This window comes from Janthinobacterium paucivorans, from assembly GCF_051380805.1.
GTDB lineage: Bacteria > Pseudomonadota > Gammaproteobacteria > Burkholderiales > Burkholderiaceae_D > Janthinobacterium > Janthinobacterium lividum_D.
On the sequence record NZ_JBNYXR010000014.1, the window covers coordinates 1 to 115,343 of the forward strand.

Consider the following 115,343-nt stretch of genomic DNA (forward strand, 5'->3'; position numbering starts at 1 on the left):
CCTGGAGAAGACCTTGCTCAACTATTTAAAGCTTTACAACCACCACATTCCACAACGGGCCATCGGTGCCAAAACACCCATCCAGGCGCTCAAAGAATGGCAGCAAAAGAAGCCGGAGCTATTCGTCAAGCGCATTTATGATCAAACGGGACTGGACAGCTAACTTCACCTATCCTGCCCCACTTCGCCCAGCGACTGAACCACTAAAATTATCGGACGCAACGTCGACCGAACCCTTTTTTTGCAGGTACGAAAGCAGATTCAGCAGGAATGTATGCCGAAACTAGCACGGTAGATCAGCAGTAATAGGCAGCCTCAAAATGGGAACATTTGACATGCATATGTGCCGACCTTGATCAATGTCAGCAACAAATTTTCATAGTTTGCTGTGCGAGCACTACGCCGCAATACCGCGCTTCTCCTCCGATGGCCGTAGGGGTCAGGTCCGCCACTCGGACACAGACTGATGCATTGGACGCCGTAAAAACATGCTCAGTCAATACCTAATTAGAACCGCGACACGCGCCGCAGGCGCGCGGGGCTGCCGCACAGCCGCAGCAGTTGGACGATTCGGAGAGGGCCGGCAGGCCCTCCCCATTAGGTCTTACGAGGCGGGGCGCTTCTAATCCAGCCACTATTAACTCCCACTCAAGCGACTCCACGCCTAGCGTCAATACAGCGCTGCTGCCATTGAGCGATCTCCTCTGCGTCCCAAGCGATGGACTTGGGGCCGATGGGAATTGGTGCTGGCAACACGCCTGCCTTCACCTTGCGCCAGATTGTGGCGCGGGACCAGCCGGTGGCCTCGATGACCGCAGGCAAGCGGAGGAATTTTTTAGTCGTGGTCATACGATTCTCCTTCGATTGATGAACAGCAAACAATGGAGAGTCATGCCGACTCTCCGCGATCATTCCGGCAGCGCCAGGGCTGCACTCCTTTGCATCTCTTCTGTTCCATGCGCTACGGTCCTGATACAAGTGGGCGGTCATCTGCCTAGATAGATGGAGGTGACCTGTTCACGGCCATGTCCCATTTCCGCCGAAATCTTCAGCCGGGCAGCTTGATCTGCGAGTTTTTGTGAAGCATCCAGCTGTCTGGAGGTCGCCCCGCCACTGGCTGGACAAGGTCGGCCAGTCAACTCCGCATAGCGCCGCTGCGCGTACTCATGCCGCAGCCCATGCACGCCATGGATGTCAGCCTTGTCGCACTGCGCCCGAAAACGGTTCAACTGGTCCCGATACCGCAACTGCGCCGGAATCAAGCTGCCTTTTCCGGCCAGCGCCTTGGCCGCTTCCAGCACAGCGCGCTGCTGCATGGTGGCAATCGGCACCTCCCGGTACTTGCCACCCTTGGTCCAGCTATCCTTCAGCCGCAGGATGTTCCCGCCATCGGCCCATCCCGGCTTGATCTTGATGCTTTCCTCGCGCCGCAATCCAAACGCCGCCTGAAGCTGCAAGGACATGCGCGTATACGGGTCGTTCACGCGGGCCAGCGTGTCGGCGTCCAGCACCTTCGCCTTCGAAACATTGGTGACAAACACCCGCTCCGCGATGCCGTATTCACCGTTGGTGCGCGCAATGACGTTCTCCTTGCCAATCTTCTCGGCCCACCAGCGCAGGGCGCTCATGCGATTCTTGATCGTTCCGGTACTGACGCCATCCTGCTTCCACTTGTCGAGCAGCGCCGCCACATGTTTCGGTTTCAGACTGTCCACGCTCATATGCTGGAAGCCCCGATCCGCCAGGTCGTTGGCGCACAAGTTCAATAAGCGCTCGCGGTCGGCCTGCGTCGCAAAGCTGCCATCCCGGTTGCGGTGACACAGTTGCTTGAGCTGGTAGTTCAAGTCGCGCATGGCAAAGTCATCCTTTCGATCTTTGGTTTTCACATCGATGCCGCGTGGTGTAATCCTGTCTGGTAAGTGTTTCTGGCCACCCTCACTGCCTCGGCAGAAAAGGTTGAATCAAGGGCCTCGGGACACCACTCCCGTGTATGCGGTTGCTGTTAATGCCTGCCCGCGCCGCATGCGCGTGTGGCACCGCTGCGCGCTCCCGGAGGGAGCTGCCGCAGCGGGGACCAATCACCCAGGGTCCATGGAGTGCACATCGTGCACGGATCAACTTCAACTAATCAGCCCGTAGCGGGCGAAGGGCATCGCGGGGCTAGCCTGCGATGGAGAGGCATCTGGCCTCGTCACTGAGCACCGTCACGCGGACGCTCTGTGCTTGCCGCCTGGGCCTATGCCGTCGGCGGCGCGTCGTCACTGGCAGCACGCCGCCAGTAACGACGCGCGCACGTAGCCATGGCATGTGACGGCATACAAGCCAGCATCGCACTCGCGGTGATGATACTGGCGACTCTGAAGCACATGCGCTGGCGGCAGCCGCGATGGCATCGCATCGCTGGCATTTCTGCTGACGGTGCGGCTTGCGGCAAAGCCATGCTGTGCTTCATAGGGTGCGCTACCCCGCGGGGCATGCGAACCAATCAGGGCAGGAGTCTTGCTCCTGTTTGAAGAAGCGCCCACCGGGCGCAATCATCCAGGCAATCCGTCTTGCGGACTGTGGGATATGTAGGCGCTGAAGGCAGCGCTTTATCGTGCCGAGATGTGCATGCTTCTGCATGGCCCGGCGATATATCTAGCAGAAACTGCTATGTATCATGGTGACGGGTAACGACCGCAACGCCTATGCCGCTAAGCATAGGGACATGCTCGAAGCATGCCCTCGTGGGAGCGATTCCCACATAAGAGAGCTTCATTCTATGCCTGATATCGACGTTTGCAAGTGGTTCGTTTCGTCAAGTGCGCTTTTCGTAGTACGCAGATTTGCGACCGGCGCGGACTGGACTGGTGCCACCGGCATTGACCGGCAGCGTTGCAGCCCGGACAAAGGCTCCGATAGCTAGTTTATGTAATTTCTCCTTGGAAGCGGTCTGCTTGATAAGCGCATCCGTGAGGCGCAATACATACTTAGAAATGGTGCCCTCCTGTTCCGCCATCCCGGCTGAACTCACCGCTGACCAGCGTTAATCTGGGCGTCTGCGGCGGCTCTCCCTTGCCGCTGACGGCATCGATGTAGTCGGCCCAATCCTGCATCATCCGGCGCCGTTCCGCCAGGAACTGCGCCCGGTCATAGGCACTGGCCACCTTGTCCTTCGGCGCATGTGCCAGCTGCCGGTCCACGACTTCATGCCGGTAGCCCAGGCGCTCCTTGATAGTGCTCATGGCCAGCGCCCGGAAGCCATGGCCGGTCATCTTGCCCTTGTATCCCATGCGTCCAAGCGCCACCAGTATCGTGTTATTGCTGATTGGCTTTTCGTGGTCGCGCTGATTCGGGAACAGGTACTTGCTGCGGCCCGTGATCGCGTGCAGTTCGCGCAGCAGCTCCAGCGCCTGGCGCGACAGGCATACGTGATGGTTGGTCATATCCGGATTGACGGTCAGCTTGCCGCGCTTCATGCGCTGCCATGGAATGATCCACTCGCCGCGCTCCAGGTCAATTTCACTCCAGGGCGTCTCGATCAACTCGCTGGTACGCACAAAGCACAGCAGCATCAGCCGCAGCGCAATGCGGGTCGGCGCGAACATGCGTGCTTCGTTGCGGTCCAGAATGGCCAGGAACTGCGGTAGCTCGTCGGCGTTGATGGCGGCGAAGTGTCCGGCGCGGACGGTCTTCAGCACATCCTTCATATCGGTGACCAGATTACTCTCTGTGAATCCGCATTGAATCGCGTAGCTGAAAATTGACGCACATACGGATTTCTGGCGATGAGCGATTTCGCTTGCGCCGCGCTCCTCGATCTTGCGCAGTGCAGCGATTACCTCGAGGTGCTTGAGTTCATCGATGGGCCTGCGGCCAATGGCCGGGAAGATATCTGCCTCCAGCCGTTGCAGGACGTTCTTGGCGGTGCGCTCGCTCCAGGTCGGCACCTTGTTGGCGTGCCACTCACGGGCAATCTTTTCAAATGTGTTGGCGGCGCGCTCCTTCAATCGCCGCTTGGCGTCATCGCGGTGCTTGCCGGGATCGATCCCTTGCAGCATCAGGCGGCGGGTCTCCAGGCGCTTTTCGCGAGCATGCTGCAGCGTGATTTCCGGATATGGGCCGAAGGTCAGCAGGTTGTCCTTGCCGTTGGCCTGTCGGAACTTGAAGCGCCAGATGCGCGAACCGCTTGGCGTCACCTCGATATACAAGCCGTCGCCATCAAACAGTTTGTACAACTTCTCGCGTGGCTTGGCGTTCCTGATACGAGCGTCAGTCAGCGGAGCAATGATCTTGGGCATGATGCACCTCCACGTCAACGTGTTGAAAGAACACTATAGACAAGATGGTGCAAATTAAAAGAGTAGACGATCAAGGGTATGCCGCCGATCCCACATCACCTACCCTAAAAAAAGCGCGATGCATTGAAATGGGCTGACACGACCTGAGACGCCGAAAAACGAAAAAACCGCTTAGAATCAAGGCTCTAAGCGGTTTTTGAGGGACTTCCTGAGACGTCCTGATCTTACTTAATTACTATCCGTGGCGGAGAGAGGGGGATTCGAACCCCCGATAGAGTATTACCCTATACACGCTTTCCAGGCGTGCGCCTTCAGCCGCTCAGCCATCTCTCCTGAAGGCAATGCGTGCGTCTTGCTTGCTCACATTGTGTACTGCATATCGCTTGTCGCGAAGCCGTAGATTATAGCAAAGATTCTATAGACTGCCAAAGTTATTTGCCCGGGGGTAAAAGTAGGCCCATGCAGTACCCCGGTAAGGGCTGGGGTCGGACCCTTAGGGTCCGACCCCGGATGTTGGTTTGGGTTTCGACTACCCAAGCAACATTAGGACGTTTCTTTCAACTGATCCAGAATCGCCGGGTTTTCCAGGGTCGAGACGTCTTGCGTAATCGTCTCGCCCTTGGCCAGCACGCGCAGCAGGCGGCGCATGATTTTGCCGGAGCGGGTTTTTGGCAGGTTGTCGCCGAAACGGATTTCCTTCGGCTTGGCAATCGGGCCGATTTCCTTGCCGACCCAGTTGCGCAGCTCCAGCGCCAGCTTCTTCGCTTCTTCGCCGGTCGGGCGCGCTTGTTTCAGCACTACGAAGGCGCAGATCGATTCGCCGGTCGTGTCGTCCGGACGGCCGACTACCGCCGCTTCGGCCACCAGCGGGTTGGCCACCAGCGCCGATTCGATTTCCATCGTGCCCATGCGGTGGCCCGAGACGTTCAGCACGTCGTCGATGCGGCCCGTGATGGTGAAGTAGCCGGTGTCCTTATTGCGGATGGCGCCGTCGCCTGCCAGGTACATCTTGCCGCCCAGTTCTTCCGGGAAATAGCTGGACTTGAAACGCTCGGGGTTGTTCCAGATCGTGCGTATCATCGAAGGCCATGGGCGCTTCACCACCAAAATGCCGCCCTGGCCGTTTGGCACGTCCTGGCCCGCTTCGTCGACGATGGCGGCCATGATGCCCGGCAATGGCAGGGTGCAGGAACCGGGTACCATTGGCGTCGCGCCTGGCAACGGGGTGATCATGTGGCCACCCGTTTCGGTTTGCCAGAAGGTATCGACGATCGGGCATTTCTCGCCGCCGATGTGCTTGTAGTACCACATCCACGCTTCCGGGTTGATCGGCTCGCCGACCGTGCCCAGCAGGCGCAGGCTGCTCAGGTCGTAGTTGACTGGATGGACTTTCGGGTCCACGTCGGAGGCCTTGATCAGCGAACGGATGGCCGTCGGCGCCGTGTAGAAGATGCTGACGTTGTGCTTCTTGATGGTTTCCCAGAAGCGGCCCGCGTTAGGGTAGGTCGGGATGCCTTCGAACACCACTTGCGTGGCGCCCACGGCCATCGGGCCATACGCGATGTAGCTGTGGCCCGTCACCCAGCCGATGTCGGCCGTGCACCAGAACACATCGTCGGGCTTGATGTCGAAACTCCATTTCATCGTCAGCGCGGCCCACAGCAGATAGCCACCGCTCGAATGCTGCACGCCCTTGGGCGTACCGGTGGAACCGGAGGTGTAGAGAATAAACAGTGGATGCTCGGCATCGACCCATTCCGGCTCGCATTGCGCGCTCTGGCCTTCGACCAGGTCGTGCAGCCAGGTGTCGCGGCCAGCGTGCATCGGCAGGTCGCTGCCCGTGCGTTTGTAGACGATGACGTTTTTCACGCAATCGCAGCCGCCCAGCGCCAGCGCTTCGTCGACGATGGATTTCAATGGCAGCTTTTTGCCGCCGCGCAATTGCTCGTCGCCCGTGATGACGGCGACGGCACCGGCGTCGATGATGCGTTCCTGCAAGGATTTCGCCGAGAAGCCGCCAAATACCACGGAGTGGGTGGCGCCGATGCGCGCGCAGGCTTGCATTGCTGCAACGCCTTCGACGGACATCGACATATAGATGATCACGCGATCACCCTTGCTGATGCCCTTGGCTTTCAAGCCGTTGGCGAATTTGCAGACTTTTTCGTGCAACTCTTTATATGTTGCCTTGGTGACGCTGCCGTCATCCGCTTCGAAGATGATGGCGGTCTTGTCGCCCAGGCCATTTTCGATGTTGCGGTCGAGGCAGTTGTACGACACGTTCAGCTGGCCGTCTTCGAACCATTTGTAGAACGGGGCATTGTCTTCGTTCAGGGTGCGGGTGAACGGCTTTTTCCAGCTCAGGTTTTCACGCGCCAGCTTGGCCCAGAAGCCTTCGTAGTCGCGTTCGGCGTCCGCCACCATGGCGCGGTAGGCGTCCATGCCGGAAATGGTTGCCTGTGCGGCAAATGCTGCCGACGGTTCGAACACGCGCGACTCTTCCGGTCCCTGCTGCTCAGTGCCCTGCCCTTGGTTTTCTATAGCGGCCATATTCGTCTCCAGTGTAGTAATTGTTTGTTAACACCATATTCCTGCTGTCTTACGGACGCCTTACATGCAGCGTTTTCTTCGATCCATTCTATCCACACACACCATAATCGCCAGTGCTGAAGGGCGTCAAGCGCGCGCTGCGCGACCGACAAGATGAAAAAACGACAACAACGCAAGAACTTGCAGCCACTTTGTGTTTCAGCAAGGCCAAGAATCCAAACCGAGGGCATGCGCAGGGATCAGCTGCAAGTGTAAAATGTCGGGCATACCAAAAATTGGTATTTACCACCAGGAAACCCCAGATGATCGACCACTCACAAAAACCCAAACATAGCAAACTGCACCCCCTGGCCGCCTTCATCTTCATGTCGCGCTGGCTGCAACTGCCGCTGTACATGGGCCTGATCCTCGCTCAATGCGTGTACGTATTTCACTTCTGGGTGGAGCTGTCGGACTTGATCGGCGCCGTGTTCGGCAATGATGCGGCCCTGCAGCACGTCTTGACGGCCGTGGCCGTGCCGGGCGGCGCCCTGCCGACCAAGCTCAATGAAGCGACCATCATGCTGGTAGTACTGGGCCTGATCGACGTCGTCATGATCTCGAACCTGTTGATCATGGTCATCATTGGCGGCTACGAAACGTTTGTCTCGCGCATGCACTTAGACGACCATCCAGACCAGCCGGAATGGCTGTCGCATGTGAATGCGTCGGTGCTGAAAACGAAATTGGCGATGGCCATCATCGGCATCTCGTCGATCCACCTGCTGAAGACCTTCATCAACGCCAACTCGTACAAGATCGAAGTGATCATCGCGCAAACGTCCATCCACATCGTTTTCATCCTGTCAGCGATGGCGATTGCATACACGGACCGCATCATGACGGTAACCCAGAATCAAGCACGCCCTCATTGAAACAATCGCCCATGGCTGCCAGCGGCGGCCATGGGCTTTCAGCAAAGAGTCCTACCCTTCTTATCCACCGCGAGAACACCATGACTGTCATAAAGCAAGAAGACCTGATCGAATCCGTCGCCGCAGCGTTGCAGTACATTAGTTACTACCACCCTGCTGATTACATCGAGCACCTGGCGCGCGCCTACACGGCCGAGCAAAGCCCGGCGGCAAAAGATGCAATCGCGCAAATCCTGACCAACTCGCGCATGTGCGCCGAAGGCAAGCGTCCGATCTGCCAGGACACGGGTATCGTCAACGTCTTCCTGAAAATCGGCATGGGCGTGCGCTTCGAAGGTTTCAGCGGCACGGTCACCGACGCCGTCAACGAAGGCGTGCGTCGCGCGTACAACTTCGACGACAACAAGCTGCGCGCCTCCATCGTGGCCGACCCGCATTTCGACCGCAAGAACACCAAGGACAACACACCAGCCGTGGTGCACATGGAGCTGGTTGAAGGCAATACCGTCGACGTGAAAGTCGCTGCCAAGGGCGGCGGTTCGGAAAATAAATCGAAGATGATCATGATGAACCCGTCCGACTCGCTGGTGGACTGGGTCATGAAAACGGTGCCGACCATGGGCGCCGGCTGGTGCCCGCCTGGCATGCTGGGTATCGGCATCGGCGGCACGGCTGAAAAAGCCATGCTGATGGCAAAAGAGGTGTTGATGGAAGACATCGACATGTTTGAGCTGAAACAACGTGGTCCACAGAACAAACTGGAGGAATTGCGTATCGAGCTGTGCGACAAGATCAACTCGCTGGGCATCGGCGCGCAAGGCCTGGGCGGCCTGACGACCGTGCTCGACGTGAAAATCATGATGCACCCGACGCATGCGGCATCGAAGCCCGTCGCCATGATCCCGAACTGCGCCGCCACGCGCCACGGTCACTTCGTGCTCGACGGCTCGGGCCCGGCCTACATGACGCCGCCATCGCTGTCGTCGTGGCCGGAAGTGCACTGGACGCCAGACACGGAAAAATCCAAGCGCGTCGACCTGAACACGCTGACGAAAGAAGAAGTCGCTTCCTGGACGCCGGGCCAGACCTTGCTGCTGAACGGCAAGATGCTGACGGGCCGCGACGCCGCGCACAAGCGCATCCAGGACATGCTGGCCAAGGGCGAAGAGCTGCCGGTCGACTTCAAGAACCGCGTGATCTATTACGTCGGTCCGGTCGACCCGGTGCGCGACGAAGCCGTCGGCCCGGCTGGCCCGACGACGGCCACGCGCATGGACAAGTTCACCGACATGATGCTGGAAAAAACCGGCCTGATCGCCATGATCGGCAAGGCCGAACGTGGCCCGATCGCCATCGAATCGATCCAGAAGCACCAGTCGGCCTACCTGATGGCCGTGGGCGGCGCCGCCTACCTGGTGTCGAAAGCCATCAAGCACGCCAAGGTGCTGGGCTTTGCCGACATGGGCATGGAAGCGATCTACGAATTCGACGTCGTCGACATGCCAGTGACGGTGGCGGTGGATGCCAAAGGCACATCGGTGCACAACACCGGCCCGAAAGAATGGCAGGCGAAGATCGAGCAACTCACTAGCGTCAGCAAGATTGCCGTGACGGTCGCTTAAACAAGCACTAGCATCAACGCCGCGCGGCACATCAGCGCGGCGTTTTTTTATCTTCTTCGGTTTTATATGACTTTTACCTTACGTAATAGCGCAAATCTGGGGTCGGTCACGCTACCCATCGGCATCTTTGACTCCGGCGTGGGCGGCCTGTCGGTGCTGCGCCATGTCCGCGCGCAACTGCCGCAGGAAGACCTGATCTACTTTGCCGATTCCGCCCATGCGCCATACGGCGACAAGACAGAACAGCAAGTGGTCGAGCGCTCGCTGGCGATCACCGCCTTCTTATTACAGCAAGGCGCGAAAGCATTGGTAGTGGCGTGCAACACGGCCACCATCGCCGCCATCAAGGCACTACGCGCGCGCTACCCGGACCTGCCCATCGTCGGCGTCGAACCGGGCCTCAAACCGGCGGCCGCCATCAGCCGCAATGGCAAGATCGCCGTGCTGGCCACGGAGCGCGCCTTGCGCGGCGACAAGCTGCTGGCCCTGCGCGAGCAGGTGAGCACCGCCACGGGCGCGACATTCATCTTGCAGCCCTGCATCGGCCTGGCCGACCGCATCGAACAGTGCGAACTGGGCAACGACCCGCAGGACGCCACCAGCGCCATGCTGGAGCGCTACATCGCGCCCATGCTGGAGCAAGGCGTCGATACCCTGGTGCTGGGCTGCACCCACTACCCTTTCGTGCAAGACGCCATCGTCCGCACAGTGCGCGCGCATACGCAGGAACAGATCACCCTGGTCGACACGGGCGACGCCGTAGCGCGCCAGCTGGCCCGCTTGCTCGACGCGGCAAGTCTGCGCCGCAGCGACAACGGCGCCCCGCGACTGCAGGGCTACACGACGGCCAGCGTCGCAGCATTGGCGAAAGCCTTCGCCGGTTTGCTAGACTTGCAGCCGCCCGTCACCCACCTGTCCGTGTGAGCGCAAACGCGCATTTTCATGCGCGTTTTCAATTCTTTCAAAAAGACTGCATTTAGATTTGCCACTTTGCCGAGTTCTTTGTATAATTCGGCACCTGTTCAGCAAAACAGCTAAATAGGTAAGTAAGACAGTGGTGGCTGTAGCTCAGTTGGTAGAGTCCAGGATTGTGATTCCTGTTGTCGTGGGTTCGAGCCCCATCAGCCACCCCACAGAATGCGTAGGAAAATCAAAGGGTTACACGCTACGGCTTGTAACCCTTTTTTTTATTCCACGATTAGCTCCACGCAAGCGCTCCATGTAAGCGCGGCATGAGTCGATGCGGCGCGGATCATGCGGGCGCGGGTGCTGGCCCCTAAGATACTGCTCCCGAAATACCTTGCTTCCATACCATCAGTCAGTGTGCGGCATGATCCAAGCCATTCTGAACTCGGAAAATCATGCTCGAAGGGCCTGCCACAGCGCTAATGCCGTTCAGTTAGTGTGTTAGTGACGCTATTTTTAGCCCAAGAACTAGGACAGGGGTCGGACCCGGCGGGTCCGACCCCAGCTCTTTGCCTCTGGGGTTAGCGAATTTACTGGCGCTCATCAATCACGCCAAAACCCTTAACTGAACGGCATTACTGTCACAGCACCCACTTTTAGCCTGCCCAGACTTTACAATACTTTACACAAAGGAACCGTCTATGAAATTTACTACTGCCTTAGCTGCTGCGCTGCTGATGTCCGGGTGTGCCACCTCGGCCAAGTTCACCACGAAGATGGACGCCTTTGTTGGACAGTCGGAACGGGCATTGATAATGGCCTATGGCGTCCCGCAAGGCTCCTATCAACTACAGGATGGCTCCAAGGCTTTGCAGTACACGCAGTCGAGTAACATCGTGATACCGGGTGCGACGACGATGCAGCCTGTGACGACGCATACAACAGGGAACGTCACCCTGAATCAGGGCACGCTCCCATCTGCAGGCAACTACACCCAGCAATCGACTACTTACGTCCCGACACAAGGGCCAGCGACGAACATCGCTCTCGCATGCTCGATAACGTTCACTGTCGATTCTGGTGGCATCGTGCGGCAGTGGAGCGCTAACGGAAACCACTGCGTTTCCCGATGATGCTGAACACTTGACCGCCCCTACGCCGGGGCGGCAGTTGTGAAAGGATTAGCCCGCCAGCACCGACTGCACCGTCGTTGCCAGGTCTTCCAGGCGCACGGGTTTGACGAGGAAGTGACGAAAGCCTACGGCCAGCGCGTCGTCCATATACATGGGCAGGCTGTGGCCCGTGACGGCGATCAGCACGGCGCTGGCCGTCTCGGCATTGTGCTGCAGGCGGCGGCCGATTTCGATGCCGCTGACGCCGGGCATTTCGATGTCGAGGTAGACGGCGTCGGGCAGGCACAGCTTGACTTGCTCGACGGCCATCTGCCAATTGCGCACCACCACCACGTTGTGACCCAGCGCTTCGAGCAACATGGCCAGCGATTCGCCCACTTCCTGGTTATCGTCGACTACCAACAGATTCAATTTGCGCGCGGTACTTGTCGGCTGGTCGCCCTCGATGGGTTCCACGCAGGAGTTGCCTGATGTCGTTTCAGTTGTCGGGTTCATTGTGGGCTCACGTCTGACGGCTGCAAAAGCGGCAGTATACAAGCTGCACGTGAAATGCCGCCGCACCCGAGCACTGCTGCCAAGCGGCAATCCTGACCGCCCGCTGTAGCGCGCCAGTAACACGTCCCCGCCTTCGCGCGGGGCACGCCAACCCTACGCAGTTTGCGCAATTGACGGATTCAATGAGAATCATTATCATTATCATCCCCTTGCGCCGGATGTCCACGCCACACAGTTGTTGCGCTGCCAGATTGCCCGCGCAAACATTGTCACTACGGAGATTCATGCATGGCCGCCACACTAACCCCACTGTCCTTGTCGCTGCGCCCGTGCGCGCTGGCCATCGCCCTCGCCTGCCTGGGTGCCCCGCTTGCCGTGCAGGCGCAAGACGCCAACACGGCTACGGCCAGCACAGCCGATAGCGCCGAGCCCATCCTGGAATCCATCCGGATCAGCGGTAACCTGCTGGGCACCAGCATGGCCGCCAGCACGAAGCATTTTGCGGGCGCGCGCACGGTGGTGCAGAAGGACGACATCGAGAACTCGGGCGCATCGAGTATCAGCGACGTGATGCGCCGCATTCCCGGCGTGCAAATCAGCGACAACGCGGGCAGCGCCGGCAGCGCCATCTCGCTCAACATCGGCGTGCGGGGACTGACCGGGCGCTATTCGCCGCGCAGCACGGTGTTGCTCGACGGCATCCCGATGTCGGTCGCACCGTATGGCCAGCCGCAACTGTCGTTCGCGCCTGTCAGCCTGGCCAATGTCGAGACGGTCGACGTGGTGCGCGGCGGCGGCGCGGTGCGCTTCGGGCCGCAGAACGTGGGCGGCATCATCAACTTCAAGACGCGCCGCGTGCCCACCACGCCAGGCGTCACCGGTGACGCCAGCGTGCGCCATAATGCGTACAGCGAAGTGGGCCACAATACGCAGACCAGCGTCTTTGCCGGTACACAACTCGACAGCGGCCTGGGCCTGGCAGTGCTGTATTCCGGCATCCGTGGCAGCGACTGGCGCGTGGGCAGCGATGAAAAAGTCAACGATTTCGCCCTGAAATGGCGCTACGACGTAAGCCCGACGGCCGAGGTGTACGGCAAGCTGTCTTACTATGATGTAAGCTCGCGCACGCCAGGCGGCCTGACGGTGGCGCAATACAAGGCCGACCCGTTCCAGAACACGCGCCCGACCGACTTTTGGAGCGGCGAACGCAAGGCCTTCGACGTCGGCTACCTGAATGCGCTGTCCGGCACGCAGGAAGTGGAAGTGCGCGCCTATTACAACAAGAGCTCGCGCGAAAGCACCCTGATCAGCGCCAACCTGAAAGGCCTGGGCCACCAGCCGCGCAACTATGCAACGACGGCCATCGAACCGCGCTACACACAGCGTTTCAGCACGGGCAAGGTCTCGCAAGACGTCACCGTGGGCTACCGCTACCTGGCCGAGCGGGCCGATGAAACCATCTACAACGTGGTAGTCGCCAGCGGCGTGCAACAAGCACCGACGCGCTTTGCCAACAATGCCACCGATGCCCAAGCCGTGTATATCGACGACAAGATCGCCATCGGCGCCTGGCGCGTCACGCCGGGCGTACGCTACGAACACATCAAGACGGTGCGCTACAACCACTTGCCGACCGAGCAGAAGATCGAGTTGCTCAACAACAAGGCCCTGCCCTCGCTGAACGTGGCCTATTTGCTCGACAACAACGTGACCCTGTTTGGCAACTACAACAGCTCGTTTGGCGCCGTGCAAAATACGCAGCTCAACGCGCAGTCAAGCAAGAATCCGCTGCAACCGGAACTGGCGAAAACAGCCGAGCTGGGCGCGCGCTGGAAAAGCAGCCAGCTGTCAGCCGAGGCGACCTTGTTCAATATCAAGTTCGACAACCAGATCCAATCCGTGGGCAGCGGCGAGAACGCCATTTTCTACAACGTCGGCGCCACGCATCACCGCGGCCTGGAAACGGCCCTCGGCTACCATTTCGACCGCTCCGGCCCGCTGGCTGGCTTGAACGCCTATGCCACCTACAGCTATACCAAGGCGACCTTGCAAGATGGCGTGCACGCGGGCAATGACGTGCCCTTCTATTCGCGCAACACGGACACCTTGGGCGCCCACTACCAGCTGGGCACCTGGGGCTTCGACCTGTCGAGCAGCCACCAGAGCCGCCAGTTTGCCGACGAGGCCAACACCCTGGCAGAAAATGCCGCCGGCAACCTGGGCGTCATTCCCGGCTTTCGCACCTGGAACACGCAAGTGAAATGGAAAGTGCCGGGCCAGGCCGGCCTGGAGCTGGTCGCCGGCATCAACAACCTCGCCGACAAGCGCTACTTCACGCGCACTTCGGACGGCAACCTGGGCAAGATAGTGGGGGCGCCGCGCATGCTCTACCTGCAAGGACGGCTGGCGTTCTAAGGTCCGGCCACCCGCGCGCGGCGGTGTCTATCGAATCGATATGCCACCACGCGTGCTCATCGCCCACAAAAAACCTGCATCGTTGTGGTCACGATGCAGGTTTTTTTATGCCCTGATGTCACAAAAATACTGTGATGCAAGAAGGTTCAAAGCCATGCTCGCCCCGGACGAGGGCAGCAATTGCGTCAACATGAAAATTAGTTGCAATAGATACACGTGTTATTTCACAATTGCAAATATTTTGAGTGAGTAATTCTTCTCGGGATGCGTTTCCATGGTACTATTTAAATGTCATACAAGAAATTAAAATGTCCTTTAATCAATAAACTGAGAACACGATGAAAATGCCAACCACCCTCCTGAAGATTGCCGCCTTGGCCACCCTGGTCACCACCGGCGCCGCCAACGCCGCGACCGAACTGGTCGTGAATGGCAGCTTCGAAAGCAATGCCATCAACACCCCGTTCGCGCAATTGAGCGCCGTGACCGGCTGGACCTCGTCCGCCAAAGGCAATTCCGCCTTTGAAATCCAGAAGGGCGCCAAGCAAGGCGGCGTGAGCGGCTTCAACCCCTTCGCCGCTGACGGCAAGCAATACCTGGAACTCAATACCGATCGCCAGACGTCCGTGTCGCAATCGCTCGCCACCAAGGCCGGCGGCACCTATGCGCTGTCGTTTGCCTATTCGGGCCGCCCGGATACGGCACGCGGCGCTAACAGCCTGATGAATGTCTACTGGGGTTCGACCCTGCTCACGCCAAGTCCGCTGGTCGGCAACACCAGCGGCGTCTGGCAAGTCTTCAGCCAAAACGTGTCCGCGCTCGGTTCGTCCACCCTGCTGCGCTTCGAATCGGTCGGCCCGGCTTCCGCACCGACCTATGGTTCTTACCTGGACAAGGTCTCGGTGATGACTGCGGTGCCGGAACCGGAAAGCTACGCCATGATGCTGCTGGGCCTGGGCTTGCTGGGTTTCATGGCACGCCGCAAGACTGCGGCCTGAGCCCGGACAGTCGTCGCGTCACAGCCACCCCCGCCTAGCCGGGCGGTGGATGCGATGCCCACCCTGCACCCTATCAGTGAGCACACTGGTAGGGTGTTTGCATTTCTGAAGGAAGCTCGCCTGAAAAGCGCTGCACTCATTGGCATAGATCGCTTCGATCACGGCCAGCGTGCTGGCCAGCGCATGAATGACGACAAACACTGGCGCTGCGGGCCTGACTTCGGCGCCGCCGTTGGGTAGCTGCCACGCCAAGCCAGCGTTGAGCAAGCCTGCTCACGGCAGACAAAATCAGCTTGCAAAAAAGAAGGGGAAGCCTAAATTTTTCGTGGGTAAACACGCGCATCATTTTTCTGTAGATGTTGCCAAATAGAACTAAATTAGCGCTACAATAGCGACATATCAAGCAATGCCAAGCATCGCTCCGCCAGGGCCACTACCCCGCCCTGATCATCAGCACGCATTTTTTGAACAGGATGACTGGCACTTCCGGGCCTGTTAGCACTCCCGGCACGACCGCCACACACGCACCATGTCTGCAGAAAAAACCCTCAGCGAAACCAGTTCCTACGGTAAGGATACGCCCGTGGGACGTCCCGACATCGATGGCCGCGCCGGCATTTTCGTGCCCACGGCAGAATTTGACATCGACAATACCACCACCATCCGCAAGGGCGCGGGCATCGTCGGCTTCGGCAACCTCGATGGCACCCTGACCGTGTATTTCGAAGCGAACCGTTTCGACGAAAGCAATCTGCACAAGTGGGAACACAAGGCGCGCAAGGCGTATGACCGCATGGTCATGGGCGCGCCCACGGTATCGAAGGCAAAGCTCGCTGCACGCATGCTGGAACAGGTTGGCATCATCGATGGCATGGGCATCAATCTCAAGCATCCGGAACGCCTGACGCACTGGCTGGAAATCTCGAACGTGCCCGATACGGCGCCGGAAGAGTCGGTGGTGCGCTGGAAAAACCGCTAAGCACGAAGAGAGCAAGTCGGGGAGCCGGACACGAGGTGTTGTCCTACATCGCGGCGGACTTTCATCCGATGCCCGAGAGCATCAACGCTAGCTATGATGAAAGCCTGACCACACCTTCCCCACCACCCAGGAGTACGACATGTCCCGCCTCATCCCGATCAGCTTTGGTGCCTTGCAAATAGGTCTGGCAGTGGCGGCGATGGTCATATTATGCTCGGCGGACGTACTGCACCAGGGTTCGGTTTACTTTCACTGACTTCCACTGATTTCATCTTCTGTCACAGCGTCTCGCCAGATAACAATGCGCGCCGTGCTCCGTATTTCACGAGGCACAGCGCATTGTCACGCCAGACGGCCGATGTTCGGCGCCTAGCGGCGGCCGTGGTAGCGGCCATGACCGCCCCAGCCGCCACGGTGCCCACCATAGCGTCCACTACCAAACATGAAGTCCAGCCCGATCGATATGGGTGGATTGTAGTAGTACGGTTGCGGCGCGTACACGGGTGCCGGCACATACACAGGCTGCTGTACGTACACCGTCGGCTGGCGCACATACACAGGCTCATTCGTGTATTCCACGCGCGGCTCGCGCATCACGCGCCCCGACTGTACCGGTTCGGACGACACCGTATGCCATTCATAGGGATTGTAGGCCGCCTGAGGTGCGCGCGTAGCGTAATACGCGGGGCCGGGCGGCGCCACGACGCAGCCGCCGAGGGCGGCCAGCGAGATTGCTGCCAACAGGGTTTTCATTGCCACTCTCCTCTAGTACGCATCTTGATATACCACTTTTCACTACTTAATCAAGTACTATAAGAAATTACGCCATGCTTTGCTGTGCTTTTACCGATTGTTACACCCCGACGCGCGTTGCAACATGAAATGTCGCAACGCTGCCACAATCAGGCCGGGCGACAGCTTGCCTCAAATAAACGGAATCGCGCAGGTATCGATGGCCTTGCCAGCGGCATCGTAGCGCTGCACGCATACTTGGTAACGCACGCCGTAATCGAGTTCGACCTGCTCGACCTTGCCATACTTCAATTTCCAGCTAGGCTGCAACTGTTGCCGGCCCGCCAGCGCCGCCACATCCTGCGGAATCGCCATGGCCGTATGCATCTCGCCCTGGCGCGCATCCTGGCGCCGCGCCACGTCGATGGACACGCTCACGGCAAAGTCCACGCCGCCGTCGGCGTAAGCGAGCGTGGGCGCACTGCGCTGTGCCCGCATCACGCCCCAGGCGCAAGGCTTGCCGTCCGCAACGCATTGCTTCAATTGCGCCAGCGGAAAATATTCAGGGGCAAGCCTGCCATCCTTGATAGGCCAACTGGTGCGCACACCATCGCGCTTGCCCGTCAGGGGATTGTCCCAGCTCAGGCTATTGACGATGGCCACGGCCTGCCCCGCCTGCAGGCCGGCAGGCACGCCCGGCGATGCGCAGGCGGCAAGCAGCAAGCCGGTGGCGGCCAGGGAAGACAGTGTCAGGATGCGCTGCATGGTAAGCCTCTTGTGATCAGATATGCCGAAGGTGTGTTTCGAGGGTAACAGAATCGGCAGCAACAGCGCCGTTGGCTGGCGCACATAACAGAACGGGCGGCACCCTTGCAGGTACCGCCCGTAGCGAATACGGCCATGCCGGGAGACGCGCTCCCGGCGCCAGCTGGATCAGTCCAGCTTCCAGGCGTAATCGACCTTGGTCCAGGTTTGCGCCGGGGCGCCATCCTTGGTGCCCGGCTTGAACTTGCATGCGGACAGGGCCTTGATGGCAGCCTTGTCCAGGTTCTTGAAGCCACTGCTCTTCTCGATTTTCGAATCGGCAACGCTGCCATCGGCATTCACCAGGAAGGACATCGACACCGTGCCCTGCTCTTCGTTCATCAGCGAGGCTTTTGGATAGTCGGCCTTGCAGTTCTTGGCATCGAACGACGCCGGCACCTCGGCCGCGAAGGCGGCGGAAGAAACGCAAAACAGCAAGGCTGCTGCAACACTCATCAAACGCTTATTCTCAAACATGTGCTTCCCCATGATTATCAGATACGGTAATTACAACTTCTTGCCCGCCAAGAAGGCGGGTGCCGCCGGGATGTCTGCCCCCGCTACCAGCACCACGCCCGCCTCATGCTGCCTGGCGCTTAAAACTCTTCCCAATCATCATTGCTGCCAGCGCTTGCCGCCTTGCGTGGCGCAGCAGCGGGCGCTTCGGCCTTGCGGGCCAGCGACTTCACCGGGCGCGAGACCGGCGCCGGCTTGCGCACGGCAACTGCTGCGGCCGCTACCTTAGGCGGCGCATACGCTGCCGGCTTCTCTTCGCCTTCGACCAGTTTGAAGATACTCACGACATGGGTCAGTTCGGCCGCCTGGTCTTGCAAGCTTTGCGCCGCAGCGGCGGCCTGCTCCACCAACGCCGCATTTTGCTGCGTCATGCCATCCATCTCGATGATCGACAGGTTGACCTGTTCGATGCCGGCGCTTTGCTCCTGGCTGGCACTGGCGATCTCGCTCATGATATCGGTAACGCGGCGCACGCTGTCGACCACTTCGCCCATCGTCACGCCAGCCTGGCCGACCAGGCGCGTACCGCGTTCGGTCTTCTCGGCCGAATCGTCGATGAGGATCTTGATTTCCTTGGCGGCGCCAGCGGAACGCTGCGCCAGGTTGCGCACTTCCGAGGCCACCACGGCAAAGCCGCGGCCTTGCTCGCCGGCACGCGCCGCTTCCACGGCCGCATTCAGCGCCAGGATATTGGTCTGGAAGGCGATGCTGTCGATGACGCCAATGATGTCGACAATTTTCTTCGCCGATTCATTGATCGAGTTCATGGTGTCCACCACTTGCGACACCACGGAACCGCCTTTCACTGCCACGTCCGATGCGGTAGCGGCCAACTTATTGGCTTCACGTGCATTGTCCGCATTCTGCTTCACGGTCGAGGTCAGCTCTTCCATGGCCGAAGCCGTTTTTTCCAGCGCGCTGGCCTGCATTTCCGTGCGCGACGACAAGTCGAGATTGCCGTCGGCGATTTCGCGCGACGCCGTGCCGATGGTTTCCGTGCCCACGCGTACCTGGCCAACGATGCCCACCAGGCTGTTGCGCATTTCCTTCATTTCCGCCAGCAGGCTGGACGTATCGGAAGGCTGGGTGTAGATGCCGATCGACAGGTCGCCATTGGCGATGCTGCCGGCAATCGAGGCCGTGTAGTCAGGCTCGCCGCCCAGCTGTTTCAGCAGGCCACGGGTAATCACCAGTGCCGCCGCCACACCCATCGCTACAGCCAGCACGCCGAGGATGATCATGAACAGACGCGCACTGTCGAATGCCTTGCGGGCATCCGCTTGCATCTGCTCGTTCAACTTGTCTTCCAGGGTGGCCAGTTGCTCCAGCGCATCCATCCATTTTTTCTGTACCGGGCGGATTTCCTTGATCATCACGCGCGTGGCCGCTTCCGCCTCATTGGCCATCCACAGCGCCGATGCCTTGGCGATGGCCGGCATGGCTGCCGCTTCATATTCCTTGATCGAAGCGAGCAAGGTCTTTTCTTCGGCAGTCGACTCGACGGCGAATTTCTCTTCAAGCTTTTTCTGCGTTTCCTGATAGGTGCTGGTCTGCGTCTTGATACGCGCCATTTCCGGCTCCATATCGCTCGCGTCGGTCATCAGGGTAAGTATGCGCAGCGAGGTGATGCGATCGCTGACGTTGCCACGCATCTCAATCACCAGGCGGGTGACGACATTGTTGACATCAATCACGTGATCGAGACGTGCCTGAATTTGCGCCATGCGCGCGATGCCGAGGACCGTCACGGCCACCAGCAGAACCAGTACCAGGGCGAATCCGAGGCCCAGGCGAGTACCAACCTTCATTTTTGCTAAATTCATTTCGGCTCTTGGTAAATGAAACTATGGATAAGAATTTTTGCCCGGTGCAACAAGACGAAGGCTGCGGGACGCCGGTATCGGCCCCTACCCAAGGGTATGAAGACGGTCTCCGGACGCACGCAGCCTCGGGTACTTTCTGTTCTAGAACAGCAATGAAAACGCCAGTCACTGCGCATGCAACTAGTGACACACACGCAATTTATGACGCAGTCGATGTGAGATCGCGATCAGATATTTATATGAAAAATATTTGTCTATAGTCAATTATAGGTGTAACTTTTGCCTCAAAGCAAGCAATAAGTACCTGAATAAATGCCTGATTAACTTTCTATGGAGAAATGGCAACAACGCCGTTTCTTACCTCCCTGGAAATGCCCCATCACAGTGCGGGCGTGCGCCGAAACAGCGCATTTACAACACATGGCATAGCCGGTGACATCGCTCTTGAAGTAGCAACTGATAGCCATGCGATGCGCTGCCCGGCAGTTCGGCCAGTTCGTGCTCGTCACTATCGTACAGGCGCGCACGTCTGTGGCAATCGCCGCTTATTCGGCAGGCAGGGACAGGCGCGCTGCCGCTTCCAGCAGCAGGCGCGGGTCGCCCAAGGCCAGCTTCTTCGAGTCCGACAGGGTCTGGCGGAAACCACGCGCGCCGGGCAGGTTTTGCATCAAGCCCAGCATGTGGCGCGTGACGCTATTGAGCTTCAGGCGCCCGGCTTCCTTTTCCAGCTGCGCACGTATGTAGGGGATCATCACTTCGAGCACTTGCTCGCGCGTTTTCACGGGCGTGTCGTCGCCGTAATAGCGCTGGTCGAACTGGGCCATCAGGTAAGGGTTGTGATAAGCCTCGCGGCCCAGCATCACGCCATCGAGGTGCTGCAGGTGCAGGTCGATCTCATCGAGCGTCTTGATGCCGCCATTGATAATGAACTCGAACTGGGGGAAGTCGCGCTTCAAGCGGTAGGCATAGTCATACTTGAGAGGCGGCACTTCGCGGTTTTCCTTCGGGCTCAGCCCCTTCAGGATGGCATTGCGCGCATGCACGATAAATGTCTTGCAGCCGGCGTCGGCCACGGTGCCGACAAAGTCGCGCACGAAGTCATACGACTCGCTATCGTCGATGCCGATCCGGTGTTTCACGGTGACGTCGATATCGACCACGTCGCGCATCGCTTTCACGCAGTCGGCCACCAGTTGCGGCTCGGCCATCAGGCAGGCGCCAAAAGCGCCTTTCTGCACGCGCTCCGAGGGGCAGCCGCAGTTCAGGTTGACCTCGTCATAGCCCCATTGCTGGCCCAGCTTCGCGCTCGTGGCCAGGTCCGTCGGATCGCTGCCACCGAGCTGCAGCGCCACCGGATGCTCTTCCTCGTTGAAGCGCAAGTGGCGTTCCACGTCACCGTAGACCAGCGCACCGGTCGTCACCATCTCGGTGTAGAGCCAGGTATGGCGCGTGATTTCGCGGTGGAACTTGCGGCAATGGCGGTCGGTCCAATCCATCATGGGGGCGACGGAGAGGCGGCGGGAAGGCAGGGAGGACGTAGTCATAGGATCAATAAGAACAGGTCAATACACAACAGCTTCTACAAACGACAAACCCGCTGCGCGCCTCGCCAATGATGGCAAGGCGGCGCAGCGGGCCGGGAGCGGCATGGCCCGCAGGCCATGCTCTACAACAGATTACGAATCGCGCGACGCTTTTTTACGCTCATGCTCTTTCAAGAAGCGCTTGCGCAGACGGATCGATTTAGGTGTGATTTCCACCAGTTCGTCGTCCTCGATGAATTCGACTGCGTATTCCAGCGACATCTGAATTGGCGGCACCAGGCGCACTGCTTCGTCGGTACCCGACGAACGCACGTTGGTCAGCTGCTTGCCCTTGATCGGGTTGACGACCAGATCGTTGTCGCGCGAGTGAATACCGATGACCATGCCTTCATAGACTGGGTCATTGTGCGATACGAACATGCGGCCGCGATCTTGCAGTTTCCAGATGGCGTAGGCAACAGCAGCGCCGTCGTCTTGCGAAATGAGCACGCCGTTACGACGGCCAGCCATTTCACCACGGGTATTGTCGACAGGCGCGTATTCATGGAACACGTGGCTCATCAAGCCGGTACCGCGGGTCAGGGTCATGAATTCGCCCTGGAAGCCGATCAGGCCACGCGCAGGGATCAGATACTCGAGACGCACGCGGCCCTTGCCATCCGATTCCATGTTTTGCAGGTCGCCACGACGACGGCCCAGTTCTTCCATGACGCCGCCCTGGTTGACTTCTTCAACGTCGACCGACAGGTTTTCAAACGGCTCGTGGCGCACGCCATCGACCATCTTGAACACGACGCGTGGACGCGATACGGCCAGCTCGAAGCCTTCGCGACGCATGTTTTCGATCAGAATCGTCAGGTGCAGCTCGCCGCGACCCGATACTTCAAAGATCGTGTCGTCGTCGGTCGGCGATACGCGCAGAGCAACGTTGGCTTTCAGTTCGCGGTCCAGACGGTCGCGCAGCTGACGGCTGGTGACGAATTTACCTTCGCGGCCAGCCAGTGGCGAGTTGTTGACCATGAAGTTCATGGTCAGGGTCGGCTCGTCGACGGTCAGCATAGGCAGCGCGTCCGGGGTATCGGGTGCGCACAGGGTCGAACCGATGCCGATTTCGTCGATACCGTTGATCAGGCAGATGTCGCCGGCAACAGCTTCGTCTACCAGCACGCGCTCCAGACCTTTGAAGTTCAGCACCTGGTTGATGCGGCCTTTGATAGGCGTAGCACCTGGGCCATTGATGACCAGCACGTCCTGGCCAACCTTGACGGTACCGCGGTTGACGCGGCCAATGCCGATCTTGCCGACGTACGACGAGTAGTCGAGCGAGGTGATCTGCATTTGCAGCGGGCCTTCAGGATTGTCGTCACGCACTGGAACGTGTTCCAGGATGGCGTCAAACATCGGCTTCATGTCGCCGCTGCGCACGTCTTCGGTCAGGCCGGCATAGCCGTTCAAGCCCGAAGCGTAAATGATAGGGAAATCGAGTTGTTCGTCGGTAGCGCCCAGCTTGTCGAACAGTTCGAACGTCTGGTTAATGGCCCAGTCCGGGCGCGCGCCTGGACGGTCTACCTTGTTGACGATAACGATAGGCTTCAGACCCAGTGCCAGCGCTTTGCGCGTGACGAAACGGGTTTGCGGCATCGGACCTTCTTGGGCATCGATCAGCAGCAAGACCGAGTCAACCATCGACAGAACACGCTCCACTTCGCCGCCGAAGTCGGCGTGGCCTGGGGTGTCGACGATGTTGATGTGGGTGCCTTCGTACTCAACAGCGCAGTTCTTCGACAGAATCGTAATGCCGCGCTCCTTTTCCAGGTCGTTCGAGTCCATGACTCGGGTGTCGACCGCTTGGTTTTCACGGAAGGTGCCGGATTGGCGCAGCAGCTGATCCACCAGTGTGGTTTTGCCGTGGTCAACGTGGGCGATGATGGCGATATTACGAATTGCGCGTTTTGTATTTGACATGGTCATAGTAGTTACTGAAAAACTGCGGAGTGCGTACGGTACCGTACGTAGCTTTTTGTTGCTGACTGAAACTGGAACCGCGTAGTATAGCATGTTGCGCTGCAGCGCTATCTAAAAATGCTGGCGGCTCGCACAGTCGTGGACGATTTGTTTAAAAAAGCGACACTGCTTAACGAGTGTATGCTGGGGTCAGACCCTCAATAGCGCTATTTTTAGCCCAAGAACAAGGACTGGGGTCGGTCACTTCGTGATCGGAATGTGCTCCATTGAAGCACATTCCCCCGGCGGGTCCGACCCCGGCTCTTTGCCTCTGGGGTTAGCGAATTTACTGGCGCTCATAAATCACGCCAAAACCCTTAATTGAACGGAATTAGGGGCTCCCCCCAGCTTTTATTGATGCGCTGTGGCGATCAGTCGCTCCGGCGCCAGGATACTATATTGCTGCAACTGGCCCGTGCCCAGCAGCTTGCTGTCGTGATAGACACGCACCCTGCCCGGCGCGTTCGGTACGGCGACGTCTTCCTTGCCCAGCGCGATGCGCTGGCCGTGCAAGAAACGCTTGGCCAATTCTTCTGTCAACTGGACGGCGGGAAAACTCGACAATAGTGCATCGACGGGTGCCAACAGGCTGAACGGCGCGGCATGTGCCGTCAGCGCGTCGAGCGTGATGACGCCATCGAGGGTCAGGCTGCCAACTTGCGTGCGGCGCAAGGCGTTCAAATGACCGCCGCAACCGAGCGCGCGGCCGATGTCTTCGCCCAGCACGCGGATATACGTGCCCTTGCTGCACATCACCGACAATTTCAGGAACGGCGCTTCGTAGCCGAGAAACTCGAGTTTGTGAATCGTTACCGGGCGCGCTTCGCGCTCCAAGGTGATGCCTGCTCTTGCGTACTCATACAGGGGCTTGCCGTCGCGTTTCAAGGCCGAATACATGGGTGGCGTCTGCAAAATCGGCCCGCGAAACTGCGCCAGCACGGCTTCGATCTGCTCCGGCGTCACGTTCACGTCGCGCGTTTCCAGCACTTCGCCCTCGGTGTCGCCCGTATCCGTGGTCTGCCCCAGGTGCACCAAGGTTTCGTAGGTTTTGTCGGCCTCCAGCAAGTCTTGCGAGAACTTCGTCGCCTCGCCAAAGCACAGCGGCAGCAAACCGGTGGCGAACGGATCGAGCGTGCCCGTGTGGCCCGCTTTTTTCGCATTGAGCACGCGCTTGGCCTTGATCAGGGCGTCGTTGCTGGACCAGCCGACGGGCTTATCGAGCAGCAAGACGCCATCGATCAGGTCGCGCACCCGTTTGATGCCGGGCGGTTTCTTCGGACCCGCCACGCTTATTGCTCGTCCGCTTTGTCTGCAGGCTTCTCGTCCGGCTCGGCATCGGCCGCGCGCGTGGCGTTGGCCTTGTCGATCAGCAAGGACATTTCCATGCCGCGCGAGGTCGAGCTGTCGTGCACGAAATGCAGCATCGGCAGGGTGTGGATGTGCAAGCGCTTGCCCAGCAAGCCACGGATGAAGCCAGAAGCGGCCATCAAGCCTTCGGTGGTGTTCTTGATGGCTTCCTTGCTGTCTTTCAACATCGTGAAAAACACCTTGGCATGCGCGTAATCGGGCGTGATCTGCACTTCGGTGATGGTGATCATCGTGCCCACGCGCGGGTCTTTCAATTCGTAGGAAACGATTTCAGCCAGGTCGCGCTGGATCTGGTCGGCCACGCGCAAGCCGCGCGCTGGCATGGTTTTACTATGTTTAGCCATGATATATGCTGTCCTAAGTGCCGCAGGGCGCATGAGTCAAACGGTTGCCCGCTGACCAATGCGCCCCACGTGTTTGCGCGGACAATATGCTGTCCGCGCGATTGTTCTTGCTGAGATTACAGGGTACGAGCGATTTCCTGGACTTCGAACACTTCCAGCGTGTCGCCAACCTGAATGTCGTTGTAGTTGCGCAGCGACAGGCCGCACTCGAGACCGGCGCGAACTTCTTTCGCATCGTCCTTGAAGCGTTTCAGGGAGTCGATCTCGCCACTCCACACCACGATGTTGTTGCGCAACAGGCGGACCGAAGAAGCACGCTTGACCACACCATCGGTGACCAGGCAACCGGCAATCGCGCCCACTTTCGAGACCAGGATAACCTGGCGGATCTCGACTTGGCCGATGACCGTTTCGCGTTTCTCTGGTGCCAACATGCCCGACAACGCCGATCTGATTTCGTCGATCGCATCGTAAATGATGTTGTAGTAGCGAATGTCCACGCCATTCGACTCGGCCAGCTTGCGCGCCTGGGCATCAGCACGGGCGTTAAAGCCGATGATGACCGCTTTCGAGGCGACTGCCAAGTTGACGTCCGATTCCGTGATACCACCGACTGCCGCGTGCACCACTTGTACGCGCACTTCGGAGGTCGACAGTTTCTGCAGCGAACCAACCAGCGCTTCTTGCGAACCTTGCACGTCGGTTTTGATGATCAGCGGCAAGTTTTTCACTTCGCCTTCGGCCATCTGGTCGAACATGTTTTCCAGTTTCGCAGCTTGCTGCTTGGCCAGTTTCACGTCGCGGAACTTACCTTGACGGAACAGACCGATTTCACGCGCCTTGCGCTCGTCGGCCATGACGACGACTTCTTCACCGGCGACCGGCACTTCCGTCAAGCCCTGGATTTCGACCGGGATCGAAGGACCGGCTTCAGTGATGGCCTTGCCGTTCTCATCGAGCATGGCGCGAACACGGCCATACGAAGAGCCAGCCAAAATCACGTCGCCGCGCTTCAAGGTACCGGACTGCACCAGGATCGTCGCGACAGGACCACGGCCCTTGTCCAGACGTGCCTCGACAACCAGGCCGCGCGCAGGCGCATCGACCGGTGCCATCAGTTCCAGCACTTCGGCTTGCAACAGCACTTGTTCCAGCAACTCGTCGATACCTTGACCCGTTTTGGCCGACACCGGCACGAATGGCGATTCGCCACCGTATTCTTCCGGCACGACTTGTTCGGCGACCAGTTCCTGCGTCACGCGGTCGACGTTACCACCGGGTTTGTCGACCTTGTTGATCGCCACCACCAGCGGCACGCCGGCTGCTTTCGCATGGGCAATCGCTTCTTTCGTTTGCGGCATCACGCCATCGTCGGCGGCAACCACCAGAATAACGATGTCGGTTGCCTTGGCGCCACGGGCACGCATCGCGGTAAACGCTTCGTGACCCGGGGTGTCGAGGAAGGTGATCATGCCGCGTGGCGTATCGACGTGGTAAGCGCCGATATGCTGCGTAATCCCGCCCGCTTCGCCGGACGCCACTTTGGCGCGACGAATATAGTCGAGCAACGAGGTCTTACCATGGTCGACGTGACCCATGACGGTGACCACCGGTGCGCGTGGCTTCGATTCGAAGTGCGCGTGTTCGCCCACATCGGCCAGCAGCGCTTCCGGATCGTCCAGTTCAGCGGCGAACGCCTTGTGGCCCATTTCTTCGACCAGAATCATGGCCGTTTCCTGGTCCAGCACCTGGTTGATCGTGCACATCTGGCCCAATTTCATCAAATGCTTGATGACTTCGGATGCCTTGACGGACATTTTGTGTGCCAATTCGGCCACGGTGATCGTTTCTGGTACGTGCACGTCTTTGACGACGGCTTCCGTCGGCGCCTGGAAGTTCGATTCACGGTCATCATGGTGCGTCGGGCGACGGCCCTTCGCGCCACCGCGCCAGCTGTCACGGCCGCCTGGGCCGCTATTGCCGCGTGGCTTGGGACCACCGGTGGTGCCGCGTTTTTTCGCGTCATCGGACCAGGTGGACGACACATTGGCCGACTTGATGGATTTCTTGTCTGCAACAGCAGGCTTCTTGTCGGCCGGCTTGTCGCCAGGCTTCTTGTCAGCAGGCTTGTGCAAAGTGCCTTCCGGCGCCTTCGGCTTGACCGGAACCGGTACGGGTTCCGGCGCTTTGATGGCGCGCCGTGGCGCGTTCATCATGGCCTTGATCTGGGCGACTTCGTCGGCAACAGCCTTGCGTGCACGGTCGGTGGCTTCCGCTTTGTCAGCGGCTTCCTTGGCGGCAACAGCAGCAGCAGCGGCTTTCTTCTTCGCTTCTTCAGCGGCAGCCGCTTTTTTCGCTTCGGCGGCGGCGTCGTCAACGACAGGCGCAGCGGCGGTGGCGACAGGCGCAGCAGCAGCCTTGGCAGCCGCTTTCTTCGCTTCCGCTTCGGCTTCTTTCTTCGCAGCCAATTCAGCCTGTTGCGTGGCTTTCGCCTGGGCTTCTTTTTCTGCGTCGAGCTTGGCCAGACGTTCTTGCTTTTCGCGCAGATCGGCTTCCTGGCGGGCGATCAGTTCAGCCTGTTTACGGGCATCTTCTTCACGGCGCGCCACATCGGCGGGATCGATCACCGGCGCGGCAGGCGCGGCCGGTTCTGCGGCGACCGGCGCAGCTTCATCACGCTGGACGAAAGTGCGTTTCTTGCGCACTTCCACCTGGATGGTGCGCGACTTGCCGGTTGCGTCAGCTTGCTTGATTTCAGTCGTTTCCTTGCGGGTCACGGTGATTTTTTTCTTTTCTGTGTCAGCCGCTGCGCCGTGTGTGCGGCGCAGATGATCCAAAAGCTTGTCCTTATCATCTTTCGACAATGGATCTGACGTCGAACTTTTCTCGACGCCGGCAGAACGCAGCTGCGTCAGCAGCAAATCTGCAGGCATCTTCAGTTCGGTGGCAAATTGGGCTACGTTGTTACTCGCCATTCAGTCCTCTTTTCTATGTGTCGCGGAGATGATAAAGATACTCAAATTAAGCCTTTGCGGATTCGGCCAGACTCCATGCCTTGGCTTGCAACGCCTTGGCACGATCGTCATATTTCGAGTCAACCAACTTCATCTCATCGTCGGTCACATCTTTAAATTCACTTGTAATCAGTTCACGCGCACGGTCCGCAGACAAGGCCAGGATTGCGCCAAATTCGTCGTATGCCAGTGCTGCAAATGCTTCAACGGTCTTGATACCAGCCAGACCCAGCTTGCCGGCGCTAATGCGGTCCATGCCTTCCAGACCGACCAACGCCTCGTCCATGCCTTCCAAACCCTCTTCCGAAGCAATCGCTTCGGTCACAAGCGCATCACGCGCACGGGTACGGAGTTCATTGACAGTATCTTCGTCAAACGATTCGATTTCCAGCATTTCGGAAATTGGCACGTAAGCGATTTCTTCCAGACTGGCGAAACCTTCTTCTACCAGAATATCGGCCACTTCCTGGTCGACATCGAGCTTTTCCATGAACAGGATGCGCACGGCAGCCGTTTCCTGGGCAGCTTTGTCAGCCGATTCTTCGGCCGTCATGATGTTGATCTTCCAGCCGGTCAGGTCCGAGGCCAGGCGCACGTTCTGGCCGGAACGGCCGATTGCGATTGCCAGGTTTTCTTCGTCCACGACGACATCCATCGCGTGTTTTTCTTCATCGACCATGATCGACGACACGTTCGCCGGCGCCAGGGCGCCGATGACGAACTGCGCCGGATCTTCGGACCACAGCACGATGTCGACACGTTCGCCACCGAGTTCGCCGGTAACAGCTTGCACGCGCGAACCGCGCATGCCGACGCAAGTACCGATCGGGTCGATGCGCTTGTCGGCCGTGTAGACGGCGATCTTGGCGCGCACGCCGGCGTCGCGGGCTGCGGATTTAATTTCCAGCATGCCTTGCTCGATTTCCGGCACTTCCAGCTCGAACAGCTTCATGATGAATTCTGGCGCGGTGCGCGACAGTATCACTTGCGGGCCGCGCATATTGCGGTCGATGCGCAAGATGTAGGCGCGCACACGGTCGCCGATACGCAGATTCTCTTTCGGGATCATCTGGTCGCGCGGCAGGCGTGCTTCGATCTTGCCCGATTCGACGATGGCGTCGCCACGTTCCATGCGCTTGATGGTGCCGGTGACGAGCGAATCGCCGCGCTCCAGGAAGTCGACCAGGATCTGTTCACGCTCGGCATCACGCACGCGCTGCAGGACGACCTGTTTGGTATCCTGCGCGAAACGACGGCCAAATTCAACGGACTCGATCGGCTCTTCGATGTGGTCATCGACTTCGATATCGGAAATCTGTTCTTTTGCCTCGAAATGCAGGATCTCTTGATCCGGCAATTGCAGGCCCGCTTCATCGGGCACCACGTGCCAGCGGCGGAACGATTCGAATTCGCCCGTTTCGCGGTCGATCGAAACGCGGATGTCTACCTCACCCTCATACCGTTTCTTCGTGGCTTGCGCCAACGCGAACTCGAGAGCGCCGAAGACGACATCTTTATCGACGTTTTTTTCGCGCGCCAGCGCGTCAACCAATAATAAAACTTCGCGGCTCATGCTTTGCGTCCCTTAAAAACCACCTGCGGCACCAAGCGTGCCTTATCCACATCGGCGAGTGTAAACTCCAACATCGCCGGACCATCCTTACCTTCAAATTCTAACGACAATTTATCGCCCACAGGTTCTTGCAAGATCCCCTGGAACGATTTCCGGTTGTTCGTACCCGGCATCGCCACCGTCAGCTTGACGATGATTTCCTGGCCTGCGAAACGGACAAAGTCTTCCAGCTTGCGCACCGGACGATCCAGACCCGGGGAAGAAATCTCAAGACGCTCGTAAGGAACGTTCTCTACCGTCAACACATGCGACAACTGGTGACTCACCGTGGCACAGTCTTCGACCGTGATCGGACCTTTTTCAGCGGCATCGGCGGCGCTGAAATCAATAAAGACGCGCAGCAGCCCGCGCTCGGCACGTTCGACATCAACGAGCTCGTAGCCCAGACCGATCACTGTCTTTTCAATTAATCCCAACTGCTGCAAGAAATTCTCCAGAAATAAGGCCCGCTTTCGGCATGGCGGCACCGCATTGAGCGCCAACAACATGCAAAAAACACGCATTCAAGTCATATATGGCCCCTTACGGAGCCATGACAAACGGTTCAACAAAAAAAAAATGGGCATCTGCCCATCTTCTTGTATTTCCCCAACCAGATGCAAGCACTCCCCACCAAACAACCCTGCGGAGAACTTTTATTAGGCTGCAGATTATAACCTCTTATTAACTTCGCCGCAATGCCGCACACAAGGAGAGGCCCAGCTTACAACAGTTACAAGAGCGCGCGCCCGCAGCAAATGACCGGGCGCGCGAGAAGAAATCCTCTGAATTAACCTTTGCTGCGACGGCGCGGCATGCCATCCATGCCACCACGGTCCATACCACCACGATCCATGCCGCCACGCGGCTGGCCACCGGAGCGCGCTTGCCCACCAGCACCGCCCGCATTGCGGCGCGGACCCGTGTTGGCGAAGCCGAAAGTGGTTTGCAGCGGATCCGGCTGGCGCGCAGCGCGCTGCGGTGCGCGACCTTCAGCACCGGCAGGACGACCCTGACCTGGCGCACGCGGCGCACGACCCTGACCTTGCGGCGCACCTTCGAACGAAGCCGACGAACGTGGCTGACCACCCTGGAACGGACCTTGCGGCTGGCCACGGCCGGGACCACGCGCCTCGCCTGGACGGCCGGCGCCGCCTGGGCGACCCTGACCTTGCGGACGGGCAAACTGGCCGGCAGGCTGGCCACGGCGCGGCGCGACCGGGAAAGGATCGGCGTTGCGGTTGCTCACATCGATGCGGTTGCCATTCGGCTCGTCATCGCGGTCCTTGCGCTCGACCTTGCGCGCTTCGCGGCCCTTGGCGGCGCCTGCGGCACGCGGATCACCGGATGCCGGCATTTTCTTTTCGATGCCGTAGGCGGTCAACAGGTCGCGCACGGTATTTTCATCCATCTCTTCCCAACGGCCGCGCTTCAGGCCGCTCGGCAGGGTCATGGCGCCGTAACGGGTACGGATCAGGCGCGAGACGGTCAGGCCGATGGCTTCGAACATGCGGCGCACTTCGCGGTTACGGCCTTCGCCGATGACCACGCGGTACCACTTGTTGATGCCCTCGCCACCGCCATCGGCGATCTTCGAGAATTGTGCCAGGCCGTCTTCGAGCTCCACACCGGCCAGCAACTTCTGGCGCATGCCCTCTTCCAGCTCGCCCAGGGTACGCACGGCGTACTCGCGGTCGATGCCGTAGCGCGGGTGCATCAGGCGGTTGGCCAGGTCACCGGAAGTAGTAAACAGCAGCAAGCCTTCGGTGTTGAAGTCGAGTCGGCCAACGGCCAGCCACTTGCCCGCCTTCATGGTCGGCAGGCGGTCAAACACGGAGGGACGGCCATCCGGGTCGTTATGGCTGACGATTTCGCCGGCCGGCTTGTGATACACCAGCACGCGTGGCGGCTTCTTGCTGACGCGGCGCTGGATCAACTTGCCATTGATGCGCACATGGTCGGTCGGCAAGATGCGCTGGCCGATGTGGGCCGGCTCGCCATTCACGGACACGCGGCCCGAAATGATCAGGTCTTCCATGTCGCGGCGCGAACCGAGACCGGCTTCGGCCAGTACCTTGTGCAGCTTCGGCGCGTCGTCGTCGGACGTCAGGTCGCGGCGCACAGCCACTTTTTGCACGCGGCCCGTGCCACCCTCTTCGCTGTCGAATGCATCGGAGGTGACAAACGAGAATACGGCATCGGCGTCGCTGAGCTTGCCGGGCGCAGCCTGGCGGCCCTTGCCTTTTTTACGGCTCTTGCCGGCATTCTTGCCAGCGCCCGGCACGTCGTTGCGCGGACCGCGCGGCAGGCGTGGGCCGGAAACGAGATTGCCGTCGGCATCGAACACATCGGCGACGGGCGCGTCAGCTTGCTCGGCAGCAGCAGCGACCTCGACTGCCTGCGGCGCTTCGGCGCGCGGCGGCTGGCGCAGTGCGCGCTCTGCCTGCACGCCACGCATCTGGCGCGGACCGCGCGTAGCACGCGCTTCGGCCGGCTTGTCAGCGACCACTTCCGGCGCCGCTTCAGCGACGGCAGCAGCAGCTTTGGCGGCGGCGCGGGCGCGCGGCGGACGCGGCGCCGGGGCACTGGCAACGTCAGCCACCGCATCGGCAGCGGCTTCGGCAGCGTCAGCCACGGCCTTCAAGGCTGGCTTGGCGCGGCTTTTCTTGGCGGCAGGTGCCGCTTCGGCAGTGGCAACGACAGCGACATCAACGGCGGCGGCGGCGACTGGCGCATCGGCGGCCACGTCGGCTTTCGTGCGGCGCTTCGGCTTGGCAGCGACGCTGTCGCCGCTAGCGGCAGTTACGGCAGCAGCAGCCGCATCGGCTTCGATCTGCACCTTGGTGCGGCGCTTGGGCTTGGCAACGATGGCTTCGTCGGCGGCGGTTACTGTCTCGGGTGTATTCGGATTATTCATTCTTCGTTTCTTGGCTGTGCTGACCTGGCGCAGCGTCAACCGTTAGTTCTGGCGCAGGGTCGTGAGTGTAGGCTTCGTCCATGGGCGAAGCATCGGGGCCGGCATCAAGGCTTGCTGTCACATCTGTCACAGCCGTATTGCTACCTGCACCAAGCTGGGGGGCAAGCTCATTGCTTGCCTTGTCAAAATTTTCCTGCAGGGCAGCTTCCAGGGCTTCGAGCCCATTGCCCTGCATTTCACTGATTTGCTGCAAAGGCGGCAGCTGGGACAGCGAATGCAAACCCAGGTCATCCAAAAACTGCTTGGTGGTGGCCAGCAAGGCGGGCCGCCCCACCACATCGCGGTAGCCGATCGCATCGATCCAGCCACGGTCTTCCAGCATCTTGATCGTCTGCGAGTTGACGGCAACGCCGCGAATTTCCTCGATATCGCCGCGCGTCACCGGCTGGCGATAGGCGATGATGGCCAAAGTTTCCAGCGTCGCCCGCGAATACTTGGGCGGCCGCTCAGGCGTCATGCGATCAAGATACATCTTCATTTCCGGGCGGCTTTGAAAGCGCCAACCCGAGGCCAGACTGACGATTTCGATACCGCGCCCTTCCCACTCTTGCCGCAATTCTTCCAGCAATTGCTTGATCGTATCGGCACCGACGCCGACACCACGCACGCGGCCACTCTCGTCCGCATCGACGAACAGCTTTTTCAGGCTGTGGATCGTCAGCGATTCACGAGCGCACAGCAGCGCGGTTTCGAGGACTTTTTTAGCCTCAATTGTATTCATAGCAATTCTGTGCGGATGTGTATTGCAATTCGTGTGCAGAGAAAGAAATCAAAAACGTTCATTTCAACGTAACAGATGGCAGACATCGATGGTGACGCCATGCTGGGTTACTAGTTGAGGCTGTTTTTCCGACGCCTTGGCCGATGCGCGCAAAGCGGGACTAAAGCGGATGCAGTGAAAGTCCTGCCATCCATGGTGCTGACTTTGAATAACCAGCAACGAAACGCACTCCTGAGTAGCGACTTTCCCCGTAGCGAGTATGCAGCCAGACGCGAGAGAAGCAGTCGTCGTTTCATCCAACGCTGTCAATTGTACCTGATAAAAAGCGGAAAAGCGCAAAACCGGGTAAAACACGCGTTTTACCCGGCCCTGGCGCGACACATCGCCCACTGCCCGTATTACAGGGCGGCGAGTTTCTCCGAGAGAATGGCCGATGCACCCAGGAAAGCTGGGTATTGCGCCGTGATGACAAACGTCGGCACTTGCGACACATAATTGGCGAAGCGGCCCTTGCGCTCGAAGCGGGCGCGGAAACCGGAGCGCTCAAAGCGCGCCCCCAGGCGTGGCACGATGCCGCCGCCTATATAAATACCGCCGAGCGCACCCAGGGTGACGGCAACATTGCCCGCCACCGTACCGAGCATGCAACAAAACGCTTCGATGACGTCGTCGCATAGCTGGGATTCACCAGCCAGCGCGCGGCGCGTGATTTCGGCCGCCGGCAAGTCTTCGGCCACTACGCCCGCGCGGTCGGCCAGGGCGCGGTAGATCAGTTCCAAGCCATCGCCGGAAAGCAGGCGCTCGGCCGAGACGTGCTCGTATGCGCGCCAGGCGAATTGCAAAATACTCACTTCCACTTCATTGAACGGCGCAAAGCTGACGTGGCCGCCTTCGCTTTGCAGCGCGATCCAGCCGCCGTGCGAAGGGATCAGGCCCGACACGCCCAGACCCGTGCCGGCGCCGATCAGGCCGATGGCCGTGTTCGGACGGGCCGTGCCTGCGCCAATCTGATGCTTTTGCTCAGCCGACAGCTGCGGCAGGGAGCGCGCCAGGGCCGTGAAATCGTTGACCACGTCCAGGGTCGTGAAACCGCACTCTGCACGCATGGCACTGATCGAGAACGACCAGTGATGGTTCGTCATGCTGAGGAAATCGCCGTCGACCGGGTTAGCGATGGCGATCATGGCATGGCGCACGGCTTGCCCGCCGGCGGCAGCGATATGCGGCAGGGCCAGATAGGCTTGCAGGGCGGCCGACAGGCTCGGGTAATCGGCACAGGGCAGCACTTCGACCAGGGTGATGTGGCCGGCGGCCACTTCCAGGGCGAAGCGGGCATTGGTGCCGCCCACGTCAGCCAACAGGCGCGGTCCATCGGCAAAGGCAGAAGTCGGCAGTACGGGGAAAGACGAAGCGCTCATGATTTTAAATGATGAAGTGGGACGCATGGGACGCCCAGCTTAAAGGATGAATGCGCCCGGAGGCAAGCAAAGTTTGTAGTTTAAGTACATCAAAACAAGCCTTGATTGGTAGTTCCGCTCCAAATGTAGCATGCAGGACAAAAGTTGCTCAAGGATAATGCATTATAGTAAGTACTCGCACTCGCTGAGCGCATTAAAATCATGCTGCACAGCAGCAGGAATCGCCGCCAAAGCAGCGTATGCAGGCGTTTGTGCAAAGCCGCCTTGCGCGCGGCGGCGCAGGGCCAGCACTGCTATCCCCATGCCTCAGCGACAATGTTTTCGTATTATTACTACCGATTTCTATTGCTGATTTTTACTGCTGATGTTGACTGCCAAGCTGGCGTGCCAGAGGCAGCGCCTATCCGGATGAGCAGCTTTAGCCGGGCACGCTGGCGGACGCCGGCTGATCCGAGCGGTAGGCGACGTTCCATGCATCGAGGCCGCCATGCAAGGGCTTGGCACGGTGAAAGCCGTGCTGCTGCAGCAGCTTGGCCACTTGCGCGGCCGTCACATCGTTGGGACAGCTGCAGTAAACGATGACATGGCGGTCCTTGTCCATGGCGATCATGGCGGGTACGGCTTCCTTGCCGTTGAAGAACAAGGCGCCCGGCACGGCCGGGTCCAAAGAGCGCGCCGTGGCGCTGCGCGCGTCGACCATCAGCGGCTGTTCGCCTTGTTCTATGAGTGCAAGCAAGGCATCGATGCCGATGCGCTCGATCTGCAGGGCCTGGCGGAAACGCCGGCGCTCAAGGAATTTATACAGCAGGAATAGGCCCAGCAAGGTAAGCAGCACCAGCAAGGCCGTGCTGCCCATGGTGCTCAGCACGTCGAGCACCTGTTGCACGCTGGCATGGAAAATCACGCCAACGAGGATGCCCGTGCCGCTCCATAGCAAGGCGCCCAGGCCCGCGTACAGGAAGAACAGTCGCGCCGGCGTGCCTAGCGCGCCCGCCATGGGCGCAGCGACGGTATTGAAGCCCGGCACGAACTTGGAAACGATCAGGGCTTTCGGACCCCAGCGCTTGAATTTGTCTTCCGTCTGGCTGACGCAGTAATCGGGTGACAGCGAAATGCGGCACAACAGCCGCAGGATGCGCTTGCCGAAATGGCGGCCCGCGCGAAACCACGTGAAGTCGCTGATCAGGCAAGCGCCCAGCGCAGCGGCCAATACCGGCCCCCCTTGCATGTCGCCGTCGACGGCCAGCGCGCCCGCCACCACCAGGATGGGGAAGGCAGGAATCGGCAGCCCAAGCTGCTCAACGAGCACGATGCCGAAGACAATCAGGACACCGTAATGTTCGAGCAGGTAAATGAGGTTGGGCATGGCCGCTATCTTACCGTAAAAAGCCCCTTACAACTGCAAGCCCTTGGGTATGGCACTGAGCAGGGAGCGCGTGTACGGATGCAAGGGATTGCGGTACAACTGGTCCGAATCGGCCAGTTCCACCACTTGCCCCTTGTGCATCACCATGACCTGGTCGGCAATGTATTTGACGACCGACAAATCATGCGAAATAAAAATGTACGACAAACCGAATTCATCCTGCAAGTCCTGCAACAGGTTCAGTACCTGCGCCTGCACCGATACGTCCAGCGCCGAGACGGATTCGTCGCAGACCAGAATTTCCGGCTGCATGGTCAGGCAGCGGGCAATGGCGATGCGCTGGCGTTGGCCGCCGGAAAACTCGTGCGGATAGCGGTGGAAAGCCTGCTCCGGCAAGCCCACCTTCTCTAGCAGCCAGTAAGCCTTGGCAATGCGTTCCTGGTCATTCGCGCCGATCTGGTGGATGCGCATCGGCTCGAGCAAAATTTGCCCCACCGTAAAGCGCGGGTTCAAGGACGCGTACGGGTTCTGGAAGATGATCTGGATGCGGCGTTTATATGGCAAGTACTCCTTGTTCGGCATGGCGATTAAATCCTTGCCATGGAACATGGCGGTGCCGCCCGTGGCCTGGTGCAGGCGCAGCAGGGTCAAGCCCACCGTCGTCTTGCCGGAACCGGACTCGCCCACCACGCCTAACGTTTTTCCGCGCGGCAAAGTGAACGACACATCCTTGACGGCCTGGAATTCGCGCTTGCCGAACAGGCCTACACGCGTATAAAAGCTTTTGCTCAGATTCTTCACCACCAGCACGGGTTCGTCACCCGGCGTATAGCCGCGCGTGCGCTGTTTCACTGCCACGCCGGGGCCGGCCTTGCCCTGCATATAATCGGCAATCACGGGCAAGCGCCACGGCCGCTCGTCGAGCGAGGGACGGCAATGCAGCAATGCTTTGGTGTACGGGTCTTTGGGCGTGTCAAACACTTGCCGCACTGCCCCCGTTTCACGCACTTCGCCGTGGCGCATGACGATGACCTGGTCGGCAATTTCTCCCACCAGGCCCAGGTCATGGGTAATGAACAGCACGGACATCTGATGCTTCTTTTGCAGCGCCGCGATCAAGTCCATGATCTGCTTCTGGATCGTCACATCGAGCGCCGTCGTCGGTTCGTCGGCAATCAAGAGTTTCGGCTCGCAGGCGATCGCCATGGCGATCATCACGCGCTGCTGCTGGCCGCCCGACATTTGGCTCGGGTAGGCGTCGATCTTGCTGGCCGCATCGGGGATGCCCACTTCGTCCAGCAAGGCCAGCGTACGCGCGCGCGCCTGCTTGCGGTTCATGCCCATGTGCTGGCGCAACACTTCGGCGATCTGGAAGCCGACGGTAAACACCGGGTTCAGCGACGACATCGGCTCCTGGAAGATCATCGAGATATCCTTGCCGCACATGGTGCGCCGCTCGGCGATCGACAATTGCAGCAGGTCGCGCCCGCCGAAGTGGATGCTGGACGCGGGGGCTATGATGGTGTTATCGGGCGGCAACAGGCCCATCACGGCCAGCGAGCTGACGGACTTGCCGCTGCCCGATTCGCCCACCAGCGCGACGGTGCTGTTGCGCGGCACGTTGAACGAGATGCCCTTGACGGCTTCGAACGTGGTCTTCTTGTCCAGGCGGAAAGTAACGCGCAGGTCGCGCACTTCCAACAGGTTATTCTGGTCCATGAGCAACTCCTATTTCACTTTCGGGTCGAGCGCATCGCGCAAGGCATCGGTCAACAGCGAGAACGCCGTCACCAGCACGGCCATCGCCGTGGCGGCGGCGCTCAGCTGCCACCATTTGCCCAGGATCAGTTCATTTTGTGCCTCGTTGAGCATGCTGCCCCACGACACGGTGCCCACCGGCACGCCAAAGCCGAGGAAACTCAAAATCACTTCGGCCTTGATAAAGCCCACCACCAGGATCGACATTTGCACCAAAGCCACATGGCTCACGTTCGGGAAGATATGCGAAAACATCTTGCGCCAGTGCGAGGCGCCGATGGCGTCGGCCGCCATCACATATTCGCGCGCTTTGTGCTTGATGTATTCGGCGCGGATCAAGCGGTACGGCCCGGTCCAGCCAGTCAGCCCCAGGATCAGCACGATGGTCAGCACGCCCTTTTGCTGCAGCACGGCCGCCACCGTCAAGATCATCAGGATCGATGGAATCGAGGTGAAAATGCTGTAAAACCAGTTGAAGAAGTCATCGACCATGCCGCCAAAATAGCCGGACACGGCGCCAAACAATGTGCCCAGCACGACGGCCAGCAAGGCTGCCACCAGGCCCACGACGATCGACGTTTCGCCGCCCTTGATGGTTTTCTGCACGATGTCGTGGCCCCACTTGTCGGCGCCGAACGGCAAGGTGGACGCCTTGTGTGCGATCAGCTTCTTCGTCTTGCCCATGCCGGCGCGCAAGGCCGTCAAGTCGTCGGCCAGCGGGTCGGCAACGCCATACATATCCACGCCGGCAGCAGGGTTACTTCCCATCTGCGCGCGCAGTTCCGCGATATCCTCGGCCAGCGGGTCGAGCACATTGACCGGGGTGGGCGCGCTGCGCTCGTCGGACAAGGGGATGGCGCCGTCAGCGGCTGCGGACGCATCCTGGTCGGCACCGATGAAGGTCGGCGGCGCATAGCTGAGGGCCACTTCATCTTCCCAGTTTGCCCCTACCAGGCCACTGGCGGACGCCAGCACCAGCAGGAAAAACGCCGCGACCACGGTCAGCGATACCATTGCAATCTTGTCGCCGCGCAAGCGGCGCCACGCCAGGGCCCACAGGCCGGGCGAAGTATGGGGTTTCGACATCATCTCTTTCTACTTCAGTTGTACGCGAGGATCGACCGCCTGGTACAGCAGGTCAGTGAGCAGGTTGAAGAGCATGGTGGCGGCGGCGACATACACGGTGATCGCCTTGATCACCGGAAAGTCGCTGCGCTCGACCGCCAAAATCACTTCACGCCCGATGCCGGGGATGCCGAAAAAGCGCTCCAGCAGGAAGGCACCGATCAGCAGGGCCGGCAAGTTCGACATCACATAGGTGATGATGGGAATGCCGGCATTGCGCAACACGTGCACCCACATGATGCGCCCTTCCGTCAAGCCCTTGGCACGCGCCGTGCGCACGTAATCCTGGTTCACCTCGTCGAGCACGAAGGTGCGGAACAGGCGCAGCGTCGGTGCGATGGACACCGCCAGGCCGATCAGGATCGGCAAGGTGGCATAGCGCAGCAGGTTTTCCCAGAAGCTGTCGCCCCAGCCCTGCACGGGGAACAGGCCCAGTTTATAAGCGAAGCCGTACTGGAAGACGATGATGTAGACGAGGATGGAAACCGACATGCCCACCGTGCAGGCGATCATGACGGCGCGGTCCGTCAGCGAACCGCGGACAAAGGCGATGGCCAGCGCCAGCGCCACGCCAAAAAAGGTTTCCAGCACGGTCAGCGGGATCAGCACCATCATCGACGGCCCCAGACGCGAAGTGATGATGTGAGACACGGATTCTCCCGTGGCCCAGCTCTGGCCGAAGTCAAAGGTGACGATCTGCTGGATGAAGATCCACAGCTGTACGTAGTACGGCTGGTCGACACCGAGCTGGCGGCGGATGTTGGCGATGCTTTCCGCACTCGACATCTTGCCGGCCAAAATATAGGCAGGATCGCCACCCACCCAGTTGAACAGCATGAACACCAGCAGGACCACGCCCAGCATGGTCGGCAGCATCTGCCACAAACGGCGCAGGATATAAGCGAACATAATGATTCCTTGTTGTATGTCTTGTATATATTGTGTATGTCGTATCTAGGCCGCTGCGCTTATTGAGCAGCAGGGGCCGGAGTAGCCACCGGTGTGCCCGTGCTGTCGACATCCATATACGCCCATTCCTGGAACAGGATCGGGTGCTTCTTGTAGCCTTGCACCGTCTTTTGCGCCAGCATGTTGCGGTAGCGCGCGTAGCCGATCAGGGCGCCGGCGTTCACTTCCAGGCGGCGCGCCATCTTGTGGAACAGCGCATCGCGCTCGGGGCTGGCAGGCATGGCCTGGCTGGCCGCGTACCACTTGTCGTACTCGGGATCCTGATAGCAGCCGTTGTTGTTCTGGTGCGTATTCGGCCCATAGAACAGCTGCATGAAATTGTCACCGTCCGGATAGTCGGCCAGCCACGGCGCCGTGCGCGTCTGCATCTTGCACTGCTTTTCCGTCTTTAAAATATCGGAAAAGATCATGCGGTCGTTTTCCATGCGGATGCCCAGCGAGTTATACGTCTTGCGCCACATTTCGGCCTGCAGCACGCCGTTGGCTTCGTTGCGCGAAGCGTAGCGGATCAAGAGCGGCTTGCCGTCCGGCAAAGTACGCCAGCCGTCGGCACCCTTCTTATAGCCGAATTTATCGAGCAATTTGTTCGCCAGCACGGGATCGTATTGCAACAAGCTCTTGTAGTGGGGATCGTAGCCGACCACGCCGGGCGGGATCGGATAGTCGAGGCGCTTGGCCTGGCCATTCCAGATGATGCGGATTTCCTCGTCAATATTGTGCGCCATGGCAATGGCGCGGCGCAGAGCGATCTTTTCCTTGCTGAAGCCACCGAGGGTCGGGTCTTGCATATTCCAGTAGTAATAGCTGATTTCCGGGTCCAGCAGGCGCGACAGTTGCACGCCCTTCTCCGCCAACTCGGGACGCAGCTTGCCGTTCAGCAATGCCTTCGGCGCCAGCGGGCCATCGAGCCAGAACACGTCCGTGCCGCCACTTTGGAAAGACAGCCAGCGCGACTGGTCTTCAATCATCACGGAAATTTCGATGCGGTCGATGGCGGGGATGCGCTTGCCCTGCATCTGGCGCACGATGCGCTGGTCGTCCGGGTCATCACCGGCCATGAAATTCCACGTTTCCGGCAAATGCCGTGGATTGCGGTTCAGGACGATGCGGTTGCCGCGCGTCCATTCACCGAGCGTGTAATAGCCGGTGCCGACGGGATTCGAGCCCACCTCACCCTTCACGTCGCCATATTTGTCCACCACTTCGCGCGCCACGGCGGCCGTCGGCACATAGGCGAGGATCATGGGGAAATTGAAATCGGTCTTGGTCAGCGTAATGCGCAAGGTGTACGGGTCGAGGATGTCCAGACCGGCCACTTTCTTGCTGTAATCGAGCTTGTTCGACTTGGCCGCCTCCTTCGCCAGCTCGTCCAGCCCCACCACCTTGCCTTCGAACAGCCAGCTATGCGGCGAGGCCAGGCGCGGGTCGAACAAGCGCTTCCACGCATACACGTAGTCGGCCATCGTCAGTTCGCGGCGCTTGCCGCCAAACGCAGCGTCGGGCGTAAACAAGATGCCTTTCTTCAAGCGGATGGTGTAGGTCTTGCCATCGGCAGACACTTCCGGCATGGCGGCCGCCGCGCCAGGCACCACCTTCACGGGGCGCGCCAGATAATCATAGGTGTACAGGGTGTCGAAGACGGCCTGCGTGATGTGGTTCGAATACAGGTCGCGCGCGGTGGCCGGATCAAAGCCGGTCTCGGCGGCCGGCAAGATATAGCGCAAGGTTTTCACCGGCGCGGCAGCAGCAGCAGCAGCAGCAGCAGCAGCAGCATCTGCGGCAATGGCCGCCAGCGGCAAAGTGGCCAGGCAGGCCAGCAGCGCCACGCGCCGCATCCATGGTGACTTCATGTCATACCCTTCATCTCGATTATCTGTCGCACCGTATTGGTGCGCTTGTACTGGCGTCGCCCTGCGATACAGGATTCCACCGCCAAAAACAGTCCGTCACCGCAAGATCTGTGCCTTGCTCGCAGCCAGCCGCGCCGGTGGTTTGACGCGCTGGAAAACGCGTAACCATAACGCATATTTTGCATGCCAGGCGAAAAGCTGCAGTACTTCCGTTGTGCGCGGCAACAAGCACCGACGCCATCGGAGAAATATTGCGCACTGCAACATTGCTTAGGCGATGCCACGCAAAAGCGCCTACGTAGAAACCCTGACGTTGGTGAATGACTGCACCTTTTATCAACGGATAGAAAACGCATCGTGCAATGCACCATTTAAATAGTTGCCAATAATATATTTTATCAACATTATGAAAAACACTGTTGTTTCCATCCCGAAATGCCACATTTACACATTGACAAGGTTTCTCGGCAAGTGGTCTGATCAATCACGGCAACACACGGTATGCCGTTTGAATCACAGTGATTGCCTACGCAGCAGTCTTTTTTATCCTAGCGAGGTTGTGTCGAAAAACGACCAGCCGAACTTACTTTCGGAGTTTTTGAGAATGATGATGGAAACAGTTATGTCCCGCTCCGTACGCCTGATTTTTTCGGGCAGCGTAGCAGCGCTCAGCATAAGCATGATGGCTGCGCCGGCAATAGCCCAGGATGCCAATGTCCAACGCGTAGAGATTACAGGGTCGAGCATCAAACGGGCCACGGCCGAGACCGCGTCACCGGTACAGGTCATTAGCCGCGACGACTTGATGAAATCGGGCAAGGCCACCGTGGCTGAATACCTGCAAACCCTGACCGCCGATGGCGCAGGCTCCCTGCCAACGGGCTTCGGCAACGGCTTTGCCGCAGGTTCCACCGCCATCTCGCTGCGCGGCCTGGGTGCCACTTCGACCCTGGTGCTGCTCAATGGTCGTCGCATGGCACCGTTCGCGCGTGCCGATGATGGCCAGAAGAGCTTTACCGACCTTTCCACCGTGCCGATGCAGATCGTCGAACGCATCGAAATCCTCAAGGATGGCGCTTCCTCCACCTACGGCGCGGATGCCATTGCCGGCGTGGTCAATATCATCCTGCGCAAGGACTTCGAAGGCCTGACCCTGAAAGGCGACACCGGCATCTCCGGCGACAGCGACGCCAAACAGCAGCGCGCCTCGCTGACCTTCGGCAAGGGCAACCTGGATACGGATAAATTCAACGTCGTCGTCAATGCCGAATACACCAAGTCGGACATGCTGATGAACAACGATCGCTCCGGCCGCAAATGGATAGGCAAAGCCGACCTGCGTCCGTACGGCTATGCGATCAACACCCAGTTCGCCGGCGGCTACATCAACGGCAACAACGATGCAAATGCGTCGCCGACGGGCCTGATCCGCGACCCTGTTACCAACAACTATGTGGCCCTGCCCGGCTGCTCCACTTTATCTGTTTCTTCCCCACAAGATCCGAAGGGTGGCTGCCTATGGCATCATGACCAGTTCCGCTCCATGCAGCCGAAGATCGAATCGATCAACCTGTACACGCGCGGCACTTGGCAAGTTAATGCCGATACCCAGGTGTACGCGGAAGCGGGCTATTCGAAGCGCGATACGGCATTTACCCTGATCCCGCCATCAATCACGCCGACCATTGCCTTCCCACCCAGCGCTGGTAGCCCGACTGGCGTCATCAACTACGGCTCCGGCGCCGGCACCACCATCATGCTGGCCGCCAACCATCCGCAAAATCCGTACGGCGTGCCGGTGCGCGTGCGCTATCAAGCCTTCGATGTGGGTGCGAGCACACGCCAGGCCAACAATGAGTTCAACCGCATCGTGCTCGGCGTCAAGGGCTCGGCCATGGGCTGGGATTACGACGCCGGCTATACGCATTCGGAATCGAAGCTGCACCTCGATTACAGCAACATGCTCAACATGGCCGTCGTCAAGGATGCCTTGGGCAATGCGAACAGTAAAAATTTCCCATACTATATCGGCGCGCAGGCAAGCAAGAATCCGGCCTCGCTGTACGCGGCCATGGTGACCAACGCCACCTCCGACTCCACGACCAAGCTCGATATCATCGACTTCAAGGCCTCGCGCGAACTGATGCAGTTGCCAGGCGGCGCCCTGGGCCTGGCAGTGGGTGCGGAACACCGCCGCGACAAGCTTGACAATCCATCACTGTCGGGCACGGAAAACGGTTCCATCAACGCCAGCTATGTGGCAGCCAAGGGCGACAGCAAGGTTTCTGCCGTCTTCCTCGAAGTGCTGGCGCCCGTCATCAAGACGGTGGAACTGTCGGGCGCCTTGCGTTACGACAAATATGACCGTTTCTCGTCGACCACGCCGAAACTCGGCGCCAAATGGACACCGCTGAAAACCTTCGCCGTGCGCGGCACGTATTCGGAAGGCTTCCGCGCACCTGGCCCAGCGGAAAGCAATGCCAATTCGCAATCGACAGGCACCTCGACGGTCAGCGATCCCGTGCGCTGCCCGGGCGGCACGCGCTTGCCGGGCGCCAATGCGAGCGACTGCGAACTGCAAGTGGCTGCCGTCAAGATCGGCGATCCTAGCCTCAAGCCGGAAAAATCCAAGGGTTACACTTTGGGCTTGGTGTGGGATCCGTTCAACGATACCAGCCTGTCGCTGGACGGCTGGAAGATCAAGCGTGAAAACGAGATCAACCCGCTGCCCTACAATGAAGCGGCCGCCCTGCCAACGGCCATCCGCGCCGACAACAACCTGACTATCAACGGCGTCGTCACGCCGAATACAGGCACCTTGCTGATTACCAAAGCACCCTACCGCAACTCCAGCTTTACGGAGATCAAGGGTATCGACCTGGACCTCAAGCAGCGCGTGCGCCTGGGCGACTACGGCCGCGCCACGTTTGGCCTGACCTGGACCCACATCGCCTCGTGGGTACGGGCCGAGTCGTCTGCCGTGAGGTACCAGTTCGCTGGCACGCATGGTAACTGCGATACCTCCAACTGCGCCGGCACACCGAAGGACAAGATCAATGTGACCGGCTCGTGGGACCTGGGCAACTGGAATGTCAGCGGCGTGCTGAACTACCGTTCGGACATGAAGAACATCCTGTTTGAAGGCAAGCCTTGCGCTTCCAAACTGGCCGCTGGCACTCCTGCGCCGAACGGTTGCAAGATCGCCTCGTTCACCACGCTCGACCTGTCGAGCCGTTGGAACGTCAGCAAACAGCTGCAATTGTTTGCCTCGATCAACAACGTGACCGACAAGATCGCCCCGCTCGACCCGTTGACCTACGGCGGCATGAGCTACAACCCGATGGATGCCAGCGGCGCCATCGGCCGTTACTTCAAACTGGGCGCCAGCTACAAGTTTTTCTAAACCCCAGCGCAGGCGCAAGTCATTAGCGCCATGCCAGCCACGCCAACGCCCGTTGTACTGCAGCGGGCGTTCTATTTCGCGCGCCCGGAGCCGGCACTGGGCACGGCCGCTATCCTCAAAAACACCTCACAAAATACGCCTTCGTTGTTTTAAATCAGTGTCGATGACGCAATACGTTGTTTAACCACACAAAGCCATGTGCAATGTTGACAAGGACTTTTGCGGATCATTACAGTTACCCAATTGAAAAGAGATAAATCATTTCACTTCTTCAATATTTTCGGACGCGCTTTCCGGCGCAGCCGTTCTCCTCCTTTTAGACAACCGCTTTTCCAGGAGTCTTGAATATGATCAGAGAAACACGCTTGTCCCGTTCCATCCGTTTGATCTGCGCCAGTGGCCTCGCCGCCGGCCTGTTCGGCCAGCAGGCGCTGGCGCAAGAAGTCAGCGATACGGGCACCATGCAGCGCGTCGAAGTCACCGGCTCTTCCATCAAGCGACTCGTTTCGGAAACGGCCACGCCACTGTCCATCTTCAAGGCCGAAGACTTTGCCAAGCAGGGTCTGACCACGGCCCAGGAAGTGCTCAGCAAGATACCCTCGAATTCCTCCAGCATGGGCAGCGGCAACGCCGTCGGTGGCAACACCAGCGGCTTGCCCACGGGCGGCCAGGCCAGCGCCGACTTGCGCGGCCTGGGCGGCGACAAGACCCTGGTGCTGCTCAACGGCCGGCGCATCGCCAACCATCCGTATGACGGTGCCAGCGTCGACCTGAACATCATCCCGATTGCCGCGCTGGAGCGCGTCGAAGTGCTGCGCGACGGCGCCTCGGCCATCTATGGCACGGACGCCATTGGCGGCGTCATCAACTTCATCACCAAGCGCTCGGTGAATGTCACCAACATCACTGCCGAGGTCGTCGCGCCCGAACACAAGGGCGGCGGCGAGCACCGTCTCAACCTGTCGACGGGTTTCGGCAAGCTCGACACGGACGGCTACAATATTTTCGGCGTGCTCGATTACCACAAGCAAAATGTGCTGACGTCGCAGGATCGCGATTTTTCCAAGACCGGCATCATTCCCGAGAGGGGCCTGTCGCTCACCAGCGGCACCACTTTCCCCGGCAACTACTTCGATGCAGCGGCCAACGCCGGCAAGGGCCTGGCCGGCAATCCCTACGCGGCCAGCGGCTGCAATCCGCCCTTGTCGGTGGCGGCGGCCAACGGCACCTGCCGCCAGGATTACACGCGCCAGATCGACGACTTGCCGGCGCAGGAGCAAATGGCCTTTTTCGGCAAGGGCGCCTTCAAGCTGGGCGGCAGCCACTTGGCCACGCTCGAATACTTACATTCGGAAAACAAGGTAAAAGCACGCACGGCGCCGCCGCCGCAAACGGGCTTGATCTTGCCCAATACCAGCAAATACTATCCGGGCAACGCAGGCGGCGTGCCGGCCCAGCCCGGGTTGTCGGGCCAGCCGCTGAGCGTCAACTGGCGCCCCGTGGAAGCGGGACAGCGGCAGATCGATTCGGACGGCAAGGCCGACCGCCTGGTGCTGGCCGTCGAAGGCGAGCTCGCTGGCTGGGACTACAAGACGGGCCTGAGCCATGCCATCAGCAAGTCGTCCGAGAAATTTACAGGCGGCTATGTGCAAGATGCCGCGTTTGCCGCCGGCGTGTTGAACGGCATCCTCAATCCCTTCGGCATGCAAGACACGGCCGGCAAGGCTTACCTGGACAGCACCGCCCTGCGCGGCGAGGTGCAGAGTGCCAAGGTCACCACCACGGGCTTCGACATCAAGGGTAGCCGTGAACTGATGCAACTGGCCGGCGGCCCGCTGGCCATCGCTCTCGGCGGCGAACTGCGGCGTGAAAAAGCCGACTTCAATGTGAATCGCGAGATCGCCAGCCAGGCCACCAGTTCAGGCCTGTCCGGTTCGCTCTCGAAGAGCGGCTCGCGCACCATCCAGGCCGTCTTCGGCGAAGTCAACTTGCCGCTTATCAAGGACCTGGAAGTACAACTGGCGGCCCGCTTCGACCATTACAGCGATGTCGGCAGCACCACCAATCCCAAGCTGGCCCTGCGCTACCAGGCCAGCAACACGCTGGTGCTGCGCGGTTCGGCCAGCACGGGGTTCCGCGCACCAACGCTGTTTGAAAAGAATGCGCCGCCGTCGAAAAACGATACCAATGATTCTTACAATGACCCCATCCTGTGCCCCGGTGGCGTGCCGCAACCGGGCGCCAATCCGCTGCGCGACTGCGACTTGCAGCAATTCAAGCTGCAAGGCGGCAATACAAAGCTGAAACCCGAAAAATCCACCACGTTTGCCTTCGGCGTGGTGCTCGAACCGACCAAGGAAATCACGGTTGCCGTCGATTACTGGAACATCCACCTGAAGGACAAGATTTCATCCTTGCCCGAACAGTCTATCTACGGCAACTACGAGAAATACAAGGCCCTGTTCCTGCGCAATCCCGATGGCTCGCCGTTTGCGATTCTCGATATGAATGACAACCTCGGCGAAGTCAAGACGGACGGCATCGACGCAAGTTTCAATGCGCGCCTGGGACGCAGTGCCTATGGCGACTTCAGCCTGTCTGTCGACGGCACCTGGACCCACAAGTATGACTACCAGAACGAGCGCGGCGGCGCATTCATTGCCAACGTGGGCCGCTATGCGGACAACAACCCAGTGTTCCGCTGGAAACATACGGCAGCCCTGAACTGGCGCATGGGCAACTGGGGCGCCACCGTGTCGCAATCGTTCAAGTCCGGCTATACAGACCAGAACAATGTTGCTGAGCAATACAAGCACGATGTCCCGTCATACAGCCTGCTCAACCTGTCGGGCAGCTACGTGTGGAAAGGCTTGCTGCTGACGGCCGGCGTGAAAAACCTGTTCGACAAGGAACCACCATTCTCGAATCAGGGAACGTTGTTCCAGAAAGGCTATGACCCGCGCTACACGGATCCGCTCGGACGCGCCTACTACTTGCGAGGCAGCTATACGTTCTAAGGGGGATGGGCTGAAACAGAGATAAAAAGGACAGCGCTGGCAAGCGCTAGCCTGCAGCAAGAAACACGGCGCCAGCAGCGATGCTGAGCGCCATTTTATTTTACGCGCCTGACTGCGTCTGACAAGGGCTCACGATAGTTTATTCCTGAAGAAATGCAAAAAAATAGCAATATGTTGCATTTCATCCAAAAATTCCGCACGAAATTGACAATTTTAATCGTGAATGTTTTGATGATGGCCCTGAGAATTTACAAAATTTTCATTGGCGGATTTGCAAAAAAGAAAATAAATTGTTAGCTAGAAACAAGTTATCTCAAAATAATTGCCGCCTTTATCACAATAACAAGGAATTTCGATGATGATAGAAAATGTAATAGCACGCTCCTTGCGCCTAATGTTTGCCGGTAGCATTGCGCTCGGCATGCATGCAGCATATGCGCAAGAAACAACAGATGGCACCATGCAACGCGTGGAAGTCACGGGTTCGAGCATCAAGCGCATCGCTTCCGAAGCGTCGCTGCCAGTGCAGTCGTTCAACCAAAAAGATATCAAGAAAACGGGCGTCACCACGGTGACCGATTTCATCCAGCAAATTCCTGCAATGCAAGGCTTCTCCGTCGCTGCCGATTCGGTGGGCGGCGGCGGCGGCGGCGTCACCACGGCCTCGATCCACGATATTGGCTCAGCCTACACACTGGTACTGCTGAATGGCCGCCGTCTTGCGCCATCCAATTCGGGCACGACCATCGACCTAAATTCGATTCCACTGGCTGCCATCGAGCGCGTGGAAGTACTGACCGACGGCGCCTCGGCCCTGTATGGCGCCGATGCCATCGCCGGCGTGGTCAACTTCATCCTAAAAAAAGGCACATCGCCGCTGGAAATCAATGCAAAGTATTCGCGCCCTGAAGAAAAAGGCGGCGCCAGCAACTCGGTTTCGATCAGCAAAGGCTTTGGCGATATCGACGAAGACGGCTACAGCATTTTCGTGTCGGCCAGCCATGACGAACAAAAATCGCTGAAAGCATCCGAGCGCAGCTTCGCGAAAAGCGGCATCATCAATTTCAACGATCCGAAGACCGGCAAGGCACTGCAATTCATCAATGGTTCCTCGCGCTCGGCGCCAGGCAATGCGGCCGTCGATTACAACCGCACCGATCCGGTAACGGGCCAACTGGTCATCAACCCAAAGACCAATAAGCCCTTCGTCGATAGCGTCAACCTGAACCCATATGCACTGGCCCATGGCGGCAAGTGCGCTGCCAGCAACATGGACTTCTATGGCGATGGCAACTGCTATTTCGACTCACCGTCGACGATTGAAATCAATCCCGAATCGAAGCGCGACTCCCTCTTCAGCTCGGGTACCGTCAAACTGGGAAAAACCGGTTTCCAGGGTTTCTATGACCTGGCCTACACGGAAGCGCGCATCATTGCCAGCATCGCGCCCTATCCAGCGGACTTCTCGGTACCGGTCGGCTCGCCGCTGTTCAACAAATACCTGGCGCCTAACCTGACGCCGGCGCAACTGGCCAATATCACCGATTCCATTGCCACCTATCGCCTGTCCGAAATGGGCAATCGCACCTACGACTATGGCACCAAAGCCACGCATATCGTCGCCGGTGTCGACGGTAATGCATTCGGCTGGGATATCAACTCGGCCGTGACGTACTCGAAAAATAAGCAGACGCAAACCTACGTCAGCGGTTTCCCGCTGGCCGACAAGTTCGACGCACAAATTGCCGCCGGCAACATCGACCCGTTCGCCTATCCTGTCGGCGCTATGCCCGATGCCATGCGCCAGGCACTGCTGGGCACAGGTTTCAGCGGCACCTACAGCACGCAAACCGTGGAAATGAAGGGCGTCGATGGCCGCGCTTCGCGTCCTGTGTTCTCGCTGCCAGGCGGCACCGCCATGCTGGGCGTGGGCGCCGACTACCGCAACACTTCGTACAAGATGCAACAGGCGGACGTCGCAAAGCAGGCGCAAATCCTGTTTGACAATGCACGAGTCGACAGCGACTATGCGCGCGACAACGCGGGCGCCTATGCCGAGTTGATGCTGCCAATTTCGAAGAAACTGGAAGTGACGGGTTCGTTGCGTTATGACCAGATCGGTGCCATCGATGACAAGTTGACGGGCAAGACGGTAGGCAAGAAGGAAAACGCTACTACCTGGAAAATCAGCGGCAAGTATTCCGCGACCAAGAGCCTGATGTTCCGCGCCGCCGCCGGCACCGGCTTCCGCGCCGCCAGTATGCAGGAAATCGCTGGCCCGCTGGAAGACTGGGGCGTCACAGGTGGTAACTACCAATGCCCATTGACGGCAGCAAACGGCATGGGCGGTCATCCGCTGGCCAGTTACTGTGATGGCGTCACCCGCCGGCAATTCGAAGCCTTCCAGGGCGGAAATCCTGAGCTGAAGCCGGAAACGTCGAAGCAATGGAGCATCGGCACCGTGTTCGAGCCGATCGACAGCCTGTCGATGTCGTTCGACCTGTGGAACGTGCAGATCAACGACCAGGTAACGGCGGTCTCCGAAGGTTTGATCTTCAACAATCCCGCCAAGTATGCCAACCTGTTCACCACCAAGCACATCACTTCGACAGGCAAGGACGTGCTGGCCGTCAAACTGCTGCCGATCAACATCGGCAAAGTGGAAAACCGCGGTATCGACTACGACTTTACTCACAAAATGAAGCTGCTGGACGGCCGTCTGACGAGCCGCCTGATGGGTACCTACCTGCTGCGCTCGCGCTACACGACGCCGGGCACCGATGATCAATGGGAAACCAGCCTGAATCGCTACGGTTCGAACGACAAGGTCAGCTTCCGCAACATCATCCGCGCCACCAGCTCTTATGAGACAGCCAAGTTCACGCATACGCTGAGCGCCAGCTATCGCAATGGCTACACGGACAAGGAACAGACGGCAGACGCTTGCGCCGTGATCGTCGCCGGCAGCCCTGGCGAATGCTATGGCATCGCGCTGGAAGTGCCGAGCTACACCACCGTCGACTTCCAGACGGCTTACCGTCCACTGAAGAATGTGGAAGTCACAGCTGGCATCCTGAACCTGTTCGATCGCAACCCGCCGTTCACCTTGCGTAACACCGGTTCGCATCAAGTGGGTTACAACCCATCGTATTCGAGCGCTCTGGGCCGCCAGTTCTACCTGAGCGGTTCCTACAAGTTCTAAGCTGACGGCATCTGCTCTCGGCTGAAAACTGAAAAAGCCCGGAAAGCTTAGCTTTCCGGGCTTTTTTTGCATGCTGCGCGCGACTTTATTTCGCGCCGCCCTGCAAGCGGCGCAGCTTGACGGCGGCCGCCAGGTTTTCCAGCACGGCCACGCTGGCGCTCCAGTCGATACAGCCATCCGTGACGGATTGGCCGTAGATCAATTCCTTGCCCTCGATCAAATCCTGTCGCCCCGCCACCAGGTGCGACTCCACCATGACGCCAACGATACGGCTATCGCCGCCGGCCACCTGGCTGGCGATGTCGGCGCACACGGGAATCTGGTTTTCCGGTTTTTTCGAACTGTTCGCATGCGAGGCGTCGATCATCAGGCGCGCTGCCAGGCCCTGTGCGGCGATGGCTTTGCAGGCATCATCCACGCTAGCTGCATCGTAGTTCGGCGTTTTGCCGCCACGCAAGATGATGTGGCAATCCTCGTTGCCGTTGGTCGAGACGATGGCCGAGTGGCCACCCTTCGTGACGGAGAGGAAATGGTGCGGCTGCGAGGCGGCCTTGATGGCTTCCACGGCGATTTTGACATTGCCGTCCGTGCCATTTTTAAAACCGACGGGACACGATAATCCCGAGGCCAGTTCGCGGTGCACCTGCGACTCCGTGGTGCGCGCGCCGATGGCGCCCCAACTGATGAGGTCGGCGATGTATTGCGGGCTGATCACGTCGAGGAACTCGGTGCCGGCTGGCAAGCCCAGCTCATTGATATCGCGCAACAGTTGGCGCGCCATGCGCAAGCCATCGTTGATGCGGAAGCTGTTGTCCATGTACGGGTCATTGATCAAGCCCTTCCAGCCCACTGTGGTGCGCGGCTTCTCGAAGTAGACGCGCATGACAATTTCCAGTTCGCCAGCGAAACGCGCGCGCTCCTTGACCAGCAGGCGCGCATATTCCATCGCCGCCTTGGTATCGTGGATGGAGCAAGGCCCGATCACCACCATCAGGCGGTCGTCCTGGCCGTGCAGAATGCGGTGCAGGGCGATGCGGGCACTGGCAGCGGTCTGCTCGGCTTGCTCCGAGCAGGCGAATTCGCGGATCAGGTGGGACGGCGGGGTCAATTCCTTCATTTCGCGAATGCGCAAATCATCGGTGCGGGGCATCATTTTCTCCAAAATTTAAGGAAGGGTAAAACATCTGGGTAAAAAAAAACCGCCATCAGTGGCGGTTTTTTAGAATTTGCTGGGATCTCGTTTTTGCTGCTACGTGAACCGACCGCTACTCCACCGCCTTTGGGTTGGAATTGCTAAAGTAAAAATAAGCGGTAAAAAAGTGGCGAGCGAACATGCGAGTGATCCATAAGTGATGAACGACTATAAACCTAAATTGCAAGGATAGGCAAGCATATTTGTCGGCAAAGCCGCATGCTGCCGCCGTTTTACACGGCAAAGGGCGAAAAAAAGCATAAAAAGTTGTGCGCTGCGCACGCACATGCGCGGGCGGCTCGCCATTAACGTGGCGGACCTACCGGGCGCTTCAGCACTTAAGCCGTGCCACCAACGGTGATGCCATCGAGGCGCAGGGTCGGCTGCCCGACGCCCACCGGCACGCTCTGCCCCTCCTTGCCGCACACGCCCACACCGGAGTCCAGGCGCATGTCGTTGCCGATCATGGAGACGCGGTTGAGTACGTCCGGGCCATTGCCGATCAGGGTCGCGCCCTTCACTGGATAGCTGAGCTTACCGTTTTCGATCATGTACGCTTCGCTGGCCGAGAAGACGAACTTGCCGTTCGTGATGTCGACCTGGCCGCCGCCGAAGTTGACGGCATATAAACCGTTTTTAACGGAAGCGAGGATTTCGCCCGGGTCCTTGTCGCCGCCCAGCATATACGTGTTCGTCATGCGCGGCATGGGCAGGTGGGCGAACGATTCGCGGCGCGCATTGCCCGTCACAGGCATCTTCATCAGGCGCGCATTCATGGTGTCCTGGATGTAACCTTTCAGGATGCCGTCCTCGATCAGGGTCGTGCACTGTGTCGGGTTGCCCTCGTCATCGATATTTAGCGAGCCTCGGCGGCCAACCAGGGTGCCATCATCGACCACCGTGACGCCCTTGGCAGCCACGCGCTCGCCGATGCATCCGGAAAATGCAGAGGAACCCTTGCGGTTGAAATCGCCTTCCAGGCCGTGGCCGATCGCCTCATGCAGCAAAATGCCGGGCCAGCCCGGTCCCAAGACGATGCTCATGGGACCGGCCGGCGCTGGGCGCGCTTCCAGATTGACCAAGGCCGAATTGACGGCATCTGCCGCATACTGTTCCAGTACGGCATCGCTGAAATAGTCATAGCTGTAACGCCCGCCGCCACCGGCCGAACCGGTTTCGCGCCGGCCATTGTGTTCCGCGATCACGGTGAGCGAGACGCGCACCAGCGGGCGAATGTCGGCCGCCAGCACGCCATCGCTGCGCAGCACCAGCACTACGTCGTATTCGCCGGCCAGGCCGGCCATCACCTGCACCACGCGCGGATCTTTCGCGCGCGCCATCTTTTCCACGCGCTCCAGCAGTTGCACCTTGGCCTTGGCATCGAGCGAGGCCAGCGGATCATTGGGTAGATACAAGGAACGCCCCCCCTGCGGCTGCATCTGGCCCGCGATCTTGACTCTGCCCGCGCCGGCGCGCGCAATCGTGCGCGTCGCTGCTGCCGCTTCCAGCAAGGCCTGCTCGGAAATGTCGTCGGAATAGGCAAAGGCAGTCTTGTCGCCGGACACGGCGCGCACGCCCACGCCCTGGTCGATGGAAAAGCTGCCCGTCTTGACGATGCCCTCTTCCAGGCTCCAGCCTTCGCTCTTGGTCGACTGGAAATACAGATCCGCATAGTCGACCTTGTGCGTAAACATCGTGCCCAAGGCTTTTAGCAGCTTGTCTTCGTCCAGGCCGAAGGGCGTGAGCAGAATGCTGCGCGCCACGGCCAGGCTGGACAGATTGGGTTCAAATGGCTTCATCGCTTTTTCTCACAGTTCAATTCACATCGTCCGGTGCGCCAGGGCAGGCAAGGATTCGCGCACGCCAGCCAAAAACACCAGGTCGATTTTACCGCTCACAACGCCCTCGCCTTCGGGCAACACGGCTTTCACATCGCCCCACGGGTCGATCAGCATGCTATGGCCCCAGGTACGCCGGCCATTCGGGTGCAAGCCGCCCTGCGCCGAGGCCAGCACATAGCACTGGTTTTCGATGGCGCGCGCGCGCAGCAGCACTTCCCAGTGGGCGCTGCCCGTCGTATGGGTAAATGCGGCCGGCACGACGATCAGCGCACAATCGCCGATGGCGCGGTACAGTTCGGGAAAGCGCAAGTCATAGCAGACGGACAGGCCGACGCGGCCGAACGGCGTCTCGATAGCGCGCACTTGCGCGCCCGGCACAATAGTGTGCGATTCGTTGTAGGACTCGGTGCCGCGCGTAAAACCGAACAAGTGGATCTTGTCGTAGCGACCGGCCGGCTCGCCCTGCGGGTCGTATACCAGCGTGGTATTCAAGACCTTGCCCTCCTCGCCGGAGATCAAGGGCAAGGTACCGCCGATCAGCCAGATGCCGTGCTGGCGCGCCATCTGCGCCATGCCATCCTGGATGGGTCCGCTGCCGGGCTGTTCCGCATGGGCCAGCTTGTCCGTTTCCTGCTGGCCCATGATGGCCCAGTATTCGGGCAGCACCACCAGTTGCGCGCCAGCGGCGGCGGCCTGCGCCACCAGGCGCTGCGCCGTGGCCAGGTTTTCTTCCACGCAAGGCGAGGAAATCATTTGTACTGCTGCGACTGTATCCATCATTGCCATCTCTTATCCATTCGAACGCCTCGCCTATTTCGCCACTGCCTCCCCGGCTGAGGCGGCAGGCACGGCGACAGGCTCCAATTTACCACCATCGAGCTTGGTCACGACGGGCGACTTCCACGGACCGGCGATCTGCATGTGGTAAGTGAGCGCCTTCATCACGGGGGCACGCAGGAACAATTGCGCCAGGAAACTGCCCAGACCGATGACGGGGTTGACGGCCAGCGCATACACCAGCGGCCCCGTGCCCAGATTAAATTCGGGGATCACCACCACGTGCAAATTCGTCGTTTCGTTGGCGATGTCGGCCTTGCCATCCATCAGCACCGTGGCCGCCACGCCGTGCATCTTGAGGTTGTCGGTGCTCACCACGCCGCGCTTGATGCTGGCGTTGGCCGTGATGCCGTCGAAGGCCAGGCCTTCGGAAAATACGTCGTGGAAATCGAGTTTCAGCAAACGCGGCAAGGCTTGCAGGCTGAGCACGCCCAACAGCTTGGCCGCGCCCGGGTCCTGCTTGAGGAACTGGCCCGACTCCACGTTCATCTCGATCTGCCCCGACAGGGAGGGAATATCGAGCGAATACGGCAAGCCGTTCCAGGCGATGTCGCCGCTCAGGCGGCCCTTGCCGCGGCGCACCGTGTCGGCAAAGCCAAAGCGCTCGAGCAGTTTGCCAGCATCGACGATATCGAGGCCGAAACGCAGACTGGTCGTGCTTTGCCCATCCTTGATGACCCACTTGCCATTGCCGCTCAGCGCGCCATCAGCATTGGACAGTTGTAGCTTGCCCACGCGCCACTCGCGCACGTCAGCGGCCATGGTGTTGTAGGCCTGCAACTCCAGCCGGCCGATCTTCTTGTTGAACAGTTCAAATTGCTCGGCGATGATATCGAGCGAGGGAATCGACTGGGCGCCGCTCTTGCCTTCCAGCAAATTCTTCACATCATTGGCGGCCGATTCCGGAATGATCAGCGACGACAAGCGCGCCGTCATCTTGCCCAGGCCGGACGGTGTTTCCAGCCACGTCACATAGCCCGACACTTGTTTAGCGTCAATATTGGCTTGCCACACATCTTTTTGATGCGTGGCACCCACGACCACGTTTTCCAGCTTGCGTTCGCCCAGCATCAGTTCACTGGCCCGCGCCGCCATCCTGTCGGGCACCACGTATTGTGCGATATCGGGTGCATCGCTGGCATTGCCGCCCGCCTCGGCTGGCGCGGTGGCGCTGCCGGCGATCTCGCTGCCGACGGCGACCCAGCTATCCACGTCCAGCGTTTTCATATTGACGTTAAGCATCATGCCGCTGTCCGGTTCCGGTGCCGCGACGTTGACGCCGATGCCGCCGCGCACCAGGCGCCAGGCATCCTTGCCCTGCTTCTGGCGCTGGTAGCGCGCAGCGATGCCAGCACCGAGCACGATGCGGATATCGTCGGTGCGCAGGCCGGCGCCGTTCGCCGCGTTGCCCGTGAGTGTGAATTTCACAGGCAAACTGTCGCCAGCCGCCTTTTTCAGGGGGGCGGGGAAATCCAGACCCAGGCCCGTCAGCGGCGACTCGACATTGACCACCACCTGATGGTCGCGCGCCGTGATCAGGCCGCTATAGCGCGCGCCGCCGTTCAAATGTTTCGCCAGGCGCTGCGACACGGGCGCCGCATACGTCTTGCGCAAGCCATCGATGGTCATGTTGCCGGCCAGTTTCACCTGGATGGAATTGTCCGGCTGCGTACCACCCGAGATGGCCAGCGGCCCGCCCAGCAAGCTGCCGTTCAAGCCATTCAGGTTGACGCCCTTTTCATTGAATTCGATCTTGCCTTGCGTGCCCAGCACGGGCGGCATGTCGTGGAACAGTACCACGTCATTGCCCGCCAGCTGCAAGCTGCCCTGCACGGTCGACTCAAGCATGCGTTCGATCGGCAAGTGCAATTTGAGCGCCAGCCTGGCATTGCCCGTCGCCGTCGTTTCATCCGTAAAATGTTCGATCCAGCCCAGCACCGGGCTGGCCGTCACGTACTTGAGAAATTCCTGCATCGGACCGGCCGCGTTGCCGTCGATATCGAGCAAGGTGTCGAATACGGTCAGGTCGGGAATCACGGCCTTGACATTCGTCAAAGCCACGCCGCCCGTGGTCGCGGTGTCAGCGCGAATGTCCATGCGCGCCCGCTCGAAGACAAAACTGCCCTTGATTTTTTCCGCCTGCGGCCACAACGGCGCCTTGCCTGCCAGCGGGCCGTTTTCCGCCAATTCGCCGGGCGCATAATTGAGGATGCCGTTCTCGATCTTGCCGGCCACGCGGAAATCGCCACGGCTGCGCTGGGCCGCTGTGTCGGCCTTGAAGGGGAAATGCTCGAGCTCGCCACGCAAGCGCAGGCTGACATCACGCGCCATGCCGCCTTCCAGCGCGCCCGTCAGCCAATGGCGCAGGTGCTCGGGGGTTTGCAGCGGCAGATAGCGACCGATGGTGTTGATCTGGAAATTATCGAGCGTGCCCGTCAAGTCGACCTGGCCCAGGTTCTTGCCGTCGAGCGGCAGGCGGTGCGTGCCTTGCAAAGCGACGCGCAAGCCTTGCTGATTGAAATCGAGCTTGTCCAAGCCGACTTGCAGCATATTGTCCGCTTCGAAGGCCCAGCGCGCCTGCATGGTAAATTGCTCAAACGGCAAGGCCGGTTCGCTCAGGTAGGTGGGGAACTGCAGCACCAGGTCTTGTGCCTCGATGCTGATGCTGCCACCCTTGTCGTTGGCGTCGATGCTACCGCTGAGTTTGTCGAAGCCTGGAATGGCCGGCGCAGCCGCCTGCGCGGCGCTGGTCGCCGTCTTCGCCACGGCTAGGCGCGCCGGCTGCGCATTGAGGCCCAGGTCGATGAGCTTGCCGCGCAGGCGATAGCTGGCGGGCGTGGCCATGTCGCCTTCCCATTGCGCTGAAAAATCCTGCAAACGCCCGCGTGGCGCCAGGGCATCGAGGCGCTGACGCTGCTGCTCGCCGAGCGGCAATTTGTCGGCCAACGCGGCCAGGGTTTGCAAATCGAGCGACTTGGCCGTGATTTCCGTGCGCGCCGGCTTGCGTTTGGTGGCCGCAACAAAATGTTCGGACAAGGTCGTGGGCGGCAGGCTGAGCCCATCATGTGTTTCCAACGCGAAATTCGTCAACTCCACCTGGTGCCCATACGCGCCAAAGGTGGGCTTGCCGTCGGGCACTTGCGCCGACAGTTCTTCCTTTGCCGAAATGCGCCCGCTGACCGACAACAGGTCGAGCGGGGCGATATGCTCGCCCAGCTGCGCCTGCACCTGCGACAAGCTGACATCGGCCGTAAAACCGGCCAGGCGCGCGTGATCCAGGCTCAGCCAGGCGCGCAGGGCGCCCTTGCCCTGGCTCAGCTCGAACGGGTAGTCGAAATAGCTGCGCCAGGCGGCCAGGTCGGCGTTTTTCAGGTCGGCGTACAGTTCCCCCTTCCACATCGACACATCCGAGATGCGCGTGCTGAAGGGCGGATGCACGAAGTGTGCGCGCACATCGATGGGCGCCGCCAGGCTGGCAGGCGGCGTGGCCTGCAAGCCCAGCCGGTGGCTGCGCCAGCGGTTGCGCAGCAGCAAGTTGACCTGTTCCAGTGCCAGCTCTGGTGTGCCGCGCACTTCATCCGTCCAGCGCACCTTGCCGTCGCGAATGATGATCTGATGCTGCGACAACAGCCAGTCGGCGCCCTTGCCATCGCTGCCTTGCGTGCTGTCGAGCAGCACGCCGGCCACGTATAGCTGGCCACCCTTGCTGCGCCGCACGGCCAGGTCGGGGCGCGTGATTTCCAGATTATAGAAGCGTACGGAACCGAGCACGCTCCACCACGATACGGTCGCCGAGACGCTCGGCAGACTCAGCGCCTGGCGGCCCGCCTGGTCGCGCAAGCTCACGTCGCCCAGGAAGAGATTGGGCCGCACGCCATGCCAGGAGGCATAAATACGCGCGATGCTGACACGGTTGCCCAGCGCGCGACTGGCCGCCCGCTCGATATCGCCCTTGTAATAATCGATATTGGGCAAGATGGCGTAACGGAGCAATAAAAACAGCACGGCGAAGGCGAAATACGCCAGCAGCACCAGTTTGATGGTAAAACCCAACACATGGTGGGTGGCCAGGTTGGCCATGCGATAGGCGGCACGCAGCCGCTGCCAGCGCAGGGCCAAGGGCACATGCTCTGTCACGCTTGCTTCTGGCGGTTTTTGCATCAATAAGCTAATAAACTGGCCCGGCGTCAAATAATGGCAAAAATCGTCTGCATTCGTGGTGCGCGCCTGCCTCCTTGCGCTTGCTTCTGAGCAAAGCCTCCCTTACCATCATCTGGAAGCGCACGCACTGCCGGCGGCATTTGCGCCAGCGGCACAATTTTACCGCATCCCCCGCCGTTCGCAGCCAAGTTATCCAGAACCATGCAAGCAGTATTCACGAGAGCCTTACCGACACCATGAGCACACAGCCTTTGATCTCCGCCTCCCGTTTCTACCAGCGTTGGCTGGGCGCCGCCCCCGAGCGCACAGCGCAGGTCGCGCAACTGGTGCAAGCGCCGCTCGACAGCCTCGATTTTGCCGCTGCACTGGCCGAGCAATCGAACGCCGCGACGCCGCCGCTACCGGCCGAACGGGCCATGCGCCGCCTGCGCAACCTGCTGGTGTGCGGCTTGATCGAGCGCGACCTGAACGGCCAGGCCGACTTGAACGAAGTCGTCACGGCCATGACGGCCTTTGCCGATTTTGCCATCCGCACGCATGTGGACGCCATCATGGCCGAGATGGTGACCCTGCACGGCATGCCGGTCGGCGAAGAATCGGGCGAGGAACAGGCCTTGATGGTGCTGGCGATGGGCAAGCAGGGCGGCGGCGAGCTCAACGTCTCGTCGGATATCGATCTGATCTTTGTTTACCCGGAAGATGGTGACACGCGCATCACCGTGCCGGGCCAGCGCAGCCTGTCCAACCACGAATTTTTCATTCGCATGGGCAAGAAACTGATCGCCGCCCTGTCCGAGATTACGCAAGACGGCTTTACCTTCCGCGTCGACATGGCCTTGCGCCCGAACGGCAACTCCGGCCCGCTGGCCGCCAGCCTGGGCATGGTAGAGCAATACCTGATCGTGCAAGGGCGCGAATGGGAGCGCTATGCCTGGGTCAAGGCACGCGCCGTGACGGGCAAGGCGGCCGACATCGCCTCGCTCGACGCCATCGTGCGTCCCTTCGTTTTCCGCCGCTACCTCGATTTCGGCGTCATCGACGCCATCCGCACCATGCACGGCCAGATCCGCGCCGAAGTCAACCGCCAGGAACGCTTGCATCCGGACCGCAGCAACAACGTCAAGCTGGGCCGTGGCGGCATCCGCGAAATCGAATTTCTGGCGCAAGTATTTCAATTGATACGCGGCGGACGCGATGCCGAGTTGCGCGAGCGCCCCACGCGCGCCACCTTGCGCACGGTGGCAGAGAAGGGCTTGCTGGAGCCAGCCATCGTGCAACAGTTGCTGGACTCTTACACTTTCCTGCGCAATCTCGAACACCGGCTGCAATACCTGGACGATGCGCAAACCCACACCCTGCCGGCCAACGAGGCCGACCGCCTGAGCGTAGCGCAAATGATGGGCTTGCCCGACACGCCCACTCTGCTGGCCCAACTGGAAGCGCACCGCGTGTTTGTCGCAGCGCAATTCGACGAGATGTTCAGCGACAAGAGCAGCGGCACGCCGCCGGTCGATCCGGGCATCGACCCGCAGACCTCGAACGACTGCGCCGCCTCGGACCAGCAGGAAGCCATCGAGGCGCGCTTTGCCGCCCTGGGCTTCCATGAGAGCGCCACCTGCGCACGCCGTTTGCTGGCCACGTGGCAGGCACCGCGCCTGCAGTCCTTGCCCGAGGCGAGCCGCACGCGCCTCGTCGCCCTCGTCAATGCCGCCCTGCCCCTGATCTCCGATTGCTCCGTTTCCAACGGTAACGCCAGCCAATTGGCCACCCTGGGCCGGCTGCTCGACTTTTTGGAAGCCATCGCTCGCCGCTCGGCGTATCTGTCGCTGCTGACCGAATATCCGCATACGCTCGAGCGCGTCGTGCGCATGGTGTGCGCCAGCGGCTGGGCCGCCACCTTTCTCACGCAACACCCGATCCTGCTCGACGAGCTGTTAGACGAAGGCATCCGCAATACGGTGCCCGATCCAAACGCGCTGGCGCTGGAGTTGCAGCGCCAGCTCGACGACGCTCCCGGCGACACGGAGCGGCAGATGGATATCCTGCGTGAAACACATCATGCGCAGCTGTTCCAGTGCCTGGCGCAAGACCTGGCGGGCGACCTGAGTGTGGAAAAGCTGGCCGACTACCTGTCGCAGCTGGCCGATATCATCGTCGCCGCCACCGTGCAAGCGGTCTGGCAAACCTTGCCGACACGCCACTGCGAGGTGCCGAAGTTCGCCGTCATCGCGTATGGCAAGCTGGGCGGCAAGGAACTGGGCTATGTCTCGGACCTCGACGTCATCTTCCTGTTCGACGACGACGACCAGGAAGCACCGGGCCTGTACGCCAAGCTGGCGCAGCGGTTCATTACCTGGATGACCTCGCACACTTCGGCCGGCATCCTGTTCGACATCGACATCGCCCTGCGCCCCGATGGCGCCTCGGGCATGCTGGTCTCGAGCGTGCAGGCCTTCGAGCGCTACCAGGGCAGCGCCGCCTGGGTGTGGGAGCACCAGGCGCTCACGCGCGCGCGCTTTTGCGCCGGCGACATCGCCATCGGCAAGCATTTCGAACGCATCCGCGACACGATCTTGCGCAAGGAGCGTCCCGAAAACGGCCCACTCAAGGGCGAAGTGGTGGCCATGCGCAAGAAGATGCTCGATGCCCACCCATCGCGCCCTGGCAGCTTTGACCTGAAACAAGATCCGGGCGGCATGATCGACATCGAGTTCATGGTGCAATACCTGGTGCTGCAACACGCGGCGCAGTATCCGCAGCTGACGGCCAACTCAGGCAATATCGCCCTGCTGCGCCTGTGCGGCGAACTGGGCTTGATTGACGCGCAGCTGGCCGCCCTGGTCGCCGACGCCTACCGCGCGCTGCGCAAGCTGCAGCACCAGTTACGCCTGCAGGGACAAGACCTGGCCCGCGTGGAACCGGAACGCGTGCGCCTACATGCCGGCAACGTGACGCGCCTGTGGCACACGATCTTTCCCGCAGCGATTGCATAAGCCCGGCGGCGGCGTATGATACATACAGGCAATTCCACTTCCAAGTAGTGCCGTACAACAGGGCGCGCCGGGATTGCCTGTCAACCCAGGAGACAGCGTATGAAAACGAGTGTAAAAACGGGCGTCAATGCCCTCATTGCCAGTTGCATCCTCTGCGCCATGCCGGCAGCGGCATGGGCCGCCCCCAAAGGCAGCGCCGACGAAGCCATCGCCATGACCAAGCGCGCCGTAGCCATGATCAAGGCTGAAGGCAAGGAAAAGGCCTTTGCCGCCATTACCGATCCTGCCAACACCAGTTTTCATGACCGCGACCTGTACATTTATGTGTACGACACGAACGGCATCACCCTGGCGCACGGCAACAATCCCAAGATGGTCGGCAAGAATCTGATCGACCTGAAGGACAATGAAGGCAAGGACATCGTCAAATCGCTGATTGCCACTGCCAGCACGCCGGCCGGACGCGGCTGGGTAGACTTCAAGTGGCCCAATCCGCTGACCAAGGTGGTCGAACAAAAATCGGGCTACGTCGAACGGGTCGACAATATGATCGTCGGTTCCGGCATCTATAAATAAGCGAATAAGCAACGCAAAGAGGAAGCCGGCCCCGCATGCCACTCCATTACCTGGCCCGCCTGAGCGGATCGGCACGCGATACACAAGCCAATCTGCAACTGGGCTGCGTACTGGCGCTGGTCGCCGGCGCCGTGAATGCCGGTGGTTTTCTCGCCATCGGCGGCTATACCTCGCACATGACGGGCATCGTTTCCGGCATGGCCGATGACCTGGCACTGGGCAATATAACGCTGGCGCTGGCCGCGCTGGGCGCCTGGCTGGCTTTCGTCAGCGGCGCGGCCGTGACGGCCATCATGGTGAACTGGGGCAAGCGGCGCCGGCTGCACAGCCAATTTGCCGCCAGCCTCCTGCTCGAAGCGGCCTTGTTGCTGCTATTTGGCCTGGCGGGCAACTACCTGGCGGCCATGCCCGACATACTGGGCCCTGTCACCATCTTGCTGCTGTGCTTTGTCATGGGCTTGCAAAACGCCATCATCACCAAGATTTCAAGCGCCGTCATCCGCACCACGCACGTCACGGGCCTGTCCACCGATATCGGCATCGAACTGGGCAAGATGGCGTATTACAACCGCAGGCAATTGCCAGACCGGGTGGTAAAGGTCAACCGCGACAAGCTGAAAACGCACAGCCTGCTGATCATCTGCTTCTTCATCGGCGGCGTCAGCGGCGCACTGGCCTTCAAGCACATCGGTTTCCCGCCCGCCACTATCATCTTGGCCGGCGTGCTGACCTTGCTGTCGGGCGCGCCGGTGCTACGTGACTTGCGCCTGCTGTGGCGCTTTTACCGGCGCCGCCTGTAAGTTTTGTTAGGCATCGTAAAGCCACGAATAAAAAAAACGCCCCGAAGGGCGTTTTTCTAGGCTAGCCAAAAATTACTTGGCCGACATCAGCGCGACGGTGGTGTCGAGCATGCGGTTCGAGAAACCCCACTCATTGTCGTACCACGACGATACTTTTACCAGACGGCCCGATACCTTGGTCAGGGTCGAATCGAAGTTCGACGAAGCAGGGTTGTGGTTGAAGTCGATCGATACCAGCGGTTCGGTCTGGTACGTCAGGATACCTTCCAGGGCGCCTTCCGACGCGGCTTTCATCAGCGCGTTGACTTCTTCCACGGTGGTATCGCGCTTGGCGATGAAGGACAGGTCGACCAGCGAGACGTTGATGGTCGGCACGCGGATAGCGAAGCCGTCCAGCTTGCCATTGAGCTCAGGCAACACCAGGCCAACGGCGGCAGCAGCGCCGGTCTTGGTCGGGATCATGCTCATGGTGGCCGAACGCGCGCGGCGCAGGTCTTCATGCATCACGTCGGACAGCACCTGGTCGTTGGTGTAGGCGTGCACGGTGGTCATCAAGCCCGTTTCGATGCCGATGGCGTCGTTGAGCGGCTTGACCAGCGGTGCCAGGCAGTTGGTGGTGCACGACGCGTTCGAGATGACGGTGTCGGTCGATTTCAATACCGAATGGTTGACGCCGAACACGACGGTCGCATCGACGTCCTTGCCGCCTGGTGCCGAGATGATGACTTTCTTGGCGCCACCCTTCAGGTGAGCCGAAGCTTTTTCTTTGGTGGTGAAGAAGCCCGTGCATTCCAGCACCACGTCCACGCCCAACTCGCCCCATGGAATTTCAGCCGGGTTGCGCTGTGCAAACACGCGGATCGGATCGCCATTGACGATCATGTTATCGCCTTCGACGGTCACGGTGCCCGGGAACTTGCCGTGCGCGGTATCGTAGCGGGTCAGGTGAGCGTTCGATTTGGCATCGCCCAGGTCGTTGATGGCAACGATCTGGATATCCTGTTTCTTGCCGCCTTCGTAGAAAGCGCGCAACACATTACGGCCGATACGGCCGTAGCCATTGATTGCAACTTTGATCGTCATACTCTGCTCCTGATTAAAAAAAAGGTATCAGCACAGCACCCCGGCCAGCACGTGGACGGGGTCTGCTCAAAATCAATATTAGCCGGCGATAACCGCTTTCACCTTGGCGACGACGTTCTCGACCGTGAAACCGAAATGCTTGAACAGCACGCCGGCAGGTGCCGATTCGCCAAACGTGTCGATACCGACCACGGCGCCTTCCAGGCCCACGTATTTGTACCAGAAGCTGGTCACGCCAGCTTCGATGGCCACGCGCGGCACGCCCTTGGTCAGCACGCTGGCCTTGTAGGCGGCGTCCTGGCGGTCATACACGTCAGTCGATGGCATCGACACCACGCGCACGTTGATGCCTTCCGAGGCCAGCGCGCTGGCGGCAGCGACGGCCAGTTCCACCTCGGAACCGGTGGCGATCAGGATCGCCTTGGCATCGGCCACATCGTTCAGCACATAGCCGCCGCGATAGATGTTCTCGATCTGCTCGGCGCTACGCTCTTGATATGGCAGGTTCTGGCGCGAGAAAATCAGGGTCGACGGACCATCCTTGCGGCGCACGGCGGCGCCCCAGGCAGCGGCCGACTCGACGGTGTCGCATGGACGCCAGTTGTCCAGGTGAGGGATCAAACGCATCGACGAGACGTGCTCGACCGATTGGTGCGTCGGGCCATCTTCGCCCAGGCCGATCGAATCGTGGGTAAACACGAAGATCGAACGCAGTTTCATCAGCGCGGCCATGCGCAAGGCATTGCGGCTGTAGTCGGAGAACGTCAGGAACGTCGCGCCGAACGGGATGTAACCGCCGTGCAGGGTAATGCCGTTCATGATGGCGCTCATGCCGAATTCGCGCACGCCGTAATTGATATGGTTGCCAGGCTGGCCCGAACGCACGGCCACGCACTCTTTCCAGTTGGTCAGGTTCGAGCCGGTCAGGTCGGCCGAGCCGCCCAAAAATTCCGGCAAAGACGAGGCCAGTGCCTGGATGGCGTTCTGGCTGGCCTTGCGGGTAGCGATATTTTCTTTCTTTTCGACGCAGGACGCGATGGCGGCGCTCAGGGCCGCTTCGAATGCCTGTGGCAACTCGCCCTGCATGCGGCGGGTCAGTTCAGCAGCTTGCTGCGGGAATTGGCTGCTGTAGGCGCCAAAGCGCTCGTTCCAATCCGCTTCCAGCAGGGCGCCTTGTTGCTTGGCATCCCAGGCGGCGTACACGTCAGCGGGCATCTCGAACGGTGCGGCATCCCAGCCGATGTATTCACGCACGGCAGCGATTTCCTTGTCACCCAGCGCGGCGCCGTGGACCTTGTCGCCGCCTTGCAGGTTCGGCGAACCCTTGCCGATGATGGTCTTGCAGCAGATCAAGGTAGGCTTGCTGGCCGTCTTGGCGGCGGCGATGGCAGCGGACACGGCGGCAACGTCATGGCCGTCGACGGCGCGGATGACGTTCCAGCCATACGCTTCGAAGCGGGCTGGGGTGTCGTCCGTGAACCAGCCTTCGACTTTGCCATCGATGGAAATACCGTTGTCGTCGTACAGCGCGATCAGCTTGTTCAAGCCCAGGGTGCCGGCCAGCGCGCACACTTCGTGCGAAATACCTTCCATCAGGCAACCATCGCCCACAAACGCGTAGGTATAGTGGTTGACGATATCGTGGCCGGGGCGGTTGAATTCAGCTGCCAGCAATTGCTCCGACAAGGCCATGCCGACGGCGTTGGCAATGCCCTGGCCCAGCGGGCCGGTGGTCGTTTCCACGCCTGGCGTGATGTCGACTTCCGGGTGGCCCGGGGTTTTCGAATGCATCTGGCGGAAGGCCTTGATGTCATCCATCGACAAGTCATAGCCCGTCAGGTGCAGCAGCGCGTAGTGCAGCATCGAGCCGTGGCCGTTCGACAACAGGAAACGGTCACGGTTTTGCCATTTTGGATTCGCTGGATTGTGGCGATAATGACCACTCCACAGGGCAACTGCGATCTCGGCCATGCCCATCGGCATGCCTGGATGGCCGGAATTGGCCTTTTGTACAGCGTCCATTGCCAGTGCGCGGATCGCATTGGCCATTTTGGTGGTAGGGAGCGTAGAGTTCATCGTGTGTGGTCGATCGCGGAGTTTAAATTCGTTTGCAGCGCAGCTGGGCGCAGTCAGAACTGCGTATTTTACCAGACCAACAAGGGGAAAAATCAAACCGCGCGCGACGCCGCTGCACCTTACCCCTCCTGCGCCCCGGAGGGACGAAAAAAAAACCGGGCCGGGCCCGGTTCTTTTGCAGCTTGCGCCGCTGCGGAGCGCGCCGTCAATCGGCCCGCTCCGCCCATCAGCCCGCCCTCACATCATTTGAAGGAGTACGACGCCGACACGTACATGTAGCGGCCACGCGGATTGCCGTAGGCGTTGTCGTAGCCGATGTTCGACGATGGATCGAACGCCGGTGTACGATCAAACACGTTGTTGACGCCACCGCGCAGCACCAGATTCTTGAAGCCGCTGTAGGACAACGAGGCATCGACCAGGGTCGCGCTCGGGATCATCAAGCCGCTCGCGTACGTGTCGTAGTAAAGATTGATCGTTGCCGACGGTGTCCGTTCCACGTGGTAGTGCGAAGTGAAGTTAGCGCTCGTCGTCGCCGCCCAAGCACCGCGATCCCAGTTCAGGCCCAGCTTGGCCTGCAGCTTAGGATAGCCGTATTCACCAGCCTCGCAAGCCGTGTTGTTAGGGCAATTGATCGCCGGATCGTCAGGCAGCAGCACGCGGTTGTAGGACAGCGTGTAAGTCGCTTCACCGGACACCTTGAAACGACCCATGTCGGCCGTGCGCATTGTGTACGCCGCTTCGACATCCAGACCGTCGGTGACGACCTTGCTGCGGTTGATCAAGCCAACCTGCAGCTGCTTCAGGCGACCTACCAACGGGCCCAGCGTCGCGCGCTGGGCGGCGCTCAGCGCGTTGTACTTCTCCTGGTCTTCCGCCGTCACGGCGTAGCGCGTGACGGCGTTCTTGTACTGACCATCCTCGCCCGCCAGCACGGTTTCGTTGTCGAGGTTCTCGACCCGGTCATTCCACTTGATGTTCCAGTAGGTCAAGCCCAACGTCAGGTTCTTGATCGGTTCGGCGACCACACCCAGGTTGAACTGCTTCGATTTTTCGGGCTTCAAATCCTTGGTGCCGGACAGCAGGGACAGCGCCGAACCGCTGCAAGCGGTGTCGAAATACGCATCGCCCACGATGCAACGCTTCGGATCTTTGGTCGCGACGAAACCGCCACGGCCTTCGTTAAAGCGCTGCGACAGCGTCGGCGCGCGGAAACCGGTGCTGTAGCTGGTGCGGAACATCAAGGTCGGCAAGGCGGTCCAGCGCAGGCCAAGCTTCGGATTGGTGGTACCACCGGCCATCTGGTAGCGGTCATAGCGGATGGCCGCCTGCGCTTCCAGGTTTTTCAGCAGCGGCAGGGCCAACTCGCCGAACACGGCGCCGAGCGACTCGGAGCCGTCGATGCCGCGCAGGGTCGAGTAGATGCCGATCTCGCCGTCGCGCCAAGCCTGCGACGGATCGTAGGTGAGCTTCTCGCGCTTGTACTCGGCACCAACGGCTACACCGATTTTGCCGCCGGGCAGTTGACCGAATTCGCTCGAAGCGGTCACCTTGGCAAAGTCCGTGGAGGACTTGGTCTTGGTGTACTGGTCCGCAGTCAGTTCGTTGATGACCTGCTCCGAATTATGGTTACCGCCGAAGGGGTTAAACTTGCCCTGCGCCAGGTAACTGTGCAATTTATCGTGCAGGAAGGAGCCGTAGACGCGCGTTTCACCCTTCTCCTGGCTGTGTCCCAAGGACACGGTCCAGTCCCAGTTGGCTACGCGGCCGGTAGCACCGCCGACCAGCCAGGTGGTATCCACATTGGTGCCCGTACCACCCTCGGCGGCAGGGAAGAGGCGACGGATGGTGACCGGCACGCCGTAGGTGTTGAAGCGGTTGTCCGCCGCCACACGCAGCACGCCCGAGCGGTCGGCGTTTTGGATCCAGGCCGGCGAACCTTGGATGCGCGTATCGAAGTGGTTGTAGAACAGATTGGCGAACAGCGACACATCCGGCGTCAAATCCCAGTTCGCCGTCACTGCACCGCCGTAGCGTGTGGACGGGCGCACCAAGTCTACCGACTCGGCGGCGGAATACAGGCAGGCGTTGCGGTTAGGCGCAGCCACCCATTCCGGCGCGTTCGGATAGGGCTTGCGGTGGGCTGCGTCGCACTCCGGATCAGGCATGCGCTGCGAACCGCCCAGCGACATGGTGCCCGGATCGCTACCCTTGGCGCCGTAGACGCCACCCTGATACAGGCCACCCTTGTGGCCGGTGAAATCGGTGCTGTTCGCCCAATCGCGGTCGACACCGTGAATGGCCTTGGTTTTTTCGTACGAGGCCGAATAGGTCACGTTAAATTTCTGTGCGTCGCGGTCGCCGAAACCGCCAGATACGGACACCTTATTGTTTTGCCCGTCGCCATAGGTGGTCGAGCCGGTGCTGGCGTCCAGGGTCAAGCCCTGGTAATCCTTGCGCAGGATAAAGTTGATGACGCCGCCGACGGCATCGGTGCCGTAGATGGCAGAGGCGCCGTCCTTGAGCACGTCGATGCGCTCGATCGCCGCCAGTGGAATAGCGTTCAGATCGACCGAGGTCTGGCCGCTGTACTCGTCCGAACCGGACGCCGGCAGGCGGTAGCCGTTCAACAGGATAAGGGTCGGCAGACCGCGCAGCGAGACGCTGGTGGCGCCGTTACGGAAGGAGCTCGATGTCGCCAGCTCACCGCCGTTACCGCCAGCCGAAGTCAGGTTGCGCATCAGGTCCAGCACCGACGTCGCACCCGAGCGGGCGATCGACTCGCGCGTCATCACGGTGATCGGGGAAATACCTTCGGCTTCGATGCGTTTAATGCTCGAACCGGTGATTTCTACGCGCTGCAGCTTGGGCGCTGGCGCATCGGTCGCTTGCTGCGCGTGGACGCTCATCGTTGCGATGCCGGCGAACGCGGCCAACGCCAGTCTCACCACTTGCACACTCTTTTTTTCGCGAAACATCATAACTTATTCCTTTTAATGATCTCTGGTGTCACTTGATAAGCGGTTAGTTTGTATTTTTATAATCGCTTAAATCTCTCATAGACTTGCAAAAAACTGCAAGGCCCTCCCGCTACAGTGTGATGCTTTTCCAAACAACTTAAGCTGGTCGCAACGCGCCTAGGGCCATAGGCCCAGGCATTAAAACGTGCGGCGTCTCCCAAAAACATACCGAATCACATCACGGACGAGATTGCCGGAAACAATTGATGTCGTTCAACACAACTTGTATAGTCATAAAACCACGCCAAAAGCATCACTGTCAATAATGCAATGGTTTATGAGATCAAAAAACAACATTTCATTTTTATCCAACTTATTATCTCCATGCGATTTCCCGCCCCGGATGCGCCGCACGCAAGCCCAGCGGCAAGAATTTCACCCGGCCGCGCGCAGCGGCACTAAAATTGCACCCTCGAGTCGCAGCCGCGTGCCCCCACCAGCGCGCGGCGCGGCACCTCCCATTATTTCTCTCCGCCAGGATGTTGCATGCCGCGTTTTTTCTGTCCCCAGCCACTCGCCATAGGCGCCACTATCGCTCTGCCCGACGCCGTCGCTCACCACATCCAGGTCGTGCGTCTGGCGCCAGGCGACATCATCACCCTGTTCAATGGCGAAGGCGGCGAAGTGCAGGCCAGCCTGGTAACAGTGGCCAAACGCAGCGTAACGGCTGAAGTACAGGCGCACGTGGCGCGCGAAGCGGAACTGCCGTATGCCGTGACCTTGGCGCAGGCGCTGCCGGAAGCATCAAAAATGGACTGGATCATCGAAAAAGCCATCGAACTGGGCGCGGCCGGCATCGTCCCGCTGGCGGCGCAGCGCTGCGTGGTGCGCTTATCGGCCGAGCGGGCCGAGAAAAAACTCGCGCATTGGCAAGGCATCATCGTTTCCGCTTCGGAACAATGCGGGCGCAACCGCCTGGCACAGCTGGCGCCATTGCAAGACTTTAATAGCTGGAGCAGCCAGCAAGATTTGCATAAACGCATTATTTTGACGCCGCGCGCGGAGCAGTCGCTGGCCGACTGGGCGCGCCACCAGCCGCCGCAAGCGATCACCGTGATGGTGGGGCCGGAAGGCGGGTTTTCGGAAGCGGAAGAAAAAGCGGCGCTGGCCGCCGGCGCCATCGGCTTGGCGATGGGACCACGCATCCTGCGCACGGAAACGGCGGGCCTGACGGCACTGGCGACGCTGAGCGCCTTGTGGGGCGCGATGTAGCCCACCCAGCGACGCCATCATAAAAAAGCCACCCAAAAATACCGGGTGGCTTTTTTATGCCAGACATGCAGGTCTGCCAGCGTACGGACACGCCGGCAGGTACTGATTACATGAAGTGGTAGTTGGCGCTGACGCGGAAGTAACGGCCTTGACCGTTGTGCAACTGGGTGTTGAAGCCTTCCGTTGCGTAACGCGGATCGTATGGCGCCTTGATATCAAAAACGTTCTTGATATTGAACGACAACGTCAAATCCTTGAAGCCCGTATACGAATAGGCCAGATTGGTCGTGGTCCAGCTCTTCACGTCGCAGTTCGTGATGTAGTTGCTGAACTTCGGCAAGCCGCCCAGTTGATACGCGGTCGATGGCTGTCCAGAGCCATACTGGCAGTAAGGCTTATCGTAGGTCACATCATTGTCGCTGCGACGCAGCAACGATACCGGACCGACGAAATCAACCGAAGTGGTCAGCGAGTGATCACCACGCGTCCAATTGACCGATGCACTGCCACGATTCTTAGGATTGTCGCCAACCGACGTTGCCCAGTCGGCAATACCACCGTTAGAACCAGCGGTATCGGTTGCCACATCGCCTGGACGCTCGGCGCGCTTGAAGCTCATCAAATAGCTCCAGTTCACGTTCGCGGTCAGGCGGCCCATGTCGCCCAGCGATTTGCGGAAGGCGACTTCAACGTCCACACCCTTCACTTCGGTGCTACCCTGATTGACATACGAACGGTTGACCTGATAAATCGGGCCACTATTCGCGATAGGCTTGCCGCTGCCATCGACCAGTTGATTGGCCGCGCTATTGTCGCGCACGACGTTGGCGGGGTAGCGGTCAGCATGGTCGATCATGTACTGTGCGCTGAACAAAGCGGTCTCATCAACCTTCTTGATGCGATAGTAATCGATCAGCACGTCGATATCCTTGGTCGGCGCGAGGATCAGGCCCAGCGAGTAGCTCTTCGACTTTTCAGGACGCAGGTCAGGCGTTGCCGACGACAGGCTGGAAATGCCCTTGGCGCAATCGCTCTTGTCCGCGCCGGGGACGGGATTGACACCATCCGGGCAGCGCAACGAATCCGTTATCGTCGAGAATGACTGCACACCGCCTGGCGACACTTGCGTCAACGCCGGAGCACGGAAACCTTCCGCGTAGGTGCTGCGGATAGCAACTTGATCGTTGACCGTCAGCTTACCGCCCACTTTCGGGACGAAATTGCCCTTCAGGTTAGGATATTTATCGTAACGGCCAGCAAAGTCCGTCTCGAAGTTCTTGGTCCAAGGCGTGCGCACTTCAAAGAAGGCGGAGCTGACATTGCGGCGACCGTCGGCAACCGAGTTGGCCAAGCCGATGATATCGCCGCGCTGAACTGCCAAGTCTGGCGTCAAGCCAATTTTTTCTTGACGGAATTCAGCACCGAATGCCACACCTACCTGGCCGCCGCCCAACTGACCGAAGGCCGAGCTGGCTTTGGCATCGATCTGACTCACTTGCGCGAAACCGCGGTTAGTCAGATCGCGCGTGACGCTAGGATCGGCGTTGACCTTGGCCAGGGTCCACCCCTGGGTCATGACTTTTTCCAGGGTCGGACGGTACAGCATGCCGAGCGTTTCTTCCTTGCGCTCGGCGCGGTTCCACAGGAAACCTGTTTCCCAGTCCCACGCGCCGACGGTGCCGCGCAAGCCAGTCAGAAAACGGTAGGTTTCATTGGTATTGACTGCGCCACCAGCCGCGCTGACACGGTAACCGACTGCTGCGCGCTGGGTCGGGAAAGGATTGTCAGGGTGGCCTACTGGCAGAATCATCTGGAATTGCTGGGGGGCGCCACCGAGCAGGAAGACGGTCGTGGCCGAGGTGCCACGGAATGCCGTTGGAGAACGCAAATAAGTACGTTCAGAACGGCTATAACCAGCCTCCGCAAAAGCGGTCATGCTCGGCGTGATTTCGTACGTGGCGCGCGACAGCACGTTGGCATCCTTGCCTGCGCTTTGCACTTCCGAGTAATCGTTGGTGTTGAAATTGCAGAAAGTACGGCCAACCAGCGTGTCCGTTGCGCTCATGTTGTGCGTCACACGGTCACCCGTAATCTGTTGCGAGGTCGGGCAATCCAGCTGATTTTTGACCAGGGCGCGCAAAGCGTAGGTATTGGCGAAATTCTTGCCGCCGGGCGCACGCTCGGCATAAAAGAAAGGCGACGAACTCAAGCTGCTGGAATACGGGTTCAGGCGGGCATTGATGTCCGCGTACATACCTTTTTCGACGTCGTTGACGTTCTTGATCAGGGTGCTGTCACGCTTGGCGACGTCGAAACTGACGAAAGCGTTGAAACGGTCCTTGCCGAAGCCAAAGATACCACTGAGGTTCTGACGTGCAAACTCTCCATCATCGTTGGCACTGATGCTGGCAGTCAATTCAGCACCGGTGTAATTGGTCTTGGTAATGAAGTTGACCACGCCGGCGATCGCATCGGAACCGTACACAGCCGAGGCGCCATCCTTGAAAACTTCAACGCGTTCAATCGCAGAAACCGGGATGCTGTTCAAGTCATAGACCGCCGATTTACCCTGGTTCGGGTCAGCGTAAGCCGATGCCGTGATGCGGCGCCCGTTCAGCAGCACCAGGGTAGACGAAGAACCCAGGCCGCGCAGGGAAGCCGTGGCCGCACCGCGCGAAAAACCGCCGTCGGTCACGTCAACCGAGGAGCCCGAGCCGAAAGCGGGGATCGAGTGCAACAGCTCAGCTACAGTGTTGGCGCCAGTCGCGGCGATCTGCTTGGCATTAATGGTCTGGACCGGGGAAGAGCCTTCCTTTTCGGAACGTTTAATGTTCGAACCGGTCACCAGCACCTTCTGCACGGCGGGGTCGACGGACACCTCTTGCGCAATCGCTACCATGTGGGACGATGCCAGCGTAAGTGCGACTGCAACAACACTACGTTTCAATACGATTTTCTTAACCAATTTTTTTCTCCGTACAAGCTACTCTCACAGCTTGCTCTTATGCAACTGACTGTTGACCAAGGAGCTGTGGGTTCAACCCCTTGGTAACCCGAGCTAGGATCGCCGTTCACCCCCCGGCTTGTTTTACAAAATATGATGGACATTTTGCCTAGTGAATACACTAGAACATTTCCGGTCACAAATTGTCAAATTTATCCACGAAAGTTACACTTAATTACAACAGCGGGGATTTTTGAGATGTACGGGACAGGATCGAGCGAAATGGCAAGTGCGCAACAAGCGGCACCGGGGGAGAAAGATAGGAGTGGGCAAAACGCAGATTCATGAACTCGTGCGACTGTCAATGTGAGAGTTACAAGCACACTTCCAGTTAATCATGGCGCTTCAACGCCGTCAATCAGAGATGGCAATTTCACGCCTGCACTCACATAAAACAACACAATGAAAGCACTCTCCTCGGCGGCACGCACTGCAGGCGCTTGCGAGCATGCAGTGCCAATATGGAGCCATGGGGAAGCGGGGCCTGCAGCAGGGCCGAGCCGAGCTCGCACAAATATTACGGCAGGGACGAGGCCATCGACGGGGTGGCGTACTGGCAGACCTTGCGGGTGGCGATGCTTTCTTTCTTCTCGATGCAGAAAGCGATGGAGCTGCTCAGGAACACTTTAAATGCCTACAACAAATCGCCGTGCATGCGGTGGGTCAGTTCAGCGGCTTGCTTCGGGAATTGGCGGCGGCGAGTTTTCGGACGTCGAAAAAGAGCGACGCTTGCCACCGGCATCATCGACCTGCCGATGGAACTACGCATCCCGAGCACTAAGAGGGCACACCTAAGGACGCGAGCGTGTTGAGGGAGGGAACATGAAAAAGTACAGCTGCGCAGCACCACTAGCCGCAATTGCAATCACAATCTATTTCTTACAGGCAATCCCGAAAGCAATCTCGGCACTCGCCGCTGCCCGCTGGGACAAGCACACAAGTTGTAGCATGCCAATTCCATCGCTTTCATTTTCCGGCGCATTTCCGCGCGCGCACCCTGCACCGGCAATGCCGGCAATTGTGCAATACGTATTTCCACTATTTAGCAACTATCGATAAATATAAGAAAAGAAAACAAAATTGAACCGCGCACTCATCGAATGACGGAGCCATTATTATATTTTTCGAAATACAAATAAACACCCTACCGAAACATGCGGCAATTAAGCACCAAAATGATGCGAGCATGCACGATTTTGATACATGCCCCAATATTGCACCATGATGGCGCTCACGTCTATCGTTCTACGCAATAGTACAAAAAAACAACATTTCCATCATCAGGCAAACACTATACTACATCCTTGACAAGCCTGCAAAAATGCGGGCTGTAGCCCAAGTGAGGCAACACTTTTTCCGGCAAAGAAAAATAACCGAACGATGCTATGTGTTGTTTTTTCATATGTGCTGGAGCTATAAAAATTGACAGGCAAGTAGCTGCGATGGTTTGATGAACATCTTGAAATTTTGAATACTCAAAATTTTCAAATGCCCCGTCCATGAGACGATCTATAAAATAATAGATATATATCGCTGGGCTTGCCAATACAAGGCTTGTCAGGCTGCATATTCATAAAGTGAGGAGTTTTGCAATGATGGTGGAAACAGGATTGTCGCGGTCTATCCGTTTGATGTTTATCGGTACGATCGCATTCGGTATGCACATGGCTAATGCGCAAACAACGGGCGGTAACATTCAAAAAGTCGAAGTTACCGGTTCCAGCATCAAACGTGCAGAAGCCGAGACGATTTCGGTCATTCAAACGCTGAGCCGCAAAGATATCGAACAAACCGGTAAGGCGTCGATCGCCGACGTCGTGCGCAGCATCTCTGCCGACAACAACGGCAGTGTGAGTGGTTCCTTCACCAGCGGTTTCGCAGGTAGCGCCTCGGGCGTTTCGCTTCGCGGTTTGAGCGTCAGCTCGACCCTGGTGCTGATCAATGGCCGCCGCACGGCGCCATACGGCTTCGGCGACGACGGTCAGCGCAGCTTCGTCGACTTGAACTCGATTCCCCTCGACGCCGTGGACCGCATCGACATCCTGAAAGACGGCGCCTCCGCCATTTACGGTTCCGATGCGATCGCCGGTGTAGTCAACATCATCTTGCGTCAAAACTACGTCGGCAAGACCATCTCCGCCAACGTCGGCCAGAGCGGCCACGGTGACGGCACCGTCACCAGCATCTCCGGTGCCATCGGCTTCGGCGACATGGACACCGACAAATTCAACGTTTTCGCCACGATCGATGCGAAAAAATCGGGCGAAATCAAGCAAAGCAACCGCGACAAGTGGATCGGTCAGGCCGATGCCCGTCCATGGGGCGGCCGCGATCAGCGCGCCGGCCAGACGACCGCCGGCAATGGCGGCGGCAGCTCCTTCCTGGGCACCCTGCGTCCAGTCAACGCCGCTGGTGGTCCTGCCGGCAACGTGACCAACTTGCCAGGCTCGTGCGACCCGATTAACCTCGATCCCACCGGTGGCAGCGCAAACGACAATTCGCGCGGCGGTTGCCTGTGGGATCCGGTCCAGTTCGCGACCGTCCAGCCTAAAACCGAAAACGTTAACCTGTTCATGCGCGGCACCCTGGCGCTGGGCGCTGATGCGCAAGGCTACACGGAAGTGGGCATCTTCAAGTCGAAGGCAGACACCTACACCACCCCATCCGGCCTGACCGGCGCCGGCTTTGACCTTATCAATGCCCGCGTCAACAACACCGGCACTGGACCGAATCAGCTGCTGATGCCGGCTAACCACCCGGACAACATCCTGGGTGTCGCTGCCCGTCCGCGTTGGGTCGATGCGTCGCGTCCACGCGTGTCTAACCTGGAAACGACCGTTACCCGTGTCCTGGCTGGCGTCAAGGGTACGTATGCCAACTGGGATTACGATACAGGCCTGATGTACGCAGAAAGTAAAACCGACCGCACGCAAAACGGCTACTACCGTTCTAGCGCTTTGCGCACGGCGCTGAACAACGGCACCTTCCGCATAGGCAAGGGCGTGACCAACAGCCCTGAAGTACTGGCACTGGTATCGCCTACGCTGAACAACTCGGGCACGACGAAGAGCACCTCGCTGGACTTCAAGGCTTCACGCGAACTGTTCCAATTGCCAGGCGGCACGGTAGGCCTCGCTTTGGGCGCCGAATACCGCAAGGAAGAAACGAACAGCCAATCGACGCCATATACCGACATCAACGATATCGTTGGTCTGGGCTATTCCGCCTCACAAGGTTCGCGCAATGTCAAGGCCCTGTACGCCGAGCTCGCTGCACCAGTCATGAAAGAACTGGAGCTGCAATTCGCGCTGCGCACAGATGATTACTCGGATTACGGCCGTTCGACGACGCCAAAAGTCGGTTTCAAGTTCACGCCAGCTTCGGCAGTGGCCTTCCGCGGTACTTACGCAGAGGGCTTCCGCGCTCCTAGCGCAGCAGAGAACGGCAACAGCGCCGTTGCAGCGTTTACCAATATTGCCAGCGATCCGGTACGTTGCGCCGTGACGAAATTACCTATCGATTGCTCGTCGCAACAAGTTGGCGCGATCACGATCGGCAATAAAAACATCAAGCCAGAAACCTCGAAGAGCTACAGCTTGGGTCTGGTGCTGGAACCGATCAAAAACATCAGCCTGTCGATCGACTGGTGGAAAATCGTGCGTGATGGCGAGATCAACGGCTCCGACCCTGGCGCAGTAGTTGCCAATCCAGCTGGCTATCCAGATGCGGTCATCGTGCGTGGCGAACCTACGAGCAACTTCCCAGGCCTGGCTGGTCCGATCCTGATGGTTAAAGCGCCTTACCTGAACGCGGGTAAAACCAAGACTTCGGGTATCGACCTGGATCTGCGCGGCAAGTACAACGCTGGCGAGTACGGTCGTTTCAACTCTGGCGTAACGCTCACGTATATGAAAGAGTTCACGCGCACCAACGCCGATGGCACGGTACTGGAATTTGCCGGCACCCACGGCGACACCAACCTGTCCGGTAACGGCGGTACCCCGAAGACAAAAGTCCGCCTGACCCTGGGCTGGGATCAAGGTCCGGTCAACGTCACTGCTAACATGAACTACGTCAGCAGCATCAGCAACAAGAATGATGTCAAAGGCGACTGCCTGGACGTCGATGCCAATGACGTGCCGTACAAAAACTGCCGTATCGCTTCGTTCATCACCACGGATCTGTTTGCCAAGTGGAATGTCACGAAACAATGGGAGCTCACCGCGTCGATCACCAACCTGTTCGACAAGATGGCACCGCTGGACGTGCAAACCTACGGTCGTATCAACTACAACCCATCGCTGCACCAATCGGGTGCAGTGGGCCGTTACTTCACACTGGGCGGCCGTTACACGTTCTAATCACCAAGCAGTATGAAATAATTAGTTAGCAATACAAATCCGGCGGCCATGCAATGGCCGCCGGATTTTTTTTACCCCCCCCTCTTTTTGCGGATCAAGGTGCAGCCGCCCTCGCAGATACCCGGCAGATGGCTCGCTGCTGGACATGCAGGTAAAATAGCGTCTTGATGGCAGCGACCACGCGCTACGTCACAGACTCTCCGCTAACTACGGAGCCCGGCAATTTTTTAAAATACACATCATGTTGCGACTCAACGAAGTAAAACTCCCCCTCGAACACGACGAAGCCGCCCTGCCGGCCGCCATCCTGGCGCGCCTGGGCATCGATGCTGCCGATTTGCTCGGCTTTACCGTCTTCAAGCGCAGCTATGACGCGCGCAAGCGCAGCGCCGTGGTGTTGATTTACTCGTTGCATGTTGAAATCAACAACGAGGCCGCCGTGCTGGCGCGCCTGCAGCATGATATCCATCTGATGCCCGCGCCCAACACCGACTACAAATTCGTCGCCGGCGGCGAACAGCTGGCCGGCCATACCAATGTAGCGCGCCCGATCGTCGTCGGCACGGGTCCTTGCGGCCTGTTCGTGGCGCTGATCCTGGCGCAGATGGGTTTGCGCCCCATCATCCTGGAACGGGGCAAGCAGGTACGCGAACGCACGGTCGACACCTTCGGCTTCTGGCGCAAGCGCGAACTGAACCCGGAATCGAACGTGCAGTTTGGTGAAGGCGGTGCCGGCACCTTCTCGGACGGCAAGCTGTACAGCCAAATCAAAGACCCCATGCACTATGGCCGCAAAGTATTGACGGAATTCGTCAAGGCTGGCGCGCCCGAAGAAATCATGTATGTGAGCAAGCCGCACATCGGCACCTTCCGCCTGGTCAAGATGGTGGAAGCCATGCGCGCGAATATCGAACAGCTGGGCGGCGAGTACCGCTTCGAGAGCAAAGTGGTCGATCTCGATATCGCGCCAGGCGCCGACGGTGGCCAGGTGCGCGGCGTGGTACTGGCTAGCGGCGAGACCATCGCCAGCAACCACGTGGTGATGGCCATCGGCCACAGCGCGCGCGACACCTTCGAGATGCTGCACCGCCGCGGCGTGTACATCGAAGCGAAACCGTTCTCGATCGGTTTCCGCGTGGAACACCCGCAATCCTTGATCGATAGCTGCCGCTTCGGCCCCAGCGCCGGCCACCCGATTCTGGGTGCGGCCGACTACAAGCTGGTGCACCACGCCAGCAATGGCCGCTCGGTCTACAGCTTTTGCATGTGCCCCGGTGGCACGGTGGTGGCGGCAGCGTCGGAACCGGGCCGCCTGGTGACGAATGGCATGAGCCAGTACTCGCGCAACGAGCGCAACGCCAACAGCGCCATCGTCGTCGGCATTACGCCAGCCGACTACCCGGGCGACCCGCTGGCCGGCATCGCCCTGCAACGCGACCTGGAAGAGCGCGCATTTGCCCTCGGCGGCGGCAACTACGATGCTCCGGGCCAATTGGTCGGCGATTTCGTCGAAGGCCGCGCTTCGACCGAGTTCGGCAGCGTGATACCGTCGTACAAGCCAGCCGTGCACCTGACAGACCTGGCGCCGTCGCTGCCCGAGTATGCGATCACGGCCCTGCGTGAAGCGTTTCCAGCATTCAACAAGCAGATCAAGGGCTACTACAAGGCCGATGCCGTGTTGACAGGCGTAGAGACGCGCACCTCGTCACCGATCCGCATCAAGCGCCGCGACGACGACTTGCAAAGCCTGAACACGCGCGGCCTGTTCCCCGCCGGCGAAGGCGCCGGCTATGCGGGCGGCATCCTGTCGGCAGCTGTCGATGGCATCAAGGTGGCTGAAGCGGTGGCCCTGTCGATGGCAGCCGCCTGAGACCCGTACCGCAGATCAGTGGCCCAGGGGTAGCCTGATCTGTATATGGCAGCCGGGCGTGCCGTCGATGGCGCACACCTGGCCGCCCAGTTGCTGCACGATGGTGTAGACGATGTGCATGCCCAGGCCGGAACCGCCCTGGCCACGCTTGGTGGTAAAAAACGGTTCAAACAGATGTTCGCGCACGGCCGGTGCCAGGCCGATGCCATCGTCGGAAAACTCCAGCAGCAGCCATTGCGCGGGGGCGTCATCCACGCCTTCCTCGATGCGCGCGCGTATCGTAATGCGCCCTGGCCCACCGTGCGGATAGCCGTGGCGGGCGCTGTTCATCAGCAGGTTCGAGAGAATTTGCGACAGCTTGCCAGCCGCCAGGCGCACCTGGCAATCGGGCGCGATATCGATTTCCACGCTCAGCGCCGCCTTGCGCAGTTCCGGGCTGTGCGCCAACACCAGGCCATGCACATAGTCGTGCAGCACCAGGTTGGCCACGTATTCGCTGACCTGGTCCACGGCCAACTGCTTGAAATTGCCGATCAGGTCGGCGGCGCGCGCCAAGTTGCGCTCGATCAAGGCCGCCGCACCTTTCAAGGCTTCGGCAACGTCGATCAATTCGGCACGGCTGACCTTGGCACCGCCCAGCAGCTGCACCAACTGGTCGGCATAACTACCCATGCTCGAGGCCGCCGTGAGTGCCACGCCGATCGGCGTGTTGACTTCATGCGACACGCCGGCCACCAGCGAACCGAGGGCCGCCATCTGTTCCTGCTCGATCAGGTTGGCCTGCACCGCCAGCAGCGACTCAGTGCGCACGCGCACCATTTCTTCGAGCTGCTGCGTGCGCTCCTGGTGCTGCAACTCGGCCGCGCCACGGGCCGAAAAGATCGACAGCAACAACAAGGCCAGCAAGCGCTTGTTTTCATCGATGGGACGCGTGTCGATGGCCGACAAGATGCCCAGGGTCTTGCCTTCAGTATCGATCAGCGGCATGCCGATATAGCTTTCGGCCTGCATGTCGACCAGCAGGGTGTCTAGTGGAAAGCGACGCTGGATGTCGCTGCCATGAAAACACATGCTCTGGCAAGTCACGTCCTGGCAAGGCGTGTGCTGCAAGCTGTATTCGACATTCGCCTGGTAGCCGTCGCCGCCCCACAGGGCCAGGGTGCGGATGCCTTCGCTGCCATCATCCATGCGCACCAGGCGCCCGGCGATCACATAGTGCACGTCGAGCGCTTCGGCCAGATCCTTGACGAGGATGCGCAGGAAGTCGTCGCCGCGGGCGCGCGCCGTCGAGTCGGTAATCGAGCGCAGCGCCGCTTCCGCCAGGGTACGCCGCTGCTCGGGATCGAACAGAGGTTCTCGCGAATTCACATCAAACAAGGGAATACTCATGTATGCTCCTGTACAACACTGGAAGCACCAGCAAACCTGCCGGCGTGGCACCCCTCAGCCATGACCCGCCCGAGCAGGTATGCCGCGATTGTACTCCGCCTATTGTTTAATAATACAGATAGGCAGGAATTTTTTACAGCCAGCCGGAACGCTTGAACAAGTAATACATATAACCGCAGACACAGCTCATCAGTCCAACGGCCACTGGATAACCGTATTGCCAGTCCAGCTCGGGCATGAACTTGAAATTCATGCCCCACACACCGGCAAACGCCGTGAACACGGCAAAGATGGCCGCCCAGGCCGCCAACTGCTTGTTCACTTCGCTCTCGTCGATGGCCACCATCGACAAATTCACCTGGATGGCCGTGCTGATGGTGTCGCGGATGGTGTCGAGCGTGCCGTTGATGCGCGCCAGATGATCGTGCACGTCGCGGAAATACTCCTGGGTATCGTGGCACAGCGGCGGCACGCGCCCGCCATGCAGCTTGCCCACCGCTTCCATCAGAGGCGCCACCACGTGGCGCAAAACCATGACCTTGCGCTTCAACTGATACAGGCGTTCGATATTGTCGCGCTCGGTGCCACGGTCAAAGATGCGGTCCTCGATCAGTTCCAGCTCCGATTCCAGCGCGTCGAGCACGGGAAAGTAGCGGTCAACGACGGCGTCCATCAGCGCGTACAGCACGAAGGCCGAACCCTGGCGCAGCAAGTGCGGTTCGCGTTCGGCGCGCGCGCGCACGCCGAGGAAACCTTGCGAGCTATTGCTGCGCGACGAGAGCACATAATTGGCGCCAACGAAAATGTCGACTTCGCCCAGTACCAGTTCGTTCGCAATCATTTCCACGGTTTTCACCACGGCAAACAGGGAATCGCCATATTCCTCGATCTTCGGGCGCTGGTGGCCGCGCTGCGCATCCTCGACGGCCAGTTCATGCAGGCAAAACTCGTGCTGCATCTGTTTCAGCTCGGCCGGCGTCGCATCAAGCAGCGCAACCCAGACGAAACAGTCGGGACGCTCGACGTAATCGCTGATATCGTCAATCGGCAAGTCGGCCAGTTTTTTGCCATCCTGGTAGGCCACGCAGTTAATCAGCATACAGTTCCACAATGAAGGTTAAGACCGGACGAAACAGTCCGGCAAGCGCCAGCTTACCTTATCGCCTGTCATTGTTGTGGGTGTTGTGGCGTGCCATCGACGCCGCGCGGAAAAGCGGACGGGGGGAGTGCCCGTCCAGCCATGCGTCAATCGTCCTTGGCGCCGTCGATACCCAGTTCCGAGATCTTGCGGGTGATGGTGTTGCGGCCGATGCCCAGGCGCACGGCGGCGTCATTCTTGCGCCCGTGCGTATGCTTGAGCGCCGTCTTGATCAGGGCCGACTCGAATTGCCGCCCCAGCACGGCCATGACTTCTTGCTGCCCCGCGCCCAGCATTGCGGCGGCCTGCAATTCCAGCAAGCCGATCCAGCCCGGCGGCGCGCCGTTGACGGGTACGGCAGCCTCGAATACCTGGCCACCATGCGCATGAGCAACGTTCGCTGGCGCCACGTCAGCGCAGGCAGACGCGGTCGCAACGTCGCCCTGCCCCTGCGTCAATTCCAAGGGCAAGTCCTTGATTTCCACCGTCTGTCCCGGCGCCATCACGGTGATCCAGTTGCACAGGTTTTCCAGCTGGCGCACATTGCCGGGCAAATCGAGGCTGCTGAGGAACTGCATCGTCGGCTCACTCATGCGCTTCGCTTCCACGCCCAGCTGGCGCCCGCTTTGCACCAGGAAGTGGCGCACCAGGATGGGGATATCCTCGCGCCGCTCCCGCAAACTGGGCAGGCGCAAACGGATCACGTTCAGGCGGTGATACAAGTCTTCGCGGAACAGGCCGTCGCGCACGCGCTGCTCAAGATTCTGGTGCGTGGCGGTAATGACGCGCACATTCGCCTTGATGGGCTGATGCCCGCCGACGCGATAGAAGTGGCCGTCGGATAGTACGCGCAAGAGACGCGTCTGCAGGTCGAACGGCATGTCGCCGATTTCATCGAGGAACAAAGTGCCGTTCTCGGCTTGCTCGAAGCGGCCACGGCGCGTCGTCTGCGCGCCCGTAAATGCCCCGCGTTCGTGGCCGAACAATTCCGATTCCAGCAAATCTTTCGGTATAGCCGCCGTATTGAGGGCAATGAAAGGCTGCGCCGCGCGCGGACTATGCTTGTGTAACGCGCGCGCCACGAGTTCCTTGCCGGAACCTGATTCGCCCGTGATAAGCACCGTCACATTCGATTGCGACAGGCGGCCGATGGCGCGGAACACTTCCTGCATGGCCGGTGCCTGGCCAAGGATTTCCGGCGCTTCCGACGGGCCCGATTCGACGCTGGCCTCGCGCAGGCTCTCGTCGAGCGCGCGGCGGATCAGTTCGACAGCCTTGTCGATATCAAACGGCTTGGCCAGGTATTCAAAGGCGCCGCCCTGGAAGGACGCGACGGCTGAATCGAGGTCGGAAAAAGCCGTGATGATAATCACAGGCAGGCCGGGAAAGCGCGACTTGACCGTCTGCAGCAATTCCAGGCCGGACGCGCCCGGCATGCGGATATCGGACACGAGCACTTGCGGCGTGTCAAATTCCAGTGCCGCGATAGCATCGCGTGCATTGGCAAAACTCTTGGTAGCGAGATTTTCCCGCGCCAGGGCTTTTTCCAGCACCCAGCGGATTGATTCGTCGTCGTCAACTATCCAGATTGGCTTCATTAGTGTGTGCGTCCCGCAATGGATTTCATGGGTGGGATACCCCCTCGCTTATGGCAAGGGTAGAACGATCCTGAAATCGGTGTATCCAGGCCGGCTTTCGCACTCGATCACGCCCAGGTGCTGTTGCACGAAGGTTTGCGCCAAGGTCAGCCCCAAACCGCTGCCGCCTTCCCTGCCCGACACCAGCGGGTAGAAAATCCGGTCACGGATCTGAGGTGCGATGCCCGGTCCATTGTCAATGATATGCAAGTCTAATGCCAGGGCGTAACGGACCTTGGCCAGGGTCACCTGGCGCGCCACGCGCGTCTTGAAAATCAGCTCCGCATCGCCCGCCTCGATGCGCTCGGCCAGCGCTTGCGCCGCGTTATGCGCGATATTGATCACGGTTTGTATCAATTGTTCCTTATCGCCGCGAAACTCGGGAATCGAGGCATCGTAATCGCGCGAAATGGTCAGCCCACTGGGAAATTCGGCCAGGATCAGGCTGCGCACGCGCTCGCACACTTCGTGGATATTCACGTCGCCCACGATGTGCGGGCGGCGGTGCGGCGCCAGCAGGCGGTCAACCAGGGTTTGCAGCCGGTCCGCTTCCTTGATGATGACCTGCGTGTATTCGCGCAGCTCGCTCAGGTGCAGGGCCGGCAATTCCAGCTCCAGCAGCTGGGCCGCGCCGCGGATACCGCCCAGCGGGTTCTTGATTTCATGCGCCAGATTGCGTATCAGCTCCTTGTTGACCTGGCTCTGGTCGAGGATGCGCTCCTCGCGGTCGAGTTTTAACTGCTGCACGTTTTCGCGCAGCTCGATCAGTACGCCGTCGCTCGGCGCGTCGAGCGCGCTGACGATGCTGTGCACGCGCAGCGGCTCGCGCCCCAGGCGCTCCAGGCTCAGATCCTGGCGCAAATCGGAGAATTTATGTTCGAGCGCCTGCGCGCAGATGCCGGCCAGCTCTTCGGGATTGAGGAACAGCGCCGTCAACTTCTGCCGCGAGAGCGCTTTCAGCGAGCTTTCCAGCAAGTTTTCAGCCGCCGCGTTGGCATAGCTGATGTGCCCGTCGCGATCGAGCAAGATCACGGCAGAAGCCAGCAAATCGAGACCCGCCAGGTGGGCGGGACGGCTGGGAGGGTTGTGTATTGTCATGGTCTGCTCATCGGATATTGGCGATCTCGCGTTTCAGCGCTTCGACGTTCTGCTGTGTGCGGCCAAGGTTGTCCCTCAACTGCGCCACGCGTTCCTGATATTTCGCATAGTTACGCTCATTACCCTGGCGCTCGGGCTGGCCGGCGTTCAGTTCCAGGCGCTGGGCCGCCAATTTCTGTTCTTCGCTGCGCAATTCGTCCTGCAGGATCTGGCGCCGGTCCAGGTCGCGCGCGCGCTGCTCGGCGCCGTCAACCTTGGGAAACGCCCCGGCGGCAGGCACCGCCGTGGCCAGCGCCTGCGTGGCGGGCCGCGCAGGCGGGCCGGTCAGCGGCGCCGTCTTGCGTGGCGGCTGCGTCATGGCGCCAGGCAAATCGAGCAACTGGCAATGCTTGCCCGCCAGCTTGTCCGTGTACGTCTTGTGTCCGTGCGCATCGGCGCACACATACAACTGCGCGTGCGCCTGCGCCGCTGCAGCCAGCAATGCGGCCATCAACGCGATTCTGTCATACTTGCTCAATCTCGACTCCTGTCGGCACCTGCCGCATCGTTCCTGGGCCGACTATACAACACGTGCTGCCGCCGCATGGGCGTACTGCATAAAAAAACGCGGGCAAGACCATCGCCTCACCCGCGTTTTTCACTCACTACCGGCAAGTTGCCGGTATGGCGCCATTACAGCGAGTAGTACATATCGAACTCGGCTGGATGCGTGGTCATGCGCATGCGCTGCACGTCCTGCATTTTCAATTCCAGATAAGCGTCGATCATGGAATCGCTGAACACGCCACCACGGGTCAGGAACTCGCGATCCTTGTCCAGCGCATCGAGTGCTTCTTCCAGCGAAGCGCACACGGTAGGGATCAGTGCGTCTTCTTCTGGCGGCAGATGGTACAGATCTTTCGAGGCTGCTTCGCCCGGATGGATCTTGTTGGCAACGCCGTCCAGGCCAGCCATCAACAGTGCAGCGAAACACAGGTACGGGTTCGCCAGTGGATCCGGGAAACGCGCTTCGACGCGGCGGCCTTTTGGATTGGCCACGTGCGGGATACGGATCGAGGCGGAGCGGTTTTTCGCCGAGTACGCCAATTTCACCGGAGCTTCGTAGCCTGGTACCAGACGCTTGTACGAGTTGGTGCCCGGGTTGGTGATCGCATTCAAAGCCTTGGCGTGCTTGATGATGCCGCCGATGTAGTACAGGGCGAAATCGGACAGGCCGGCATAGCCGTCGCCAGCGAACAGGTTTTTGCCATCTTTCCATACGGATTGATGCACGTGCATGCCCGAACCGTTGTCGCCAACGATAGGTTTCGGCATGAAGGTAGCGGTTTTGCCATAGCTGTGCGCCACGTTCCACACCACGTATTTCAGGTTTTGCGTCCAGTCGGCGCGCTCGACCAGGGTCGAGAACTTGGTGCCGATTTCATTCTGGCCGGCGCCGGCGACTTCGTGATGGTGTACTTCAACCGGGATGCCCAGCGATTCCAGAATCAGGCACATTTCCGAACGCATGTCCTGGAAGCTGTCCACTGGTGGCACCGGGAAGTAGCCGCCCTTGACGGTAGGACGGTGGCCGCTGTTGCCGCCCTCGATATCCTTGCCGGTCGACCATGAACCTTCGTCCGAACCGATCTTGACAAAGCAACCCGACATGTCGATCTTCCAGCGCACGCTGTCGAAGATGAAGAATTCTGGCTCAGGGCCGAAGTAGGCGGTGTCGCCCATGCCCGACGATTTCAGGTAGGCTTCGGCGCGTTTCGCGATCGAGCGCGGGTCGCGGTCATAGCCCTTGCCGTCCGATGGTTCGATCACGTCGCACTGCATGAACAGCGTGGTTTCTTCCATGAACGGATCGATATTGGCGGTGTTTGGATCCGGCAGCAAAATCATGTCGGACGCTTCAATGCCTTTCCAGCCAGCGATCGAAGAACCGTCAAAGGCGTGGCCCGACTCGAATTTATCCATGTCGAAGTGCGACACGGGAACCGTCACGTGCTGCTCTTTACCACGGGTGTCGGCAAAGCGGAAATCAACGAATTTGACTTCGTTTTCTTCTACCATCTTCAAGACTTCTGCGGCTGTCATTGCCATGCGTATCTCCTAAATGAATGTGGGGTGAGCCGACCTTAATGCGTCTGGGCTGATGCAGCGAAGCAAACATTGCGTGCCACCAAAACTCACAAGGATCATAGCAGATTCCATGCCAGCTCCAGAAGCAGCGTGGTAGCGACAGCAGAATACCTGCCATCCCCGTGAAAATTTTCATGCCCGGGTTTCTCACACGCGTTTGCATCACGTTCAGAATGCACTATGCAAGTGCAAAAAACAAACAACGCACTATTATCGTGCATTTTTTGCGGATTCCTGAAAAATGCCTTCTTGTGGTGCATGCGCCGTGCAGCGCGTATCCCCATTTGCGCGATGCGCACGGCGCACTATAATCGTTTATCCCTTTCCACTTTCACCGAGGACGCCATGACTACCGCCGCCGACATCCTGAGCACTGCCCGCAGCCGGGCCAATGAAGGTACGCCGTATGCCGGTGCCGTCACGCCGCACGAAGCGTATGCACTGCTGCAGGGCGATGCCGGCGTCAAGCTCATCGATGTGCGCACGAATGCCGAGCGCGACTGGGTCGGTCGGGTTGACATCGCCGACACCCAGCATGTCGCGGTGCAATGGGCCACGTATCCGGGTGGCGTACCGAATCCCGCCTTCCTCGCGCAACTGGCAGCCCAGACCGGCAAGGACGCGGTACTGCTATTCCTGTGCCGCTCCGGCGTGCGTTCGCGCCATGCGGCCAAGCTGGCGAGCGAACACGGCTATGCGAACTGCTTCGACATCCTCGAAGGCTTCGAGGGCGACAAGGACGCCGATGGCCACCGCAAACAGATCGGCGGCTGGTGCAAGGCGGGACTGCCGTGGCTGGGCGCCTGAAGCCAGGAGCAACTGAAGCGCTGTGTATCCGGGCTAGGGCCAGGGCTGGGCCTCGGCCAGATGCCGTTGCCAGCGTGGCTGGACGCTTCAGGCACGCTCGCCCGTGTCAAGCGCTGGAGGCTCTGCCATCAGGCCCAAGATGCGCTTGCGCACGAAATTGATGTGGCTGCGCAAGCCATACAGGCCATCGGCAAACGACAGCGGAATCGAGATCTGGTTGACCATTTCCTCGATCTGGTCCAGCCGCTGCAATTGCGCCGCATACACTTGCGCGCGCTGCGCTTGCGGCACGTCTTCCAGCGCCTGCTCCACCGTGCGCAACTGGCCATACCAGCGGTACACGCGCGAGCGGATGCGCCACACATACAGCGGTGGCACCACGCGCGATAGCGGCAAGATCAAGGCACCGAGCGCCACCACCAGCACCCACATGCGGTCAAAGAAATTGGCCAGCCAAAAACTCATGTAGCGCTGCAGCACGGGCGCGCCATCCTTGTAAAATTTCAGCGCTTCAGGCGCGACGGGAATTTCCGTATAGCGCGCGGACGGGAACTGCCCCTGCTGCTGGAACCAGCCCGTGCCGCCGTGAATGCGGGCCGCCGCCTGGACGAACAGATCCATCAAGGCAGGATGCAAGTCTTCGCGCGCAACCAGGGTAGCGGTGGGCGCGATCAGGTGGTAATCCTGGGCGGGGATGTTTTTGCCCAGGTCGACGATGCCGCGAGGCAAGACCACATGCGTGAGAAAAGGCAGGCGCCGCGTGTACGCCTCGGCTTGCGAAAAATCGAACAGCTTGATGCCTGGCGTTTGCAGCAGCATCTGGATCAGCGGCGCTTCCGGCGCCGAGCTGAATACGAGACCATCGATGCGCCCTTCCAGCAGTTCCACCGTGGCGGGCGTATTTTGCAAGTCGCTCACGCTCAGTTCCGTGGCATCCACACCATTGGCGGACAGCAACTGCCGGAACAGGCCAGGCACACCCGTGCCTGGCGGCCCCAGATTGATCTTCATGCCCTTCAATTGCGTCAGTTGCGTGACCGCCTTGTCTTCGCGCAGGAACAGCCAGACAGGTTCCGTAAACAAGCTGCCCAGCGAAATCAAGCCATGGCGCTCGGCATCGGCGTGCTCTGTCGAGCCACTTTGCACGAAGGCAATATCGGTCTTGCCGCTATTTAAGCGCTGCAAGTTGTCCTGCGAGCCCAGCGATGGCTGCAAGCTCACCTTGATGCCGTGCTTGGCCAGGGTAGCCGCATAGTTCTTGCCAAATTCTTCATATGCGCTGTTGTCCTGCCCCGTCGACAAGCTCACCTGGCGCGGCGGCGCCGGGTCGACTAGCCAATAAGCGAGCGCGCAAAACGCGCCCGCCAGCAGCACAGTGGGACCGGCGGTGGCGAGGAAATCGCGCACGGAAAAGCGGCTGAACGCGAGGATTTTGGACATGTGGTGGCGCATGGGTTTCATGGGTGGCTACGATGCCAAGAAAAGCGCAACTACGCAAGGCACTTTCGCCGCTGCGGCGTGGCCATTTCGGCTACAGTGGCAGATCCATCACCTGCGCCTTGGAGCCCTGCATGCTGAAAATTCTTGGAAAAGCCGCCTCGATCAATGTCCGCAAAGTCTTGTGGACCTGCGAGGAACTCGACCTGCCGTACGAACGCGAAGACTGGGGCAGCGGCTTTCGCGCCACCGACGAGCCGGCCTTCCTGGCCCTGAATCCGAACGCCATGGTGCCGGTGCTGCTCGATGGCGACCTGGTGCTATGGGAATCGAACACGATATGCCGTTACCTGTGCGCCCAGGCGGGCCGCGAGGACTTGCTGCCGACTCATCCCCGCGCCCGCGCGGAAGTGGAAAAATGGATGGATTGGCAAATGGGCGACTTGAACAATAGCTGGCGCTACGCCTTCATGTCGCTGGTGCGCCACAGCCCCGCACACCAGGATGCGGCGCAGCTGGCGGCCGGGATTGCCGGATGGAACAAGATGATGGGCGTGCTCGAACAGCAGTTACAGCGCACGGGCGCGTATGTGTGCGGCCAACAGTTCAGCCTAGCCGATATCGTGCTGGGCCTGTCCGTCAAGCGCTGGCTGATGGCGCCCATGCAACGCCCGGACACGCCCGCCATTGCCGCCTTCCACGCGCGCCTGGAAGATAAAACCGCCGTATTTGCCGGCTAGCCGGGCACGATGGCATCGCGCCTGCCGCCGATGGCATGGCAATCGCGGACGCGGTGCACGCCCTGCAGCGAAGCTGGCGTCATGTAGCGTACCAAAAAAACCGGCCACAGGGGCCTAATGCCGTTCAGTTAGTGTGTTAGTGATGCTATTTTTAGCCCAAGAACTAGGACAGGGGTCGGACCCTGAGGGTCTGACCCCAGCTCTTTGCCTCTGGGTTGAGCGAATTTACTGGCGCTCATCAATCACGCCATAACCCTTAACTGAACGGCATTACGGCCCCAAGGGCCTAATTTTAGCCCAAGAACAAGGACTGGGGTCGGACCCGCTGGGGGAATGTGCTTCAATGGAGCACATTCCGATCACGAAGTGTCCGACCCCAACTCTTTGCCGCTGGGGCTAGCGAATTTACTGGCGCTCATCAATCACGCCAAAACCCTAGACTGAACGGCATTAACCGTAGGGGCCTGCTCTTCAGCGGCAACGGCGTCTCAATTCGTGCACTGCTGCGCCACGCCCTCGGCCGGCGCGGGCGGCTCAATCAGCGGCATCAGACTCGGCGCCAGGGACACCAGCAATTGCACCGGCAAGGCGCTGGTGAAATCGTAGTTCTTCGATTCCGGTCCCCGCACATAGGCCGTCATGCTGCCATAGAAGCGCTCGCCGATATTGAAGACGAATGTGGCCGAACGATTCACATAGCGCGACTCGATCAGGCGGCCACCGGCGCCATATACGTCGAAACGCTGGTCGCCCGTCCCCGTCTTGCCGCCCATGGCAATAGGCACGCCGTCGGCGCCGACAAACGCCGTCTTGGCGCGTTTGGCGGTGCCGTCCGACACCACTTCGCGAATGGCCTTGGCGACGGCCTTGGCCACGTCGGGCGACAGCACTTGTTCCGCCTCCACCTTGCTGCCCCGCTTGAGCATGGTGTCGTACGGCGTATTGGCCGCGAAATGCATGGAATCGATGCGCACGCTCGGTTTGCGCACGCCATCGTTGATGATGATGCCCATCAACTCGGCCAGCGCCGCAGGACGGTCGGCCGACGCGCCCAGGGTGGTCGCATAGGACGGCACCAGCGAATCGAAGGGATACCCCATCTTCTTCCACTGGCGGTGGATTTCCAGGAAACCTTCCACTTCCAGCAAATTGGCGATGCGGCGGTCCTGTGCATGCTTGCGGTGCGTATTGAACAACCATTGGTACACTTGCTGGCGTTGCTTTTCGCTCGCCGCCACCATCTGCGACAGGGTGGAACCGTCGTGCTGGCGCAGATACGCCACCATCCACAATTCCAGCGGATGCACATTGGCCAAATAGCCGCGGTCGGCCAGCGACCAGTTTTCCATCGCATACTGCTGGTACAGCTTGGCTACGCGCTCGGGCGGCACTTCGTTTTGCGACGGCAAGTTGGCATTGAGGAAATCGCCAAATTCCGCCAGCGTGCCCTTGGGATTGGTGCTGCGGAAGATATTGGCCAGGCGCACGGGCGTCGGGCGTATGCTGGCCAGCAAAATCTTTTCCTGCTCATCAACGCTCTTGCCGCGATACTTTTGGTAAAAGCGTTGCAGGAATTCGCGCCCTTCCTTGTCGGCAAAACGGCTCAGGTACTGGGCCCGGCGCGGATCGTCCGCGTCCGCCAGCAGGGAGGCCGAGGAATCGGGGCGCGAGAACATATAGTAGCGGGCCACGTCGCGCATCAGGCGCACGAACACCAGGTTGGTCGATTGGCGCAGCGCCTGCTGCAGCGTCAAAATGCGGTTGTCATCGAGCTTGGAAAAGTTGCCAAAATGATGCAAGCCGCCGCCCGTGAAGAAGCCTTCACCCGGGTTGCCCGAATATTTGCGCTCCATGGCGGCCGCCAGCATGGCCGGCAGCTTGCGCGCTTCGCCGAGCGGCAATGGTTTCAAGTAGGCAATCGCCCACTGCGACAGCATGTCCTTCGGATCGACGGCGATCTTGCCCAGTTCGGCGGCGCCCATGTCACTATAGCGCTGGTGCAACTGGTCGATGATGTCCAGATACGTCACCAGGGTGCGCAGCTTGGCCGTGGAGCCCAGGTCCAGCTTGGCGCCTTCGTTGATGTCGAGTGGCTGGTCAAAATTGTCCGTCTGCACGCGCAGCAAGTTGGCTTGCTCGCCCTTTTGCAGCAGGGTGAAACTGTAGACCACGTTGGCGGGGTCGCCATTGCCCAGCATGCCCTTGCCCGTCAAGCCGGCCGCTTTTGCCACTTCCGGGTCGCGCAACTCGCGCAAGACCTTGGTAACGGCATTTTGCGCCTGCGCGTCGAGCGTGCTGACCACTTTCAGGTCGAGGCGGTCGAGGTTGTACAAGCGCGGATCGCCGAGCATGCTGGCCAAGTGGTTGCGCACGGCATTCGAAGCCTTGCGCGTGACGAACGAGGTGGACGCTTCCGATTGCACGCCCGAAGCGGTCGACGGCTGCAGCTTCTCGGCGATAGCCGCATCGCGCAGCTGCGGCGAAATCACGCCCGCTTGCGCCAGCAGGCGCAGATGGCTGTTGCTCAATTCTTCCAGGTCGGCACCACCGGCCACCAGATAATGCGAGGGACGGCGCTGCGCGATCAGCAAGCTCAGCGCCTGCTTGTAGGCCAGCGCACTGCCTGGCTGGTCCATATTACCCTTGAGCAAAGTCTTCACTTCGGCAAAGGGGCGACCATACCAAACCCACATGCCATCGCCAATGCCGTTGACTTCGCCAAAACCACTTTTGGCCGACAGCGGCACTGTATTGAGGTAATTGACGACGATCTTGCGCCGCGCTTCCATGGTGTTCTCGCCATCCTGGTAGGAACGCAGGCTGGCCGACACCATCTGCAGCAATTTATCCTGCATCGAAGTGGTGCGCCCGTCTTCCGAATGGCGGTATTTTTCAATCTGCGTGGCCAGAGTGCTGCCGCCACCGCTGCGGTGGCCGCCGAACAGGTTGAGCGCCTTGTCCAGAACCGCCTTGCTCAGGCGATCCCATTCCACCGCAGGATTGCGCATGGGCGTACCGGGATCGAGCAATTCGCGGTTTTCAATGAACAGCAGACTTTGCACCAGCGCCGGTGGCGCTTCGGCAAAGCTGTCGAACATGCGCTCGGGATAACTGGCCGCGAACAGGGGCGCGGCGCGGCAATCGAGGATGCTCAGTCCGGCCCGGTTTTTCTCGTGATAGGTAGCAAAGATGCCCCGGTCAACCAGTTGCACCATCTTCGGCGACATACGCGCCTGCGCCGTGACGGCATAGTCGCGCGCGTTCAGCTTGGCAATGAAATCGGGCAGGCTGGCATAGCCGAGCCGCTCGTCATACGGACCGTGCTGCGGATAGCGGATGGCACCGGCCGCTGCTGGGCCAGGCTCGACCTTGAACGTCAGTTGACGGTCAAGGCGCGTAAAAAACTCGGCCTGCAGGGCCGAGGTGCGCACTTCACGCATGACGAACCACGCCACGCCGGCGATCAGCGCCAGCGCAATGATGGCAAAGATCGGCCAGATGCGCGAACGGCGCTTCTTCGGCCGGCTCGCCGGCGGCGGCGCCTCGGCAACTGGATCCGAGGGAGGCCGCTCTTGCGCGGCCAGATTGACGCCTGTGTCTTTCATGGGATGCTGGGGAAAGGTTGGATGTGGACAGCGCGAAAAATACGGTAGCGATACCGCTCCGCGCAGGATAAGGCAGGGGGCAGCCAGGGCCGCTCACAACAAAGCTTGCTTAACATGATGTCCATACCGGTGAATCAAAAAAACTTCTTACTACACAGGCAGGCAACCCCACGTTTGACACGCCAGGTCCCTGCTCACCATTCCACCACATTGGCCTGAAAACACCTGACGAGCGCACACAAAAATCTTGCTTCATCGAAGATTTTCGCAAAAAAACAACGTCTTGTAACGGTTGCTTGCGTACCTGCATGCAAGACCGGCCGGACGCCAGCGACAAAGCTGCTGGTGCCGGACTGGCAACATCTCAGATAGGGGTGTACTCGGCCTGCAGCGCGTCGAGCGCGGCGCGCATCGCGGCGAAGGCGGCAGCCGCTTGCGCGGGTTCGCCCTTGACGCCCAGTTCGATATGCCGGCGCGTTTGCGCATCGCCCACGCTAGGCAGGCTGAACACTTTGATGAGCGCAAACTGCGCTTCCAGGCGCAGCATCAGCGGCGTCAGCGAAGACTCGGCCGTTTCATATACGAGCAAGGCATGTTCCGCATGCGGCACCTGGTTGAACAGGTGCGCATAATGCGTCTCGAGCACCCATTCGATCATGGGCCAGGACATGACGGGAAAGCCGGGCACGAAATAATGCTCGCGCACGGCAAAGCCGGCAATCTTATTGTACGGATTCGGAATCAGCGCGGCACCCTCGACAAACTCTGCCATTTTTAGGCGGTGCAAGTTTTCCGGCGAGTTCAAGTCCGCCGGCACGCCCGCCTCTGCGCCCATTTCCATGATGCGCTGCTCGATATTGCGCTTGCCCTGCGGATGCAGCACCAGCGGCAAGCCCAGCGCATCGGCCGCCGCCTGGCGCGTATGGTCGTCCGGCGTGGCGCCGATGCCGCCAAAGCTGAAAACGATGTCGCCGCTGGCAAAGCTGCGCTTGAGCAAGGCCACCAGACGGGCTGGTTCGTCGCCCACGTACTGCGCCCAGCTCAGCTGCAAGCCACGCTGCTTGAGCATGCTCACTACTTTCGGGAAATGCTGGTCAGGACGCTTGCCCGACAGGATTTCGTCGCCGATGATAATTAATCCGATAGCCATGGAACTTCCTCGTTCAATTCGATTAAAGGTCAGGATGAACGCAAGTCAGGCGTCAGCCGGCGCCACGTCGCTCATGCCACGTACGCCCCGCAAACGCGACAGTGCTTCCAGGCAGTAATACTGGAACCACAGACCCGTGAAGATAAAGATCAGTACATACAGCCAGATGGCAAACGCCGCCAGGAAGGGAAAAAACACCACGGCCATCACGCCGCCCATCCACAGCATGCCCGGCACGGCGCCGGCTACGCCGGACACCATGCCGATGGCCAGCAGGGGCCAGCGCTGCGTGCGCATGATGGCCTGGCGCTCTTCCACGCTGGCGTAATCGGCCATGGCGTCATACGCCATCACGCGGTATGTCAGCCAGCCCCACAGCACGGCTTGGCCCACCAGCGCGGCGGGCGGAAACGCGTACAGGGGCAGCATGATGACCCAGACGACAATAAACAGCAAGAACGTGGCCAGCGAGGTGCCGACGCTGCCGAGCAGGCTGCCGCCATGTTTCTTTTCCAGTTGCGCAAAGTGGCGCCCGCCAATATGGCGGCCGATAGCCGGCATGGCGAACAAGCCCATGAAGATCAGCGCCGTCAATATCATCAGCGGCAGCAGCATGAACATGGCGATCAGGGGCACGATCACGGCTTTCAGCATGCCCAGGCCGAAGGTGGCCAGCACCTGGCCGCTGGTGCGGAAGAAATCATAGTCGGCAAACAGCGCATGCAAGCTGTCGATCAGCGGTTGCAGGCCCACGTACAGCACAGCACCCCACAGTATCAGCGACAGGATGAAGGGGGCAACGCTGAGCAGCAGTATCTTGCCGTGCAATTGCGACAGCAAGGCACGCCCATACGAATTCAACACATTACGCATCAACGGCGTCCTTTTCGTTTTAATCTTGCAAATTCCACCATGCGGCGCAGGCCCAGCCATTGCTGCTGCCAGAAGCCGCGGCCATAGTTGCGTCCCGGCCGGCCCACGCCGTGGCTGTCGATGCGCGCCAGTTGGTCGCGCACGCCCGTGCGCGCATAGCCGGCCGAGAAATTCGCGGTGCCCAGCAGCATATCCCAAATCGGCAAAACGACGCCGAAGTTGCAACCGCCTATGCTGCCCTTGCCTTTCGACTCGTGCCCCACGCCGATGGCGTGATGCGTGCGGTGGAAACGCGGCGAAATCAACAACCGCTCGCCGATGTAGCCAAAGTGTATCCTCACATTCGCGTGCTGCAAGCTTTGCAAGATGCGCGATATCGACACCAGCAGCACATATTGTCCGGGCGGCACGCCGATGCCAAGCGCCACCAGCGCCATCACCACGTCGCGCAAGAAGTCATCGAGCAAATGGTTGCGGTCATCGCTCCACAAATTCATGTTTTGCTGGCTGTGATGCAGGCTGTGCAAGCCCCACCACCAGCCGACATGGTGCGAGCCACGATGGTAGCAATAGTCGACGAAGTCCAGTATCACAAAATAAATGATAAAACTGAGTAAGGGACTGATGCCGGGCAATAGCGACTCCAGGTTCAAGGGATGGATATTGTCGAAACGTAAGACGCCCGCCAATGCATCCATCAAGGGATCGAGCGTGAAGAAGATCAGCACGGAAAACAGGCCGATGCGATGCAGCAGCGTGTATATAAAGTCGTTCCAGCGGGCGCGCGGGTCGGTGATCTTTTGCGCGGGAATCAAGGCTTCGAGCGGGCGCAGCACGAGAAACAGCAGCACCAGTTCGCACAGGCCAATGAGCAGCCACTCCGTACCCTCGAACGCCTCTTCCGTGAATTCACCAAAGCCCAGGTGGTACACGAGCGGGTTGACGATGCTCTGGAATAACCATCCTTGCGCCACGCCAAAGGCCTCGACTACCGCGTCGATGGCCGCTTGCAGCATAGCGCCGAAGTCGGCGGCGATCATGGCTGGCCCTTCTTTTGCGCATACGCAGGATGCTCGCGCAGGGTAGCAAAACAAAAACCCCTGTCTTGCAAGCCGACGATCAGGGCATCGAGGTTAGCCGGTGCCCACGGGTCCTTGCGCGACCAGATGCCCATGTGGGCAATGAAAATGTCGCCGCTGCGCAAGTTCGCCAGGGCTTTTTTCAGCAACATGGCGTTCGGATACTTGTCGCTGGGCAGTTCATCGCCCGAATAGCCCGCTGGTGCCCAGCCCGCATGCTGGTAACCGCAGGCGCTGCCGGCAGCCAGGGTGCGCGGCGAGGTGTAGCCGCCCGGCGCGCGCCAGAACGGATCAAGCTTGTGCCCGGTCAGCTCCTGGAAGCGCGTATCGACGCGGCGCAATTGCTCGCAGAACTGCTGCTCGGTCCAGGATGCCAGCTTGCCGCCATCCTTGCCGAACTGTGGTTTGACCTGGATCAAACCGTTGGCCAGATCCTTCTTCCAGTACACATGGTCGAACGTATGCGTGCCAAACGCGTGGCCTTCGGCAACCCGGGCTTTCCAGTACGGCGCCCACGATGGGGCGAGCGCATCGTCGCCGCGCGTGGTTTTTTCATTGGCCAGGAAGAACGTTGCCTTCACATGACGTTTATGCAGCACGTCGGCGATCAATTGCGCTTGCGACTGGCTGCCCGTGTCGAACGTCATGTAGATGCTGCCCTTGCAGGCGGCCGGCGCTGCAGAGGTGGTCGGCACGACAGCTGCGCTCGCATGCGCGCACGACTGCGTGGCGCCCGCGCACAGCAGCATCAAAGGCAAGCTGCCAGTCAGTATCAGACGCTGCGTCGTCATATGCGCGGCGCATGGGTGGCAAAATACACGCCATGCGGTGAGCGGCCCACCGGTATCATCTTGATCACCTTGCGCGTGGTCAAATCGACCACGGCCACCTTCTTGATCCAGCGCAAAGTCACCCACATGGTCTTGCCATCGGGCGTGATTTCCATGCAGTCCGGGCCTCCTGGCACATTGATGGTGCCCACGTTTTCCAGGGTTTGCTGGTCGATGATATTGATCGTGTTCGACACGCGGTTCGACACAAACGTCATGCGCTTGTCACCGAGCGCGCGAAAATTATGCGTGCCGGCACCGGCCTTGATGCGCTTGACAGTTTTTTGCGTGCGCCAATCGATCACTTCCACGTAATCGCTGCCCATGATGCCCACCAACAAATATTTACCATCGGGCGTCAGCGTGATGCCGGCCGGTGCAGGGCCCACCGGCATAGTCCATTTGACGCTTTGCGTGGCCAGGTCGATGGCGCTGACCTGGTTGCTGCCCTGCTGGGTAATGAAGGCCATGCTGCTGTCGGCCGTAAACACCATGTGGCTGGGCAGCTTGGGTAGCGCAATGCGCTTGGCCAGGGTCAGGGTCTTGCCGTCATAGCGGTACAGGTCAATGCGGTCCAGGCGCAGCGAATTGGAAATGAACCACTTCTGGTCAGGCGAAAAGCCGATCTGGTAGGGATCGAGAATATTGCTGATGCGGCGCTGGATCTGGCCCGACACCGGATCGAGAAAGATCAGCTCGTTGCCGACGGAACTGGCGACGATCAGCGACTTGCCGTCCGGCGTTTCCATCAGGTGATGCGGTTCCTTGCCGACGGCAAAGGTAGACAAGGGAGCATAGGTTTTCTGGTCCAGCAGTTGCACCGTGGCATCACGAGAATTGAGCACCACCACCACTTCGGCTTGCGCCGTAGACATTGCGGAAACCAGGCACAGCGAGGAAAAAACAAGGCGGCGTAGACTGCGGAACATGGAAGAAGTCACTGTTAAATACAAAACAGGCATTTTACGTGGAACACTGTATTTTTTGTATTAAATCCCCCCTTAAATGCGCGCGGCAGCCAGACATCGCCGTAATTTCTCCTTTTTCACTGTGCCGTGCCTGGAATGGCGCTTTGTAACTCATTGCTCTACAATCTGAAGCTTTCATCGCCTACACAAGGATTATCATGACCACCACCACTACCGCTTCCGGCCTGCAATACATCGACACCGTCGTCGGCGAAGGCGCTGAAGCGCAAGCCGGCAACAATGTTGTCGTGCATTACACGGGCTGGCTGCAAAACGACGACGGCAGCGCCGGTTCGAAATTTGACTCCAGCAAGGACCGCAACGATCCATTCGAATTCCCGCTGGGCGCAGGCCGCGTCATTCAAGGCTGGGACGAAGGCGTGCAAGGCATGAAAGTGGGCGGCAAGCGCCAACTGATCATCCCGGCAGCACTGGGCTATGGCGCACGCGGTGCCGGCGGCGCGATTCCACCGAACGCCACCTTGATTTTCGACGTTGAACTGCTGGGCGTATAAGCTGGCTCTCGCAGAAGCAGGCCGCGCTTAAATGCGCGCGCCAGGCGCCGCCACACTACATAGTGCGGCGGCGCTTTTTTTTTGAGTATCCCCTCTAATGCATGGCGCCCTTTTTTCACTATGATGTCAGGTACTGCAGCACGCACGGTGGCCACTCCGCCAGGCCTGCCGCACTTTTCCAGCGATTCCATCAGTACCTAGGAGCCATCATGAATTTACAAGAGCAATTCGAACAAGCGCAACTCGATTCCAAGACCCTGTCCGAGCGTCCGGACAATATGACTTTGTTGAAAATCTATGCCCTGTTCAAGCAAGCTGCGAGCGGCGACGCCACCGGCGAGCGTCCTGGCATGACCGACTTCGTCAACCGCGCCAAGTTCGACGCCTGGGCGGCCCTGGCCGGCACATCGAAAGAAGACGCGCAACAACAGTACATCGACCTGATCGAAGACTTGAAGGATTAAACGCGAGCGACGCCTGCTTTCGGAGAAATCAGCCAAAAACGGCTAAAAACTCACGAAAAACCACAGAAATAGGTAAAAACAGGCTAAAAACGCAAAAGTGGCTACCACAATGGTAGCCACTTTTTTACGCCTATCAGCAGGTAATGCCGTTCAGTTAGTGTGTTAGTGATGCTATTTTTAGCCCAAGAACTAGGACAGGGGTCGGACCCTGAGGGGGAATGTGCTTCAATGGAGCACATTCCGATCACGAAGTGACCGACCCCTGCTCTTTGCCTCTGGGGTTAGCGAATTTACTGGCGCTCATCAATCACGCCAAAACCCTTAACTGAACGGCATTACCTATCAGCAGGACAGATTTATTTTTTCGCCGCCGCCAGCGCTTGCGCGATCCAGCCGTCAAACGTCTGCTGGTGATACTTGATCCAGCCTGCCGTGTGGCGCGCGATGTCGGCCTGCGTGCTTTCGCCGCGGCGCATGCGCTCGTTCTGCGCATTGATGTCCGCCACCGGCAACTGCATCACCTCGAACAGCTTGGCCGCCGCCGGGTTTTTCTGCACCCAGGCCTTGTTAGATACGATGCGCGCCGTGTTGACGGCAAAGCCGTAATCGCTGCCATCGTCGAGGCGGGTATTTAACTTGTCCGGATTGGCCGAGAACGGCACTTTCAGCCAGACCACATCCTTGCCAGGCACCAGCACGCCACTGACCCAATACGGCGTCCACGTGTAGTACAGGATCGATTCGCCACGCTTGTAGCGGCCCAGGGTGTCGGCGATCAGGGCCGCATAACTGCCCTGCACGTGCGTCACGGTCTTGCGCAATTTGTAGGCATCTATGTGGTGCTCGATCAACGTTTCGCAGCCCCAGCCAGGGTTGCAACCGGTCAAGTCGGCCTTGCCATCGCCATCATGGTCGAACAGCTTGGCCAGATTGGGATCGCGCAACTGGTCGATATTCGTGATGTTGTACTTATCCGCAGTCGCCTTGTCGATCAGATAGCCCTGTGCCGCAGGACCGGCATACTGGCCCGCGCGAAGCAACTTGGCGTCGCCGCCCGCATTGCTATAAAAATCCTTGTGCATGGGGTCCCAGTGCACGGCCATGAAAGTGGCGTCGCCGTTGGCGATGGCGATATGCGCGCTCAGGTACTCTATTTCCTTGATCGGCAGCACTGCATAGCCGAGCTTTTCCAGCGCCTTGCCAACGAGCATGGTCTGGAAGGTTTCTTCCGCAATCGAGCTTTGCAATGGCTGTACCTTGACGCCCTTGCCGGGCAGCGCATCGGCGCGAGCGGCTGGTGTTTGCGCCATGGCCAGGCTGGTAGTGAGGGCCAGGACGGCGATCACCAGGGCAGAAAACAGCTGGAACTTGCGTTGCGATTTTTGCGTCACTTTAAAATTATCAATTTGATGCATGTGCTTCCTTTGTCTTTGTTATTGTGCGTTGGCAAGCGTAGCTTGCTGTACAGCATGGGCTTCAGGCTTGGCGGCATTGCCGCGCACCAGACGCAGTACAACACCGGCAGGCCCCGTCTGATACCAGTGGCGCACGCCACGGCGTGGCTGGCCCATCGCTTGCGTCAAACGGTCCAGGGTAATGGCCAGCAGCACGATGCCCAGGCCACCCACGGTTGCCAGACCCATGTCCAGGCGGCCAATGCCGCGCAATACCATCTGACCCAGGCCACCGACGGCGATCATCGAGGCGATCACGACCATCGACAGCGACAGCATCAGCGATTGGTTGATACCGGCCATGATGGACGGCATGGCCAACGGAAACTGCACGCGGGTCAGCAACTGCCACGGCGAAGCGCCATACGCGCGGGCCGCTTCGATCAGGTCAGGACGCACCTGGCGGATACCGAGGTTGGTCAGGCGTACCAGCGGCGGCAGGGCGAAAATGATCGTCACGATGACGCCGGGCGCATTACCGATACCGAACAGCATCACCACCGGCACCAGATAAACGAAAGCGGGCGTGGTCTGCATGGCGTCCAGCAAGGGGCGCAGGATATTTTGCGCGCGGTCGCTGCTGGCGAGGAAAATACCCAGCGGCAAGCCGATGGCCAGGCAAAAAGCCAGCGACGTCAGCACCAGCGATAAGGTGGTCATGGCTTCCGGCCAGATGCCCAGCATCGATACGAGCAGCAGCGCCAGCACGCTGCCGAGGGCCAGGGTGCGGCTGGTAAATTGCCATGCCAGCAAGCCGATGATAGCGATCAGCGTCAGCGACGGAACGGCCAGCAGTGCGCCCTCCATGCCGGACAACACGCTGTCGATCGGCGCGCGCACGGCCTGAAAGAAGGGGCGGAAATGCGCCACGACCCAGCCCAGACCTTGGTTGATCCAGCTCTCCAGCGGCAGCGAGCCGTCGAAAATTTGTGTCAGGTGAAAGCCGCTCGCCTGTTCCGGCTGCACGGCAGAGCCGGCGGCGTCCAGCCAGGCGGTGCTGGCGTCGGTGGGCGGCGTCAGGGCCCAGGGATTGATCTGGGCGGCTTGCTCAACAACAGCTTCTACTGTGGAATCGGTGCTAGGGTTCATGCTTGTCCTTTCTGTTGTTGTTCGGCTATGGCTGGCGTATCGCGGTCGAGGAACTTCAGCAAGGTCGTCTTGCTGATGGCGCCGCGGAAGCTGCCGTCATCGGCCACCACAGGAACGGCATAAGGCAGTTGCGCCACCTGACCGAACAGGCCGGAGACTGGCTCATCTGCATTGATGCTCTGCACATCGGGCAGATAGGCATGCGCCAGGCCCAGCGGACCGACATGGCCGTCGAGCGCACTGCGCAGCGAATCGACCGAGACGACACCGAGGAACTTGCGCTGAGGATTGACGACATAGGCAAAGGCGCGATCCTGCTCTTCCAGCATCGACAACGCGGCGCGCGAGCCGCGGTTCGGCGATTCCGACACGACGATCTGGCTCTTGCGGGCGATATCGCTGGCCTTGAAAACGGCCGCCGCATCGACGCCGCGCACGAAGTTACGCACATAGTCATTGGCCGGTTTGCGCAAGATTTCTTCCGGCGTGCCCACTTGCACGACGTGACCGTCTTTCATGATGGCAACACGGTCGCCGATACGCATGGCTTCGTCGAGGTCATGCGAAATAAAGACGATGGTGCGGCGCTTGATTTGCTGCAAACGCAGCAGTTCCGATTGCATTTCCGTACGAATAATCGGATCGAGCGCGGAAAATGCTTCATCCATCAGCAAAATCGATGGATCGCAAGCCAGCGCACGGGCCAGGCCCACGCGCTGCTGCATACCACCTGACAATTCGTCAGGATAGCTGGCGCCGTAGCCGTCCAGGCCTACCTGCTCCAACGCTTGCTGGGCCAGCGCATGGCGCTCGGCCTTGGGCATACCAGCCAGTTCCATGCCGAAGGCAGTGTTGTCGAGCACGGTAATTTGCGGCAGCAGCGCGAACGACTGGAATACCATGCTGATATCCTTGCGGCGCAAGGCGCGCAACTGGGCATCCGGCAAGGTATTGATGTCATTGCCATCGATCAGGATGCGACCGGCAGTGGGCTCGATCAGGCGGTTCAGCATGCGCACCAGGGTCGACTTGCCGGATCCGGACAGGCCCATGATGACGAAGATCTCGCCCGCCTCAATGGTAAAGCTGGCGTCGAAAACGCCGATGGTGCAGTCGGTCTGGGCCAGAATGTCCTGCTTATGAACGCCCTGGCGAACGAGTTCAAGTGCTTCTGTTGGCTTGTCGCCGAACACTTTGAACACATGGTCGATCGTAATTTGTTTTGCCACGATGTGGTTCTCCCTCGATTTGACGAATGGAATGAAACCCAGCAAGCTGCTAGCTTGCGGCGGGTATCAGCAAACCCTGCTGCGTCGGCTACGCCGCGGCGCACAGCGCACGGGAGCGACAGCAAACAGGGGGTGACACGCGTGTGACCGGCGGATGGCAAAAGCCGGTGCCGGGGTGCCATGTGCGTGCTAAAAGAGGCTGTGGTTCAGGACTTTTAACAACGCTAGCGCCATGCAAATACATGGCACCAAATGTATCTAGTCGAGAAAAAAATCGACCAAGCTACTTTTAATTGGATGCGGGTGTAAAACCCGAAGAATTGTTCACCACTGAGCCAGTGGGAGTACTGCGAAGCAGAGGATGAAACGCGGTGTAGTTGTTGTAAATATGACTCAAGTATAACGCAAAAAAACACAAAAGTCCAATGGCTTTCCAAATGGAAATGTGATAGCAATGTTATCTAGCGCACAGTCAGACGTAAAAAAGGCGAAAAGAGATGTGTTTTCATCGTCTTTTCGCCCATCGCTGTGGCGCACTCATTAGCACTAAACATGGTGCCTGACAAGGTTGGGTGGGGCGGTGGCCCAGCGTCAAACCTGCTCGGCAAACACCTGGCGCATCTTCTCGGCAATCTTGCCTTCAATGGTGGAAGCAAAGGCGCTAAGCATGAAGCCCAGCTTGATTTGCAGTTGCGCCTGGTCTTTTTCCAGAGTCAGCGAGCCATCGACGCCGCTGCGCTCAAAGCGCAGCACGTCGCCATCCCAGGCGCACGCCAAGTCATACTCCTGGGCCAGCTTGTCGGCCACTTGCTGCGCCGCTTCGCGCGCTTTCAGCGCTGTCAGCTTATGTTGCTGAACTATATTTATATCCGCCATCAAACTATCCTTTTATTAAATACGGGGGCAATACGGCCAGCATCATACCAGCCGCCATGGGGCAGGCGCGACCATGCCCGGCAGCGGCCTGGCGAAAAACGCTCCCCCTGCATCTCGTTTGCGCGGGATCAAACCGGACATGCCGAAGCGGGACGACTATTCCAGTTCCAGCTGCGCGTGTCTTGGAGAGCTACCATGGAGCAGAAAGTCATCGTGCCGGTCGAAGCCGTGCCGAGCAAATGCATTTCCCTGCCGGTCGGCTATGTCCCGACCCCCTCGGCGCCATACCGCCAGCACCGCAAAAATGCACAGCTGACCTTGCAGCCGGGTCTGCCCCGCCTGAGCGCCCCCCACCTGAACCAGGCCACGGCGCGTAAGCTTGCCGCCGTGCCCATCGGTTCGCGCGTGCTGATCTGGAAGCAAGACCCCTCCGTCAGCGACCTTGGCACGCGCAAGGCCTTCCTGCCCGGCCTGATCCTGCAAGGTCCGCGCGATGCGCGCATCACGTTTGGCGAACCGGGTATCGCGCAGGTCAGCCCGAATGCCTTCGGCGACTTTATCGTCTCGCCCAACACAGACCAGTTCGACGCCGTGCACACCTTTGCCATCGTGCGCATGACGCTCACCATGTACCAGCGCGCGCTGGCCAGCAAGGAAACGGCGCCACCGTTGCCCTGGCAATGGAATAGCGCCAGCGACACAGCACCCCTGCGCGTATTTCCGCACGGCTTGCCCAATGTCATGAATGCATATTACAGTCGCAGCGACAAGGCTCTCAAGTTCGGCGACTTCATTCCCAATGGCGCCACCGAGCGCGTCTACACCTGCCACTCGCTCGATATCGTCTCGCATGAAACGGGGCACGCCGTGCTCGATGGCCTGAAGCCAAATTGGCTGCTCAGCAACAATCCGCCGCAAACGGGCGGCTTGCACGAATCGTTCGGCGACCTGACAGCCATCTTCCTGGCCCTGTCGCAGCTGGACCAGGTGGAAGCGGTGATCGCCCAAACGAAATCGGACCTACACGACAAAACCTTCCTGGCCGACCTGGCGGAACAGTTCGGCCTGGCACTGGGCCGGCCGAACGGCTTGCGCAATGCCGACAATGACATCAAATTATCGCAAGCAGGCACGGAAGTGCACGCCATCTCGCAAGTGTTTACAGGCGCTATCTACGACATCCTGGCCGACATCTTTGCCCACGAACGCCAACCCCAGCTGGAAGACGATGCAGCCGTGCTGCACCGCTGCGGCGACTACCTGCGCAGCCTGGTGCTGCGCGCCCTGGTGGCATCGCCCGAGCAAGCTGCCACGTATGCCGATGTGGCCGGGCACATGCTGACGCTTGCACAGGCCGATGGCAATAGCGCCTACCTGGACTATATCCGTAACAGCTTTACCGTGCGCGAAGTGCTCAAGGCTCATGCCATGACAGAAGATGGCCAAATGACATTTGCGCCCGACGTCGTCGACGAGGGCGGCGCTGTGCAAGACCGGCGCGCCTGCTGCGGTACCATGAACCATGCGCAGTACAGCGAGTCAGATCAATTGCTCGAAGCAGAACGCGAAGCGCTGGCCGCCTGGTGCCGCAGTTACGGCGCCCGCTAAATAGCACAGCAGCGCACCACTTCAGGCCAGCCGGATCAACGGCAGGCCATAGCCCGTCCGAGCAATATTGACAGCGAGGAGCAGCATGAAAATTTCAGCCCGTAGCAGCGGCGGCTTTGCCGGCTTGAGTGAACAGTATGATATCGATACGCAAGCCCATCCGGCTGGCCCCGGACTGGAAGCGGCACTGGCCAGCAGTGGCTTTTTCACGCACCAGCAGGCCATGGACGAACAACTGGGCGCCGATATCGCCCAATGGCAAATCACCGTCGATGCGCCCACCGCGCGCCATACCATCAGGTTTCAAGACGATGGCAGTGCTGAAAATGCACGTTGGCAACAGTTGCTGACAAAAATACGTGGTAGCGCCTGATTTTTCTGGCCGGTATTTTGTGTCGATCTTGATTTGAGTAAAACAAAAACACCACACGGCAACACAACACCCCGCCCACCCCACGCCCTGCCGTATCGGACGACTGTCGCTTTCTTGCCGCGTTCTGCATGACTACGTCCCTGATAGTCGCGCAATTGCGCTCTCTGCGTGGCAACGGCAACGCGAAAAAATGAATTTGCTTATATGTATTGTATATAAGCGGGATTTGTGAGAAGCAGCGAATTGCCTTAAAATACAATGCTTTGCTTTAGTATGCGCCGCCGAGGTTCCCGCAGGCGCTACAGCACCTCCCCCAAAAATTGATAGGACTGTTATGACCCACGTTGTCACCGAATCCTGCATCGCCTGTCGCTATACCGACTGCGTCGATGTCTGCCCGGTAGATTGTTTCCGGGAAGGCCCGAACTTCCTGGCGATCGATCCGGACGAATGTATTGACTGCGCAGTGTGCGTAGCGGAGTGCCCGGTGAACGCGATTTTTGCGGAAGAAGACGTGCCGGGCGACCAGCAAGCCTTCATCAAGATCAACGTCGATCTGGCCCGCAACTGGCCGTCGATCACCAAGACGAAGGCTGCCTTGCCGGAAGCCGAGCAATACAAGGACGTCAAGGATAAGCTCGACATGTTGGTGCGCTAAGCGCACGACAGTTGCGGCGGCCATTCCGGCGAGGGGAACCCCCGCCGCAGGGGCATGGCGGTAAAAAAAAGAACAAAAAGCAGCGGAAACGCTGCTTTTTTTGTTTTTAAAACATCGTTGCAGGTCTATCCACGCAAGTGTGGCGCGCTGTCACAGCATTGCGCAAACTGTGGACCTATGCGCGGTAAAGCACATTTTGTCCTCAACAAATATCGTAGAATTGGATTATGATATTTGAGCCGATATTGGCGCTTGGAATTAAACAAGGACTCTATATGCTTTACCAACTGCACGAACTGCAACGCTCTTTCCTCACTCCGGTGATGCAATGGGCAGACATGTCCTCCAAGTTATTTACCAACCCGGTGTCACCACTGGCCCACACTCCGTTTTCGCAACGCATCGCAGCCGGCTACGAGCTGATGTACCGCCTTGGCAAAGACTACGAAAAACCGCAATTCGACATCCAATCCGTGCTCGTCCAGGGCGAGAGCGTCGACATTCGCGAACACGTTGTCGTGACAAAACCGTTTTGCCGTCTGATTCACTTCAAAAAAGAAGCCACTGGCTTGCAACAGCCCAAAGTTTTGCTGGTTGCCCCCCTGTCCGGTCACCACTCGACCCTGCTGCGCGATACCGTGCGCGGCTTGCTTGCCGAGCACGATGTCTACATCACCGACTGGACGGATGCGCGCATGGTACCGCTGACGGAAGGCCCGTTCCACCTCGACGACTACATTTATTATGTGCAAGAGTTCATCCGCCTGCTGGCACCTGACTTGCACGTGATTTCCGTCTGTCAGCCGACCGTGCCGGTATTGGCCGCCATCTCGCTGATGGCGACGGCCAAAGATCCGCACATGCCGAAGACCATGACAATGATGGGCGGCCCCATCGATCCGCGTCGCTCACCCACGCAAGTGAACAACCTGGCGACGGAAAAGAAATTCTCGTGGTTTGAAAACACCGTGATCTACGCGGTACCGCCCAACTACCCAGGTTTTGGCCGCAAGGTATATCCGGGTTTCCTGCAGCACGCAGGTTTCATCGCCATGAACCCGGGCCGCCACGCACAAAGCCACCGCGAGTTCTATATGCACCTGGTGACCGGCGATGACGAGCCGGCGGAAGGCCACCGCCAGTTTTACAACGAGTACAACGCCGTGCTCGACATGCCGGCCGAGTACTACCTGGACACCATCAAAACGGTGTTCCAGGAATTCAGCCTGCCGATGGGCACCTGGAAAGTGGGTGGCCAACTGGTGCGTCCGCAAGACATCACGAACGTGGCGCTGTTCACGGTAGAAGGCGAACTGGACGATATTTCCGGCGCCGGCCAGACCCAGGCGGCGCATGACTTATGTTCCGGCATCCCTGCCGAGATGCAGCAAGACTTCGTGGCGCCGAAATGCGGCCACTACGGAATTTTCTCGGGTCGCCGCTGGCGCGAAATCATTTGCCCAAAAATCGGCGAATTCATACAAAAACACGGCTAAAAACCACGTTTCGATCAAAATGGCACGCCGTGCAAGCCTGGCGTGCCATTTTTTTATAGCCAAACTCTACTCGATCCGCTTCCAGTAATCGCGCTCCAGCCTGAGCATGTCGATATCGCGCGCCGCCTCGTTGAAGCGTTTTTGATACGCAGCACCTTCCTCGTCGCGCTTGAAACACACATGCACGGAGCGCTCCTTGAAAATGGTATCAATGATGGCGATACGCTCGCGCTCGGCCTTGCTGAAGTTGCGTCCCATCAGTAAATGCTGCAGGACTTGGCGCTCGATAAGGATCACGCGGTAACGTTTGATAAACAGTTTCTTCAAATTCGTGGCGTCGTTCAAGCCCTCTTCCGTCTTCAGTTCGCCGCGCGCCACCATGCCATCGAACTGCTCGCCATTCGCATAGCCGGCCACGGTGCCGATGCGCAGCTTGCCCATCTGTGCCAGGGTGGCACCGGGCGAGCCATCCTCCTTCAGGTAGGCCAGCACCGCCTGCGTGTTGCCAACAGGAACAGAAAAATGACAGAGTTTTTCCCGTTCGGGCGTGCGCCAAACGGCCAGAAAGCCGGCGTAGCGGGGACTGGTCAGGCCAAACTGCACGGTGCGCTTCCAGGGGAAATATTCATATCTGACGGTATAGCCGAGACGCGCGAACACGCTGCTCACCATGACACCCGATATGCCATCGGCAGGCAGGCTACGGGAAATGAAAGGCGGCCAGTCTTCCGCCGCGAAGCGGACGATGCGCAAACTGGCAGCGCCCGACGACGCCACAGGGGAGCCCGCCTGCCCGTGCGAAACGGCAAGCGTACAGTGCATGAACAAACAGAAGGGCAAACCAACTGTCCGGAGGAAACGCATGTTCTGCTCCTATGGCTAGGCGCACCTTACAGTGCAGGCGCGGCAACAGGGCTGGCGTCGGCTTTTTTTGATAATGGGCTGCATAAAAATCATGCTCCCACAAAAAAATAGAAATTGCAAAGTTTTTTATTTTCATTTTGATATCAATATGAACAATAAAATAGGCTTGCGGCGCACCTGCAACAGCCAGCCGCGACGCGCCCTATCCCCTATCGCGACACAGGTTTTTACTTACAGGCGGCCCAGATGGCCGATAATGATGTTTTATCGTCTTGAAGATGACCGTGCCGCATCCCGCCTCTCCCTCACTTGCCGACCAAATCGAAGACTTGCTGCCACAAACGCAATGCACCAAATGCGGCTACAACGGCTGCCGCCCATATGCGCAAGCAATTGCCGACGGCAACGCCGACATCAACCAATGCCCACCAGGCGGCGCGCAAGGCATCGTGCGCCTGGCCAGCTTGCTGAATAAAAAATTTATTCCACTCAATCCGGTCAACGGCATCGAACGTCCGCGATCTGTTGCCTACGTCGACGAATCACTCTGCATAGGCTGTACTTTGTGCATCCAGGCTTGCCCCGTGGATGCCATCGTTGGCGCCGCCAAGCAGATGCATACGGTGGTGACCAGCTTGTGCACGGGCTGCGACCTGTGCGTGGCTCCCTGCCCCGTCGACTGCATCGTGATGTATCCCGTCAACGACGATACCAGCGGCTGGGATGCCTGGAGCCAGATGGACGCCGACGACGCGCGCACACGCCACGATTTGCGCACGCAGCGACTGCGCCGCGAAGCCGAGGCCAACGATGCGCGCCTGGCCGCCAAGGCCGTCGCCAAGATGCAGGAAGTGACACAGGAAGTATCCGTCACGTCCGACGAACAGGCTGAAAAAGAGCGCAAGCGCGCCATCATCGCCGCCGCCATTGAACGCGCGCGCGCCAAGGCCGCCGCCAGCACCGAAGCCACCGCCCCCGATACGCCGAAAAAAGACGCATGAACGCTGCCAAACGCCTGGAAATCTTTACGCGCTTGCGCGCTGCCAATCCATCGCCAAAAACGGAACTCGAATACACGACGCCGTTCGAACTGCTGATCGCCGTGCTGTTGTCGGCGCAGGCGACAGACGTGTCCGTCAACAAGGCGACCCGCTTGCTGTATCCGCTCGCCAATACGCCAGCCAAGATACTGGCCCTGGGCGTCGACGAACTGGCCAGCTACATCCGCACCATCGGCCTGTTCCGCACCAAGGCCAAGAACGTCATCGCGACCTGCCAGATCCTGCTCGAGCAACACGGCGGCGAAGTGCCGCGCGATCGGGCCGGCTTGGAAGCCTTGCCCGGCGTGGGTCGCAAGACGGCGAATGTGGTCCTCAATACGGCATTTGGCGAACCGACCATGGCGGTCGACACGCATATCTTCCGCGTCTCGAACCGCACCGGTATCGCACCGGGCAAGAATGTCGATATCGTCGAGCAAAAACTGCTGAAATTCGTGCCCAAGCAATTCCTGCACGATGCCCACCACTGGCTCATCTTGCACGGCCGCTACACATGCACGGCGCGCAAACCGCAATGCTGGAACTGCATGATTGCCGACCTATGCGATTACAAGGACAAGTTGTCGATGCCGGCCGTGGTCTAGCAAAAAAAACGGCCCATCTGGGCCGTTTTGATCTGTCAGGCACTGCAAGCTAGCGCTTACAGCAAAACCATATTGTCGCGGTGTATCAGCTCATGGCCTTCCATATAGCCGAGAATGGACTCGATTTCGGTGGACGGCTTGCGCATGATGCGACGCGCTTCGCCGCTCGTGTAGTTGGACAGGCCGCGCGCCACGGGCGCGCCGGCGGCATCGACGCAGGTGATCACGGCGCCGCGGCCGAATTCGCCGTTCACGCCCGTCACGCCGATCGGCAGCAGCGACTTGCCTTCCTGGCGCAGCTTTTGCACGGCGCCCGCGTCCAGCACGACGGCGCCAGCAGTATGCAGATGATCGGCCATCCACTGCTTACGCGCCGTCAATTGTCCCGTTTGTGCCAGCAACTCCGTGCCGATCGCTTCGCCCCGGGCGAGGCGGCTGAGTACGTCACTATCGCGGCCCCAGGCGATGATCGTATGCGCGCCGGACTTGGCGGCACGCTTGGCGGCGAGGATTTTCGTCAGCATACCGCCACGCCCCAGGCTGCTGCCGGCACCGCCGGCCATCGCTTCCAGGGCTGGATCGCCAGCGATGCCCTGCGTGATCAGATAAGCGTTCGGGTCCTTGCGCGGATCGGCCGAGAACAGGCCATGCTGGTCGGTCAGGATCACCAGCGCATCGGCCTCGATCAGGTTGGCCACCAGCGCGCCCAGGGTATCGTTGTCGCCGAACTTGATTTCATCGGTGACGACGGTGTCGTTTTCATTGATGATCGGCACCACACCCAGGCGCAGCAGGGTCGTCAGGGTCGAGCGCGCATTCAGGTAGCGTTCGCGGTCAGCCAGGTCGGCATGCGTCAGCAGCACTTGCGCCGTACCGAGCTGGTGGGCGCGGAAGCTGCTTTCATAGATTTGCGCCAGGCCCATCTGGCCGACGGCGGCGCAAGCCTGCAATTCGTGGATATCGGTGGGGCGCTGCTCGAAACCGAGGCGCAACATGCCTTCGGCGATGGCGCCGGAACTGACCAGCACGACTTCCTTGCCCAGTGCGCGCAAGCCGGAAATCTGCGCAGCCCAGCGGGCAATCGCGGCATGGTCGAGTCCGCGGCCATCGTTGGTGACCAGCGAGGAGCCGACTTTGATGATAATGCGGGTAGCTTTTTGAATCACGGAATCCATGGGGCGGCGCTCTTCACTTAATAGACGTCAGCGCGCAGGACGCAGCAGCAGCAAGGCCAGTCCCGCCAGCAGCTCGATTGCGCACATGAACAACACAAAACCCTGGGGCAAGCCGAAACTGAGGACCGCGTACAAACGGCCAGCGGGCTGCGCCAGGACCAACATTGCAGTGATATCGCCAAGCATGGGCGGTTCGCCCTGCCGTGCTGCGAACAGCGCCAGGAGCGCGGTAGCGCCCCAGACACCGACATGGGAGGCGTAGAACTGGCTGTAGCCGTTGACGCCATTGAGGAAGATGCCCATGCCGGCCGCCAACTCATCGGCGAACAGCAGGCAGGCGACCGCGCTCAGCCCGTAAGCATACGCGATCAGATGCAATACACGGCGCTGCCACGCTTGCTTGCGCGAGGGCGCGACAGCGACCGCCTGTACTGACATCAAGAGACAGCCTTAGTCGATAATCTTGAAACGCGGATCATCCGGATCGATCGACGAGATACCGCGTGCTTCTTCGGTCATCTGCGTTTCTTCGGCACGGCTTTCGCTGTGTTTCTTCGCTTCCAGATGTTGATAAATCGCATTCACCAGTTCCGGGCAACCCTGATGGTTCAACGCGGAGATCTCGAAGACGGGACCTTTCCAGGCGAAACGCTTGAGGAAGTCCTTGACGATCTTCTTGCGTTCGTCTTCCGGCACCATATCGAGCTTGTTCAACACCAACCAGCGCGGCTTGTCAACCAGCGATTCGTCGTATTTCTTGAGTTCCTTGACCAGCGCCTTGGCTTCCTTGACAGGATCGACGTTGGTTTCAAACGGCGCCAGGTCGACGATATGCAACAGCAGACCCGTACGCTGCAAGTGACGCAGGAATTGATGGCCCAAGCCCGCGCCTTCGGAAGCGCCTTCGATCAAGCCAGGAATATCGGCGATCACAAAGCTCTTCTCGTGCGACACGCGCACGACGCCCAAGTTCGGGTGCAAGGTGGTAAATGGATAATCGGCAATTTTCGGGCGCGCGTTCGAGACGGCCGAAATGAACGTCGACTTGCCGGCATTCGGCATGCCCAGCAGGCCCACATCGGCCAATACTTTCAGTTCCAGGCGCAGTTCGCGGCGTTCGCCTTCCTTGCCCTCGCCTTTTTGGCGTGGCGCGCGGTTGGTCGAGGACTTGAAGTGAATATTGCCCCAGCCGCCTTCGCCGCCCTTGGCCAGCATTTCGGTCTGGCCGTGTTCGGTCAAATCGGCCAGGATTTCGCCGCTCGCGTTGTCGATGATCAAGGTGCCGACTGGCATGCGCAGGTGAATGTCATCGGCGCCCTTGCCATAGCAATCTGCGCCACGGCCAGGCTCGCCATTGCGAGCCTTGTGCATTTTGGAGAAGCGGAAATCGACGAGCGTGTTGATGTTACGGTCGGCGACTGCCCAAATGGTGCCGCCCTTGCCGCCATCGCCGCCATCGGGACCGCCGAAAGGCCGGAATTTTTCACGGCAGAAAGAGGCGCAGCCGTTGCCGCCATCGCCCGCGATGACTTCGATTTTTGCTTCGTCGATAAACTTCATAATTTTGCCGCCATAAAACTAAAAAGGCTCTACCTTGGGCAGAGCCTTTCGATTGAAGGCTTGCGCCTTACATCATGCGATCACAGCGGAGCAAACTGGCTCCGCGATGAATTACGCTGGTACTGCTGCGTTAGGTACGACGGTCACGAATTGCTTCGAGCCAGCACCTTTGACAACGAACTTCACTTTGCCCGCGATCAACGCGAACAAGGTGTGGTCTTTGCCCATGCCTACGCCTTCGCCGGCGCGCACTGGGGTGCCGCGTTGACGAATGATGATGCCGCCAGCATTGATAGCTTGGCCGCCGTAGACTTTAACGCCCAGACGTTTTGATTCTGAATCACGGCCGTTTCGCGTTGTGCCGCCGCCTTTTTTATGTGCCATTTAAGACTCCTTGATAGCTGATTAATTCAAACAGCGGCGATTAGCCGTTGATCGAAACGATTTGGATTTCGGTAAAATTCTGGCGATGGCCTTGATGCTTCTGGTAATGCTTACGACGACGCATCTTGAAAATTTTGACCTTATCATGGCGACCATGCGCCACAACCGTAACCAGTACCGTTGCACCTTC

At 59.6% G+C, this 115,343-nt stretch carries 83 protein-coding genes, 2 tRNA genes and 1 pseudogene (1 of these 86 running past the window's edge); 29 read left to right on the forward strand and 57 right to left on the reverse strand.

Going from position 1 to position 115,343, the window contains the following annotated elements:
- A pseudogene (locus ACQ4V8_RS16410) lies at nt 1-163 on the forward strand (IS481 family transposase); the annotation flags it as partial.
- A 485-nt stretch (nt 164-648) separates the two neighbouring features.
- Here the strand turns inward: ACQ4V8_RS16410 and ACQ4V8_RS16415 are convergent.
- The 5 genes from ACQ4V8_RS16415 to acs all read right to left on the reverse strand — a co-directional run bounded on the left by ACQ4V8_RS16415 (nt 649) and on the right by acs (nt 6,830).
- A complete protein-coding gene (locus ACQ4V8_RS16415; RefSeq protein WP_034760447.1) occupies nt 649-849 on the reverse strand; it encodes a helix-turn-helix transcriptional regulator in 201 nt (66 codons plus the stop codon).
- Between the two features lie 137 nt (nt 850-986).
- Nucleotides 987-1,853: a phage integrase N-terminal domain-containing protein gene (locus ACQ4V8_RS16420; RefSeq protein ID WP_436571895.1), complete on the reverse strand. Its 867-nt coding sequence runs from the start codon at nt 1,851-1,853 to the stop codon at nt 987-989.
- A gap of 1,116 nt (nt 1,854-2,969) precedes the next feature.
- On the reverse strand, nt 2,970-4,280 hold the full coding sequence (locus ACQ4V8_RS16425) for a tyrosine-type recombinase/integrase (protein ID WP_436571863.1): 1,311 nt from the start codon (nt 4,278-4,280) through the stop codon (nt 2,970-2,972).
- A 242-nt stretch (nt 4,281-4,522) separates the two neighbouring features.
- Nucleotides 4,523-4,613 (reverse strand) — tRNA-Ser (locus ACQ4V8_RS16430).
- Nucleotides 4,614-4,823: 210 nt separating this feature from the next.
- A complete protein-coding gene (gene acs, locus ACQ4V8_RS16435; protein WP_436571864.1) occupies nt 4,824-6,830 on the reverse strand; it encodes an acetate--CoA ligase in 2,007 nt (668 codons plus the stop codon).
- A 302-nt stretch (nt 6,831-7,132) separates the two neighbouring features.
- Here acs and ACQ4V8_RS16440 point away from each other — a divergent pair, with 302 nt between their 5' ends.
- The 5 genes from ACQ4V8_RS16440 to ACQ4V8_RS16460 all read left to right on the forward strand — a co-directional run bounded on the left by ACQ4V8_RS16440 (nt 7,133) and on the right by ACQ4V8_RS16460 (nt 11,405).
- Nucleotides 7,133-7,744, forward strand: a complete 612-nt coding sequence (locus ACQ4V8_RS16440) for a YqhA family protein (protein WP_070345711.1) — start codon at nt 7,133-7,135, stop codon at nt 7,742-7,744.
- An 80-nt stretch (nt 7,745-7,824) separates the two neighbouring features.
- The gene (locus tag ACQ4V8_RS16445) at nt 7,825-9,366 is read left to right on the forward strand and encodes a fumarate hydratase (protein ID WP_010395318.1); all 1,542 of its coding nucleotides are present in this window, start codon (nt 7,825-7,827) and stop codon (nt 9,364-9,366) included.
- Nucleotides 9,367-9,432: 66 nt separating this feature from the next.
- Complete coding sequence (murI, locus tag ACQ4V8_RS16450; protein WP_070345712.1) at nt 9,433-10,290, forward strand: glutamate racemase; 858 nt, start codon at nt 9,433-9,435, stop codon at nt 10,288-10,290.
- Nucleotides 10,291-10,423: 133 nt separating this feature from the next.
- Nucleotides 10,424-10,499: transfer RNA gene (locus ACQ4V8_RS16455), tRNA-His, on the forward strand.
- 474 nt (nt 10,500-10,973) lie between these two features.
- Complete coding sequence (locus ACQ4V8_RS16460) at nt 10,974-11,405, forward strand: hypothetical protein (protein ID WP_070345713.1); 432 nt, start codon at nt 10,974-10,976, stop codon at nt 11,403-11,405.
- 48 nt (nt 11,406-11,453) lie between these two features.
- Here the strand turns inward: ACQ4V8_RS16460 and ACQ4V8_RS16465 are convergent, their stop codons facing one another.
- Nucleotides 11,454-11,900, reverse strand: coding sequence for a response regulator (locus tag ACQ4V8_RS16465; RefSeq protein ID WP_080570579.1), 447 nt, complete (start codon nt 11,898-11,900; stop codon nt 11,454-11,456).
- Between the two features lie 288 nt (nt 11,901-12,188).
- Here ACQ4V8_RS16465 and ACQ4V8_RS16470 point away from each other — a divergent pair, with 288 nt between their 5' ends.
- The 3 genes from ACQ4V8_RS16470 (at nt 12,189) to ACQ4V8_RS16480 (ending at nt 16,292) form a co-directional block, all read left to right on the forward strand.
- The gene (locus ACQ4V8_RS16470) at nt 12,189-14,315 is read left to right on the forward strand and encodes a TonB-dependent receptor family protein (RefSeq protein ID WP_010395309.1); all 2,127 of its coding nucleotides are present in this window, start codon (nt 12,189-12,191) and stop codon (nt 14,313-14,315) included.
- 344 nt (nt 14,316-14,659) lie between these two features.
- Nucleotides 14,660-15,313 carry an FxDxF family PEP-CTERM protein gene (locus ACQ4V8_RS16475; RefSeq protein ID WP_436571865.1) on the forward strand — a complete coding sequence of 218 codons (654 nt, stop codon included), beginning with the start codon at nt 14,660-14,662 and terminating at the stop codon, nt 15,311-15,313.
- Between the two features lie 529 nt (nt 15,314-15,842).
- On the forward strand, nt 15,843-16,292 hold the full coding sequence (locus ACQ4V8_RS16480; protein WP_010395304.1) for a hypothetical protein: 450 nt from the start codon (nt 15,843-15,845) through the stop codon (nt 16,290-16,292).
- Between the two features lie 369 nt (nt 16,293-16,661).
- On the opposite strand, the gene ACQ4V8_RS16485 is transcribed toward ACQ4V8_RS16480, so the two are convergent.
- From ACQ4V8_RS16485 to ACQ4V8_RS16575, 19 genes are all read right to left on the reverse strand, one after another.
- Nucleotides 16,662-17,045 carry a hypothetical protein gene (locus tag ACQ4V8_RS16485; protein WP_070345717.1) on the reverse strand — a complete coding sequence of 128 codons (384 nt, stop codon included), beginning with the start codon at nt 17,043-17,045 and terminating at the stop codon, nt 16,662-16,664.
- 171 nt (nt 17,046-17,216) lie between these two features.
- Nucleotides 17,217-17,789 (reverse strand): hypothetical protein, encoded by a 573-nt coding sequence (locus ACQ4V8_RS16490; RefSeq protein ID WP_070345718.1) that lies wholly within the window; start codon nt 17,787-17,789, stop codon nt 17,217-17,219.
- A 168-nt stretch (nt 17,790-17,957) separates the two neighbouring features.
- Complete coding sequence (locus ACQ4V8_RS16495) at nt 17,958-18,305, reverse strand: energy transducer TonB (protein WP_070346543.1); 348 nt, start codon at nt 18,303-18,305, stop codon at nt 17,958-17,960.
- 119 nt (nt 18,306-18,424) lie between these two features.
- Complete coding sequence (locus tag ACQ4V8_RS16500; protein ID WP_261980750.1) at nt 18,425-20,167, reverse strand: methyl-accepting chemotaxis protein; 1,743 nt, start codon at nt 20,165-20,167, stop codon at nt 18,425-18,427.
- A gap of 545 nt (nt 20,168-20,712) precedes the next feature.
- On the reverse strand, nt 20,713-21,711 hold the full coding sequence (gene dusA / locus ACQ4V8_RS16505) for a tRNA dihydrouridine(20/20a) synthase DusA (protein WP_070345720.1): 999 nt from the start codon (nt 21,709-21,711) through the stop codon (nt 20,713-20,715).
- Nucleotides 21,712-21,843: 132 nt separating this feature from the next.
- A complete protein-coding gene (gene typA / locus ACQ4V8_RS16510) occupies nt 21,844-23,676 on the reverse strand; it encodes a translational GTPase TypA (protein ID WP_029496194.1) in 1,833 nt (610 codons plus the stop codon).
- 390 nt (nt 23,677-24,066) lie between these two features.
- Nucleotides 24,067-25,002, reverse strand: coding sequence for a tRNA pseudouridine(55) synthase TruB (gene truB, locus ACQ4V8_RS16515; RefSeq protein WP_196856716.1), 936 nt, complete (start codon nt 25,000-25,002; stop codon nt 24,067-24,069).
- A gap of 2 nt (nt 25,003-25,004) precedes the next feature.
- Nucleotides 25,005-25,427: a 30S ribosome-binding factor RbfA gene (gene rbfA / locus ACQ4V8_RS16520; RefSeq protein WP_029496193.1), complete on the reverse strand. Its 423-nt coding sequence runs from the start codon at nt 25,425-25,427 to the stop codon at nt 25,005-25,007.
- Nucleotides 25,428-25,543: 116 nt separating this feature from the next.
- Nucleotides 25,544-28,402: a translation initiation factor IF-2 gene (gene infB / locus ACQ4V8_RS16525; protein ID WP_010395282.1), complete on the reverse strand. Its 2,859-nt coding sequence runs from the start codon at nt 28,400-28,402 to the stop codon at nt 25,544-25,546.
- A 46-nt stretch (nt 28,403-28,448) separates the two neighbouring features.
- Nucleotides 28,449-30,014, reverse strand: a complete 1,566-nt coding sequence (nusA, locus tag ACQ4V8_RS16530; RefSeq protein WP_010395279.1) for a transcription termination factor NusA — start codon at nt 30,012-30,014, stop codon at nt 28,449-28,451.
- Entirely contained in the window at nt 30,011-30,499 is a 489-nt protein-coding gene (gene rimP, locus ACQ4V8_RS16535; protein ID WP_029496192.1) for a ribosome maturation factor RimP, read from the reverse strand. Before rimP ends, nusA begins: the two co-directional genes overlap by 4 nt.
- Before the next feature lie 344 nt (nt 30,500-30,843).
- Nucleotides 30,844-32,970, reverse strand: coding sequence for a 23S rRNA pseudouridine(2605) synthase RluB (gene rluB, locus ACQ4V8_RS16540; protein WP_436571866.1), 2,127 nt, complete (start codon nt 32,968-32,970; stop codon nt 30,844-30,846).
- Nucleotides 32,963-33,751 (reverse strand): SMC-Scp complex subunit ScpB, encoded by a 789-nt coding sequence (gene scpB / locus ACQ4V8_RS16545; RefSeq protein WP_010395273.1) that lies wholly within the window; start codon nt 33,749-33,751, stop codon nt 32,963-32,965. The genes rluB and scpB overlap by 8 nt, the downstream gene beginning before the upstream one ends.
- Nucleotides 33,752-34,149: 398 nt before the next feature.
- A complete protein-coding gene (locus tag ACQ4V8_RS16550) occupies nt 34,150-35,169 on the reverse strand; it encodes a glucokinase (protein ID WP_010395271.1) in 1,020 nt (339 codons plus the stop codon).
- Between the two features lie 418 nt (nt 35,170-35,587).
- A complete protein-coding gene (locus ACQ4V8_RS16555; protein ID WP_010395269.1) occupies nt 35,588-36,535 on the reverse strand; it encodes a VTT domain-containing protein in 948 nt (315 codons plus the stop codon).
- A gap of 27 nt (nt 36,536-36,562) precedes the next feature.
- Nucleotides 36,563-38,254 (reverse strand): ABC transporter ATP-binding protein, encoded by a 1,692-nt coding sequence (locus ACQ4V8_RS16560; protein WP_010395266.1) that lies wholly within the window; start codon nt 38,252-38,254, stop codon nt 36,563-36,565.
- Nucleotides 38,255-38,263: 9 nt separating this feature from the next.
- The gene (locus tag ACQ4V8_RS16565; RefSeq protein ID WP_010395264.1) at nt 38,264-39,382 is read right to left on the reverse strand and encodes an ABC transporter permease; all 1,119 of its coding nucleotides are present in this window, start codon (nt 39,380-39,382) and stop codon (nt 38,264-38,266) included.
- Between the two features lie 6 nt (nt 39,383-39,388).
- Nucleotides 39,389-40,327 carry an ABC transporter permease gene (locus ACQ4V8_RS16570; protein WP_196856720.1) on the reverse strand — a complete coding sequence of 313 codons (939 nt, stop codon included), beginning with the start codon at nt 40,325-40,327 and terminating at the stop codon, nt 39,389-39,391.
- Nucleotides 40,328-40,386: 59 nt separating this feature from the next.
- On the reverse strand, nt 40,387-42,237 hold the full coding sequence (locus tag ACQ4V8_RS16575; RefSeq protein WP_436571867.1) for an ABC transporter substrate-binding protein: 1,851 nt from the start codon (nt 42,235-42,237) through the stop codon (nt 40,387-40,389).
- A 622-nt stretch (nt 42,238-42,859) separates the two neighbouring features.
- On the opposite strand from ACQ4V8_RS16575, the gene ACQ4V8_RS16580 reads away from it, so the two are divergent.
- From ACQ4V8_RS16580 to ACQ4V8_RS16590, 3 genes are all read left to right on the forward strand, one after another.
- Complete coding sequence (locus ACQ4V8_RS16580) at nt 42,860-45,640, forward strand: TonB-dependent receptor (protein ID WP_436571868.1); 2,781 nt, start codon at nt 42,860-42,862, stop codon at nt 45,638-45,640.
- A 347-nt stretch (nt 45,641-45,987) separates the two neighbouring features.
- Entirely contained in the window at nt 45,988-48,657 is a 2,670-nt protein-coding gene (locus ACQ4V8_RS16585; RefSeq protein ID WP_436571869.1) for a TonB-dependent receptor, read from the forward strand.
- Nucleotides 48,658-49,012: 355 nt separating this feature from the next.
- Nucleotides 49,013-51,859, forward strand: a complete 2,847-nt coding sequence (locus tag ACQ4V8_RS16590) for a TonB-dependent receptor (protein ID WP_029496188.1) — start codon at nt 49,013-49,015, stop codon at nt 51,857-51,859.
- Between the two features lie 85 nt (nt 51,860-51,944).
- Here ACQ4V8_RS16590 and aroG read toward each other — a convergent pair whose 3' ends face one another.
- The 4 genes from aroG to ACQ4V8_RS16610 form a co-directional block, all read right to left on the reverse strand.
- Entirely contained in the window at nt 51,945-53,009 is a 1,065-nt protein-coding gene (gene aroG, locus ACQ4V8_RS16595; RefSeq protein WP_280720704.1) for a 3-deoxy-7-phosphoheptulonate synthase AroG, read from the reverse strand.
- A gap of 380 nt (nt 53,010-53,389) precedes the next feature.
- Entirely contained in the window at nt 53,390-54,850 is a 1,461-nt protein-coding gene (gene tldD, locus ACQ4V8_RS16600) for a metalloprotease TldD (RefSeq protein ID WP_070345725.1), read from the reverse strand.
- A gap of 21 nt (nt 54,851-54,871) precedes the next feature.
- The gene (locus ACQ4V8_RS16605) at nt 54,872-55,672 is read right to left on the reverse strand and encodes a carbon-nitrogen hydrolase family protein (RefSeq protein WP_010395252.1); all 801 of its coding nucleotides are present in this window, start codon (nt 55,670-55,672) and stop codon (nt 54,872-54,874) included.
- A gap of 30 nt (nt 55,673-55,702) precedes the next feature.
- Complete coding sequence (locus ACQ4V8_RS16610) at nt 55,703-59,890, reverse strand: YhdP family protein (protein WP_436571870.1); 4,188 nt, start codon at nt 59,888-59,890, stop codon at nt 55,703-55,705.
- A gap of 236 nt (nt 59,891-60,126) precedes the next feature.
- Here ACQ4V8_RS16610 and glnE point away from each other — a divergent pair, with 236 nt between their 5' ends.
- From glnE to ACQ4V8_RS16625, 3 genes are all read left to right on the forward strand, one after another.
- Complete coding sequence (gene glnE / locus ACQ4V8_RS16615) at nt 60,127-62,883, forward strand: bifunctional [glutamate--ammonia ligase]-adenylyl-L-tyrosine phosphorylase/[glutamate--ammonia-ligase] adenylyltransferase (RefSeq protein ID WP_070345726.1); 2,757 nt, start codon at nt 60,127-60,129, stop codon at nt 62,881-62,883.
- A 99-nt stretch (nt 62,884-62,982) separates the two neighbouring features.
- On the forward strand, nt 62,983-63,459 hold the full coding sequence (locus tag ACQ4V8_RS16620; protein ID WP_010395248.1) for a cache domain-containing protein: 477 nt from the start codon (nt 62,983-62,985) through the stop codon (nt 63,457-63,459).
- 35 nt (nt 63,460-63,494) lie between these two features.
- A complete protein-coding gene (locus ACQ4V8_RS16625) occupies nt 63,495-64,259 on the forward strand; it encodes a YoaK family protein (RefSeq protein WP_010395246.1) in 765 nt (254 codons plus the stop codon).
- A 72-nt stretch (nt 64,260-64,331) separates the two neighbouring features.
- Here the strand turns inward: ACQ4V8_RS16625 and gap are convergent, their stop codons facing one another.
- From gap to ACQ4V8_RS16640, 3 genes are all read right to left on the reverse strand, one after another.
- Nucleotides 64,332-65,342, reverse strand: a complete 1,011-nt coding sequence (gene gap, locus ACQ4V8_RS16630; protein WP_010395244.1) for a type I glyceraldehyde-3-phosphate dehydrogenase — start codon at nt 65,340-65,342, stop codon at nt 64,332-64,334.
- A gap of 78 nt (nt 65,343-65,420) precedes the next feature.
- The gene (gene tkt / locus ACQ4V8_RS16635) at nt 65,421-67,418 is read right to left on the reverse strand and encodes a transketolase (RefSeq protein ID WP_010395243.1); all 1,998 of its coding nucleotides are present in this window, start codon (nt 67,416-67,418) and stop codon (nt 65,421-65,423) included.
- A 242-nt stretch (nt 67,419-67,660) separates the two neighbouring features.
- Nucleotides 67,661-70,399, reverse strand: coding sequence for a TonB-dependent receptor (locus ACQ4V8_RS16640; protein ID WP_010395241.1), 2,739 nt, complete (start codon nt 70,397-70,399; stop codon nt 67,661-67,663).
- A gap of 525 nt (nt 70,400-70,924) precedes the next feature.
- Here ACQ4V8_RS16640 and ACQ4V8_RS16645 point away from each other — a divergent pair.
- Nucleotides 70,925-71,650 (forward strand): 16S rRNA (uracil(1498)-N(3))-methyltransferase, encoded by a 726-nt coding sequence (locus ACQ4V8_RS16645; RefSeq protein WP_010395239.1) that lies wholly within the window; start codon nt 70,925-70,927, stop codon nt 71,648-71,650.
- Between the two features lie 106 nt (nt 71,651-71,756).
- Here ACQ4V8_RS16645 and ACQ4V8_RS16650 read toward each other — a convergent pair whose 3' ends face one another.
- Nucleotides 71,757-74,549, reverse strand: a complete 2,793-nt coding sequence (locus ACQ4V8_RS16650; RefSeq protein WP_010395236.1) for a TonB-dependent receptor plug domain-containing protein — start codon at nt 74,547-74,549, stop codon at nt 71,757-71,759.
- A gap of 927 nt (nt 74,550-75,476) precedes the next feature.
- Between ACQ4V8_RS16650 and ACQ4V8_RS16655 the strand changes: the two genes are divergently transcribed.
- Nucleotides 75,477-75,713 carry a hypothetical protein gene (locus tag ACQ4V8_RS16655; RefSeq protein ID WP_128089086.1) on the forward strand — a complete coding sequence of 79 codons (237 nt, stop codon included), beginning with the start codon at nt 75,477-75,479 and terminating at the stop codon, nt 75,711-75,713.
- 232 nt (nt 75,714-75,945) lie between these two features.
- On the opposite strand, the gene ACQ4V8_RS16660 is transcribed toward ACQ4V8_RS16655, so the two are convergent.
- The gene (locus tag ACQ4V8_RS16660; protein WP_128089087.1) at nt 75,946-76,155 is read right to left on the reverse strand and encodes a hypothetical protein; all 210 of its coding nucleotides are present in this window, start codon (nt 76,153-76,155) and stop codon (nt 75,946-75,948) included.
- A 163-nt stretch (nt 76,156-76,318) separates the two neighbouring features.
- On the opposite strand from ACQ4V8_RS16660, the gene ACQ4V8_RS16665 reads away from it, so the two are divergent.
- Together ACQ4V8_RS16665 and ACQ4V8_RS16670 are read left to right on the forward strand one after the other, a co-directional pair.
- Nucleotides 76,319-79,015, forward strand: coding sequence for a TonB-dependent receptor (locus ACQ4V8_RS16665; protein WP_436571871.1), 2,697 nt, complete (start codon nt 76,319-76,321; stop codon nt 79,013-79,015).
- A 241-nt stretch (nt 79,016-79,256) separates the two neighbouring features.
- Nucleotides 79,257-80,885, forward strand: coding sequence for an NAD(P)/FAD-dependent oxidoreductase (locus ACQ4V8_RS16670; RefSeq protein ID WP_010395227.1), 1,629 nt, complete (start codon nt 79,257-79,259; stop codon nt 80,883-80,885).
- Between the two features lie 15 nt (nt 80,886-80,900).
- Here the strand turns inward: ACQ4V8_RS16670 and ACQ4V8_RS16675 are convergent, their stop codons facing one another.
- From ACQ4V8_RS16675 to glnA, 6 genes are all read right to left on the reverse strand, one after another.
- Complete coding sequence (locus ACQ4V8_RS16675) at nt 80,901-82,274, reverse strand: GAF domain-containing sensor histidine kinase (RefSeq protein WP_010395225.1); 1,374 nt, start codon at nt 82,272-82,274, stop codon at nt 80,901-80,903.
- Between the two features lie 133 nt (nt 82,275-82,407).
- A complete protein-coding gene (corA, locus tag ACQ4V8_RS16680) occupies nt 82,408-83,373 on the reverse strand; it encodes a magnesium/cobalt transporter CorA (protein WP_010395223.1) in 966 nt (321 codons plus the stop codon).
- A gap of 146 nt (nt 83,374-83,519) precedes the next feature.
- A complete protein-coding gene (gene ntrC / locus ACQ4V8_RS16685) occupies nt 83,520-85,010 on the reverse strand; it encodes a nitrogen regulation protein NR(I) (RefSeq protein WP_196857053.1) in 1,491 nt (496 codons plus the stop codon).
- Between the two features lie 48 nt (nt 85,011-85,058).
- Complete coding sequence (gene glnL, locus ACQ4V8_RS16690) at nt 85,059-86,147, reverse strand: nitrogen regulation protein NR(II) (protein WP_436571872.1); 1,089 nt, start codon at nt 86,145-86,147, stop codon at nt 85,059-85,061.
- A 7-nt stretch (nt 86,148-86,154) separates the two neighbouring features.
- Entirely contained in the window at nt 86,155-86,664 is a 510-nt protein-coding gene (locus tag ACQ4V8_RS16695) for a DUF4124 domain-containing protein (RefSeq protein WP_261980752.1), read from the reverse strand.
- A 155-nt stretch (nt 86,665-86,819) separates the two neighbouring features.
- Nucleotides 86,820-88,235, reverse strand: coding sequence for a type I glutamate--ammonia ligase (glnA, locus tag ACQ4V8_RS16700; protein ID WP_029496182.1), 1,416 nt, complete (start codon nt 88,233-88,235; stop codon nt 86,820-86,822).
- A gap of 384 nt (nt 88,236-88,619) precedes the next feature.
- Between glnA and ACQ4V8_RS16705 the strand changes: the two genes are divergently transcribed.
- Nucleotides 88,620-89,081 (forward strand): rhodanese-like domain-containing protein, encoded by a 462-nt coding sequence (locus ACQ4V8_RS16705; protein ID WP_029496181.1) that lies wholly within the window; start codon nt 88,620-88,622, stop codon nt 89,079-89,081.
- Nucleotides 89,082-89,168: 87 nt separating this feature from the next.
- Here ACQ4V8_RS16705 and ACQ4V8_RS16710 read toward each other — a convergent pair whose 3' ends face one another.
- Nucleotides 89,169-90,521, reverse strand: coding sequence for a TAXI family TRAP transporter solute-binding subunit (locus ACQ4V8_RS16710; RefSeq protein WP_436571873.1), 1,353 nt, complete (start codon nt 90,519-90,521; stop codon nt 89,169-89,171).
- A 131-nt stretch (nt 90,522-90,652) separates the two neighbouring features.
- Between ACQ4V8_RS16710 and ACQ4V8_RS16715 the strand changes: the two genes are divergently transcribed.
- Nucleotides 90,653-91,258 carry a glutathione S-transferase family protein gene (locus ACQ4V8_RS16715; protein ID WP_196857051.1) on the forward strand — a complete coding sequence of 202 codons (606 nt, stop codon included), beginning with the start codon at nt 90,653-90,655 and terminating at the stop codon, nt 91,256-91,258.
- A gap of 488 nt (nt 91,259-91,746) precedes the next feature.
- Here the strand turns inward: ACQ4V8_RS16715 and ACQ4V8_RS16720 are convergent, their stop codons facing one another.
- From ACQ4V8_RS16720 to ACQ4V8_RS16745, 6 genes are all read right to left on the reverse strand, one after another.
- Complete coding sequence (locus tag ACQ4V8_RS16720; protein WP_436571874.1) at nt 91,747-94,863, reverse strand: transglycosylase domain-containing protein; 3,117 nt, start codon at nt 94,861-94,863, stop codon at nt 91,747-91,749.
- Between the two features lie 364 nt (nt 94,864-95,227).
- Nucleotides 95,228-96,013 (reverse strand): competence/damage-inducible protein A, encoded by a 786-nt coding sequence (locus tag ACQ4V8_RS16725; protein WP_010395204.1) that lies wholly within the window; start codon nt 96,011-96,013, stop codon nt 95,228-95,230.
- A gap of 45 nt (nt 96,014-96,058) precedes the next feature.
- The gene (locus ACQ4V8_RS16730; RefSeq protein WP_010395201.1) at nt 96,059-96,886 is read right to left on the reverse strand and encodes an EI24 domain-containing protein; all 828 of its coding nucleotides are present in this window, start codon (nt 96,884-96,886) and stop codon (nt 96,059-96,061) included.
- Nucleotides 96,886-97,926: a sterol desaturase family protein gene (locus ACQ4V8_RS16735; protein WP_436571875.1), complete on the reverse strand. Its 1,041-nt coding sequence runs from the start codon at nt 97,924-97,926 to the stop codon at nt 96,886-96,888. The genes ACQ4V8_RS16730 and ACQ4V8_RS16735 overlap by 1 nt, the downstream gene beginning before the upstream one ends.
- Nucleotides 97,923-98,756 carry a polysaccharide deacetylase family protein gene (locus ACQ4V8_RS16740; protein WP_010395198.1) on the reverse strand — a complete coding sequence of 278 codons (834 nt, stop codon included), beginning with the start codon at nt 98,754-98,756 and terminating at the stop codon, nt 97,923-97,925. The genes ACQ4V8_RS16735 and ACQ4V8_RS16740 overlap by 4 nt, the downstream gene beginning before the upstream one ends.
- Nucleotides 98,753-99,724, reverse strand: a complete 972-nt coding sequence (locus tag ACQ4V8_RS16745; protein ID WP_043460848.1) for a YVTN family beta-propeller repeat protein — start codon at nt 99,722-99,724, stop codon at nt 98,753-98,755. The genes ACQ4V8_RS16740 and ACQ4V8_RS16745 overlap by 4 nt, the downstream gene beginning before the upstream one ends.
- A gap of 197 nt (nt 99,725-99,921) precedes the next feature.
- Between ACQ4V8_RS16745 and ACQ4V8_RS16750 the strand changes: the two genes are divergently transcribed.
- Both ACQ4V8_RS16750 and ACQ4V8_RS16755 read left to right on the forward strand, forming a co-directional pair.
- Nucleotides 99,922-100,278 (forward strand): FKBP-type peptidyl-prolyl cis-trans isomerase, encoded by a 357-nt coding sequence (locus ACQ4V8_RS16750; protein WP_010395194.1) that lies wholly within the window; start codon nt 99,922-99,924, stop codon nt 100,276-100,278.
- Nucleotides 100,279-100,487: 209 nt separating this feature from the next.
- Nucleotides 100,488-100,742 (forward strand): acyl-CoA-binding protein, encoded by a 255-nt coding sequence (locus ACQ4V8_RS16755; protein WP_010395192.1) that lies wholly within the window; start codon nt 100,488-100,490, stop codon nt 100,740-100,742.
- A 356-nt stretch (nt 100,743-101,098) separates the two neighbouring features.
- Here the strand turns inward: ACQ4V8_RS16755 and proX are convergent, their stop codons facing one another.
- The 4 genes from proX to ACQ4V8_RS16775 all read right to left on the reverse strand — a co-directional run bounded on the left by proX (nt 101,099) and on the right by ACQ4V8_RS16775 (nt 105,390).
- Nucleotides 101,099-102,157 carry a glycine betaine/L-proline ABC transporter substrate-binding protein ProX gene (gene proX, locus ACQ4V8_RS16760; RefSeq protein ID WP_436571876.1) on the reverse strand — a complete coding sequence of 353 codons (1,059 nt, stop codon included), beginning with the start codon at nt 102,155-102,157 and terminating at the stop codon, nt 101,099-101,101.
- A gap of 18 nt (nt 102,158-102,175) precedes the next feature.
- The gene (gene proW / locus ACQ4V8_RS16765) at nt 102,176-103,285 is read right to left on the reverse strand and encodes a glycine betaine/L-proline ABC transporter permease ProW (protein WP_010395187.1); all 1,110 of its coding nucleotides are present in this window, start codon (nt 103,283-103,285) and stop codon (nt 102,176-102,178) included.
- The gene (gene proV / locus ACQ4V8_RS16770; RefSeq protein ID WP_436571877.1) at nt 103,282-104,514 is read right to left on the reverse strand and encodes a glycine betaine/L-proline ABC transporter ATP-binding protein ProV; all 1,233 of its coding nucleotides are present in this window, start codon (nt 104,512-104,514) and stop codon (nt 103,282-103,284) included. Before proV ends, proW begins: the two co-directional genes overlap by 4 nt.
- Nucleotides 104,515-105,105: 591 nt before the next feature.
- Nucleotides 105,106-105,390 carry a polyhydroxyalkanoic acid system family protein gene (locus ACQ4V8_RS16775; RefSeq protein ID WP_010395182.1) on the reverse strand — a complete coding sequence of 95 codons (285 nt, stop codon included), beginning with the start codon at nt 105,388-105,390 and terminating at the stop codon, nt 105,106-105,108.
- Nucleotides 105,391-105,585: 195 nt separating this feature from the next.
- On the opposite strand from ACQ4V8_RS16775, the gene ACQ4V8_RS16780 reads away from it, so the two are divergent.
- The 4 genes from ACQ4V8_RS16780 (at nt 105,586) to ACQ4V8_RS16795 (ending at nt 109,525) form a co-directional block, all read left to right on the forward strand.
- Nucleotides 105,586-106,998, forward strand: coding sequence for a gluzincin family metallopeptidase (locus ACQ4V8_RS16780; RefSeq protein ID WP_010395180.1), 1,413 nt, complete (start codon nt 105,586-105,588; stop codon nt 106,996-106,998).
- Nucleotides 106,999-107,083: 85 nt separating this feature from the next.
- The gene (locus ACQ4V8_RS16785) at nt 107,084-107,371 is read left to right on the forward strand and encodes a protealysin inhibitor emfourin (protein ID WP_010395178.1); all 288 of its coding nucleotides are present in this window, start codon (nt 107,084-107,086) and stop codon (nt 107,369-107,371) included.
- A 334-nt stretch (nt 107,372-107,705) separates the two neighbouring features.
- A complete protein-coding gene (gene fdxA / locus ACQ4V8_RS16790; protein ID WP_010395176.1) occupies nt 107,706-108,029 on the forward strand; it encodes a ferredoxin FdxA in 324 nt (107 codons plus the stop codon).
- A gap of 275 nt (nt 108,030-108,304) precedes the next feature.
- The gene (locus ACQ4V8_RS16795; RefSeq protein ID WP_196856678.1) at nt 108,305-109,525 is read left to right on the forward strand and encodes a polyhydroxyalkanoate depolymerase; all 1,221 of its coding nucleotides are present in this window, start codon (nt 108,305-108,307) and stop codon (nt 109,523-109,525) included.
- A gap of 66 nt (nt 109,526-109,591) precedes the next feature.
- Here ACQ4V8_RS16795 and ACQ4V8_RS16800 read toward each other — a convergent pair whose 3' ends face one another.
- Nucleotides 109,592-110,389: a substrate-binding periplasmic protein gene (locus ACQ4V8_RS16800; RefSeq protein ID WP_261980754.1), complete on the reverse strand. Its 798-nt coding sequence runs from the start codon at nt 110,387-110,389 to the stop codon at nt 109,592-109,594.
- 278 nt (nt 110,390-110,667) lie between these two features.
- Between ACQ4V8_RS16800 and rsxB the strand changes: the two genes are divergently transcribed.
- Entirely contained in the window at nt 110,668-111,390 is a 723-nt protein-coding gene (rsxB, locus tag ACQ4V8_RS16805) for an electron transport complex subunit RsxB (protein WP_010395169.1), read from the forward strand.
- Complete coding sequence (nth, locus tag ACQ4V8_RS16810; protein ID WP_010395166.1) at nt 111,387-112,034, forward strand: endonuclease III; 648 nt, start codon at nt 111,387-111,389, stop codon at nt 112,032-112,034. Before rsxB ends, nth begins: the two co-directional genes overlap by 4 nt.
- Nucleotides 112,035-112,090: 56 nt before the next feature.
- Here the strand turns inward: nth and proB are convergent, their stop codons facing one another.
- The 5 genes from proB to rplU form a co-directional block, all read right to left on the reverse strand.
- Nucleotides 112,091-113,209, reverse strand: coding sequence for a glutamate 5-kinase (gene proB / locus ACQ4V8_RS16815; protein ID WP_010395164.1), 1,119 nt, complete (start codon nt 113,207-113,209; stop codon nt 112,091-112,093).
- 27 nt (nt 113,210-113,236) lie between these two features.
- Nucleotides 113,237-113,647, reverse strand: coding sequence for a hypothetical protein (locus ACQ4V8_RS16820; protein ID WP_070345734.1), 411 nt, complete (start codon nt 113,645-113,647; stop codon nt 113,237-113,239).
- Nucleotides 113,648-113,659: 12 nt separating this feature from the next.
- On the reverse strand, nt 113,660-114,769 hold the full coding sequence (obgE, locus tag ACQ4V8_RS16825) for a GTPase ObgE (protein ID WP_010395159.1): 1,110 nt from the start codon (nt 114,767-114,769) through the stop codon (nt 113,660-113,662).
- Nucleotides 114,770-114,880: 111 nt separating this feature from the next.
- On the reverse strand, nt 114,881-115,153 hold the full coding sequence (gene rpmA, locus ACQ4V8_RS16830) for a 50S ribosomal protein L27 (protein ID WP_010395157.1): 273 nt from the start codon (nt 115,151-115,153) through the stop codon (nt 114,881-114,883).
- Between the two features lie 40 nt (nt 115,154-115,193).
- Nucleotides 115,194-115,343: the 3' portion of a 50S ribosomal protein L21 gene (gene rplU / locus ACQ4V8_RS16835; RefSeq protein WP_038500602.1), read on the reverse strand. Its footprint extends 162 nt past the window's final position; the window shows 150 of its 312 coding nt (coding positions 163-312); its start codon lies beyond the right edge, outside the window; its stop codon occupies nt 115,194-115,196.

Excerpts from the sequence above, each read along its gene's own strand:
- tldD (WP_070345725.1), bottom strand. The coding sequence starts at position 54,850 with ATGAAGCCATTTGAACCCAATCTGTCCAGCCTGGCCGTGGCGCGCAGC.
- ACQ4V8_RS16655 (WP_128089086.1), top strand. The coding sequence starts at position 75,477 with ATGAAAAAGTACAGCTGCGCAGCACCACTAGCCGCAATTGCAATCACA.
- ACQ4V8_RS16445 (WP_010395318.1), top strand. The coding sequence starts at position 7,825 with ATGACTGTCATAAAGCAAGAAGACCTGATCGAATCCGTCGCCGCAGCG.
- ACQ4V8_RS16480 (WP_010395304.1), top strand. The coding sequence starts at position 15,843 with ATGTCTGCAGAAAAAACCCTCAGCGAAACCAGTTCCTACGGTAAGGAT.
- ACQ4V8_RS16420 (WP_436571895.1), bottom strand. The coding sequence starts at position 1,853 with ATGCGCGACTTGAACTACCAGCTCAAGCAACTGTGTCACCGCAACCGG.
- ACQ4V8_RS16735 (WP_436571875.1), bottom strand. The coding sequence starts at position 97,926 with ATGATCGCCGCCGACTTCGGCGCTATGCTGCAAGCGGCCATCGACGCG.
- ACQ4V8_RS16550 (WP_010395271.1), bottom strand. The coding sequence starts at position 35,169 with ATGAGCGCTTCGTCTTTCCCCGTACTGCCGACTTCTGCCTTTGCCGAT.
- rbfA (WP_029496193.1), bottom strand. The coding sequence starts at position 25,427 with ATGGCTAAACATAGTAAAACCATGCCAGCGCGCGGCTTGCGCGTGGCC.
- ACQ4V8_RS16465 (WP_080570579.1), bottom strand. The coding sequence starts at position 11,900 with ATGAACCCGACAACTGAAACGACATCAGGCAACTCCTGCGTGGAACCC.
- ACQ4V8_RS16710 (WP_436571873.1), bottom strand. The coding sequence starts at position 90,521 with ATGTCCAAAATCCTCGCGTTCAGCCGCTTTTCCGTGCGCGATTTCCTC.
- ACQ4V8_RS16610 (WP_436571870.1), bottom strand. The coding sequence starts at position 59,890 with ATGCAAAAACCGCCAGAAGCAAGCGTGACAGAGCATGTGCCCTTGGCC.
- ACQ4V8_RS16495 (WP_070346543.1), bottom strand. The coding sequence starts at position 18,305 with ATGTTTGAGAATAAGCGTTTGATGAGTGTTGCAGCAGCCTTGCTGTTT.
- ACQ4V8_RS16795 (WP_196856678.1), top strand. The coding sequence starts at position 108,305 with ATGCTTTACCAACTGCACGAACTGCAACGCTCTTTCCTCACTCCGGTG.
- ACQ4V8_RS16590 (WP_029496188.1), top strand. The coding sequence starts at position 49,013 with ATGATGATAGAAAATGTAATAGCACGCTCCTTGCGCCTAATGTTTGCC.
- ACQ4V8_RS16490 (WP_070345718.1), bottom strand. The coding sequence starts at position 17,789 with ATGCAGCGCATCCTGACACTGTCTTCCCTGGCCGCCACCGGCTTGCTG.
- glnE (WP_070345726.1), top strand. The coding sequence starts at position 60,127 with ATGAGCACACAGCCTTTGATCTCCGCCTCCCGTTTCTACCAGCGTTGG.
- ACQ4V8_RS16670 (WP_010395227.1), top strand. The coding sequence starts at position 79,257 with ATGTTGCGACTCAACGAAGTAAAACTCCCCCTCGAACACGACGAAGCC.
- infB (WP_010395282.1), bottom strand. The coding sequence starts at position 28,402 with ATGGCGAGTAACAACGTAGCCCAATTTGCCACCGAACTGAAGATGCCT.
- glnL (WP_436571872.1), bottom strand. The coding sequence starts at position 86,147 with ATGACAATACACAACCCTCCCAGCCGTCCCGCCCACCTGGCGGGTCTC.
- ACQ4V8_RS16820 (WP_070345734.1), bottom strand. The coding sequence starts at position 113,647 with ATGTCAGTACAGGCGGTCGCTGTCGCGCCCTCGCGCAAGCAAGCGTGG.
- ACQ4V8_RS16715 (WP_196857051.1), top strand. The coding sequence starts at position 90,653 with ATGCTGAAAATTCTTGGAAAAGCCGCCTCGATCAATGTCCGCAAAGTC.
- ACQ4V8_RS16650 (WP_010395236.1), bottom strand. The coding sequence starts at position 74,549 with ATGGTAGCGATTGCGCAAGAGGTGTCCGTCGACCCCGCCGTGCAGAAG.
- rpmA (WP_010395157.1), bottom strand. The coding sequence starts at position 115,153 with ATGGCACATAAAAAAGGCGGCGGCACAACGCGAAACGGCCGTGATTCA.
- ntrC (WP_196857053.1), bottom strand. The coding sequence starts at position 85,010 with ATGAAGCCAATCTGGATAGTTGACGACGACGAATCAATCCGCTGGGTG.
- ACQ4V8_RS16720 (WP_436571874.1), bottom strand. The coding sequence starts at position 94,863 with ATGAAAGACACAGGCGTCAATCTGGCCGCGCAAGAGCGGCCTCCCTCG.
- proX (WP_436571876.1), bottom strand. The coding sequence starts at position 102,157 with ATGCATCAAATTGATAATTTTAAAGTGACGCAAAAATCGCAACGCAAG.
- ACQ4V8_RS16555 (WP_010395269.1), bottom strand. The coding sequence starts at position 36,535 with ATGCCCAACCTCATTTACCTGCTCGAACATTACGGTGTCCTGATTGTC.
- ACQ4V8_RS16800 (WP_261980754.1), bottom strand. The coding sequence starts at position 110,389 with ATGCGTTTCCTCCGGACAGTTGGTTTGCCCTTCTGTTTGTTCATGCAC.
- ACQ4V8_RS16755 (WP_010395192.1), top strand. The coding sequence starts at position 100,488 with ATGAATTTACAAGAGCAATTCGAACAAGCGCAACTCGATTCCAAGACC.
- corA (WP_010395223.1), bottom strand. The coding sequence starts at position 83,373 with ATGCTGATTAACTGCGTGGCCTACCAGGATGGCAAAAAACTGGCCGAC.
- scpB (WP_010395273.1), bottom strand. The coding sequence starts at position 33,751 with ATGAATACAATTGAGGCTAAAAAAGTCCTCGAAACCGCGCTGCTGTGC.
- ACQ4V8_RS16775 (WP_010395182.1), bottom strand. The coding sequence starts at position 105,390 with ATGGCGGATATAAATATAGTTCAGCAACATAAGCTGACAGCGCTGAAA.
- ACQ4V8_RS16575 (WP_436571867.1), bottom strand. The coding sequence starts at position 42,237 with ATGAAGTCACCATGGATGCGGCGCGTGGCGCTGCTGGCCTGCCTGGCC.
- ACQ4V8_RS16485 (WP_070345717.1), bottom strand. The coding sequence starts at position 17,045 with ATGAAAACCCTGTTGGCAGCAATCTCGCTGGCCGCCCTCGGCGGCTGC.
- ACQ4V8_RS16565 (WP_010395264.1), bottom strand. The coding sequence starts at position 39,382 with ATGATGTCGAAACCCCATACTTCGCCCGGCCTGTGGGCCCTGGCGTGG.
- ACQ4V8_RS16780 (WP_010395180.1), top strand. The coding sequence starts at position 105,586 with ATGGAGCAGAAAGTCATCGTGCCGGTCGAAGCCGTGCCGAGCAAATGC.
- ACQ4V8_RS16645 (WP_010395239.1), top strand. The coding sequence starts at position 70,925 with ATGCCGCGTTTTTTCTGTCCCCAGCCACTCGCCATAGGCGCCACTATC.
- rsxB (WP_010395169.1), top strand. The coding sequence starts at position 110,668 with ATGACCGTGCCGCATCCCGCCTCTCCCTCACTTGCCGACCAAATCGAA.
- murI (WP_070345712.1), top strand. The coding sequence starts at position 9,433 with ATGACTTTTACCTTACGTAATAGCGCAAATCTGGGGTCGGTCACGCTA.
- ACQ4V8_RS16585 (WP_436571869.1), top strand. The coding sequence starts at position 45,988 with ATGATCAGAGAAACACGCTTGTCCCGTTCCATCCGTTTGATCTGCGCC.
- obgE (WP_010395159.1), bottom strand. The coding sequence starts at position 114,769 with ATGAAGTTTATCGACGAAGCAAAAATCGAAGTCATCGCGGGCGATGGC.
- ACQ4V8_RS16620 (WP_010395248.1), top strand. The coding sequence starts at position 62,983 with ATGAAAACGAGTGTAAAAACGGGCGTCAATGCCCTCATTGCCAGTTGC.
- nth (WP_010395166.1), top strand. The coding sequence starts at position 111,387 with ATGAACGCTGCCAAACGCCTGGAAATCTTTACGCGCTTGCGCGCTGCC.
- ACQ4V8_RS16665 (WP_436571871.1), top strand. The coding sequence starts at position 76,319 with ATGGCTAATGCGCAAACAACGGGCGGTAACATTCAAAAAGTCGAAGTT.
- ACQ4V8_RS16625 (WP_010395246.1), top strand. The coding sequence starts at position 63,495 with ATGCCACTCCATTACCTGGCCCGCCTGAGCGGATCGGCACGCGATACA.
- ACQ4V8_RS16560 (WP_010395266.1), bottom strand. The coding sequence starts at position 38,254 with ATGGACCAGAATAACCTGTTGGAAGTGCGCGACCTGCGCGTTACTTTC.
- ACQ4V8_RS16440 (WP_070345711.1), top strand. The coding sequence starts at position 7,133 with ATGATCGACCACTCACAAAAACCCAAACATAGCAAACTGCACCCCCTG.
- ACQ4V8_RS16740 (WP_010395198.1), bottom strand. The coding sequence starts at position 98,756 with ATGACGACGCAGCGTCTGATACTGACTGGCAGCTTGCCTTTGATGCTG.
- ACQ4V8_RS16580 (WP_436571868.1), top strand. The coding sequence starts at position 42,860 with ATGTCCCGCTCCGTACGCCTGATTTTTTCGGGCAGCGTAGCAGCGCTC.
- ACQ4V8_RS16750 (WP_010395194.1), top strand. The coding sequence starts at position 99,922 with ATGACCACCACCACTACCGCTTCCGGCCTGCAATACATCGACACCGTC.
- ACQ4V8_RS16460 (WP_070345713.1), top strand. The coding sequence starts at position 10,974 with ATGAAATTTACTACTGCCTTAGCTGCTGCGCTGCTGATGTCCGGGTGT.
- ACQ4V8_RS16745 (WP_043460848.1), bottom strand. The coding sequence starts at position 99,724 with ATGTTCCGCAGTCTACGCCGCCTTGTTTTTTCCTCGCTGTGCCTGGTT.
- ACQ4V8_RS16660 (WP_128089087.1), bottom strand. The coding sequence starts at position 76,155 with ATGGACGGGGCATTTGAAAATTTTGAGTATTCAAAATTTCAAGATGTT.
- tkt (WP_010395243.1), bottom strand. The coding sequence starts at position 67,418 with ATGAACTCTACGCTCCCTACCACCAAAATGGCCAATGCGATCCGCGCA.
- ACQ4V8_RS16705 (WP_029496181.1), top strand. The coding sequence starts at position 88,620 with ATGACTACCGCCGCCGACATCCTGAGCACTGCCCGCAGCCGGGCCAAT.
- aroG (WP_280720704.1), bottom strand. The coding sequence starts at position 53,009 with ATGCCCCGCACCGATGATTTGCGCATTCGCGAAATGAAGGAATTGACC.
- ACQ4V8_RS16415 (WP_034760447.1), bottom strand. The coding sequence starts at position 849 with ATGACCACGACTAAAAAATTCCTCCGCTTGCCTGCGGTCATCGAGGCC.
- ACQ4V8_RS16785 (WP_010395178.1), top strand. The coding sequence starts at position 107,084 with ATGAAAATTTCAGCCCGTAGCAGCGGCGGCTTTGCCGGCTTGAGTGAA.
- ACQ4V8_RS16425 (WP_436571863.1), bottom strand. The coding sequence starts at position 4,280 with ATGCCCAAGATCATTGCTCCGCTGACTGACGCTCGTATCAGGAACGCC.
- nusA (WP_010395279.1), bottom strand. The coding sequence starts at position 30,014 with ATGAGCCGCGAAGTTTTATTATTGGTTGACGCGCTGGCGCGCGAAAAA.
- ACQ4V8_RS16725 (WP_010395204.1), bottom strand. The coding sequence starts at position 96,013 with ATGGCTATCGGATTAATTATCATCGGCGACGAAATCCTGTCGGGCAAG.
- ACQ4V8_RS16605 (WP_010395252.1), bottom strand. The coding sequence starts at position 55,672 with ATGATGGATACAGTCGCAGCAGTACAAATGATTTCCTCGCCTTGCGTG.
- proW (WP_010395187.1), bottom strand. The coding sequence starts at position 103,285 with ATGAACCCTAGCACCGATTCCACAGTAGAAGCTGTTGTTGAGCAAGCC.
- ACQ4V8_RS16570 (WP_196856720.1), bottom strand. The coding sequence starts at position 40,327 with ATGTTCGCTTATATCCTGCGCCGTTTGTGGCAGATGCTGCCGACCATG.
- rluB (WP_436571866.1), bottom strand. The coding sequence starts at position 32,970 with ATGAATAATCCGAATACACCCGAGACAGTAACCGCCGCCGACGAAGCC.
- glnA (WP_029496182.1), bottom strand. The coding sequence starts at position 88,235 with ATGGCAATGACAGCCGCAGAAGTCTTGAAGATGGTAGAAGAAAACGAA.
- ACQ4V8_RS16730 (WP_010395201.1), bottom strand. The coding sequence starts at position 96,886 with ATGCGTAATGTGTTGAATTCGTATGGGCGTGCCTTGCTGTCGCAATTG.
- proB (WP_010395164.1), bottom strand. The coding sequence starts at position 113,209 with ATGGATTCCGTGATTCAAAAAGCTACCCGCATTATCATCAAAGTCGGC.
- ACQ4V8_RS16675 (WP_010395225.1), bottom strand. The coding sequence starts at position 82,274 with ATGAGTATTCCCTTGTTTGATGTGAATTCGCGAGAACCTCTGTTCGAT.
- fdxA (WP_010395176.1), top strand. The coding sequence starts at position 107,706 with ATGACCCACGTTGTCACCGAATCCTGCATCGCCTGTCGCTATACCGAC.
- ACQ4V8_RS16500 (WP_261980750.1), bottom strand. The coding sequence starts at position 20,167 with ATGAATTTAGCAAAAATGAAGGTTGGTACTCGCCTGGGCCTCGGATTC.
- ACQ4V8_RS16640 (WP_010395241.1), bottom strand. The coding sequence starts at position 70,399 with ATGATGTTTCGCGAAAAAAAGAGTGTGCAAGTGGTGAGACTGGCGTTG.
- ACQ4V8_RS16470 (WP_010395309.1), top strand. The coding sequence starts at position 12,189 with ATGGCCGCCACACTAACCCCACTGTCCTTGTCGCTGCGCCCGTGCGCG.
- typA (WP_029496194.1), bottom strand. The coding sequence starts at position 23,676 with ATGTCAAATACAAAACGCGCAATTCGTAATATCGCCATCATCGCCCAC.
- ACQ4V8_RS16475 (WP_436571865.1), top strand. The coding sequence starts at position 14,660 with ATGCCAACCACCCTCCTGAAGATTGCCGCCTTGGCCACCCTGGTCACC.
- gap (WP_010395244.1), bottom strand. The coding sequence starts at position 65,342 with ATGACGATCAAAGTTGCAATCAATGGCTACGGCCGTATCGGCCGTAAT.
- dusA (WP_070345720.1), bottom strand. The coding sequence starts at position 21,711 with ATGACTACGTCCTCCCTGCCTTCCCGCCGCCTCTCCGTCGCCCCCATG.
- acs (WP_436571864.1), bottom strand. The coding sequence starts at position 6,830 with ATGGCCGCTATAGAAAACCAAGGGCAGGGCACTGAGCAGCAGGGACCG.